The 115,343-nt window shown below is 49.3% G+C and carries 107 protein-coding genes and 1 other RNA gene (1 of these 108 running past the window's edge); 88 read left to right on the top strand and 20 right to left on the bottom strand.

Translation table 11 applies throughout. The features are described from left to right. Nucleotides 1–701 carry the 3' portion of a rhodanese-like domain-containing protein gene (locus tag ABID13_RS18465; RefSeq protein WP_007870672.1) on the top strand. The gene continues 292 nt to the left of window position 1, outside the view, so only the last 701 of its 993 coding nucleotides appear in the window; the start codon falls outside the window, past its left edge; the stop codon is at nt 699–701. 54 nt (nt 702–755) lie between these two features. Here ABID13_RS18465 and ABID13_RS18460 read toward each other — a convergent pair whose 3' ends face one another. Further along, the gene (locus ABID13_RS18460; protein WP_045091668.1) at nt 756–1,751 is read right to left on the bottom strand and encodes an MBL fold metallo-hydrolase; all 996 of its coding nucleotides are present in this window, start codon (nt 1,749–1,751) and stop codon (nt 756–758) included. A 450-nt stretch (nt 1,752–2,201) separates the two neighbouring features. Between ABID13_RS18460 and thrS the strand changes: the two genes are divergently transcribed. Continuing rightward, on the top strand, nt 2,202–3,956 hold the full coding sequence (gene thrS / locus ABID13_RS18455; protein ID WP_007870650.1) for a threonine--tRNA ligase: 1,755 nt from the start codon (nt 2,202–2,204) through the stop codon (nt 3,954–3,956). Nucleotides 3,957–4,038: 82 nt separating this feature from the next. Here the strand turns inward: thrS and ABID13_RS18450 are convergent, their stop codons facing one another. Further along, nucleotides 4,039–4,746, bottom strand: a complete 708-nt coding sequence (locus ABID13_RS18450; protein WP_048931075.1) for a Crp/Fnr family transcriptional regulator — start codon at nt 4,744–4,746, stop codon at nt 4,039–4,041. A gap of 169 nt (nt 4,747–4,915) precedes the next feature. Here ABID13_RS18450 and deoD point away from each other — a divergent pair, with 169 nt between their 5' ends. Together deoD and ABID13_RS18440 are read left to right on the top strand one after the other, a co-directional pair. Continuing rightward, nucleotides 4,916–5,638, top strand: coding sequence for a purine-nucleoside phosphorylase (gene deoD, locus ABID13_RS18445; RefSeq protein WP_007870645.1), 723 nt, complete (start codon nt 4,916–4,918; stop codon nt 5,636–5,638). Nucleotides 5,639–5,675: 37 nt separating this feature from the next. Further along, nucleotides 5,676–6,869: a phosphopentomutase gene (locus tag ABID13_RS18440; RefSeq protein WP_007870644.1), complete on the top strand. Its 1,194-nt coding sequence runs from the start codon at nt 5,676–5,678 to the stop codon at nt 6,867–6,869. A 68-nt stretch (nt 6,870–6,937) separates the two neighbouring features. Here the strand turns inward: ABID13_RS18440 and ABID13_RS18435 are convergent, their stop codons facing one another. After that, the gene (locus ABID13_RS18435) at nt 6,938–7,885 is read right to left on the bottom strand and encodes a sugar-binding transcriptional regulator (protein ID WP_048931074.1); all 948 of its coding nucleotides are present in this window, start codon (nt 7,883–7,885) and stop codon (nt 6,938–6,940) included. 229 nt (nt 7,886–8,114) lie between these two features. On the opposite strand from ABID13_RS18435, the gene ABID13_RS18430 reads away from it, so the two are divergent. The 11 genes from ABID13_RS18430 (at nt 8,115) to ABID13_RS18380 (ending at nt 19,581) form a co-directional block, all read left to right on the top strand. Further along, a complete protein-coding gene (locus ABID13_RS18430; RefSeq protein WP_048931073.1) occupies nt 8,115–9,011 on the top strand; it encodes a dihydrodipicolinate synthase family protein in 897 nt (298 codons plus the stop codon). A 39-nt stretch (nt 9,012–9,050) separates the two neighbouring features. Further along, entirely contained in the window at nt 9,051–9,716 is a 666-nt protein-coding gene (deoC, locus tag ABID13_RS18425) for a deoxyribose-phosphate aldolase (protein WP_045091670.1), read from the top strand. Further along, complete coding sequence (locus ABID13_RS18420) at nt 9,709–10,839, top strand: iron-containing alcohol dehydrogenase (protein ID WP_048931072.1); 1,131 nt, start codon at nt 9,709–9,711, stop codon at nt 10,837–10,839. The genes deoC (ABID13_RS18425) and ABID13_RS18420 overlap by 8 nt, the downstream gene beginning before the upstream one ends. 159 nt (nt 10,840–10,998) lie before the next feature. Continuing rightward, the gene (gene deoC / locus ABID13_RS18415; protein WP_082174004.1) at nt 10,999–11,763 is read left to right on the top strand and encodes a deoxyribose-phosphate aldolase; all 765 of its coding nucleotides are present in this window, start codon (nt 10,999–11,001) and stop codon (nt 11,761–11,763) included. A gap of 21 nt (nt 11,764–11,784) precedes the next feature. Then, entirely contained in the window at nt 11,785–12,891 is a 1,107-nt protein-coding gene (locus tag ABID13_RS18410) for an ABC transporter ATP-binding protein (protein ID WP_045091672.1), read from the top strand. A gap of 23 nt (nt 12,892–12,914) precedes the next feature. Next, on the top strand, nt 12,915–14,579 hold the full coding sequence (locus ABID13_RS18405) for an ABC transporter permease (RefSeq protein ID WP_045091673.1): 1,665 nt from the start codon (nt 12,915–12,917) through the stop codon (nt 14,577–14,579). A 23-nt stretch (nt 14,580–14,602) separates the two neighbouring features. Next, nucleotides 14,603–16,288, top strand: coding sequence for a sensor histidine kinase (locus ABID13_RS18400; protein ID WP_048931071.1), 1,686 nt, complete (start codon nt 14,603–14,605; stop codon nt 16,286–16,288). A gap of 34 nt (nt 16,289–16,322) precedes the next feature. Continuing rightward, nucleotides 16,323–17,207: a response regulator transcription factor gene (locus ABID13_RS18395; protein WP_082174003.1), complete on the top strand. Its 885-nt coding sequence runs from the start codon at nt 16,323–16,325 to the stop codon at nt 17,205–17,207. Continuing rightward, on the top strand, nt 17,170–17,841 hold the full coding sequence (gene deoC, locus ABID13_RS18390; RefSeq protein ID WP_045091675.1) for a deoxyribose-phosphate aldolase: 672 nt from the start codon (nt 17,170–17,172) through the stop codon (nt 17,839–17,841). Before ABID13_RS18395 ends, deoC (ABID13_RS18390) begins: the two co-directional genes overlap by 38 nt. Before the next feature lie 15 nt (nt 17,842–17,856). Next, nucleotides 17,857–18,357 carry a hypothetical protein gene (locus ABID13_RS18385; RefSeq protein ID WP_048931070.1) on the top strand — a complete coding sequence of 167 codons (501 nt, stop codon included), beginning with the start codon at nt 17,857–17,859 and terminating at the stop codon, nt 18,355–18,357. A gap of 108 nt (nt 18,358–18,465) precedes the next feature. Beyond that, nucleotides 18,466–19,581 (top strand): extracellular solute-binding protein, encoded by a 1,116-nt coding sequence (locus ABID13_RS18380; RefSeq protein ID WP_082174002.1) that lies wholly within the window; start codon nt 18,466–18,468, stop codon nt 19,579–19,581. A 75-nt stretch (nt 19,582–19,656) separates the two neighbouring features. Here ABID13_RS18380 and ABID13_RS18375 read toward each other — a convergent pair whose 3' ends face one another. Beyond that, the gene (locus tag ABID13_RS18375; protein WP_007870640.1) at nt 19,657–20,295 is read right to left on the bottom strand and encodes a GntR family transcriptional regulator; all 639 of its coding nucleotides are present in this window, start codon (nt 20,293–20,295) and stop codon (nt 19,657–19,659) included. A gap of 351 nt (nt 20,296–20,646) precedes the next feature. Here ABID13_RS18375 and ABID13_RS18370 point away from each other — a divergent pair, with 351 nt between their 5' ends. From ABID13_RS18370 to ABID13_RS18330, 9 genes are all read left to right on the top strand, one after another. Then, on the top strand, nt 20,647–21,144 hold the full coding sequence (locus tag ABID13_RS18370) for an L-2-amino-thiazoline-4-carboxylic acid hydrolase (protein ID WP_007870638.1): 498 nt from the start codon (nt 20,647–20,649) through the stop codon (nt 21,142–21,144). 27 nt (nt 21,145–21,171) lie between these two features. Beyond that, on the top strand, nt 21,172–22,350 hold the full coding sequence (locus ABID13_RS18365; RefSeq protein ID WP_007870635.1) for an ABC transporter substrate-binding protein: 1,179 nt from the start codon (nt 21,172–21,174) through the stop codon (nt 22,348–22,350). Nucleotides 22,351–22,476: 126 nt separating this feature from the next. Then, nucleotides 22,477–23,364, top strand: a complete 888-nt coding sequence (locus ABID13_RS18360; protein ID WP_007870632.1) for a branched-chain amino acid ABC transporter permease — start codon at nt 22,477–22,479, stop codon at nt 23,362–23,364. Continuing rightward, a complete protein-coding gene (locus tag ABID13_RS18355) occupies nt 23,361–24,377 on the top strand; it encodes a branched-chain amino acid ABC transporter permease (protein WP_085952490.1) in 1,017 nt (338 codons plus the stop codon). The genes ABID13_RS18360 and ABID13_RS18355 overlap by 4 nt, the downstream gene beginning before the upstream one ends. Continuing rightward, nucleotides 24,374–25,195, top strand: coding sequence for an ABC transporter ATP-binding protein (locus tag ABID13_RS18350; RefSeq protein ID WP_007870622.1), 822 nt, complete (start codon nt 24,374–24,376; stop codon nt 25,193–25,195). The genes ABID13_RS18355 and ABID13_RS18350 overlap by 4 nt, the downstream gene beginning before the upstream one ends. After that, nucleotides 25,188–25,898, top strand: coding sequence for an ABC transporter ATP-binding protein (locus tag ABID13_RS18345; RefSeq protein WP_007870620.1), 711 nt, complete (start codon nt 25,188–25,190; stop codon nt 25,896–25,898). Before ABID13_RS18350 ends, ABID13_RS18345 begins: the two co-directional genes overlap by 8 nt. Nucleotides 25,899–25,931: 33 nt before the next feature. Next, a complete protein-coding gene (locus tag ABID13_RS18340; RefSeq protein WP_007870615.1) occupies nt 25,932–26,726 on the top strand; it encodes an SDR family NAD(P)-dependent oxidoreductase in 795 nt (264 codons plus the stop codon). Next, nucleotides 26,723–27,730, top strand: coding sequence for a dihydroxyacetone kinase subunit DhaK (locus ABID13_RS18335; RefSeq protein ID WP_048931069.1), 1,008 nt, complete (start codon nt 26,723–26,725; stop codon nt 27,728–27,730). Before ABID13_RS18340 ends, ABID13_RS18335 begins: the two co-directional genes overlap by 4 nt. A 23-nt stretch (nt 27,731–27,753) precedes the next feature. Beyond that, nucleotides 27,754–28,362, top strand: coding sequence for a dihydroxyacetone kinase subunit L (locus ABID13_RS18330; protein ID WP_045091677.1), 609 nt, complete (start codon nt 27,754–27,756; stop codon nt 28,360–28,362). A 122-nt stretch (nt 28,363–28,484) separates the two neighbouring features. Here the strand turns inward: ABID13_RS18330 and ABID13_RS18325 are convergent, their stop codons facing one another. The 5 genes from ABID13_RS18325 to ABID13_RS18305 all read right to left on the bottom strand — a co-directional run bounded on the left by ABID13_RS18325 (nt 28,485) and on the right by ABID13_RS18305 (nt 32,552). Further along, the gene (locus tag ABID13_RS18325) at nt 28,485–28,982 is read right to left on the bottom strand and encodes an L-2-amino-thiazoline-4-carboxylic acid hydrolase (protein ID WP_007870611.1); all 498 of its coding nucleotides are present in this window, start codon (nt 28,980–28,982) and stop codon (nt 28,485–28,487) included. A gap of 157 nt (nt 28,983–29,139) precedes the next feature. Continuing rightward, complete coding sequence (locus ABID13_RS18320; protein WP_156200215.1) at nt 29,140–29,280, bottom strand: hypothetical protein; 141 nt, start codon at nt 29,278–29,280, stop codon at nt 29,140–29,142. Nucleotides 29,281–29,670: 390 nt separating this feature from the next. Further along, a complete protein-coding gene (locus ABID13_RS18315; protein ID WP_045091678.1) occupies nt 29,671–30,414 on the bottom strand; it encodes a GntR family transcriptional regulator in 744 nt (247 codons plus the stop codon). Nucleotides 30,415–30,515: 101 nt separating this feature from the next. Further along, a complete protein-coding gene (locus ABID13_RS18310) occupies nt 30,516–31,541 on the bottom strand; it encodes a uroporphyrinogen decarboxylase family protein (protein WP_007870607.1) in 1,026 nt (341 codons plus the stop codon). A 258-nt stretch (nt 31,542–31,799) separates the two neighbouring features. Next, on the bottom strand, nt 31,800–32,552 hold the full coding sequence (locus ABID13_RS18305; RefSeq protein ID WP_007870605.1) for an ATP-binding protein: 753 nt from the start codon (nt 32,550–32,552) through the stop codon (nt 31,800–31,802). A gap of 265 nt (nt 32,553–32,817) precedes the next feature. Here ABID13_RS18305 and ABID13_RS18300 point away from each other — a divergent pair, with 265 nt between their 5' ends. From ABID13_RS18300 to ABID13_RS18275, 6 genes are all read left to right on the top strand, one after another. Further along, nucleotides 32,818–33,264: a DUF2975 domain-containing protein gene (locus ABID13_RS18300; protein WP_007870603.1), complete on the top strand. Its 447-nt coding sequence runs from the start codon at nt 32,818–32,820 to the stop codon at nt 33,262–33,264. A 15-nt stretch (nt 33,265–33,279) separates the two neighbouring features. Further along, complete coding sequence (locus tag ABID13_RS18295) at nt 33,280–33,507, top strand: helix-turn-helix domain-containing protein (protein WP_007870602.1); 228 nt, start codon at nt 33,280–33,282, stop codon at nt 33,505–33,507. Continuing rightward, nucleotides 33,500–35,062, top strand: a complete 1,563-nt coding sequence (locus tag ABID13_RS18290) for a DUF4153 domain-containing protein (protein WP_053095379.1) — start codon at nt 33,500–33,502, stop codon at nt 35,060–35,062. Before ABID13_RS18295 ends, ABID13_RS18290 begins: the two co-directional genes overlap by 8 nt. A gap of 440 nt (nt 35,063–35,502) precedes the next feature. Next, nucleotides 35,503–36,045, top strand: coding sequence for a DNA topology modulation protein (locus ABID13_RS18285; RefSeq protein WP_048931068.1), 543 nt, complete (start codon nt 35,503–35,505; stop codon nt 36,043–36,045). A gap of 20 nt (nt 36,046–36,065) precedes the next feature. Continuing rightward, entirely contained in the window at nt 36,066–37,649 is a 1,584-nt protein-coding gene (locus tag ABID13_RS18280; RefSeq protein WP_048931084.1) for an aminotransferase class I/II-fold pyridoxal phosphate-dependent enzyme, read from the top strand. 42 nt (nt 37,650–37,691) lie between these two features. After that, nucleotides 37,692–38,288, top strand: a complete 597-nt coding sequence (locus ABID13_RS18275; protein ID WP_048931067.1) for a guanylate kinase — start codon at nt 37,692–37,694, stop codon at nt 38,286–38,288. A 130-nt stretch (nt 38,289–38,418) separates the two neighbouring features. Here ABID13_RS18275 and ABID13_RS18270 read toward each other — a convergent pair whose 3' ends face one another. The 3 genes from ABID13_RS18270 to ABID13_RS18260 form a co-directional block, all read right to left on the bottom strand. Then, the gene (locus ABID13_RS18270; protein WP_197092215.1) at nt 38,419–39,315 is read right to left on the bottom strand and encodes an NAD(P)-dependent oxidoreductase; all 897 of its coding nucleotides are present in this window, start codon (nt 39,313–39,315) and stop codon (nt 38,419–38,421) included. 210 nt (nt 39,316–39,525) lie between these two features. Then, nucleotides 39,526–40,725: a M24 family metallopeptidase gene (locus ABID13_RS18265; protein WP_048931065.1), complete on the bottom strand. Its 1,200-nt coding sequence runs from the start codon at nt 40,723–40,725 to the stop codon at nt 39,526–39,528. Nucleotides 40,726–40,830: 105 nt separating this feature from the next. Continuing rightward, nucleotides 40,831–42,141 (bottom strand): SLC13 family permease, encoded by a 1,311-nt coding sequence (locus ABID13_RS18260; protein ID WP_082174000.1) that lies wholly within the window; start codon nt 42,139–42,141, stop codon nt 40,831–40,833. A gap of 220 nt (nt 42,142–42,361) precedes the next feature. Between ABID13_RS18260 and ABID13_RS18255 the strand changes: the two genes are divergently transcribed. Both ABID13_RS18255 and ABID13_RS18250 read left to right on the top strand, forming a co-directional pair. Then, a complete protein-coding gene (locus ABID13_RS18255) occupies nt 42,362–42,970 on the top strand; it encodes a LuxR C-terminal-related transcriptional regulator (RefSeq protein WP_048931063.1) in 609 nt (202 codons plus the stop codon). Nucleotides 42,971–42,989: 19 nt separating this feature from the next. Beyond that, nucleotides 42,990–43,751: a class II aldolase/adducin family protein gene (locus ABID13_RS18250; RefSeq protein WP_048931062.1), complete on the top strand. Its 762-nt coding sequence runs from the start codon at nt 42,990–42,992 to the stop codon at nt 43,749–43,751. A 362-nt stretch (nt 43,752–44,113) separates the two neighbouring features. Here the strand turns inward: ABID13_RS18250 and ABID13_RS18245 are convergent, their stop codons facing one another. Further along, nucleotides 44,114–44,920, bottom strand: a complete 807-nt coding sequence (locus ABID13_RS18245) for a helix-turn-helix domain-containing protein (protein ID WP_007870589.1) — start codon at nt 44,918–44,920, stop codon at nt 44,114–44,116. A 277-nt stretch (nt 44,921–45,197) separates the two neighbouring features. Between ABID13_RS18245 and ABID13_RS18240 the strand changes: the two genes are divergently transcribed. The 5 genes from ABID13_RS18240 to ABID13_RS18220 are packed head-to-tail and all read left to right on the top strand — an operon-like array spanning nt 45,198 to nt 51,389. After that, complete coding sequence (locus ABID13_RS18240) at nt 45,198–46,382, top strand: TolB-like translocation protein (protein ID WP_045091681.1); 1,185 nt, start codon at nt 45,198–45,200, stop codon at nt 46,380–46,382. 14 nt (nt 46,383–46,396) lie between these two features. Further along, a complete protein-coding gene (locus ABID13_RS18235; protein WP_045091682.1) occupies nt 46,397–47,800 on the top strand; it encodes an ABC transporter substrate-binding protein in 1,404 nt (467 codons plus the stop codon). A gap of 9 nt (nt 47,801–47,809) precedes the next feature. After that, nucleotides 47,810–48,727 (top strand): carbohydrate ABC transporter permease, encoded by a 918-nt coding sequence (locus tag ABID13_RS18230; protein WP_048931061.1) that lies wholly within the window; start codon nt 47,810–47,812, stop codon nt 48,725–48,727. Next, entirely contained in the window at nt 48,714–49,565 is an 852-nt protein-coding gene (locus ABID13_RS18225; RefSeq protein WP_048931060.1) for a carbohydrate ABC transporter permease, read from the top strand. The genes ABID13_RS18230 and ABID13_RS18225 overlap by 14 nt, the downstream gene beginning before the upstream one ends. 54 nt (nt 49,566–49,619) lie before the next feature. Further along, entirely contained in the window at nt 49,620–51,389 is a 1,770-nt protein-coding gene (locus ABID13_RS18220; RefSeq protein ID WP_048931059.1) for a glycoside hydrolase family 2 protein, read from the top strand. Between the two features lie 125 nt (nt 51,390–51,514). Here the strand turns inward: ABID13_RS18220 and ABID13_RS18215 are convergent, their stop codons facing one another. Continuing rightward, a complete protein-coding gene (locus ABID13_RS18215) occupies nt 51,515–52,435 on the bottom strand; it encodes a LysR family transcriptional regulator (RefSeq protein ID WP_045091684.1) in 921 nt (306 codons plus the stop codon). Nucleotides 52,436–52,633: 198 nt separating this feature from the next. On the opposite strand from ABID13_RS18215, the gene ABID13_RS18210 reads away from it, so the two are divergent. The 14 genes from ABID13_RS18210 to rsmI all read left to right on the top strand — a co-directional run bounded on the left by ABID13_RS18210 (nt 52,634) and on the right by rsmI (nt 70,716). After that, nucleotides 52,634–53,470, top strand: a complete 837-nt coding sequence (locus ABID13_RS18210; RefSeq protein WP_045091685.1) for an MBL fold metallo-hydrolase — start codon at nt 52,634–52,636, stop codon at nt 53,468–53,470. Between the two features lie 18 nt (nt 53,471–53,488). Next, the gene (locus tag ABID13_RS18205) at nt 53,489–54,769 is read left to right on the top strand and encodes an SLC13 family permease (protein WP_045091686.1); all 1,281 of its coding nucleotides are present in this window, start codon (nt 53,489–53,491) and stop codon (nt 54,767–54,769) included. Nucleotides 54,770–55,092: 323 nt separating this feature from the next. Beyond that, nucleotides 55,093–56,226, top strand: coding sequence for an enolase C-terminal domain-like protein (locus tag ABID13_RS18200; RefSeq protein WP_045091687.1), 1,134 nt, complete (start codon nt 55,093–55,095; stop codon nt 56,224–56,226). Between the two features lie 72 nt (nt 56,227–56,298). After that, the gene (locus ABID13_RS18195) at nt 56,299–57,177 is read left to right on the top strand and encodes a carbohydrate ABC transporter permease (RefSeq protein ID WP_048931058.1); all 879 of its coding nucleotides are present in this window, start codon (nt 56,299–56,301) and stop codon (nt 57,175–57,177) included. Further along, a complete protein-coding gene (locus tag ABID13_RS18190) occupies nt 57,177–58,031 on the top strand; it encodes a carbohydrate ABC transporter permease (RefSeq protein ID WP_045091689.1) in 855 nt (284 codons plus the stop codon). The genes ABID13_RS18195 and ABID13_RS18190 overlap by 1 nt, the downstream gene beginning before the upstream one ends. Before the next feature lie 136 nt (nt 58,032–58,167). Then, entirely contained in the window at nt 58,168–59,535 is a 1,368-nt protein-coding gene (locus ABID13_RS18185; protein WP_007870558.1) for an ABC transporter substrate-binding protein, read from the top strand. An 84-nt stretch (nt 59,536–59,619) separates the two neighbouring features. After that, nucleotides 59,620–60,756 (top strand): mandelate racemase/muconate lactonizing enzyme family protein, encoded by a 1,137-nt coding sequence (locus ABID13_RS18180; protein WP_007870555.1) that lies wholly within the window; start codon nt 59,620–59,622, stop codon nt 60,754–60,756. A gap of 4 nt (nt 60,757–60,760) precedes the next feature. Continuing rightward, complete coding sequence (locus ABID13_RS18175; RefSeq protein WP_048931057.1) at nt 60,761–61,897, top strand: mandelate racemase/muconate lactonizing enzyme family protein; 1,137 nt, start codon at nt 60,761–60,763, stop codon at nt 61,895–61,897. Nucleotides 61,898–61,948: 51 nt separating this feature from the next. Continuing rightward, a complete protein-coding gene (locus ABID13_RS18170; RefSeq protein WP_048931056.1) occupies nt 61,949–64,960 on the top strand; it encodes a glycosyl hydrolase in 3,012 nt (1,003 codons plus the stop codon). 26 nt (nt 64,961–64,986) lie between these two features. Beyond that, entirely contained in the window at nt 64,987–66,906 is a 1,920-nt protein-coding gene (locus ABID13_RS18165; RefSeq protein ID WP_048931055.1) for a sigma 54-interacting transcriptional regulator, read from the top strand. A gap of 80 nt (nt 66,907–66,986) precedes the next feature. Next, on the top strand, nt 66,987–67,976 hold the full coding sequence (gene holB, locus ABID13_RS18160) for a DNA polymerase III subunit delta' (protein WP_048931054.1): 990 nt from the start codon (nt 66,987–66,989) through the stop codon (nt 67,974–67,976). Between the two features lie 139 nt (nt 67,977–68,115). After that, complete coding sequence (locus ABID13_RS18155; RefSeq protein ID WP_007870544.1) at nt 68,116–69,045, top strand: PSP1 domain-containing protein; 930 nt, start codon at nt 68,116–68,118, stop codon at nt 69,043–69,045. A gap of 54 nt (nt 69,046–69,099) precedes the next feature. Next, entirely contained in the window at nt 69,100–69,828 is a 729-nt protein-coding gene (locus ABID13_RS18150; RefSeq protein WP_048931083.1) for a tRNA1(Val) (adenine(37)-N6)-methyltransferase, read from the top strand. A 42-nt stretch (nt 69,829–69,870) separates the two neighbouring features. Then, entirely contained in the window at nt 69,871–70,716 is an 846-nt protein-coding gene (gene rsmI, locus ABID13_RS18145; RefSeq protein ID WP_007870541.1) for a 16S rRNA (cytidine(1402)-2'-O)-methyltransferase, read from the top strand. Between the two features lie 57 nt (nt 70,717–70,773). Here rsmI and ABID13_RS18140 read toward each other — a convergent pair whose 3' ends face one another. Then, on the bottom strand, nt 70,774–71,952 hold the full coding sequence (locus ABID13_RS18140) for a sugar diacid recognition domain-containing protein (RefSeq protein ID WP_007870539.1): 1,179 nt from the start codon (nt 71,950–71,952) through the stop codon (nt 70,774–70,776). Between the two features lie 245 nt (nt 71,953–72,197). Between ABID13_RS18140 and ABID13_RS18135 the strand changes: the two genes are divergently transcribed. The 4 genes from ABID13_RS18135 to ABID13_RS18120 are packed head-to-tail and all read left to right on the top strand — an operon-like array spanning nt 72,198 to nt 76,004. After that, entirely contained in the window at nt 72,198–73,085 is an 888-nt protein-coding gene (locus ABID13_RS18135) for an alpha/beta hydrolase (RefSeq protein ID WP_007870537.1), read from the top strand. A gap of 18 nt (nt 73,086–73,103) precedes the next feature. After that, nucleotides 73,104–74,198 carry a sialic acid TRAP transporter substrate-binding protein SiaP gene (locus ABID13_RS18130; RefSeq protein ID WP_007870527.1) on the top strand — a complete coding sequence of 365 codons (1,095 nt, stop codon included), beginning with the start codon at nt 73,104–73,106 and terminating at the stop codon, nt 74,196–74,198. Between the two features lie 34 nt (nt 74,199–74,232). Further along, nucleotides 74,233–74,730, top strand: coding sequence for a TRAP transporter small permease (locus ABID13_RS18125; RefSeq protein ID WP_007870524.1), 498 nt, complete (start codon nt 74,233–74,235; stop codon nt 74,728–74,730). Continuing rightward, entirely contained in the window at nt 74,730–76,004 is a 1,275-nt protein-coding gene (locus ABID13_RS18120) for a TRAP transporter large permease (RefSeq protein ID WP_007870521.1), read from the top strand. Before ABID13_RS18125 ends, ABID13_RS18120 begins: the two co-directional genes overlap by 1 nt. Before the next feature lie 103 nt (nt 76,005–76,107). Here the strand turns inward: ABID13_RS18120 and ABID13_RS18115 are convergent, their stop codons facing one another. Beyond that, on the bottom strand, nt 76,108–76,371 hold the full coding sequence (locus ABID13_RS18115; protein WP_007870516.1) for an AbrB/MazE/SpoVT family DNA-binding domain-containing protein: 264 nt from the start codon (nt 76,369–76,371) through the stop codon (nt 76,108–76,110). Nucleotides 76,372–76,641: 270 nt separating this feature from the next. Between ABID13_RS18115 and ABID13_RS18110 the strand changes: the two genes are divergently transcribed. From ABID13_RS18110 to ABID13_RS18055, 12 genes are all read left to right on the top strand, one after another. Continuing rightward, nucleotides 76,642–77,604, top strand: coding sequence for a beta-ketoacyl-ACP synthase III (locus ABID13_RS18110; RefSeq protein ID WP_007870513.1), 963 nt, complete (start codon nt 76,642–76,644; stop codon nt 77,602–77,604). Between the two features lie 80 nt (nt 77,605–77,684). Next, nucleotides 77,685–77,918 (top strand): acyl carrier protein, encoded by a 234-nt coding sequence (gene acpP / locus ABID13_RS18105; RefSeq protein ID WP_007870511.1) that lies wholly within the window; start codon nt 77,685–77,687, stop codon nt 77,916–77,918. 66 nt (nt 77,919–77,984) lie between these two features. Next, a complete protein-coding gene (fabK, locus tag ABID13_RS18100; protein WP_082174007.1) occupies nt 77,985–78,947 on the top strand; it encodes an enoyl-[acyl-carrier-protein] reductase FabK in 963 nt (320 codons plus the stop codon). Between the two features lie 37 nt (nt 78,948–78,984). Continuing rightward, nucleotides 78,985–79,905 (top strand): ACP S-malonyltransferase, encoded by a 921-nt coding sequence (gene fabD, locus ABID13_RS18095; RefSeq protein WP_048931053.1) that lies wholly within the window; start codon nt 78,985–78,987, stop codon nt 79,903–79,905. A 49-nt stretch (nt 79,906–79,954) separates the two neighbouring features. Then, nucleotides 79,955–80,695 (top strand): 3-oxoacyl-[acyl-carrier-protein] reductase, encoded by a 741-nt coding sequence (fabG, locus tag ABID13_RS18090; RefSeq protein ID WP_007870502.1) that lies wholly within the window; start codon nt 79,955–79,957, stop codon nt 80,693–80,695. A 22-nt stretch (nt 80,696–80,717) separates the two neighbouring features. Then, nucleotides 80,718–81,956 (top strand): beta-ketoacyl-ACP synthase II, encoded by a 1,239-nt coding sequence (gene fabF / locus ABID13_RS18085; protein ID WP_007870500.1) that lies wholly within the window; start codon nt 80,718–80,720, stop codon nt 81,954–81,956. 16 nt (nt 81,957–81,972) lie between these two features. Continuing rightward, complete coding sequence (gene accB, locus ABID13_RS18080) at nt 81,973–82,464, top strand: acetyl-CoA carboxylase biotin carboxyl carrier protein (RefSeq protein WP_045091695.1); 492 nt, start codon at nt 81,973–81,975, stop codon at nt 82,462–82,464. A 16-nt stretch (nt 82,465–82,480) separates the two neighbouring features. Further along, the gene (fabZ, locus tag ABID13_RS18075) at nt 82,481–82,909 is read left to right on the top strand and encodes a 3-hydroxyacyl-ACP dehydratase FabZ (RefSeq protein ID WP_007870495.1); all 429 of its coding nucleotides are present in this window, start codon (nt 82,481–82,483) and stop codon (nt 82,907–82,909) included. 35 nt (nt 82,910–82,944) lie between these two features. Then, the gene (locus ABID13_RS18070) at nt 82,945–84,297 is read left to right on the top strand and encodes an acetyl-CoA carboxylase biotin carboxylase subunit (RefSeq protein ID WP_007870493.1); all 1,353 of its coding nucleotides are present in this window, start codon (nt 82,945–82,947) and stop codon (nt 84,295–84,297) included. Nucleotides 84,298–84,341: 44 nt separating this feature from the next. Next, a complete protein-coding gene (locus ABID13_RS18065) occupies nt 84,342–86,060 on the top strand; it encodes an acetyl-CoA carboxylase carboxyl transferase subunit (RefSeq protein ID WP_007870491.1) in 1,719 nt (572 codons plus the stop codon). Further along, nucleotides 86,060–87,214, top strand: coding sequence for an NAD(P)H-dependent flavin oxidoreductase (locus ABID13_RS18060; RefSeq protein ID WP_007870488.1), 1,155 nt, complete (start codon nt 86,060–86,062; stop codon nt 87,212–87,214). The genes ABID13_RS18065 and ABID13_RS18060 overlap by 1 nt, the downstream gene beginning before the upstream one ends. A gap of 213 nt (nt 87,215–87,427) precedes the next feature. After that, on the top strand, nt 87,428–88,279 hold the full coding sequence (locus ABID13_RS18055) for a MerR family transcriptional regulator (RefSeq protein WP_007870486.1): 852 nt from the start codon (nt 87,428–87,430) through the stop codon (nt 88,277–88,279). Between the two features lie 111 nt (nt 88,280–88,390). On the opposite strand, the gene ABID13_RS18050 is transcribed toward ABID13_RS18055, so the two are convergent. Then, the gene (locus ABID13_RS18050) at nt 88,391–89,071 is read right to left on the bottom strand and encodes a YitT family protein (RefSeq protein WP_007870483.1); all 681 of its coding nucleotides are present in this window, start codon (nt 89,069–89,071) and stop codon (nt 88,391–88,393) included. Between the two features lie 192 nt (nt 89,072–89,263). Then, nucleotides 89,264–90,691 carry a PspC-like choline-binding domain-containing protein gene (locus ABID13_RS18045; RefSeq protein WP_040417605.1) on the bottom strand — a complete coding sequence of 476 codons (1,428 nt, stop codon included), beginning with the start codon at nt 90,689–90,691 and terminating at the stop codon, nt 89,264–89,266. Nucleotides 90,692–91,011: 320 nt separating this feature from the next. Here ABID13_RS18045 and ABID13_RS18040 point away from each other — a divergent pair, with 320 nt between their 5' ends. From ABID13_RS18040 to ABID13_RS17995, 10 genes are all read left to right on the top strand, one after another. Then, complete coding sequence (locus ABID13_RS18040) at nt 91,012–91,608, top strand: hypothetical protein (protein WP_007870477.1); 597 nt, start codon at nt 91,012–91,014, stop codon at nt 91,606–91,608. Nucleotides 91,609–91,733: 125 nt separating this feature from the next. After that, nucleotides 91,734–92,954, top strand: a complete 1,221-nt coding sequence (locus ABID13_RS18035) for a molybdopterin molybdotransferase MoeA (RefSeq protein WP_048931052.1) — start codon at nt 91,734–91,736, stop codon at nt 92,952–92,954. A gap of 13 nt (nt 92,955–92,967) precedes the next feature. Beyond that, a complete protein-coding gene (locus ABID13_RS18030; protein ID WP_048931051.1) occupies nt 92,968–93,912 on the top strand; it encodes a glycoside hydrolase family 25 protein in 945 nt (314 codons plus the stop codon). Nucleotides 93,913–94,088: 176 nt separating this feature from the next. Further along, on the top strand, nt 94,089–95,021 hold the full coding sequence (gene cysK, locus ABID13_RS18025; protein ID WP_048931050.1) for a cysteine synthase A: 933 nt from the start codon (nt 94,089–94,091) through the stop codon (nt 95,019–95,021). Nucleotides 95,022–95,028: 7 nt separating this feature from the next. Next, entirely contained in the window at nt 95,029–95,694 is a 666-nt protein-coding gene (locus tag ABID13_RS18020; protein ID WP_048931049.1) for a 4'-phosphopantetheinyl transferase family protein, read from the top strand. An 81-nt stretch (nt 95,695–95,775) separates the two neighbouring features. Continuing rightward, entirely contained in the window at nt 95,776–96,306 is a 531-nt protein-coding gene (locus ABID13_RS18015; protein WP_007870466.1) for a spore maturation protein, read from the top strand. Nucleotides 96,307–96,449: 143 nt separating this feature from the next. Beyond that, nucleotides 96,450–97,883: a MurL-like N-terminal domain-containing gene (locus ABID13_RS18010; protein ID WP_048931048.1), complete on the top strand. Its 1,434-nt coding sequence runs from the start codon at nt 96,450–96,452 to the stop codon at nt 97,881–97,883. 11 nt (nt 97,884–97,894) lie between these two features. Further along, entirely contained in the window at nt 97,895–99,244 is a 1,350-nt protein-coding gene (murD, locus tag ABID13_RS18005; protein ID WP_007870462.1) for a UDP-N-acetylmuramoyl-L-alanine--D-glutamate ligase, read from the top strand. Nucleotides 99,245–99,371: 127 nt separating this feature from the next. Continuing rightward, the gene (locus tag ABID13_RS18000) at nt 99,372–99,830 is read left to right on the top strand and encodes a MarR family winged helix-turn-helix transcriptional regulator (protein WP_045091717.1); all 459 of its coding nucleotides are present in this window, start codon (nt 99,372–99,374) and stop codon (nt 99,828–99,830) included. Nucleotides 99,831–99,847: 17 nt separating this feature from the next. Further along, entirely contained in the window at nt 99,848–100,417 is a 570-nt protein-coding gene (locus ABID13_RS17995; RefSeq protein WP_007870458.1) for a GerMN domain-containing protein, read from the top strand. A 341-nt stretch (nt 100,418–100,758) separates the two neighbouring features. Here ABID13_RS17995 and nagB read toward each other — a convergent pair whose 3' ends face one another. After that, nucleotides 100,759–101,484, bottom strand: a complete 726-nt coding sequence (gene nagB / locus ABID13_RS17990) for a glucosamine-6-phosphate deaminase (protein ID WP_007870455.1) — start codon at nt 101,482–101,484, stop codon at nt 100,759–100,761. 209 nt (nt 101,485–101,693) lie between these two features. On the opposite strand from nagB, the gene ABID13_RS17985 reads away from it, so the two are divergent. Continuing rightward, on the top strand, nt 101,694–104,183 hold the full coding sequence (locus ABID13_RS17985; protein WP_048931047.1) for a DUF6128 domain-containing protein: 2,490 nt from the start codon (nt 101,694–101,696) through the stop codon (nt 104,181–104,183). A gap of 210 nt (nt 104,184–104,393) precedes the next feature. Here ABID13_RS17985 and ABID13_RS17980 read toward each other — a convergent pair whose 3' ends face one another. Next, a complete protein-coding gene (locus ABID13_RS17980) occupies nt 104,394–105,092 on the bottom strand; it encodes an anaerobic ribonucleoside-triphosphate reductase activating protein (RefSeq protein ID WP_048931046.1) in 699 nt (232 codons plus the stop codon). Between the two features lie 241 nt (nt 105,093–105,333). Between ABID13_RS17980 and tadA the strand changes: the two genes are divergently transcribed. The 10 genes from tadA to ABID13_RS17930 all read left to right on the top strand — a co-directional run bounded on the left by tadA (nt 105,334) and on the right by ABID13_RS17930 (nt 114,739). Beyond that, nucleotides 105,334–105,930, top strand: coding sequence for a tRNA adenosine(34) deaminase TadA (gene tadA / locus ABID13_RS17975; protein ID WP_040417626.1), 597 nt, complete (start codon nt 105,334–105,336; stop codon nt 105,928–105,930). Between the two features lie 5 nt (nt 105,931–105,935). Further along, nucleotides 105,936–106,079 (top strand): hypothetical protein, encoded by a 144-nt coding sequence (locus ABID13_RS17970; RefSeq protein WP_156200211.1) that lies wholly within the window; start codon nt 105,936–105,938, stop codon nt 106,077–106,079. 252 nt (nt 106,080–106,331) lie between these two features. After that, nucleotides 106,332–106,593, top strand: an RNA gene (ffs, locus tag ABID13_RS17965) — signal recognition particle sRNA large type. Nucleotides 106,594–106,811: 218 nt separating this feature from the next. Beyond that, nucleotides 106,812–107,891 carry a 6-phosphofructokinase gene (locus tag ABID13_RS17960; RefSeq protein ID WP_007870398.1) on the top strand — a complete coding sequence of 360 codons (1,080 nt, stop codon included), beginning with the start codon at nt 106,812–106,814 and terminating at the stop codon, nt 107,889–107,891. A 24-nt stretch (nt 107,892–107,915) separates the two neighbouring features. Next, on the top strand, nt 107,916–109,535 hold the full coding sequence (gene dnaX / locus ABID13_RS17955; protein WP_007870396.1) for a DNA polymerase III subunit gamma/tau: 1,620 nt from the start codon (nt 107,916–107,918) through the stop codon (nt 109,533–109,535). Nucleotides 109,536–109,587: 52 nt separating this feature from the next. After that, nucleotides 109,588–109,944 carry a YbaB/EbfC family nucleoid-associated protein gene (locus ABID13_RS17950; RefSeq protein WP_007870393.1) on the top strand — a complete coding sequence of 119 codons (357 nt, stop codon included), beginning with the start codon at nt 109,588–109,590 and terminating at the stop codon, nt 109,942–109,944. After that, entirely contained in the window at nt 109,944–110,540 is a 597-nt protein-coding gene (recR, locus tag ABID13_RS17945; protein ID WP_007870391.1) for a recombination mediator RecR, read from the top strand. Before ABID13_RS17950 ends, recR begins: the two co-directional genes overlap by 1 nt. A gap of 53 nt (nt 110,541–110,593) precedes the next feature. Next, nucleotides 110,594–113,173 (top strand): tetratricopeptide repeat protein, encoded by a 2,580-nt coding sequence (locus ABID13_RS17940; RefSeq protein WP_045091705.1) that lies wholly within the window; start codon nt 110,594–110,596, stop codon nt 113,171–113,173. Beyond that, nucleotides 113,170–113,997 (top strand): Cof-type HAD-IIB family hydrolase, encoded by an 828-nt coding sequence (locus ABID13_RS17935; protein WP_007870387.1) that lies wholly within the window; start codon nt 113,170–113,172, stop codon nt 113,995–113,997. The genes ABID13_RS17940 and ABID13_RS17935 overlap by 4 nt, the downstream gene beginning before the upstream one ends. 25 nt (nt 113,998–114,022) lie before the next feature. After that, nucleotides 114,023–114,739, top strand: coding sequence for a CvpA family protein (locus ABID13_RS17930; protein ID WP_045091706.1), 717 nt, complete (start codon nt 114,023–114,025; stop codon nt 114,737–114,739). Nucleotides 114,740–115,343 lie beyond the last annotated feature (604 nt).

Here is a 115,343-nt window from a genome sequence, read left to right as displayed (position 1 = left end):
ATATGTTTATTATTGACATCAGAAGGCCGGAGGATTATACCCAGGGACATTTAAAAGGCGCCGTCAACCTGCCCTATGGAGCGGATGTGGCGGATAATCTGGATAAGATCCCTGATGATGTTCCGGTTTATGTAAACTGCTATACGGGCCAGACCTCTTCCCAGACCGTTGCCCTTCTCAATGTGGCAGGGAAATATGCAACCAACATCCAGAGCGGGTGGAATAACGGAATATCTCAGACAGAAGGATATGAGGCATATATTGATACGGAGGAAACAGCTCTTCCCCAGGATACATATGAGGTTGACCCTGCTGCTTTAGAGGCCATTGCGGCTTACTACAAAGAGGCCACCAGTAATACTATTTCATCCTTTAATTTTAAGCCTGAATCTCTGATGGAACTGGTAGATGCCGAGAGTGAGGATTACACCATCCTGTCCGTGCGCCAGGCAGAGGATTATGCAAAGGGCCACATTGCGGGAGCAATCAACATCCCATTTGCAAAGGGAATGCAGGAGCAGTTCTCCCAGATTCCAACAGATAAACCAGTGGTGGTTTACTGCTACACAGGCCAGACATCTTCCCAGACAACGGCGATCCTGCGTCTTTTAGGATATGAGGCATACTCTCTTCAGGGCGGTATGGGCAAGGAAGGCGGAGCTGGATGGCTGGGCGGCGGTTATCCGGTGGTGACGGAATAGCCAACGAACAGGCAAGTGAAAAGAATAAAATGCGATAAGCGGGCAGGCTCCTCATCAGTGAGGGGCTTGCCCGCTTAATTCATATGTCCAGATGTGATTGCCCTTATCACAGATGACCTTGCCCTGCTTTACAAGATGATCCAGGTGGGCCAGACATTCACCTACCGCAAAGAATTTCTGTACAGGCGGAAAGTCATCCCAGTTCCTGGCACGGATCTTCCACCGCATCAGACCTGTAATATCATAGGCGTTCATGCCGGGGGTCTGGGAAAGAATCTGTATGACCTCATCCAGCCTTCTGTGATGATGGGCGGTCAGATCCCGGATCCTCTGGTGGTAGTCCCCCTCCTTCCTGTGTCCGGGGAGAGCCAGGGTTACAGGATAGGTGCCGGCAGCCCTTAGGCTGTCCAGATAATTTCCCAGGGAGTCCTCCACACCATTCCATGCAGTGATATTAGGTGAAATATCAAAGAGGATATGATCACCGGTAAACATGATCCCAGGCTGTTCCATCCAGAACATCATGTGTCCGGGCGTATGGCCCGGGGTTGAAACCGCTGTCAGTATATGGTCTCCAATCTCAATCTTATCCTGATCCCCAATATAACAGAAGTTGCCTTCCGGTGATTCAATGGCCATCTCCGAGGCCGGGTTAATGGAATCGGCATATTCCAGCAGATCCTTGGGAAAACCTTCACGGATATATCTTTGATGGCGCAAATGGGAGCCATCCCCAAACAGATGGTCCTTCATGATCGTAAAATCAGTCTTGCTTATATAGATTTTGCTGTCTTTTCCCGCAATGCGCTGACACAGGCCCGTGTGGTCCGAGTGCAAATGGGTGGTGATGATATCCAGGCGGGAGGAACCGCTTCCCAGTTCCTTAAGCCCTTCCCTCAGCGCATCCTCACATTCCCGGCACCGGAAGCCGGTGTCGATCAGCAGATCCCGCTGTGTTCCGCGGATCCAGTAACTGTTTAATTCTTTTAAAGGGTTGCCGCTGAGCGGTACGCCGATACTGTAGATATCTTCTGTAATTTGCTTTACCATAATAGTTGATACTCCAATTTGAAATAAGACATGCCTGCAATTTGTAGTTTATCACGGTTTTGGGGTGGTGTAAAGCGGAGCGGGATAAAACTATCCTTGACAAATCATCCCCAGATGCTATAATCAAGGTTAGCAGAAATGCATAAAATGGCGTTGATGGAACCAGTAGTCAGTGGAATGTATCCAGAGAGCGGCCCAGGTGGTGGAAGGGCTGTATACATGAGATTGATGAAGACCAGTCCGGAGCCGTGTCAGGGATGTCCCGGAATGATCAGAAGGAATCATTGGACCGCAGTGATTCGGGAGGAACCAGGGAGGGAAATGGCACCGTGTCCCGCGTTAAGGGATGAATGAGTGAAAATCAAGGTGGAACCGTGTAGATGCACCCTTGGACATAGCGATATGTCCAGGGGTTTTTTAATTTCCCAAAGAGGATGAAAGGAGTTTCTAATGAAGATTATTTTACCAGACGGAAGCGTACAGGAAGCAGAGGATGAGTTAAGGGCGATCCGCCACACTGCATCCCATGTGCTGGCACAGGCAGTAAAGAGGCTGTATCCTGAGACAAAGCTGGCAATCGGACCGGCCATTGACGATGGATTTTACTATGATTTTGACAGAGAGGGAGGATTCACACCTGAGGACCTGGAGAAGCTGGAATCAGAGATGACAAAGATCGTCAAGGAAAATCTTCCGGTGAAGCCTTTTGTGCTTCCAAGGGACGAGGCCATTAAGTTTATGGAGGAGAAGAGCGAGCCTTATAAGGTGGAGCTGATCCAGGATCTTCCTGATGAGGAAACCATCAGCTTTTACCAGCAGGGGGAGTTCGTGGACCTGTGCGCAGGACCCCATATCATGTATACAAAGGGCGTAAAGGCATTTAAACTGACCAGTATTGCCGGCGCTTACTGGAGGGGCAGCGAGAAGAACAAGATGCTGACCAGAATCTACGGCACTGCATTTTCCAATAAGACAGACCTGGAAAGCTACCTGACCATGATGGAGGAGGCCAAGAAGCGGGACCACAGAAAGCTGGGCAAGGAGCTGGGACTGTTTATGTTTGCTGAGGAAGGACCCGGATTCCCGTTCTTCCTTCCAAAGGGCATGACACTTAAGAATACACTGATTGATTACTGGCGCGAGATCCATCAGAGGGATGGATATCAGGAGGTATCCACACCGATCATCCTGAGCCGTAAGCTGTGGGAGAATTCCGGCCACTGGGATCATTACAAGGATAACATGTATACCACGGTGATCGATGAGGAGGATTACGCGGTTAAGCCAATGAACTGTCCGGGCGGTATGCTGGTATATAAGAACCAGCCTCATTCCTACCGTGACCTGCCCCTGCGCGTGGGCGAACTGGGTCTGGTTCACCGCCATGAGAAGAGCGGACAGCTTCACGGCCTGATGAGGGTGCGCTGCTTTACACAGGATGATGCTCATATTTTCATGAGGGATGACCAGATTGAGGATGAGATCAAGGGCGTAACAAAGCTGATCAATGAAGTTTACACTCAGTTTGGATTTGAATATTTTGTGGAGCTGTCCACAAGACCGGAAGATTCCATGGGATCTGACGAGGATTGGGAGATGGCTACCAACGGACTTAAAAAGGCGTTGGAGGACATGGGCCTGGAGTATATTGTAAACGAGGGAGACGGCGCGTTTTATGGTCCTAAGATTGATTTCCATCTGAGGGATTCCCTGGGCAGGACATGGCAGTGCGGCACCATTCAGCTGGATTTCCAGATGCCTCAGAGATTTGACCTGGAGTACACGGCAGAGGATGGTTCAAAGAAGCGTCCTATTATGATCCACCGCGTATGCTTTGGATCCATTGAGCGTTTTATCGGTATCCTGATCGAGCATTTTGCAGGCAAGTTCCCGGTATGGCTGGCTCCAGTACAGGTAAAGGTAATCCCTGTGTCTGAGAAGTCCATGGATTACGCAACAGGCGTGTACGAAAAGCTGAAGGCTGCCGGTATCCGCACAGAGCTGGATCACAAGGATGAGAAGGTGGGATATAAGATCCGTCAGGCTCAGCTGGAAAAGGTTCCGTTTATGCTGGTTCTGGGTGAGAAGGAAGCTGCCGAGGGCGCCATTACGGTGAGAAGCCGTGACAAGGGTGATCTGGGCGCCGCACAGCTGGAAGACTTTATTGCTGATATTAAGAGGATGGTTGAAGCAAAAGAGAAATAAGGTTCTGGATTTAAGGGCTGGGCTGAAAAATATAAGCTCAGCCCTATTGATTATGGAAATACGATCTAGGAGGACTGCACTTCTATGAGTACGGATCCAGGCCGTTCATCATGTTCTCCAGCTGTGTTGAGGTCAGAAGGATCTTTCCGCCGGACAGGGCCAGCATATCCTTATGTTCCATTTCCTTTAGAAGGCGGTGGATTGTGCGCAGGGAACATCCGGTCTTGGTGGCCAGGAACTCCCGGTTTAGTTTCAGCCGGAAAATGCCGTCCACAGGGGAAACCTTGCCGGCTTCCTGACAGATAACGTATGTACACCTCTCTTCATAGGACATGAGCAGGTAACGGCGGCTGGAATTCAGCTGCAGGGAAAGCTTTTTCATCAGCAGCCTGGTGCGGAAGAACAGCGCCACGCTGTCAGCGCTGATCCACTGAAGGTAAAATCTGGCAGGAATGGTAAGGCACACTGAGGGTTCCCTGGCCTGGACCGTGACAAAACTTTCCGTGTCCTCTGAAAACAGCTCGTAGTCACCTACAATATCAAAGGGAACAATATCAAAAAAGCTGTACGGTACTTCACCTGCTTTTTCCTCAATGGCCTGCAGCCGTCCGGATACCAGGATATATACAGTACCGCAGGGGGAGCCTGCTTCAATGAGAAGCTGCCCTGCCGGGAAAGAACTGAGTGTCAGATAGTTGCGGATCAGGATGGGGCATGCTGAAAAGAGGCGTTCCACGGATGGAAAACACTCGTATTTGCGGCAGGCGGATAGTATGTTATCCCATTTCATAGTATCTCCCTATACAAAATTAGTAACTGTTCAGAACACCCATTGTCCCTCCGTCCTGAACTGTTACCAAAATAATTTATAAAAAAAGTGACATTTGGCATTTTCTATTATTTACTTACAGTTTAAAATAAAAACATATGAATTGCAAGAGAAAGAGGAGGTTATTCTTATGGGAACACCACACAACAGCGCAATGCCGGGAGAGATTGCCAAGACCGTATTAATGCCGGGAGATCCGCTGAGAGCGGAATTTATTGCAAAGAACTGGCTGACTGATGTAAAATTGGTGAGTAAGGTGCGCAATATTTATGCATTCACAGGCAAATTTGAAGGAAAAGAAGTAACTGTTATGGCCAGCGGAATGGGAATGCCAAGTATCGGCATCTATTCTTATGAGCTGTTTACACAGTATGGTGTGGAGAGAATCATCCGCATTGGTTCAGCAGGTGCTTACAGTGAACGATTGAAACTGTATGATGTGGTTCTGGCAGAGGAGTGCTGGAGCGAGTCCAGTTTCGGACAGACCCAGAATGGGGATACCTCAGACATCAAATATCCGGATCCTGAGTTGAATCAGGTGATTTTGGAAGCGGGAAATAAATGCGGGATCGAAGTGATACCAGCAAAAATCCATTCCAGTGATGTATTTTACAGTGAGCCGGGAATGGACAGCTTCCAGGAGATCTATGCCAAGCACGGCAGTGAATGTGTGGAGATGGAGAGCTTTGCCCTGTTCCACAACGCAAAGGTGCTGGGAAAAAAAGCGGCGTGCCTGCTGACAATTTCCGATTCCTTTATTACCGGGGAAAAGGCCACTGTGGAGGAACGTCAGGAAGCATTTGGCAATATGATGAAGGTTGCTTTAAAGACAGCGGCCATGATGGCGGATTAAGTAACAAGTTGTATTGATGGATAGGAGAATGGAAAGAATGGGAAAATTCAAACGTATATTTGTGATCGTAGTTGATTCATTTGGCGCCGGAAACGGCAGGGATGCAAAGGCTTATGGGGATGAGGGCACTGATACCATGGGGCACATTGCCGAGAGTGTGGACCATTGGGAAATCCCCAACCTGCAGAAATTGGGAATGGCTAATATGCATCCCCTTAAGGGAGTTGCGCCCGTGGAAAAGCCCATGGGATACTACACGGTAATGAATGAGAACAGCTGCGGCAAGGACACCATGACCGGACACTGGGAGCTGATGGGGATCAAGACCGTGAAACCTTTTGTGACATTTACGGAGACTGGATTTCCAAAGGAGCTGATTGAGGAGCTGGAAAAGCGCACCGGTCATAAGGTGATTGGAAACAAGAGCTCCAGTGGAACCACAATTTTGGATGAACTGGCAGAGGAAGAGATTGCAACCGGCCATATGATCGTGTATACCTCCGCTGATTCCGTACTTCAGATCTGTGGCAACGAGGAGACATTTGGACTGGATGAGCTGTACCGCTGCTGTGAGATTGCAAGGGAGCTGACCATGAAGGACGAATGGCGTGTGGGACGCGTCATTGCAAGACCTTATGTGGGAAAGAAAAAAGGTGAATTCAAGCGTACCAGCAACCGCCACGATTATGCCCTTAAGCCCACGGGCAAGACGGCTCTTGACGCGCTGAAGGAACATGGATTTGAGGTTATCTCTGTTGGCAAGATCCGCGATATCTTTGACGGAGAGGGCATTACAAAGGCATATAAGTCCAAGAGTTCGGTCCATGGCATGGAGCAGACCATTGATATTATCAAGGATGAGGATTTTGAGGGACTTTGTTTTGTGAACCTGGTGGATTTTGACGCTCTGTGGGGACATCGCAGGAATCCCCAGGGTTATGCAAAGGAAGTGGAAATGTTCGATGTGAAGCTGGGAGAGGCATTGGCGGACTTACGGGAGGACGATCTTTTGATGATCACAGCCGATCACGGAAATGATCCCACCTATTCAGGCACCGACCACACCAGGGAGCAGGTTCCACTTTTGATTTATTCCAAACAGTTTGAGGGAAGCGGAGCGCTTAAGGAGACCGATACATTTGCGGCAGTGGGAGCTACTATTGCAGAGAACTTTGGGGTAAAGATGCCGGAGGGTACCATTGGATCATCGATCCTGGGTCAGCTGTCTTAACACTGTTATACCAAACATGATCCAGGGGGCCAGGATGTATACATCCTGGCCCCAAACTGATTCGTTTTCTATAATTCCAACAAAAGCCTGGCTGATATGGAGTCTATGGACAGAACATTGACATAGCCGGCCTTTAGGGCGGAATAAAGGACAGGCACCTTTTCGGAACTGGTGACATAGGCGAACAGGTACTCCTTTTCCCTGAGAACATCCAGGGGGATGGCCAGGGTCCTTTGATCCAGCCCCTCATCGCACAGCTTTCCCTTCTGGTCGATGAAATGACAGCATATGCTGCCCACAGAGCCGCATTGGTTCATCAGATCCAGGTCCGAGTAATTGATATATCCCGACCGGTACAGGCAGCAGGAGGTGTCGGAGGGGGCCAGGCTTACGATCAGCTTGTTGCACTGGAGCATGGATTCATACAGCTTCTTTACTTTGGAATCATGGAGCAGCATTTCCAGGATCAGGGGTGAGTCAAAGACAGCCGGGCATGGGAATATAAAGGCGTTCTGGGTGTGGAGACGCTGTCCCATCAGGTCAATGATCTCACTGGCATGGTTCCTTGTGCTGGTATTATCAATATGTCCGATGATCTGATAAAGGGAAATATCATCCAGGGACAGTTCCGGAAAATATCTGGCCATGGTATATAATGTATATCCCCAGGATATCCCGATCCTGTCATGGGGCCTAAAAAAGCCGGAGAAAAAACGGGCTGTCTCCTGGGCCGTGATCTGTAAGGCAAGCTGATCGTCATCATGGGGTACGGAAATAACCTTGACAGCCTTTAAGGGAAAGCGCTTTAACAGCTGTTCTTCCTGAAAACGGCTGATCTCATTCCTGCCGTCTATGAATATCTTTACGATCCCGTTTTCCCGGGCATCAGCCAAAAGCCGTGACACCTTTGGACGGGATATGTTGTAGCGGTGCGCGATCTCTGACTGGGTGAGATTACTGTTGTAATATAAATCTGCTATATTCTTCATCAGTTCCATATTTAAGTCGGTTTTCATAATCCCCTCGCATCTGTGCTGTAATTTGTTTGATTGTGTTCCTTAAGAACAATAGTACAATGAAAAAAATAAAAAAGCAAGAACTAAAAAATGAACATAAATTCATTTTTGAACAAAAATTAGATTTAGCTTGACGGTATCATTTATATTCGATATAATTTAGGTGAACAATATTTCATATATGATCAAAGGTTCATAAAATTCATCCGTTTCAGGAGAAGGAGGCAATATGAATGTGAAGCCGTCATTTGCAGGGGTTGTGACTGAGATTATTACACCATTTGGGGAAAATGGGGAACTGGACGAAGCTCTGCTGAGGGAAGAGGTGGAACAGCAGGTCAAAAGCGGGGTACAGGGGCTGTTTACCAACGGGCTGGCCAGTGAGTGTCTGTCCATGACCATGGAGGAAAAGAAAGAGGCCACCAGGATCGTATGCAGCCAGACAAAGGGAAGGATCCCTGTCATGTCCAATATTACGGGGAACCACTATGAGGAGTGCAAAGAACTTCTAAAGGCCAGCAAGGAGGCGGGAGCTGACGCTGTGGCGCTGACCCAGCCGCTGGTCTACAGCTGCACACAGGATGGGATCTATGATTTTTTCTCGGACCTGATCAGGGAATCGGACCTGCCGGTCTGCATCTATAATGCGCCCCAGACCTGCAATACACTTTCGCCGTCCACGGTTGCAAGGCTGCTTAATGAGCATGAGGAGGTACTCTACTATAAGGAGAGCACCATAGATGTGGTCCATATGCAGAATACCATGAGGCTGATCAACCGGGACAAAGAGTATGAATTTCTGGCAGGAAGCGATGCATCCATCCTGCCTGTGGCCTCATTGGGGGGAAAGGGCGTGATATCACTGATCTCTGCGGTATTTCCTGAGATCATACTCCAGCTGTGGAGTGAGATCCAGGACGGACAGACCGAACAGGCAAGGAATACCCAGGATAAGATCCTTGCGATCAGGGAGACTTTAAAGACAGGCCCGTTTATGGCAGGATACAAGTATGCATGTGAACTGGTGGGAATCCCGGCCGGAATGGTGAGAAGACCATTGAGCGGGCTGCGCCAGGGTGAAAAGGATAAGATCCATACAGGACTGCAGAAACTTAACTTAATTTAAAATAATAAGGTAAAATAATAAGAGTAGGGAGAATGAATGATGAATCGTAATAAAATTGCAAAAATGTGTGACCATACATTGTTAAAAGCATTTGCAGAGGAGAAGCAGATCGAGGTGCTGTGCAGGGAGGCTGTGGAGAATAAGGTGGCGTCCGTGTGTGTAAATCCCTGTTATGTGGCAAAGGCGGCACAGCTGTTAAAGGGGTCTGATGTCAGGGTCTGCACCGTGATCGGATTTCCTCTGGGAGCTAATACCAGCGACACAAAAGCGTTTGAGACCAGGGATGCGATCTCAAAGGGGGCAGAGGAAGTGGATATGGTCATCAATGTGGGAGCATTAAAATCCGGCCATATGGATTTGGTGTATGAGGATATAAAGGCAGTGGTGGATGCTGCCGCCGGAGTCCTCACAAAGGTGATCATTGAAACATGCTATCTCACGGATGAGGAAAAGCGGGAGGTCTGCCTTCTTGCCAAAAAGGCAGGGGCTGATTTTGTTAAAACGTCAACCGGCTTTGGGACAGGAGGAGCCACTGCCCATGATGTGCGGCTGATGAAGGAGACTGTGGGGGATTCCATGAAGGTAAAAGCATCCGGAGGCATGAGGACCTATGAGGATGTGCTGCCCGTACTTGAGGCAGGGGCGGACCGTCTGGGTGTAAGCGCCACCCTGGAGATCCTTGCCGGGGCTGAGGCTCATGGATAATAGTCTGAACATGGATTATTTCCTTCCTGTACGTCTGGTAACAGGGCCGGGATGCGTGTGGGAGGGAAGGAAGCTGTTTAAGGAGCTGGGAACAAGCTGCCTGATTGTCACCGGACAGCATGGGGCAAAGGATTCCGGCGCCTTGCAGGATGCTGTAAAGGCCCTGGATTCACAGAAGATATCATGGGATGTCTTTGACCAGGTGGAATCCAATCCCCTGATCTCCACGGCGCGCAGGGCAGGGGATGAGGCGCGGCGGATCCGGGCCGGCTTTATCATGGGGATCGGAGGCGGGTCTGCCATTGACTGCAGTAAAATGGCCGCGGTGTTTGCCCGCAACCAGATGCCCGGAGACTCTCTGTACCAGGCTGCGCCCCACTGGGAGCACGTTCCACTGCCATTGGTGCAGATCGGGACCACGGCCGGGACTGGAAGTGAGATCAATCCCTACAGTGTCCTTACCTCGGATATTACAGGACGCAAGAAATCCGTTAGCTTTGATCACGGATATGCCAGGGTGGTGTTCGGAGACCCGCGCTATACCATGTCTCTGTCCTATGATATTACGGTATCCACTGCCCTGGATGCCCTGTGCCATGCGACAGAAGGTTTTTTCTGCAAGGCGTCCAACCTTATGACAGACATGGCGGCAATGTCCGCGGCACAGCTGATCCTGCCGGTCCTGGCAGGGATGGAGAGGGGGAAGGAGCTGACCGCAGGCCAGAGGGAACAGCTGTATTACGGTTCCCTGTTTGGAGGCATGGTGATCAATAAAACAGGCACCGCTTACTGCCATGTATTTGGGTATTACCTAACAGAGACATTCCTCACACCTCACGGAATGGCCTGTGCAGAATTCCTGCCCCATTACATCCGGCGTTCGGCCCGTTTATGCCCGGATAAAGCAGCCTATTACCAACAGCGCTGCGGCATGGACATGGAGGAGATCTGCGTGCTAATCGAAAGCCTGACAGCCCATGAACCGTGGCCCTGTACAAAGGAGGAACTGTTAAAAGCCGCAGAGCGGTGGAGGATGGGTCCTCACAAAAATTTTGTAAAATCCCCGGGTGATTTTGGCAGTGATGAGATTACAGAGACATTTCTCCAGGTCATGATGAAATAGAACATGAGTCTGAAATAGAAAATGGATCCCACAAACAGACGGATGCTTGTGGGATCCATTTTTAGTTCATGTTTTTAGATGTTTTGCCAGGTTTGTCGGATTGTGGCGGCCATAGGGCAATGATACAATGAAACCATAATAAAAAGGAAGAAGGTAAATATGATGGAAGGTAACGTAAATGTATGGAAATCGGGGGATCACATTACTGCCGGGGATGTGGCTATGACCATCGACCACTCCCTGCTGAGGCCGGACATTACGGTTAAGGAGCTGGTAGAAGGATGCGGTATCGCTAAGAAATACGGCTGTGTTTCAGTGTGCGTCAGACCTTCGGACCTGCCGGTTGTGGTAAGGGAGCTGGAGGGAAGCGGCGTCCTGGTGACCACGGTAGCAGCATTTCCCCACGGAACGGCAAGCACCAAAAGCAAGATATTTGAAACCATGGACGCCATTGTACACGGGGCAGTGGAGGTGGATGTAGTGATGAACATTGCCCGCTTCCTTTCCGGCGAATATGACTATGTGGAGCAGGAACTGAGGGAAGTGGCAAGATCTGCCCACAATCTGGGAGCCAGGGTAAAGGTGATCTTTGAGAACCATTATCTGAGTCCGGAACAGATTACCCATGCGTGCAGGATCGCGGAGGCAGCGGGAATGGATTTCGTCAAAACATCCACTGGTTATGCACCCACAGGGGCAACCATTGAGGACCTTAAGAATATGAGGAAAAGCTGCTCCCCGCATGTGAGTGTGAAAGCTGCAGGAGGGGTGAGGACACTTGACGCAGCGCTGGCAGTCCTTTCCACAGGAACCATACGGATCGGGACCAGGGGTACGGTGGAGATCATGGAGGAAGCAATCAGGAGGGAAAAGGAAGGTACTCTGGTTGTCCGGGAAGAAGGCACATTGGGCGGAGGGTATTAAAGTCATAGGAGGAGACACAGGATGAGCGTTTCGATTGGGATTAATCATGTAGTAAAAAAATATGGTGAAAATACGATCATTCCGGATTTGTCCGTGGAGATAAAAAACGGGGAATTTTTTACTCTCTTAGGTCCGTCCGGCTGTGGGAAAACTACCCTTCTCAGGATGATCGCGGGTTTTAACACCATAGAGGGGGGAGAAATCTGCTTTGACGACAAGGTCATCAACCGGATCGATGCACACAAGCGGAATATTGGCATGGTATTTCAGAATTATGCCATATTTCCCCATATGACGGTGAGGGAAAATGTGGAGTACGGGCTGAAACTTAGAAAAGAGCCAAAGGATTCCATGAAGAAAAAGATAGATGAGATTTTAAGCGTAGTGCAGATCCAGGAGTACCAGGACCGCCTGCCCCAGAACCTGTCCGGTGGACAGCAGCAAAGGGTTGCCCTTGCCAGGGCCATTGTGATCCATCCCAGCGTGCTGCTAATGGATGAGCCCCTTTCCAACCTGGACGCAAAGCTGAGGATCGAAATGCGTTCCGCCATCAGGGAAGTGCAGCATCAGGTAGGGATCACCACTGTTTACGTCACCCATGACCAGGAGGAGGCGCTGGCTATCTCAGACAGGATCGCGGTCATGAAATCCGGTGTCATCCAACAGGTGGGCACGCCTGAGCGCATCTATTCACGTCCGGCCAACACCTTTGTGTCCACATTTATTGGACACAGTAATTTGTTCCATGCTACAATATGTAAGGAAATAGGATTTACAGGAATCTGCCTGGCCAATGGTTACAGGATCGGGATGGATAACCTGGCGGATGAGGCCCAAAACGGCCAGAGGGCAGTGGTGTCCATCCGGCCGGAAGAATTCTCCCTGCAGCCGGGGGTCAGAGCCAGGATCACGGAAACTACCTTCCTGGGAAAATATATTAATTATGTATTGGAGTTTGAGGATTCCATGGTGCTTGCGGGACAGCCCAGCATTGAGTTCACACAGGATCTGGGGCATTCGGAGCTGCTGCATCATGTGGGGGACCTCATTGACCTTAAACCAAATGCCGCTAAGATCAATGTGTTTACAGAAGACCAGGAACACAGTCTGATCAAAGCAGCGGTATGAGGCGTACAGAACGGAGGGTAGGTATGATTCAAAAATTTAAATCCCGTTACAGGTGGGATTTCTGGAAATCAGTTACAGTTGTCATCCTGCTTGTATTTATATTATTCTTGATCTATCCATTATTTTCACTGTTTATCAGCGGGTTTAAGGACCCAGCCAGCGGACAGTGGAGTCTGAGCAATTTCCAGAAATTTTTTGGTAAGCGTTACTATTTTGGCGCGCTGAAAAACAGTTTTAAGCTAACGGTCTGCGTAACCGCGTTTACAGTCCTGATAGGGACCCCGCTGGCATACTTTATGACAACCTGTAAGATCAGAGGAAAAGGATTGGTTGAGATATTAATTATCATATCCATGATGTCCCCTGCTTTTATCGGAGCCTATTCATGGATCCTACTGTGCGGAAGAAGCGGGTGGGTCACCAAATTTGTGGAAAGCCATTTTGGGATCAGGACCCCATCCATCTACGGGTTTGGAGGAATGCTTCTTGTATTTACATTAAAGCTATATCCGTTTATCTATATGTACGTATCAGGAGCACTGAAAAAGATCGATGTCTCTTTAAGTGAAGCAGCGGAAAGCCTGGGCTGCAACGGGGTGAAGAAAGTGGCCACCATCATTGTGCCCCTGATCATGCCCACCGTGTTTGCAGGAGCCCTCCTGGTTTTTATGAATTCACTGGCAGACTTTGGCACTCCCATGCTGATTGGAGAGGGATATCAGACCATGCCGTCCCTGATCTACAACGAGTTTGTAAGTGAGACAGGCGGGGAAGCCAACTTTGCAGCGGCCATGGCAGCGATCATGGTTCTTGTGACAGCGGTGATGTTTACGGCCCAGAAGTATTTTGTGAACAAGAAGTCCTTTACCATGTCCTCTTTAAGGCCCATTAAGGCCAAACAGGTGACAGGGATCAAAAATGTTCTGATCCACGGGTTTGTGTACACCGTAGTAGGCCTGGCGATCCTGCCTCAGCTGACGGTTATCTACACATCATTCCTGAACACAAAGCGGGCGGTATTCCTGGAGGGGTATTCCCTGGTCAGCTACCGGATGATCTTTTCAAACCTGGGCAAGGCTGTGCGCAACACCTATGTATTCGGCCTGGCCGCCATTATCGTTATTGTGCTTCTTGGGATCTTTATCGCGTATCTTTCCATCAGGCGCAAGAATGTGTTTACCAGCATGATCGATACCCTGACCATGTTCCCTTATATCATACCGGGGTCTGTTTTGGGAATCACGTTGCTGCTGGCCTTTAATCACAAGCCGCTGCTGCTCAGCGGCACGCCATATATCATTATTATTGCTTTTATTGTGCGGAGACTGCCCTATACCCTGCGCTCAAGCGCGGCCATACTGTATCAGATCAGTCCCAGCATGGAGGAGGCATCCATCAGCCTTGGGGCTTCCCCGGTAAAGACATTCTTCAAAGTGACCGTAGTGATGATGATGCCGGGCGTACTGTCAGGGGCCATATTGAGCTGGATAACGGTCATCAATGAATTGGGGGCATCCATCATCCTCTTTACAGGTAAGACGCTTACCATGTCGGTGGCGATCTACCAGGAGGTGATCAGGGCCAGTTACGGAACAGCGGCAGCCCTGGCAACCATCTTAACAATGACAACGATCATATCACTGTTGATTTTCTTTAAGTTGTCAGGCGGAAGGGATGTTAGTTTGTAACAGAAAGGCGGGCATGGCGGGACATGAAAGATATCAGATATGGGGAATTTAGACGAAGTATTCGCAGGACCCTGATTCTTTATGCCCTTTTTCCCGCCATGTGCATGGTCCTCATTGTGGAACTCATCTTTTATTTCGCATGGAACCAGGGGGTGTGCGAGCGCAATAACCAGTGCAACACACAGATATCCCAGAGCCTGGAGGACTATATCGCAAGGTTTCGCAGTGCCTGTGAGGCAGCGTCCGGATGGGATCTGGACGTACCGGAATGGGACGTACCGTCCATCAGCGCACAGTTATATGAGGTTGTGGGCGACATGCCTTGCAAAGCTGATTTTTTTGTGCTGGATAGTGAACGGCAGCTGATCGCGGCCAGCACCAGGCTTCTGCCCCAGATATTATCGGACCCGGACAGGCCTGCCTGTGGGATCATGAGACAGATGGAGCGCGGTCCGGGGCAGTCCATGGTGTCGTTCTCCAGGCTGGACACAAAGGACTCAGGCAATCTGGAGCTGGAAGTGGGACAGGCTCTTTATGAATCAGGATCCATAAAGGGATATCTGCTGTTTACCATAAGGGGCTCGGATTTCCTGCGCTCTGCGGGGGCGCTTCCCGCGCTGCTCATTATTACGGACCGGTACGGCAATATTTTTGTATCCAATGCCTATCAGTTCCAGGATGAGATGGATAACCTGGATGCAAAGGTAATGGAAGCAGAGGAATATCTGCATTTTGAGGATGACGTGTATTCGACTGTTAAGGATGAGGTGGAGGATGGAAAGATCGTGATCTACACCCTGTCTTCCGTACAGATCATCCGAACCCTGTTTACCCTGCTGACCATTATCCTTATATTTGTTTTTGCCGTTATGGTGATGACCATTTTTCTGAGTACGGACAAGATCGCGGCCAGCAAGACCAAGATCATTGACGAGGTGACCAGGGCATTTGACTGTGTCCGGGAGGGGAATCTCAATGTTCCCCTGAATATTAAAACAGGTGATGAGTTTGAGATCATAGGGGATTCCTACAATGTGATGCTCTCCGAGTTTGACAATCTGATCCAGCTGAATAAGGAGAAGACAAGGCAGACCGTGATGGCTGAGATCAAGCATTTGGAAAGCCAGTTTGACGCACACTTTCTGTATAACACCCTGGAGGTAATCCGGGTACTTATACGGATCGACCCGAGAAGGGGAGAGCGGATGATCATCAATCTGTCCAGCCTGCTGCGGTATTCGGTAGACAACAAGAAGGAAGAAGTCACCATAATGGAGGATATGGGGTATACATATTATTACCTGGAGATATTGGAAGCCAGGTTCAAGGAGCGGTTTTGTTATCACATCAATATCCATCATGATACAGAAGACTGTATTATACCAAAACTGTTGTTCCAGCCCATTATAGAAAATGCGGTAAAATATGGGTTTGGGGACAGGGAAACACTTACTGTCATGGTTACATCGCGGGTAATGGAAGGGGACCTGGTCATTGCCATTTATAATGACGGGGTAGGTATGGAGAAGGAGGCGCTTCGGCGTCTGACCGATTCCCTGGAAGAATCCAGTAATCCTGAAAATAAACTGGGGCTGTATAATATCCATCGAAGGATACACCTGATGTATGGACCGGACTATGGACTGGAAATACGCAGTGAAATGGAAAGCGGTACGGTTGTAAAGATACGGCTGCCGGTACATAGATAAGATTCACTATCACAGGACTGCGGGGGAGGAATAAGTGCTGAAAGTAGTGATTGTGGAAGACGAAGAACTGATCCGGACGGGATTGGAGTATATGATCGACTGGATCAAAATGGACTGCACCCTGTCCGGCGTGGCAAAGGATGGGGCAGAGGGGCTTACAATGATCTGTGAAAAACATCCGGACGTGGTGATAACCGATATCCGGATGCCGGTCATGGATGGGATCGAGATGATCCGGCAGGCCCGGAAAAAATGCCATTTCCGTACGGTCATTTTGACCGGTTATTCAGATTTTGAATATGCCAAATCAGCCATTCAGCTGAAGGTATCGGATTACCTGTTAAAGCCCGTGGATGAGATCCAGCTGGAACATGTCATGGCGGACATCCACAGGGAGATTGAGTACAGCCAGACTTACATGGAGATCATGGAGCTTACTAAGAACAAGACCAAGCAGGAGCTGGAGGACTGGAGTATTTACCGGTACAAGGACAGTTTTGAAAATGTCTATGTGGTGAAGGCAATGAATATGATCTGTGAACAGTATGACAAAAAACTGACCGTGGAGTCGGTGGCCGAGGAACTGGGGATCAGCATCAGCTATCTCAGCCGTAAGCTGAAGGAGTTCACAGACCAGACATTTCTGGACATCCTTAACAGATACCGGATCCAAAAATCAGTCCAGCTTTTAAAGGATGGAACATGGAAGGTATATGAGATTGCAAACCGGGTGGGATTCAGCGATTACAAATATTTTTGTTCTGTTTTTAAAAAGTATACAGGGATGTCCCCAACGGAGTTTGTAAAGAGTACAAACCAGGCCATATACCATATCAGCAATAAAAAGGACAGGGAAAAGGCGGAAGAAGGGAAGGGGAAAAATGAAACTGACAAAAAGCAGGCTGGAGCCGATGATTGACGCTTCCATTGGAAATAAACCGGCGCCCATGCTGGAAGAATTCAGGGGATTTGTAAAACAGACCAGTGGTTACGGGTTTGCTGTTACCCTGGCTGAACCATATTATGTTAAAACCGCGGCAGAGATACTCCATCCGCTGGGAAAAAAGGTGTGTACGGTGCTGTCATATCCTCTTGCGGGTATGACTCATGAGACAAAAATGCTCCAGGCCAGGACGGCCATTGCGGATGGCGCCGATGAGCTGGATATATCCATGGACCTGAGCCTGTTTTTATCCGGCAGATATGAGGAAGCCAAGGAGGATATGAAAGGGTTTGTGCACCTGACCCAGGAACATAACGTGCTTATGAAAATGATCTATTTTGCCAGCCGTCTTTCAGCGGATGACCAGAAACGGGCGGCCCAAATGGCGGTTGAGCTGGGTATCCCGTTCTTAAAGACAAATCCGGGGTTTGGGGCAGTGACAACCCCTGGTCAGATCAGATTCATAAAACAGCACTATGCAGGGATGATACAGGTGATGGCATCCGGAGGCGTGAGGACTGCGGAGGACGCAATGGCCATGGTGGAGGCGGGCGCGGACCGTATTGCCACCAGCACACCGTTTAGGATCCTTGAACAGCTGCCGGAATAAGGGGGGTAAGGGAAGATGAATATAACGGACAAAAACTTCTTTGATTCAGGGATGTCCATGGGATTATTAACGTGCGGCCTGAGTGAAGATGCCCTGGCAGGGCTGTGCAGGGAAGCGGTCAGACAGAAAAAAAGTTCCGTATGGGTATTTCCCAACATGATCGAGAATGCCAGGCGGGTTCTGGAACAGTCAGGGGTCAGTCTGGGGACCGTGGTCAGCTATCCGCTGGGAATGGACTGCCCGGAAGTGAAGATAGCGGAAACAGAGGACGCGGCAGACCGGGGAGCGACTGATATATGTGTGACCTTTAATGCGGGAGCATTTAAGTCAGGGGATATCCACACCATGATCCGGGAACTGAAGGGATGTGCGGATGTGGCCCACGGCAAGGGGGCTAAGATGTATCTTCTCATAGAGACTCCCCTTATAACCGGTCAGCAGGCAGAGGATGTGAGGATTCTTGCAGAGGGCCTGGGGGCGGACGGTATCGTTTCATCCCAGGGATGGACATGGTAGTTCATGATTTTAGATACTATGACCGGTTTGTCGGATTGAGCCGGAAGGGACAGCCCTGATATAATAATGGTATGAAAAACAGTGATCCGGATAAAGGAGGAAGTCGGAATGAAGAAAATGTTGTCAGTATTTCTGGTAATGAGCCTTATGGCAGGCTTAAGCGCATGTGGGTCTAAAACAGCGGACGCGGGTAAGGCGGAACCGGCAAAGACAGAGGCAAAGGCCCAGTCGGGGGAGGAAAAGAAGGAGACAGAGGAGAAAAAGGAATCAGGAGAGAAAAAGGAATCGGGAGACAATACGGTTGTTGTGTACAGTGCCTATTCCCTGGAGTTTCTGGATCCCCTGGTGGAGGAGTTTGAAAAAGAGACAGGTGTGAAGGTGGACCTGATCGCAGCAGGTACAGGTGAACTTCTTAAGCGTATTGAATCAGAAACCAGCAACCCGTTGGGAGATATCCTGTTTGCAGGCACGGTATCCACAGTGGCGCCCCAGGCATATCTGTTTGAGGACTATGTAAGCCCCAACGAGGAATTTGTCATCTCCGAGGAGCACAAGAACGTGGAAAAATCCATAACCAGGGCCACGTTGATGCCCAGCGTGCTGATGGTAAACACCAATCTGATCGGGGATCTGGAGATCAATGGTTATGAAGATCTGTTAAATCCTGAACTGAAAGGAAAGATAGCAGCAGCCAACCCGGCCCAGACAGCATCCGGATGGGAGCACCTGGTGAACATGCTTTACGCAATGGGAGGCGGGGACACGGATGAGGCATGGAACTTTGTGGAAAAGTTCTGCGAAAACCTGGACGGCAAGCTGTTAAGCAGTTCCTCAGCCGTATATAAAGGCGTGGCAGACGGGGAGTACACGGTAGGTCTTACATACGAAACAGGCGGCGCTGATTACGTGGTGGCAGGAGCTCCCGTAAAGCTGGTCTACATGGAGGAAGGCGTTATCTTCAGAGGCACCAATATCTGTATTGTAAAGGATGCGCCCCATATGGAAAATGCGCAGAAGTTTGTTGACTTTATCACCGGAAAAGAAGCCCAGACAATGATGGTGGTGGATTTGAATAACCGGGGGATCCGCAATGACCTTCCCGATTCCCCCATACTGAAACCTTACAGTGAGGTCAATGTGATCAAGGATGATGAGTCCATTGCCATTGACAATAAGGCAAACTGGATCGAGCACTTTACGGATATTTATACCAATGTCCAGTAAATACCTGATATAAAAACAGAAAGAGGAATTTTGATCTCCTCTTTCTGTTTTTTTGCCTGAACCCCACGTCCGTTTTTACATGGTAGTCCGGTCCTCAATATCAGCCTTCAAAATATTGGAGGCCATACTGTAGTTTTTCTGCTTCAGGTAATCCACAATCGCCACATGAAGCCCGTCCGCATCATAAAAAATGGGGGAATGCCACTGGCGGGAACGCTTTTGGGCATAGAAGCGGGTCTGGGTGGTCATGGATTCCTGAAGCTTTTTGTATGCATAGTCGTTCTGGTAGTTGGAAAATAACAGCAGGTGGAATCCAATGTTGTCCAGCCAGTGTTCCAGTGCTGTAAGCCCTTCTCCCTGGCGCTGCTGGTGGTACAGATTGTGATGTTCCAGCTTTTCAATGAGTCCGTCATCAATGTATCCGCCATACTGCTGCATAAAGCCGCATTCCAGAGAAATACGGTACCGTATGATATTCTGTATATCTCCCTCACTTATCTCAGTCACTTCATAACCGCGCTTAGGATAGTTGCGCAGCACATCCTCACTGCACAGCTGGATCAGGGCTTCCCGGATGGGGGCGCGGCTGACGCCGTACTTCTCCATCAGGGATTTCTCGTGGAGAATGGCTCCGGGCTGGTATACTCCATTTACTATATCTGAAAATAAATTATCATGTATCTGCTCTTTCAGGTTCAGCTCTGAACTAATCATATCAGATGCATCCTTTCTTGATCTTAGGTCATGAATTATGTGTATGAACTCAGTATAGGTTATATCCGGATGAAAATCAAGACTTTGATAAAATATATAAAAAGGCAGGAAAATATATTATAACCCCCCTGGACTGAAAAGTAAATAGTCATATCAGATTTTGCTGAAATATAGAGAAAAACATGATATAAGTAGGTAATATTGATAGTTTTAACTTTATTATATGAGGTTCCATGTAAATATTAACTAAAAATGCTTGACATTTAGATGAAAACTGATATGATTAGTTTTGTGAGATACAGTATGACATATGAAAAAAAACTGTATAAATGAAAGGAGATAAAAGAAATCATGGGAGAGATCAAGAATGTAGCAACACTGACAAAGGACGAGCAGGCAAATATCAACAGGGCGGCCATTGAGCACAGGGCAACGTGGATGGGCCTTATCTATGATGAGTTCAGAAAAGCGGGGATCGATCCTGAGCCTATATTCAGAAAAGCGATCCGCAAATGCGGAAACATCCACGGTGAGAATTTTAAGGCGGCCTGTTCTGATCCGGAGGACTGCAGGGATTTTGCAAAGGTGTTCTTAAACGATTTGGGAAGAAAAACCTTTGAGCAGGAGGTGCATCAAGTGACTGAAACTGAGGTTCCTGTGGATTTCCATTACTGCGCGCTGTTAAATGCTTGGAAAAAGCTGGGATTTGATGATGAGACATGCGCTGTTCTTTGCGATATTGCCATGGATGGGGACCGGGGCATTGCAGAGGCAATGGGACTGGATCTGGAATTAACAGACACACTGGCAAAGGGATGTCCTACATGTAAGCTTTGCTTCCACAAATAAATCAAAAGGAAAAAGGAGGAGTTTTTTATGAAGAGGTTTAAATCAATGGCAGCGCTGGCCCTTTCTGCAGCACTGGCAGCAGGTCTGCTGGCAGGGTGTTCAAGCACAACAGGAGCCAAGACAGAGGCTGGAGAGAAATCAACCATTAAGCTGGGCGGCCTGGCACCCCTTACAGGCAACTATGCCGAGTACGGAAAGGGATTCCAGATCGGATTTCAGAAAGCCATAGACGAGATCAATGCAAAGGGCGGGGTAAACGGCCATAAGTTTGAGATTGAAATCAAGGACACCCAGGGAGATGCTGTGGTATCTTCCAATATGGCAACCAACTTTGCAGAGGATGAAAGCGTTATGGCTATTTTGGGGGATTTCACCTCAGGTGCCTGTAAGGCCAATGCGGAGATCGTGGACCGGTACGGAATCGTCCAGCTGAGCCCCACCGCATCCGCTCCCGACTATGCAAATATGAGCAAATACTGCTTCAGTATCATGGGGCGCCAGGATGTGGAAGCTCCTTACCTTGCAAAATACATACTTAAAAAGTATCTGGGCGCGCAGAAGATCGCAGTGATCCGTGTGGACAGTGACTGGGGCCTTTCCTGCTATGATAACTTCATGGAGCAGGCGGAAAAGGAAGGACTGGATGTGACCGCAGAAAAGTACGCCACCGGCGAAAAGGACTTCAGCTCCCTTATTACAAAGATGAGATCCATTGATCCGGACTGTCTGGTAGTGATGGACCAGGGAGACGCCGTTGCAGCCATCTTTAACCAGGCGGATGCCGCGGGCTGGGATATCCAGCATGTTTCCTTAGGGCCTGGCACCTCTGAGCAGCTGATTAACCAGCTGACCACTCCGGATAACCTGATCGTGACTTCTCCTTTCTTCTTTGATGAGAACAATGAGACCCTGTCCAACTGGGCCAAATCCTTTGAGGAGGAAGCCGGATTTAAGCCAACCATCCACCCTGCATGTGCATATGACTGTGTATATCTGATCGCCAATGCAGTGGAGAGGATCGGGGATGGGGAGATTACCCGTGACGCGATCCAGCAGGCGTTGGCTGAGAGCGAGAACGAAGGCGTGACAGGGGCGCTGAACTTTACACCGGACGGCGATATTGAGCGCCAGTACATGATCTGCGGCGTTAAGGATGCCAAGTGGGTGGTGCTGGAAGGATTTGAATACGGCGCAGAAGGCCTTTAAGAACGGCTAAGGGCAATTGCAGACACGCTCTGGGGCGGCGCACAGGAACAAGATACCATATAGATGCTCCTGTCTGCCGCCCTTTTCTAAAAAGCGGGCTTCTGCGTGTGACGAGGAGGTATGGATATGGAATATATATTAAATCAGCTGGTTAACGGCTTGTGCCAGGGCGCAATATACGCACTGATGGCAATCGGCTATTCTGTTATAGTCGGTGTGGTAGGGATGGTTACATTTACATATGGCGAGATCATGATGATTGGAGCCTTCTCCTCCTATTATATTTTTTTACTGTTTGGCAACAATCTTCCGCTGGCGATCCTGGCGGCATTTACCGGATCATTTTTAATAGGAATTGTTGTCTACAAGCTCTGCTATGAAAAATTCTTTAATGCGCCCAGGCACATTTCACTGCTGTGTACCATTGGTATCAGTATGCTGATCAAAAACCTGGCTCAGATCGTCTTTGGGCCTGAGACAAAACCTGTTCTTGATATTGTTGAAAATAAAACATTCACCTTTATGTTAGGCAGCGTCCGGCTGGATATAAAACTGCTTCAGATCGTGGTCATTGTCCTTGTGGTGGTCCTGGCGTCTGCCCTGACCCTGTTTTTTAACAGGACCAAGTGGGGAATTGCCTTAAGGGCTGTAAGCCAGAACAAGGATGCCGCATACCTGGTGGGCATCAATGTAAAGCGCATGGCCATGATCGGCAACTGTATTGGTTCCGGTTTCGGCGGGATTGCAGGTATCCTGCTCTGTATCTATTATTATTCCGTATCCGCCACCATGGGCGGTATCTACAGCATGAAGGCGTTTGCAGCCAGCGTGCTGGGGGGCCTGGTGGATATCCGGTTCTCCGCCCTGGGCGGTCTGTGCATCGGCGTGATCGAGAACCTGGGGATCGCTGTGTCGGCCGCTACCTTCAGGGATGTGTTCGCCTTTGGGTTCCTGATCCTGGTGCTGCTGATCAGACCTCAGGGATTTGTCAGTAAGAAAGGGGTGAGAGTATGATGAACAAGGCAAGGGATTTTTATGAAAAACATAAGCTGCCTGTATTGCTGGCCCTTCTTGTCATATCCATCATTCTTCCCTTTGTGGTAAAACAGGCATTGATCTTACGGTATATCTGTACCATTATGATGTACGCCACCCTGGCCGGATCCCTGAACGTGATCAATGGCTACAGCGGCCAGACCTGTCTGGGCCAGGCGGGATTTTTTGCCATTGGCGCTTATACCTGCGCGTCCCTTTCCAAGAATCTGGGAATTGATTTCTGGATCGTGCTTCCCATTGCAGGAATACTCGCAGCCCTTGTGGGACTGATCGTAAGCCTTCCCACCCTGAAGCTGTCCGGAATCTACCTGTCCATCGTAACCTTGGGCGCTTCTGAGATCATCAGGATCATTGCCCAGACCTGGACGCCTGTGACCGGCGGTGCCCTTGGGATCAAACAGATCCCCTATCCCAATTTCTTTGGACTGGAAATGTTCAAGCCCAAATACTACTATTTTATTTTCCTTATCATTGGGGTGGTATTCCTGTTTGTCACAGGAAGGGTATTAAAATCCAGGGTGGGCCGCGCCTGGATGGCGATCCGCGAAGACCAGGTGGCTGCTAAATCACTGGGAGTTGAGACAAGCGTGTGCAAGTGCATGAACTTTATGTACGGCGCGTTCTGGGCCGGGATCATCGGAGCGGCCTATGCTCCTTTTGTAAACTATATTGAGTCCTCACAGTTTACCACGGATACAGGATTTAACGTGCTGGCCATGGTGGTGATCGGCGGACAGGGAACCCTTTTGGGACCCATTCTGGGATCGGCCATTGTCACCATACTCACAGAAGCCCTGCGCTTCCTGGAAAACTGGAGATATGTGATCTATGCATTTATCATTATCCTGATGATGTGGGTACGCCCTCAGGGGCTGATGGGCGCATCTGATTCCATCCTTGCAGGAGGTGAGATTCAGAAAAAGGACAATGGTAAAAAAGGCAAAAAGGCTCCGGAGGTGAAAAAGGCATGATTGATTTTAATTCCATTGATAAAAATGTACCGATTCTTGAGTCCAGGGGCCTGTGCAAGTATTTCGGCGGCCTGAAGGCGGTTGAGAACGTGGATATGAAGGTCATGGCAGGGGACATTTTCGGTATCATCGGGCCTAACGGCGCGGGAAAGACCACATTCTTTAACATGTGCACCGGTATGTATACGCCCACCAAAGGAAAGGTATATCTGATGGGGGAGGATGTGACCGGGTTTTCATCTGAAAAGGTGGCCAGGAAGCGCATGGCCAGAACGTTCCAGAACCTGCAGCTGTTTAAGTTCATGAGCGTTCTTGACAATGTTAAGATCGGGTGCCACATCAGGACAAAGAGCAATATGCTGGATGCCATTATCCACACCAGGACGTATAAACAGGATGAGGAATATGCGGTCAGCAAAAGCGAGGAGATATTAAAAGCCATCGGCCTGTTTGAGTACAGGGATACCATGGCAGGGAATCTGGCATACGGCATGCAGAGGAAGGTGGAGATCGCAAGGGCACTGGCCCTGGAGCCGTATATCCTTTTGCTGGATGAGCCGGCAGCGGGTATGAACCCCCTGGAGACCCAGGAACTGATGGAATTTATTAAAATGCTCAACGAGGGCGGTTATACCATTGCCGTGATCGAGCATGATATGAAATTTGTTATGAACTCCTGCAACCGCATTCTGGTGCTGAATTTTGGTCAGAAGATCTGTGAGGGTACGCCGGACGAGGTAAAGGCCAACCACCAGGTACAGGAAGCGTATTTTGGAAAGGGTATCATAGCAGGAGAGGCGGTGAAGGTTCATGCTTAAGGTTGAGAATCTTTCGGTGAATTACGGATATATCACAGCGCTGACAAACATCAGCTTCCATGTGGAGAAAGGGGAGATCATTACCCTGATCGGTTCCAACGGCGCGGGCAAGACAACCACCCTGGGCGCGATCTCCGGACTGGTTCCAAAGGCAGGAGGAAGTATTTCCTTTAAGGGCCAGGACATTACAAGGATGGCTCCAGACAAGGTGGTTAAAATGGGCATGTGCCATGTGCCTGAGGGAAGGAAGATCTTCCCGGCCCTGACCGTGTACGAAAACCTTATAGCGGGTTCCCTTGGAAATCCCAAGCTTTCCAAGGCAAGGATAGGGGAACTGGTGGAGGAGCAGTATGCCCTGTTCCCTCGTCTCAAGGAGAGGATCGGCCAGGCGGGAGGAAGCCTTTCAGGCGGAGAGCAGCAGATGCTGGCCATATCCAGGGGGCTTATGATGGATCCGGATATCGTGATGCTGGATGAGCCGTCCCTGGGTCTTGCGCCGATCATTGTGGAGGATATATTTGAACTGATCATGAAGATCAGGGATATGGGAAAAACCATTCTTCTCATTGAGCAGAATGCTTCCATGGCCCTTTCCATTGCGGACAGGGGATATGTTCTGGAGACGGGCAAGATCATCATGGAGGGCAAGGGCAAGGAACTCCTTGTGGATCCAAAGGTGAAGGCGGCATACCTGGGCGCCTAGCGACAAAGGGAAAGATGAAAGCGGGGGTTATATATGGATTTAGGTTTAAGGGGAAGGACTGCCGTGGTCACCGGGGGCAGCAAGGGCATCGGCTATGCGGTGGCTAAGACCTTTCTGGAGGAAGGGGCCAATGTATGGATCTGCGCCAGGAAAGCGGATGAGGTGGAGGACGCGGCCAAACGTCTCAGCCCATACGGACCTGTGGGTGCGGCGGCGGCCGATATGACTGTGGAGGAAGATGTATACAGAGCTGCAGAACAGGCCTTTAAACGGTTTGGGTCCCTGGACTTCTGGGTCAACAATGTGGGAGCCAGTTTTCCAAAAAAGGGGGAAGAGTATGGGGAAAAGGAGATTGAGCAGATAACTAAGGTCTGTTTTTTCAGTACTATATACGGGACCCAGGCTGCATTCCGCTATATGAAGGACAGCGGGGGAAGTATTGTGAATATCAGTTCCCTGGCGGCCAGATGCGCCACCGTGGGCGCCAGCACCCTGTACGGACCCCTGAAATCAGCGGTGGCCAAGCTGGCCGTATCCTTTGCCGGCGAATATGCCGCTTATGGGGTCAGGGTAAACTCCGTACTGCCCGGTTTTACAGCCACGCCTGCGGTGGCCGCAAACATCAGTGAGGAATACTTGCAGCGAAATGCCAATGACACCCTTCTCAGGAGGGTGGCCAAACCTGAGGAGATCGCAGGGCCTGTGGTGTTCCTGTGCAGCGAACAGGCGTCCTACATAACGGGAACCAGCCTGGAGGTTTCAGGAGGACGCAGCATTGTATTGAATCCGGAATACTCATATCTTAAAAAACAAGGAGAATCAGCATGAAGAAATTAATCAACAGACCGGAAGATTTTGTAAAAGAGACCATGGAAGGCATTATCTATGCATATGGGGATAAGGTAAGGCTGCTGGACGGTGATGAGAGGATCCTTCTCACCAATTACCCGGTTGAACAGGGCAAGGTGGGGATCGTCACAGCAGGCGGCAGCGGCCATCTTCCCGTATTTCTGGGGTATGTGGGCCAGGGAATGCTGGATGGCTGCGCGGTGGGCAATGTGTTTGCCTCCCCTTCTGCAAAAAAGATGGCGGATATGATCAAAGCGTGTGATCACGGCAGCGGCGTACTCTGCCTGTACGGAAACTACGGCGGGGACAACATGAATTTTGACATGGCATGTGAGATGGTGGAAATGGATGATGTTGAGACCAGGACCGTGCGTGTAAAGGATGATGTTGCCAGCAGCCCGAAGGAGACAAAGGAAAAACGCCGCGGTGTGGCCGGAATGGTCTATGGGTTCAAGGTTGCGGGCGCTGCTGCGGAGCGGATGATGTCCCTGGATGAGGTGGCTGCCGTGGCTGAAAAGGCCCTGGACAATATCCGGACCATGGGAGTGGCCCTGTCACCCTGTATTGTGCCACAGGTAGGCGAGCCCACCTTTAAGATCGGGGATGATGAGATTGAGATCGGAATGGGGATCCACGGGGAAAAAGGCATTGAAGTGAGAAAGATGATGACCGCGGATGAGGTGGCCAAAACCCTGGTGGACAGGATCACCCAGGATATGCCTCTGACACAGGGGGATGAGGTATCCGTGCTGGTGAACGGCCTGGGAGCAACCCCCATGGAGGAGCAGCTGATCGTGTACCGCTGTGTCCATGAACTGTTAACGGAAAAAGGAGTGAAGATCATCATGCCCCATATAGGTGAATATGCCACTTCTATGGAGATGGTAGGTCTTTCCGTGACCATCTTTAAACTGGATGAACAGTTAAAGGAGCTTTTGACAGCACCTGCAAAGACACCGTTTTACACAAACCTGAACAAATAATCGCTAATAAGGAGACTGGAATCATGGATGCATCATCTGTAAAAAAAGGCATAAAAAAAATAAGCGGCATTATGACTGAGAACAAAGATTACCTGATCAAGCTGGACCAGCAGAACGGAGATGGGGACCTGGGAGTTTCCATGAGCGAGGGGTTTGCGGCGGCAGCCCGGTTTGTGGAGGAAACCCAGGAGACAGACCTGGGCAAGCTCCTGATGCAGACAGGCGGTGTGTTTAATGAGGCGGCGCCCTCCAGTCTGGGGACCATTATCTCCTTTGCCTTTATGGGAATGGCAAAGTCCTTAAAAGGCAAGACCGAGACAGACCCGGCCGGGTTTGCCGAGGCGGTGATGGCCGGAGTGGAAAAGATTATGGCCAAGGCCGGTTCTAAGCCGGGGGAAAAGACTATTTTGGATTCCATTTATCCAGCGGCCCAGAGCCTTTTGGAGCACAGGGACTGCAGCTTTGAAGAATCCTTCCGGGCAGCGGCAAAGGCAGCGGCAGAGGGATCGGAGGCAACCAGGGAAATGAAATCCGTGCACGGAAGGGCTGCTTACTACGGGGAGAAATCCATCGGTATCCTGGACGGAGGATCCGTGGTAGGGAAATTGATCTTTGAGGCTTTATCTGAGTAAATATTCCCGCATCTTTATAGAAAAAAAGGATATCCCTCGTGTATAAGAGGCGATATCCTTTTTGCACCCATTTTCACATTGGATGTCCTGAACAGTTACAACTTGTTTTAACAGATGTACGATTATTTATAGAAGCGAAGCTTGCAGATCGGACATCCCTCAGCCAGGGTCTCGGTCAGATCCAGCTGTAATCCCATGCCTTCCGCAATACCGCGGTCCCCGTCCATGGCAATGTCACAGAATAATGCACATGTCTCGTCATCAAAGCCTAACTTTTTCCAGGCAGTTAACAGCGGGCAGTAATGGAAATCTACAAGAACCTCTGATTCCTTCATTTCGATGATTTCCTTTTCAAAGGTCTTTCTTCCCAGCTCATTTAAAAATACGTTTGCAAAATCCCTGCAGTCATCAGGATTTGCGCAGGCTGCTTTGTAATTCTCACCGTGGATCTTTCCGCATTTCCAGATCGCCCTTCTGATCGCAGGCTCAGGATCAATTCCATCCTTCTTCAGCTCGTCATAGATCAAAGCCATCCAGGATGCCCTGAATTCGATGGCCGACCTGTTGATGTTTGCCTGAACATCATCGGTTAATGTTGCTACGTTTTTGATTTCTCCCATAATACTTATTCTCCTTTCGTTTATACAGCTATAATTGCTTATTCCAAACTCCGGCAATATGACATTGTTATATGTATTTCCTATGTTCTTATAAATAGTATACTACATAAAGAATTGTTGCTACAAGGCTAAAGAGATACAGAGTGGAAAAACACAGTTAAAGTATTCCCTCATTTAAGAACACGGAAAGTCCGCTGGCTATGATACTGATGCCAAGGAAAAATCCTTTTTTCGTATTATCCAGGACACCTAAAATTTTGCCGCCGATCGATTTGAGAAGTATTGCTTGACTGAACATAATAAAATCCCCCTTTAAAATGCATCTGAAGCAGATACCTGACGCGATCCGGAATCTTCTGGATCCGGTCTCACCGCTGTTATTAAAAACTCAGCCGTTAACCTCCTTTTATGAACGATTTGTTATCTTTTTCTGGATATGTAAAGTAGACATAACAAATATATGTATTAGCAACTTATCAACCTGGATTCATTATACACATTATCCTAATGAAAGTAAACAAAAAGTTTTATTTTTGTAATGTTGCACAATTGGCAGGCTTTAATTTGGGCAGTTTGATGAATTGTCAGGAAATACAGGAGGGGGAGTGTATCAAACAGGAGTGAAAATAGAAGGAAAACAGGGCTGGATACAAAAAAGGCAGGCGCCATTACGGCCCTGCCTTAAGCTTTAAAATTCTAATGTAATAAATGGCTTATTTAACTGTGATGCACAAACGGTAGTGGTGATAGCCAGGACCTCGGTATCTTTGTATACAAAATTATCCCATGTAAACAGTTCCGCATTTTTTTCCAATTTAAGAGGGGAGATGTCCATATCCCTGGTGATCTGTGTGTTGATAAAGATCTTTAAACGGGTAGGCTTTTTGTTGAAATATTTGCGCACATATTCGTGCAGGAATATCCGTTCAAGCGCCTCGCTGTCAAAGGTGTGGTTGCTGCATACGGAAAGAGGAATATAGTTATAATCCAGCTCGATGGGCAGGCCGTCCTGACACACGCAGCGCACGATCTTATACACATAAGCTCCCTGATCCAGGTTGAGTTTGGCACACAGCACCGGACCGGCCTGTATAATGCCGTGCTCAAGCAGCTTATGAGGCCGGTGGGCCGACTGCTCAAAGGGTTCGATCTTGATTTCGCTGGCAAATGCAAAGGGCTGTTTGTCGCCGTTCTTATCAGGCGAAAGGATAAAGGTTCCCTTTCCCTGGATCCGCTCCACCACCCCTGCGCTTGCAAGCTCCTTGATGGCAGTGTTGACCGTGATCCGGCTGACATCAAACTGCTTGGAGAACTCCGCTTCCGATGGAATCCTGTCACCGGGCAGAAAGATGCCGTCTTTAATCTTTTGCAGGATATAATTTTGTATCTGAACATATTTTGGTATGTAAGAAATATTATCTTCGGTTATCATCAACTATCCCCTCTCTCATCACTGTCCTGTTATTCAGGCACCGAAGACGTCAAGGCACAGTACGTAAAAGCAGGATAGCCGGAAGATATGCCAGATCAGTCTTATTCGTGTGCGGCTGCAATAAATGCCCTCAGCTCATCATCATAGGTATTCAGGGCCAGAGAGCAGTCCGGAGCTAAAATAAACGGTATTTCCTTCATGCGTTTTAAGGTGTGTCTGGTTGCGGCGCCAATCTCCTCCGCCTTATGCTGTCCGAACAGCCTCTCGTCACAGCCGCCCATAGGCGTTATGGATTTATCCAGCCATAAAGGCGCGCTGTCCAGGGAAGGATTGCCTGTTGCGCTCTCCGGCCAATGCAGGATATCAATGGGATAATGGGCAAAATACTCCGGATTGACTTCCAGTCCGCAGGCATGCACCATGATCTTGCAGGGTTTCAGTACCTCCATCAACATCAGGTCGTAGGGTTTTACGAATTCTTCCCACTCCTCCTTTGTCAGGTAGGTGGAACGGGAAAGGCCGGTTGCGCCGTAAAATACGCCGAACAGCCCGTTGTCGATCATCTTCTGAGAGTAAGCCGCCATGGTATCGGTGATATTCTTTAAGGTACGGTGTACCAGATCCGGCTGCTCGTGCATCAGTGTAACCATAAGATCATCACGGCTGGCAGCACGGTAACGTCCGATCGGGTTTACCGCACACAGTTTCTGCAGGATACTGGTGGGGCACATCATGGTCTGGAAAATAGGAGCGCCGTCAGTCACACCCTCCTGTATTGCTTTCACTGTCTCGATCTGCTCTGCAAAGGGGCCGTGATCTCCGGGCAGTACAGTAATCTTTTCCAGATCCTCTGCGCAGCCGATGGGTCCTTTTACACATTTGGGAAGAACCCCTTCATAGTTATCAAAATCAAATACGCCGCCCCAGGCTTCCTCATAGTAAGACGCCCTTGGCTGCAGCTTGACATAATCCCAGTCATACGTATGATGCCAGTCCAGCATGGCTTCAACAAAAAGTGCAGACCCGCTGTGCTCTTTATCAACAAAATGACGCCATGCCGAAACAGGCGGGCGGTCTGCCAGCTCACCATTTAATACTGCTAAAACTCGATCCTTTTTTGTCCACATAATAAACGCTCCTTTAAGCTTTTGGATTTTAGGTTTGATAAGCTGCCAAAGTCTTCAAAGGCGCTACAATTACGAATGACATATTGACAAGTATAGTTATCACAATTCTAATATAAGTATAAAGCAGTATAGTTGACATGTCAATTATTATTTCAATTCCCGGGAAATGTTTTTATATGTCCGGAGCACAGGGCACACAGCCCATACCACAAAAAAATATGCCGGTTTTATGACCGGCATTATACATAAAACTGTTCTTTACAACTCCTTTAAAGTACCGTCCGTCCTGACCGTGACCACCTGCCATGGAATGAACTTGCCGCTGGCCTGAAGGGCGTTCCTGACCGCGTTCTCCAGCCCGCCGCAGCAAGGCACTTCCATGCGGACAATGGTTACATCCTTTATATCGTTGAGACGGATGATCTGGGTCAGCTTTTCCGCGTAGTCTACCATATCCAGCTTGGGACATCCGATCAGGGTGATGCGGCCGGCTATGAAGTCATTGTGAAAATTACCATAGGCAAAGGCAGTACAGTCGGCAGCAACTAAAAGGCGGGCATCCTTAAAATAGGGGGCCTGGACCGGGACCAGCTTGATCTGCACCGGCCACTGGGACAGCCTGCTTTCCATGGAGTCAGGATCGTGGGCCTGTGAGGGGGATGCCTCCTGCGCCGGTTTCCCGGCAGGTCTGGAAATGGACTTTGACTGGGTGCCCGGGCATCCGCAAGGAAGAGGAGCGTCACTGCGGTCCCTGTTTACAGCGGATTGCTTTTTTTGTGCCATGCGCGCCTTTACAGCAGCCTCATCATAGGCAGCGGCTTCCCTTTCCTCAAATGTAATGGCGCCGGTGGGGCAGGTGGGCAGGCAATCTCCCAGGCCATCGCAGTAATCATCCTTTAAAAGTCTGGCCTTGCCGTCAACCATACCGATGGCGCCTTCATGACATGCGGCCGCACATGCGCCGCATCCGTTGCAGAGTTCTTCATTTATCTTAATAATTCTTCTTATCATAATAGATCCTCCTGTTTTTAATTTAATGATGGTACCCTTAACCACTGAGGGTAAGATAATCGTTTGTTTTTCTGACATAAGTATACCATGGAAGGCCGCGTATGTATGTTGTTGGAACAACATACAGCGGTTTTTTACAAGATTCTTAATATTTATCTACAATCAATATTAATTTATTGATAAACGATAAAATAATATTGATAATTAATAATTTAGGTGCTATAGTGAATACTGTAGATAATGATATTAGGAAGGTGGATGTGGTATGAATACTCGTCTTGTTCGGTTTACCAAATGGTTGTTGGACGTAATGTTTTATGGCGGTTTTGGGGTTACCCTGGGGATTCCCGTGATTTTTCGTTATGTGGGGAAGTATATGGAGTCCTTCCGGATCCACTATATACCCCAGTGTATCCTGTATATTGGCTCCGGAATCCTCTGTCTTCTGATCGTGCTGGAGCTGAGGAAGATGTTTGACACAGTGCTGGCGGACCGCGCTTTTGTGATGGAAAATGCCGATTCCCTGAAGCGTATAGGAAAGTTAAGCTTTTTCCTGGCGGCCCTGTCCCTGGTCAGGCTTCCTTTGGCAACCACCCCGGCCACGGCTGTTGTGATCATTGTATTTTCCATTGCAGGACTGTTCTGTTTTGTGCTGTGCCAGGTATTTGAGCAGGCGGTTCGGTTAAAAGAGGAAAATGATCTGACTATATAGGAAGGTAGGGATATCATGGGAATTGTGATTAATCTGGACGTTATGATGGCCAAACGAAAAAAAGGTCTTAAGGAATTGGCTGCAGAGGTGGATATCACCATGGCAAACCTGTCCATCCTTAAGAATAACAAGGCAAAGGCGGTCCGCTTTTCTACCCTGGAGGCAATCTGCAGGGCGCTGGACTGCCAGCCCGGGGATATACTCATATATGAACCTGAGAAAGGAGATGACCCTGATGTATGATGAGATTCTGATACAAAAGACGCCCCCGGTGCAGGGGCAGACAGATGCGGCAGAGGGGCGGGAGGGCGGATATGCAGGCGGGCAGGTATCTATGGCGGACCGGCGTGCGCTGTCCAGGCGGGAAGTGAGGCTTAGGGAACTGGGAAATGATTTTGGATTTTTGGGCATTCTCAGTATTGCTTATGGAATCATGGCCAGCTTTTGCTTGTATCACAACCCGCTGGGGATTGCCGTTCCTGTGTTTGCCGCGGTTTCCTACGGTGTCATATTCCTTGTGCTAAAAAGGATAAAGGTGAAGATCAAAAAAGGATCCCTGTTCCTGGGGGCAGTAACCTTCTTGATCGGGCTGTCCACCTGTTTTACCACCAATGTAGTGGTGGGGTATCATATGAACCGTCTTGCCATGGTGCTGCTGTTCTGTATCTTTATCCTCCACCAGTTCCATGAGGACGGGAAATGGAATGTGGGAAAATATGTTACGTCCATCCTTATCTATCTGGCCCAGGCGCTGAGTATGATATATTGTCCCTTTACCCATCTGATCCATTTTATCAGATCCATTAAAAGCAGGAAATACAGGACTGTGTTAAGGCTCCTGGCAGGCGTGTGTGCGGCGGTCCCTGCCATGATCATCCTCAGCCTTCTGCTTGCCAGTGCGGATATGGTATTCCAGAATATGCTGGATACGGTCATAGAGGAATTTTTAAACCCGTTCACCCTGTTTCTTGTGACGCTTCAGGCCGTTGCATGGACACTTACCCTGTACTGCCTGGTATGCAGCGCATGGGCCGGGGAAATAAGCGATGATACGGCTGACAGGCAGTGCTGTTCCCCTGTGGCTGCCATCAGCTTCATGTCCATGATCGCAGCCGTTTATCTGGTATTCTGCGGCATTCAGATCGTATATCTGTTCATGGGGCGGGGGAGCCTGCCCTGGGGGATGACCTATTCGGACTATGCAAGACAGGGATTTTTCCAGCTTTTGTTTGTGGCGGTCCTAAACCTGGTCATGGTTTTGATGTGCATTAAATATTGCAGGGAACATGTCCTGCTAAAAGCCATACTTCTGGTGATCAGCCTTTGTACCTACGTGATGATCGCATCGGCGGTATACAGGATGATGCTTTATGTACAGCAGTACCATCTCACGTTTCTGCGGGTGCTGGTACTGTGGTTTCTGGCCATGCTGGTGGTTCTGATGGCAGGTGTGGTGCTGCTGATATTCAACCGCGCATTCCCGCTGTTCCGGTTCTGCCTGGTGGCCATAAGCGTATTTTATCTGGGATTTGCATGGATAAAACCAGACTATGTCATTGCACGATACAATGTGGAGCACGGTGCGTGCCAGGGGGAGGAAGGTCTGGGATACTTTGCCGCGCTGTCATCGGATGCCGCGCCTGTGGTGGCCGGTCTTAAGGACCTGGAAAAAAGGGATGAACTCCTGCGCAGGTACGCCCGCATATATGATTATGTTGACAATGGAGCCATGGGGCTTAGAACCTGTAATTTCTCTGCGCTGAAGGCAAGAAAGCTGTGGGTGCAGGTGCAGGAGTAATGATCGAGGGGGAAAACCGGAGAGAAACGGTTTTCCCTTTTTCAACCTTCAGAACCGTTAACGCTTTATAAGGGATGCATACCTGGCCCGAAGGCTTTCCGGATACCGGCTGCTGTCAGCGCTTCCGGTCTGCTGGTGCATCAGGGTTAAGATGAGGATATCCAGGAGCCATGATCTTGTGGTCTGATTTGCTGGAAATACCGTCATCGGAATTTTTGGCCATGCTGTCATTGTGCAAGAAATACAGGGTCCCCGTACTTGTGAGCAGTGACGCCCATATTTATTATGCCGTTTGCCTGCGTTCCCTTGTTTATTAAGGGTAACGTCAGTGGACGGCGCTGTTTATTGATTAAAACTCTTTGAATCCAATGGGTTTTCATGTATACTATGATATGGTAATAAACGCTTGATCGGATCATGTCACACAGGGAGGTATGGGAATGAAGGTTGCAGTTATAGGATACAGCGGTTCCGGCAAGTCCACACTGGCCAAGAAACTGGGCCGGATCTACCAGTGCCCGGTCCTGCATCTGGACAGGATCAATTTTGAACCCGGATGGAGGGAGCGCGATCCTGAGGATGCCAGGCGGACCGTCTCCGGTTTTTTGGATGAGAACGGGGAGAACGGATGGATCATTGACGGAAATTATTCCGGTCTGTGCCAGGAGCGGAGACTGAAGGAGGCGGATCTGATCGTGTTCATGGATTTTCCCAGAAGGATCTGTCTGTGGCAGGCCATGCGCCGCTATGTAATGTACCGGGGCAGGGTGAGGGATTCCATTGCGGACGGATGTGAGGAAAAGATGGATCTTCCATTCCTCATGTGGATCCTGAGGAATGGAAGAAGCCGGAAATATAAGAATAGGTACAGGGAGATACAGGAATGTTATCCTGAAAAGACACTGGTCATCAGGAATCATAAAGAGATGTCGGACAGCCTGATCCGTCTGGCACCCAGAAGCAGGTTAAAAGCATGGAAATGAAAAAGATAACGCAAAGGGAAATGCAAAGGGAAGACCTGCTGGTCAACCGCCTGGTAAGGTATGGGAAAACCAATATGTACCCATTCCACATGCCCGGCCATAAGCGGACCGGAAGCATGGGATTCCCGGATCCCTTTACAGTGGATATAACGGAGATTGACGGATTTGATAATCTCCACCATCCGGAAGGAATACTGAAACGATCCATGGAATGGGCGGCCGGTGTATACGGTGCGGACAGGACGTATTACCTTGTAAACGGCAGCAGCAGCGGTATTCTGTCGGCCATATGCGGAACGGTTCCAAGAGGCGGCCGGATCCTGGTGAGCAGGAACTGCCATAAGGCCGTGTATCATGGAATCTTTTTAAACCAGCTGAAAGCGTCCTATGTTTATCCACAGGAGGTTCCCGGATTGGGGATACAGGGAGGGATTACGCCCCAGGATGTGGATCAGATGCTAAGGCGGTACATGGATACCAAGGCGGTTCTCATCGTTTCACCCACCTATGAGGGCGTGGTGTCGGATATCAGAGGAATTGCCCAGGTGGTCCACCGGGCAGGGCTTCCGCTTATTGTGGACGAGGCCCACGGCGCACATTTCAGGTATGGGGAAATGTTCCCGTGTTCCGCCCTGGATCTGGGAGCGGATGTGGTGATCCAGAGTGTGCACAAAACCATGCCCAGCCTGACCCAGACCGCACTGCTTCATATTAAGAACAACCGGCCGGAGGGAGGCTGCTATGCCAATGCACAAAAGATCGACCGCTATATTCACATGGTGCAGACCACCAGTCCCTCCTATGTGCTGATGGCCAGTATTGAGAACAGTATCTATCAGATGGAGCACATGGACCTGGAACCATACAGCCAGAGGCTTGGAACGCTGAGGCAGAGGCTTTCGGGCCTTAAATGCCTGCGCCTTGCGGGTCTGGACCTGAAGGGAACCAGCGGTATATTTGACCTGGACTGTTCCAAGATCGTACTATCTACCAGAGGGACTTCGCTGGCGGATGCGACCGGCTGGGAAAAGAGCGGAATAAACAGCGGAATAAACAGGGGGGATAACGGACCGGGGAGCGGCCAAGGGAGAGGACCAGGCAGCGTGTCAGGGGCCGGGCCGGGCAGCGATTCCCTTCCCTGTTTTACAGGCGCCATGCTGGATGATATACTGAGAAGGGTGTACAGGCTGGAGATGGAGATGTGCGGTGCGGATTATGTGACAGCCATCAGCACGGTCATGGACAATGACCAAGGGCTCAGCCGGCTGGGGGACGCCCTGTGTGAGATTGACAGCCGGTTGAAACCGGTATCCTGGGACACTACGGCCAGCAGTGTATACAGTATGCGGAGCGACACGGCCATGACCATAGCAGATGCCATGGACGGGGAACTGCATGACGTAAAGCTGAAGGACAGTGCCGGATGCATTTCCGGGGAATTTATTTATATCTATCCGCCGGGTATCCCCATTGTGGCGCCGGGGGAATGGATCAGCAGGCGGGCATTGGATATCATATTGGAATATATGGATAAAAAGCTGCCGGTGCAGGGGCCTGAGGACCAGGAACTGACGTATTTGAAGGCAGTGAAAACAACAGACTGATATGGGACAGTAAAAGTACTGAATATAAAGACGGAGAATGAAATGGGAAAGATATTTTATGTAATGGGAAAAAGCGCATCGGGAAAAGATACCATATACAAGCAGCTTCATGCCAGGATGCCGGAGCTTAAGACCGTGCGTATGTATACCACCCGCCCCATCCGGGACGGGGAAACAGATGGCGTGGAATATTTCTTTGTGGATGACGGTCGGTTGGAGCAGTGCCGGGAAAATGGTACTCTGATCGAGTGCAGGACCTATGATACGGTGTATGGGCCATGGAACTATTTTACAGTGGATGACGGGCAGATCGATCTGGAACATGGTTTCTACCTGGTCATGGGTACTTTGGAGTCCTACGAAAAAATGCGCCTGTTTTACGGGTCGGAGGCACTGGTCCCCCTCTACATTCACGTGGAAGACGGGCTGAGACTGAGGCGGGCCCTGGAGCGGGAAGAACAGCAGAAGGTGCCGCGGTACAAGGAAATGTGCCGCAGGTTCCTGGCGGATGAGGAAGATTTTAAGCTGGAAAACCTGGAGCGGTGCGGAATTGAAAAATGGTACCAGAACGTGGTGTTGGAAGATTGTCTGAAAGAGATCATTGATGATATTGGGATGTTTATGGGGAGTGGGAAATAGGGAAATGCGGAAAATAACTGATATTATCTGTCTCCAGGCAGTCTTTATTGGAGACAGATAAAGGCCATCCGCGTATTCTGCATCTTTTTATTTAATTTTACTCTTAGAGAAATCTTCGCAGGCAGAGCACCTATTTTATTCTTTCCTGAAATTTTTCCAGTGCACCTGGATTTACCAGATATTTTGGCGGTACCCCGTCCAGAATGTTCATTATATTTTCTACGGCAGCTTCAGGCAGCTTTAGCTGGCATTCCAAAGCATGGCCTACAATATGAGGTGTCAAAATTACATTGTCCATTTTTCTGAGAGGGCTGTCCTTAGGAAGTGGCTCTACCTGGAAGGTGTCAAGGGCTGCACTGGCTACTTTGCCTGACTTCAGTGCTTCGGCCAGTGCATCTTCGTCAACCACCTGTCCTCTGGAGGTATTCACAAAACGTACTCCGTCCTTCATTTTTCCAAAAGCCTCTCCGTTAATCATTCCTCTCGTTTCATCTGTAACTATAAGGAATACCCCAAGAATATCACTTCTGGCGTATAGAGTGTCCAAATCTACCATCTCTATATAATCCGGCACATTCTTCCTGTCAATATAAGGATCATACGCAATAATGTCCATATTCCAGGCGGCCAGCCTGTCTGCAACCTCTCTTCCGATACGTCCCAGGCCTAGAAGTCCTACAGTCTTTTTATACATCATTCTAGCCCAATGCTCATGAAGAGATGGTTCCGGCAGGTCTTCCCTCAGAAGACGCATAGATTTAAAGGGGTCATACATCAACATGAGCATAAGCATAACGGTGGCTTCTGACATTTCAATATAGTTTTCAGGAATTGCTCCGTTTCCCACTAAAATTCCTTTTTCCGTAGCCAGTTTTACATCTATCGTATCAACAGCAATGGTTGGATTTACAATGCCCCGAAGTTTAGGAGCCATCTCTATGATGCGGTTGTCACAGATGCTTCGGGAACTGAACATAGCTACATCTGCATTTCCAAACAGCTCTTCCAGGCTTTCATTAGGGTACATCAGCCGCTTACCCTTTTTTGTTTTTGGTCCCCGTATAACATGAATACCTTTTTCCTCCAGACGGACGGCAATTTCATCCATGATCTCCGGAATCTTATAATCATCGGCAATAAAAACCGTATAGTTTTTCATTCTTTTTCTCCTTCGGTACCGCCACCGGTGCAGCAGTCTGCTTTGCTTTCTGCTTGTACCGGTGGCAGCGGTAAATCGTTAGCAATGAACTACTTTGATTAATTCCTGGGAGGTCTTATGGATTCGTACCGGTTCTGCATCTGTGGTCAGATAATTGTCGCAGGCAAAGGCATAAGCTCCGTTTTTCGCAAATGTAGGATGGATGGCAATGTTCATATTCGGTCTGATGACCATTGGATCTTCGCCGCGTATTCCCGGACGTTCCATTAGATCGTAACCCTGACCGTGGGCATGGATGCGAGTTTCCTTTGCATATCCCATATGTTCTACGTATTCATTGTACTTATCATATATTTCTCCACAGGTAGCTCCCGGTTTCAGAAGAGAAGCTGTATAATGCTGAGCTTTTACCGCATCATCCCAGACCTTCTGCAATGTCTCATCCGGTTCGCCTAAAATAAAGGTTCTGCCCAGTTCTACCCACAATCCGCCGGGACCATTGGGTTCCAGCATAACCATAACTGCATCTCCTGCTTCGATTCTGCGGTTTTGATAGAAATGAGCTTTATGCCCGGCTTTTTGTCCCAAAGGTGCGGAGCCGATCATAATCAACTGTTCTTCGCTTCCTTGATTAGTCAGAAGATGGATAATATGGCTGCGAAGCTCATATTCATACATGCCTGGTTTTAGAAAGGACGGAATGGCATTCATTACATAGTCCTGAAGCTCTGCAGACAGACGCAGAATTTCGATTTCTTCTTCATTTTTTATTGCCTTCAACTCATCAATGGCATTTGTAAAATCTACAAATTCTACCTGGCCTGTCAATGCCTCGGTAAGGTATTGATAGAAACTGCCCAGCATGGAACCAATACGTACCAAACCTATTTTTTTATCATCTCTCTTTTTGATCAGATCAGCTACGCCCCTTGCATCAGCAGTGCTTAATTCCGGTACGTACGTAGGGAAAATAGGCACACCGATACGGTCCTTTACGCCTCTGCAGCCATAAGCTGGAGTCTGAGACAGGCTGTGGCCGCCTCCGTTGGCAAAGACGGTCATTTCGTCATCAATAGGGAAAAATACTGTAACTGGATTGGAAAGGGAACCGATGTCTGTAAAATACCGCACCATACCATTGCGGTATCGGTGCTCATTTTGGATAACTAGGGCATCCACATTCTCTTTTTTCATTTCTTCACGTACCATGTCCCATCTTTTTTCCAGGGTTGCATCGGAAATCGGTTTGCGTAATTTGTCAGGTTCAAATGTATACATAGTCATTACCTCCTACTACAATATATTTATGGCTGCTTATAAATTAATACATTATTAAGTTGCATAAAAATCAAATATCATGAAAGAGTTCAACAGCATTTTCTATTAAAGGCTAAAGATTCCGAACAAGCCTATGCATGCTTCTATAAACAGAATAATCATAGTGGAAAATGCTGTCAGAAACAGCTTGTTAAACATAATCTGATTATCACAGATATCTTCTGTACACGCTCCCATAATCTGGCCGCCTCCACCGGATAAAGGTGACATTGCTGTTGTAGCAGAACCGATTATAAATACAGACAGGGCCATGACCGGATTTAGACCATAATTCATGGCAAACAAGCCTGCAATTGGAAGTACCGTGGGATAGACGACAGACAGGGAGCTGGAGAACAAACTCATTACTCCTGCAATCAAAAGGAATACCGGCCCTACAAGGCCTGCAGGGATACCTTCTGCAACTTCTGTCAGATAATCAAATACGCCTAAGGTACTGGCCAGGTTTACCAGCATACCCATTCCAAAAACCATGCAAATGGTATTCCAGGGAACCAGATTTTTTATAATGGATTTTTCATTTCCAAGGCCTAAAAGCATATTCATAAGAGAACCTACCAAGCAAAGAGGCACAACGTCACACATACCTGCAATTGCCTTAAATAAGGGGTTGTCAATTTTCTTTGCCAGAAGCGGCATAGAAATTACAAGCAACAGTACGATTCCGATTTGGATGAGGCTCAACTGTTGTACATGGTTCAGTTTTCCGGGCTGTTCCACATTTTCAATTTTTTTCAGCTTATAATTTTGGAAAATAAAGTAAAATGCAATGACTACAATTATGTAAACAATAAAGGATGTAAACCACCATTTCCAGTTTAGCCTCATAGATACGTCAGCCCAGGCTCCATCGTTCATGGTTTCAATAATGGCTCTTGCCGTAGAGCCATGAGTACCCCAAGGCAGATAAGAGCCACACTGGGTACCGATTAAACAGATAGCTCCTGTTTCCCATGCTTTCATTCCGCTTGCCATTCCTACCGGGAATGCAATTGCTACGGAAAAGACAACCATGTTTGCTCCGCCGATACTGCCCAGCACTAAAGCAATAAAGAAGAAGATAAAAGGCATCATCTTAGGCACATCCTTTGTAACATACAGCATTTTTCGGGCGATCCAGTGTACTGTGCCATTGTCAATAAAATAGCCGAAGAAAAGACTGATAGAAAATAATGTAAGCACAACGTTGACTGGAAATCCCGCCTGCAGTGTTTTGAACTTTGTACCTGTGGCAATGGCTGCAATAATGGCAAAGGATAATCCTACAATTCCCGGATTTACCTTTTTCACAAAGCTGATAATAATAGTAATAATAAAGAAAACCCCTAGCATTAGTGATATTTGTCCTACACTCATATATCCCCCTCCTTAGTTATAGAACTCATGTTATTTATTAATTCTATTGTACCTGATAAAGCCTGCCTTCTAAATAGCTCTACCTTGTGAAAAAGAGCTATTTTTTTTAGTTCTTTGGAACTATTTTTAGCGGTTTATTTTATAGAAAGTTGACAAAAAGATAGTTCTTGATAGAATAAAAGAAGTAGGCATGAGAAAACTTTGAAGATAGGATGCAGACATGAAATGTAGTATTGCAATTATAGAAGAACGGGAATTGTTCCGGAAAGGTATCTGCAGGCTGCTCTCTTCCATTTCCTGGATTTCCGTCCTGTATGAAACAGGTGATGTTAAGGAAGGTTTTGAAATTCTATCCAAGCATCAGCCGGGGATTCTGCTGGTTGACCCTTTTACCAATAAGCGGAATCATCCTGATATTCTGAAACATATAAAAAGTCTGTCTCCAACCACCTGTATTGTAGCTGTGACAGACTGTGATTCTCCTGAAGAAATCGCCTTTGCAGCGGAAAACGGTGTCAAAGGCTATTTCTTGAAGAGTGCATCTTTTAATGAATTTGAAAACGGTCTTTTCCATGTAGCTAACGGGGAGTACGGCGTTTCTGCCGCCCTGGCTCCTGTACTGTTTGAACTGTTATCCGGGTCAAAATCAGGAGAAACGCTGACCTCCAGGGAAGTTGCCATTTATAATCTTATGCGCTGCGGTAAGACAAACCGGGAAATTGCCGATGAACTTCACATTTCCCTTTATACGGTCAAAAACCATGTGAGTAAAATTATCAAAAAACGCAATTTAAAAAACAGGTATCAGTCGCTTCGTAATTCAGACTAATACCAGAAGGGAATATAAAATGGCTGTTTTTTCAAATATGATATCTTTTAATCCAAATCCCCGGACGGCCCAGGAAGCTATAGAGCAGTGCGTCATTGTAAACCGCCTTCTGGCCAATGAAGGAATTTTGGATGCCTACGGGCATGTTAGCGTAAGAAATCCGGAAAACCCCAACACCTTTTTTCAATCACGCCGCATGGCTCCAGGATTAGTTACCCGGAAGGATATTATGGAACTTGATTTAGACGGAAATGTAGTTTCCAACAAACAATTCCAGCATTTTACGGAAATTTTAATGCACAGTGAAATTTATAAGGTCAGGCCGGATGTCAATGCGATCTGCCATAACCATGCCAAAGAGCTGATTCCGTTTTCTTCCACCGGGACGCCTTTGCGCCCTATCTCTCAGACTGCCGGCATGTTTTACAAGGGAATCCCCGCTTTTCACAATCCTACGGTGAATTCCGGCCTGTTGGCTAATACCCGTGAGGTCTGCCAAAAGCTGGCCCAGGTATTGGGAGATTGCCGGGCCGCTTTTATAGGCGTACATGGGGTCGTAGTCATAGGAGAGAATGCTATCAACTTGATTACCGGATGTACGGTCCTCAGGGATAACGCTGTTTCCCAGTTCCAGGCCATGCAGCTTGGCAGCCCCAGATACCTGACAGAGGAGGAAGGGCGGGCGGCCACGGAAACGATGCTTTCTCCGGAAGACGGAGAACGAATGTGGAGCTACTGGCTGAACCGGGCTAAAAATACACTGACCGACCTTTACTGGTGAATCCGGGAAAATGTCCATTTTGGTGATAATAAAGTAGATGATTTTTCAATGTCTACTATCATCTCCCTTTAGGAGACAGAGATGATGCAATTTCCGGCATGTGCTGCGTCCAGAGGATAAACTGGTATTTTATCCATGTGACTTAAACCTGCGGTACATGCCATATAATCTGATTTCTTCCTTTCCAATCATTTCTATTAAGACAGGATTCTGTAAAATGCATACCAGATACAGGTTCAAGCATCTAATATCTGCTCTATGATACCATGCCTTAAGGTTGGTATATTTCTGAAATTCCCTTTTTAATATATTGTGCTGTACACATCTGATAAAGGTTCCTTAATATTGATCTAACAATAGTCCTACAAAGGTGTTCTGGAAGTATTGCGGTAATTAGACGGTGTAATGCCCATGCTTTTTTTGAAAAAACGGGTAAAGTGGCTTTCATCATAAAAACCCAGCTTTTCACTGATATCCCGGATGGAACTTTCGGAATTTTGGAGTAGAAAGCAGGCTTTCATGATCTTCAGCTTATTATAATACTCAACAGCGCTGCACTCAAACTCATCATGGACCAAACGTTCCAGATGGGTTTTACTGATGTTCAGATAGGAACACATCTGGGGCAGGGTGAAGGTCAGTCCATCATCATGGGCGATCATATCCAGGAACCGGTCCCTGAAGCTTTTGTCCGCTGTATCAGATGCCTGTTCAATAAAAGACAGCACCAGGGCTTCTGCATTGTTCTGAAGTTTCAGCAGGTTTAATTTAGTCAGGTCACGCACGGACTTGATCATCTCCTCAAAATGGGTGGGGAGCAGATGCATCTTAACAATGGAAAAACCGGAGGGAAAGGTCTGATTCAAAAGGGCGCAGAGATCGTTTTCCTCCGTGTCAAAGATGTCCACGCCGATCTGGCAATACCCCTTCTTGGAATTTAATGCATGCGGGACATAGGGCGGGAGTATGACCGCATGGTTCTCATGTATAATGTGGGTACTCCCCTTGATGTCTACTTCCAATGTACCGGATGTGACAAATATAATGTGAAAAAAGTTGTGGCTGTGGGGGCGGAGCTGAAAGTCCGGCAAGCGTTTGATCACATGGATCAGCCGGAAAGGACTTGAGAGCTGGATCATGGCTCCTGTTACAATGCTGAAATTATCCATATAAGACCTCCGTTTACATAATCTCCTGATTTGGGTTAGTAATTGTAAAATTTAAATGGTCTGAATATACAATTATATGGGTATATTGTGAATTGAAATACAAAGGAGATTACTATATAGTAGTGATATAGATAAAGAATACATGGATATCCATAGAAAATATGTATAAAATGTAGGGGGAGTTTTATGGTATAAACTAATATTATGGTAAAAAGATATGAAAGTCAAGGGAGAAATGTATAATATTTGAAAACTCCAAAAAGAGGAGAAATTTACAATGAATGGTATATTAGATGCAAATCATATCAAAGTCCGGAGGATTTCCCCGGATGATGGGGGGCAGTATTTTTTTGGCTACTATGACAACAGGGCATTCCACCCTGACGGGAAGCTTCATCTATGTCACCGGGTCCCGTTTATGGACCGTCTTCCCACTGGAGAGGACGAATGTGAACTGGGGAGCCTGGACATGGATACCGGTGTATTCAGTCCAGTGGCGTTAACCAGGTCCTGGAATTTCCAGCAGGGCGCAATGCTTCAGTGGAATCCGGTGAATCCGGATGAGATTATCTATAATGTTTATACGGATCATGGCTACCGGGCTGTGGTAAAGAATATCCACAGCAAAAAGGAACGCATGCTTCAACGGCCCTTGGCCAATGTATCTGCGGATGGGAAATGGGGTTTGTCCATTAATATGAACCGCGTATATGATTTCAGGGCCGGATACGGATACTGCAATGAAGTGGATGCCTGGAAGGATCAAAATGCGCCTGAGGAAGACGGGGTATTCCTGGTAGATATGGAGAGCGGGCAGGCAAAACAGATTATTACATATGCACAGCTGGACCGGATCTATAACTGGGAGAACGGACATCACATAGACAGGAAGATCGTTATCAACCACATTACCTTTAACCAGGAGTCGGACCGCTTTTTATTTTTGGTAAGGTTTTTCCCTGAGCCGGGCGGAATGTGGCGGACAGGGCTGGGGACCAGCGATCTTGGCGGAAATATTTACAAGCTCCGTCCCTATACCTTTGCTTCCCATTACTACTGGGGAAAACAGGGGAAACTGATGCTTTACGGGGACTGCGCAGAGGGGGACGGACTGTATGTAATGCAGGATGAGACACAGGATTATGCGGTCTATGACAGGGCGTTATTCCATGAGGACATTCACTGCAGTTATTCCCCGGATGGACAGTGGCTGATCGGAGATGGTTATCAGGACAGGGATCAATACAGACCTGTGTATTTGTACCATATAAACAGCAAAAGGGGCATGGTGGTCGGCAGGTTTTATTCCCCCCATCTTTCCTCTATGGATATAAGATGCGACCTGCACTGCAGGTGGGATCCAAACGGCACAGGCGTATCCTTTGACTCCATCCACGAGGGGAAACGCAGGGTTTATATGATGGATCTTATAGAAGCAATGAGTGTAATTAAAAACAAATAAAGGGAGGATACATTATGAGAAAACACAGATTGGCAGTTATGATGCTTGCGGTTGCCATGTCATTGTCCGCATGTGCAAAGGGCGCTTCGGAGCCGGCAAAGACAGAGGGCGTTCAGACAGAAAAAACGCAGGCGGCAGGAGACCAGGCAGCAGGGGGACAGGAGGCAGGCACCCGGGCCGATGGCACCCAGGCAGCCGGCGCACAGGGACAGTCGGACCAGCCTGTAAAGATCACGATCTGGTATGAGGGGAATGATTCCAGGCTTCCTTTCTTTAAGGCGGCAGAGGCGGAGATGCAGAAGGATTATCCCAACTACTCCATTGATGCCATTACCTTTGACAATGCTACACTGACAACAAAAGCATTGCAGGCAGTTACCACAACAGGCGGTGTGGACCTGATATTTAATGAGGCATCCCGGCTTCTGGTGACCCATCAGCAGTCAGGGGGCGGATTTGAGGCGCTGGATGATGTACTGGCAGCATCTGAGAACCATGATGTGGTGACGGACAGCGACATGAAGATCATATCAGCTGATGGACAGCTGATCGCATTTCCCATTAACCGTTCTGTAAACGGTCTGGGATACAAAACTGATGTGGAAGGCGTGGAAGTAACTGAGGATAAGATCCCGACCACCTTTGATAAATTCCTGGCCCTGGGAAAGGAGTATAAGAATGCAGGTATATCCGGTTGGACCCTTCACCTGGGAACCGATCCGGGACAGGCGTTCAACCTGTTCCTTACCGGAGGAAATGGAACCTCGGATGTATGGATCAACAATGTGCCTGAGAGCCGGATTGAAGCCCATAAAGATCAGTTTGAGAAGATCATCCAGCTGTATGCGGGGCCTGATGCCATCTGGGACAAAGATGCTGTCAACGAGGATTTCTCAGCCATGTATACAAAGATACAGAGCGGCAGCGTGGGGATGTTCCGTGTGGGCAACTGGAATGCAGCGGGATGGGACCAGCCGGACAGCGGCGTGGGCGAATATTCGGTTACGACCTGGCCCACATTTGACGGAAGCGGAAAGGGCGGCCTGTTCCTGGGCGGTGTAAGAGGGATCGCAATGCCTAAAAATGCGCCTGAAAAGGAAGCTGCAAAAGTATTCTTAACCTATTGCCTGTCAGAGGCAGCGCAGAAAGCCAGTTTTGATACCATGGGTTCCTGCATGGATTACAGTGTTGTGGATACAGAGCAGCTGAGCAAGAACCAAAAGATCTTTTTTGACTCAACCATCCCCATTTACCCCAGCGATTCTTATGTAGGCGTATTCCCATACTATCCGGATATGCTGGAAACATATGAAAAGGGTCTAATGAACGCATTCAGCGCAAAGGATGAGGCCGGTATACAAAGCGCTATTGAAAAGCTGCACGGGGATGTGAACGCAGTGATTCAGGAAAATAAGTGAGGTTAATGGATGAAAGGAACCCGGAAGATTATCCCGCACCGCAAGTGCGGGGTGATCCTTAAAAAGTATTGGATGTTATATTGCTGCATCGGCGTATTTGCCGTGGTATCCATTGTATTTGGCGTGTATCCTATGATATGCAGTATATTCTATTCCTTTTTTAAGACCAACACCATATTGACAGAGCCTGTATTTGTGGGGCTGGGAAATTATATGAAGCTGTTCAGGGATTCCTATTTTTGGGATTCCCTGAAGGTAACCCTGCTTTTTACTGCCTTAAGTGTTCCTCTCAACATGGTTGCGGCACTTTTGCTGGCTCAGCTTTTGGATTATAAGGGGATCTGCCGGGGGGCCCAGCTCATATTCAAGCTGGCGATCTTTATTCCATTTATTACACCGGACGTGGTCAGCGCTGTTGTATGGAAACACTTTTTTAACAGTAACGGCGCCATGAACAGCCTTCTTGAAATATTGGGGCTTTCGCCCCTGGGATGGCTGACAGAGGCTAACCTTGCCATTGGGGTCTTGGCTTTTGTGGAGTTGTGGAAGCATGTGGGTCTGTACACCATTATATTCCTGACCAATTATCAACTGATAGACAGAAGCATGTATGAAGCCGCCACCACGGATGGGGCGAACGGATGGCAGACGTACGCCTACATTACTCTTCCTTCCCTGAAACCGGCGTTTATGCTGAATGCAGTCTATGCAATCATTCAGTTTTTAAAGACATACACGGTGTCTAGGATCATTACTTTTGGCGGGCCTAATTATGCAACCAATTTCTTGTCGTATTATGCGTACAGTAAATATGAGAAAATGGATTTCGGATCAGCCACGGCAATTGCCACATTTCTATTTTTGTTAATAGCACTTTTGACACTGGTTGGTTCAGCAGTAGGGAGACGGTTAAATGAAACAAAATAGATTCATAACATGGATAGCTTATGGGGTACTGATCATAATTTCCTTTATTATGGTGTATCCATTTCTCTGGATGCTGTTCGGTTCATTTAAGACCAACCAGGAGATCATACAGTATCCGCTGTCCCTGATCCCGCAAAAGTGGGTGTTAAATGGATGGAAGGGAATTCTTACATTATCCGGAAATTCCTTGTGGCATTACTTTAAAAACAGCATCATTATTTCAGGGGGCAGCACCCTTTTGGTGGTCCTGGCAACATCCCTGGGCGGGTATGCGCTGTACAGAAAGGGCAGCCTTCCGGGGTTTTCCATGATCCAGACCTCTTTTTCGGTAAGCATGATGTATCCGGCCGTGCTGCTGCTCATACCCCTGTATGTGATCGTGGTTCAGCTGGGGCTGTATGGAACCAACAATTTCTGGGGGATCATATTGGCGTCTTCCACAGGCGCATGGGGAGCGGCCCTTCCCTTTTTCCTGTTTAAGAATTTTTTCCAGTCCCTTCCCTATGACCTGATTGAGTCCGCCACTATAGACGGAGCCACGGAATTCCAGATATTTTTTAAAATTGTCACACCGGTCATGTATCCTGTTTTTACCACAGCCACCCTTATATCATTTTTGTCCAGCTGGGGTCTGTGGCTTCCGGTACTGATGCTGTCAAAAGATATGAGCACTTATAATCTGGCAGCCATGCTGGTAAACCTGAATTCGGATCTGGGAGTTGATTTGTCCATGACCGCGGCACTGTCGACCGCCATATCGCTGCCGGTTGTATTGATATTTTTAATTACCCAAAGAAAAGTAATGGAAGGAATTGCTGCGGGCAGTGTAAAGGGATAGTGCTTTATTCCGGCGGCCGCCAGCAGAAGGCAATGAGAAAAAGGAGATAAGAAAATGGATCGGATGAAGGATGATTACAAAGATATATTGGATTTTCAGTTTGACAAAAAAAATCAGATCGCATTTACCACAGTCCAGTCCTGTGTGTACACAGATCACCGGAAACCGGAAAGCCTGGACGGCGTATGGGGGTTTACGCCGGATGTGTTTCGCAGCGTAACAAGAAAGAACCTGTTTTCTGCCTCTGGAAAAGATGAGCAGGGCAGGGAGGTTCCCATGGACCTGGATTTTTCATCCATGGAAAAGATACAGGTCCCCGGATGCTGGAACTGTCTGGATGACAGGTATTGGCTGTATGAGGGGGAGGCGGTTTATTCCAGGACCTTTGTCTATTCAAAGGAAAAGGAAGGGGAACGGATCATACTTCGGGTCGGGGCAGCCAACTATGAGTGCAGGATCTGGCTGAATGGAACACTCCTGTCCAGGCATCAGGGAGGATTTACGCCTTTTTATACGGAACTGACCCAGGATCTTAAGGAAATAAACCACATTGTGATCACTGTTAATAACAGGAGGGAACCGGACCAGGTACCGTCCATGAATTATGACTGGTTCAATTATGGGGGAATTACCCGGTCAGTGGAACTGTTCCGGCTTCCTGCCGTGTATATTAAAGATTTTACAGCATCCCTTGTACCTGACGGTACATACGGGAGGATTGAACTGAAAATAAAACTGGATGCCCCGGTGCAGGGAGCCTGCTGTCATTTTAAGATCGAAGAGCTTGGAATATCCCGGGAAGTTCTGACTAATGAACGGGGAGAGGCGAGATGTGTAGTCCAGGCTAACCCCCAATTATGGGACTGCGAACATCCAAAGCTGTATGAGGTTCAGGCGCGGTGTTTAGAAGACCAAGTCAAGGACCGGGTGGGGTTCAGGGAGATCAGGTGTGATGGAAAGGATATTTTTCTAAACGGCAGGAAGATCTATCTAAAGGGGGTATGCTGCCACGAGGAGAGCAGGAACAGGGGCAGGATACAGACTGATGAGGAGCGCCTTGAGATCCTGAACACGGCCAAGGACATGGGCTGCAATATACTGCGGCTTACCCATTATCCCCACAGTGAGAGGATGGCTGTGCTTGCAGATCAGGCCGGAATGATGCTGTGGGAAGAGATCCCCGTATACTGGGCCTTGGATTTTGAGAATCCAGAGACTTACAGCAATGCAGAAAATCAGATGAGAGAGCTTATGTTCCGGGACAAAAACAGGGCCAGCGTAGTGATCTGGAGCGTGGGCAATGAGAATCCGGATATCCAGTCACGCCTTGATTTTATGAAAGGGCTTTTAGAGACTTGCAGGAATTATGATCCCACAAGGCTGACCAGCGCCGCCTGCCTGGTAGATGTGAATACCATGTGTGTAAAGGACCGGCTGGCGGAATTTGTGGATGTGGTTGCGTTTAATGAATATTACGGCTGGTATTACAGGGATTATGAAGGTGTGAAGGTGATTCTTGACAACACGTCCATTGACAAGCCCATGGTCATTACTGAGACCGGTGCAGGTGCAAAAGCAGGCCACCACGGAGGAGCGGAGGAATTGTTCACGGAAGAACACCAGGAACGGGTATATGAAAACCAGATCCGGTACACGGACGGAAGAATACAGGGTATGTTCCCATGGGTACTGTTTGATTTTATTTCCCCCATACGCAAGCATCCCATGCAGGGAGGAAAAAACAGCAAAGGTCTGGTTGCCATGGACAAGGCGACACGCAAAAAAGCCTTTTATGTAATGCAGGAGTATTATAGGAATAAGTAAAAGAACAGAGGACACGGAAGATCCCCGGGCGCTGCAGCTGTCAGGCAGCGCCCGGGAATTTTTTACGTTTCGGCAGAGAGAAAGACAAGTCATGTCTGGGCAAACCATGCCTGCCCCTCTCCTTCCTACACAAGCGGCTTTCCCTGTGTATACAAAGTACACAACCTAAGAAAGGCCTTTTCCGGCCTTGTAAGATAGGTACCTTTCAGATACGCCATGCACCGCATCCAGCTCTGTCTGGGAGAGACTGAGAAGTAGACAATAGGGGCATTGGCCTCCACGTAGGATTGAGGAAAGAATGCGGGACAGACCTGGTTTTTTACCATGTTTACAACGGTCAGGGTGCTGGTGGATTCAAACAGGATCTTGGGATGAAAGCCAGCCTGCTCAAAGGCCAGGTTGATCATGTCGCGCATTCTGGTCTCCTTGGAGATCAGGGTAAAGCATTCGTTTCTGAGAAGCTTTAAGTCCAGTTGGGGAAATGTTTCCCAGCTCCTCTCCCCTGCCAGATATGCTAGTGGGTGGCTTTTGGGCAGTCCCAGAACCATCAGTTCCTCCGCCATATCCAAGTATTCCAGATCCGGGTTTTTAAAGCTGCCTGAATAGGTCAGTCCGGCCAGGGTCACTTCCTTTTTCAGGAGCAGCTGCTCCATCTTCTTGACCCGCGCTTCCTGGATGCGGAATGTGACATTGGGATATTTTTGATGAAATACGGGGTAGACGTAGGAGAACATAAGGGAGCCACGCTCAGGGGTGTATGCCAGGGAGATCTCTCCGGTATTTTCCTCCGAAATATCGTGGATGATCTTGTACGTTTCTTTTTTCATATCCACCATCTGATGGGCAGTTGCCAGATAGATCCTGCCCGCAAAGGTGGGGATCATGCCGGTCTTCCTCCGCTCAAAAAGCCGGGTGCCAAGCTCTTTTTCCAGGCGGAGAAGCTGCTGGTTCAAGGCGGACTGGGTGAGGAACAGTTTTTGGGATGCTTTTAATATGCTCTGTTCCCGCTCAATGGCGATGATGTTTTCAATCTGATGAATGTCCATGGTATCTCCTTTTTATCATTTGTGATAGGGACGGTGCAATAGAGGCAGGCGTATAACTTAATTTAATTAAGTCTGATAATAAAAATGCATAAGTTGAAATAAGTTTACGTCTCCATTATAATCAAAACAGACAGATAACTCAAGCCGGTTGAGAAATGTGATCCGTATTTACCCATACCTAGATAGGAGGAATAACAAATGGCATTTCGATGCACAAAACCAACGCCCCATCCTGTAAAGACCCTGGCATATGAGCCCTGGGCCCTGACCGTCAAACCGTTTCAGGTATCCCCCAGGACCTGGTATGTAGCAGGACAGACCTGGGTGGGCTGCTATTTGATCGATACCGGCAGCGGACTGATCCTGATTGACACAGCCATTCCGGAAAGCATGTATCTGCTGGTGGATTCCATCTACCGGCTGGGATATAAACCAGAGGACATTAAGAAAATCCTTCTCAGCCACGCTCATTTTGATCACTGCGGGGCGGCCAGGGCCATGAAAGAACTGACGGGAGCTTCGGTGTACCTCTCCTCTGAAGATTATGAATTTTACCGGAAATGTCCCAAGGAAACCTTGGTACTGGATCCTGATTCTCATCCCCAGGATTTTACAGTGGATGCCTTTTACTCAGATGAAGAGCCGGTTACATTAGGGGACATATCCATCCGGACCATGCTTACCCCAGGGCATACCATCGGATGCACCAGCTTTTTCTGGGAGGAGAAAAACCCTGTGAACGGGGAAACGTATGTGGTTGCCATGCATGGGGGCGTGGGGGCCAACACAATGAATGACGACTATTATGCCTCCAGTACCTATCTGACCCCGGATCTGAGGACCAGGTTCCTGAGGGATGCAGAAAAATTAAAGGGGATCCATGTGGATATCGCCCTTCCAAGCCATCCCAACCAGATTGAGATTGTGGACAGGGCAGGACAGTATACCCATGAGGCCCAGCCGTATCTGGATGACACGGTGTGGGCAGAGTTTGTTGAGGAGAGAACACGCCAGGTAAGGGAACTGATGAAATAAACACAGGGGAGAAAAACAATGGAAATGTACATAGTATTGGCGGTAACGCTGTTTATGATGATATCATTTATACTGCACAAGGTACCCTTTGGAGTTACCACCATGGCATGCTGTCTGATCCTTGCAATGACGGGGATCATGGATGTCCAGTCAGCGTTCAGTGGTTTTGGAAATAAGATCGTGGTGCTGATCGCACCCATGCTGGCCCTGAGTTCCGTACTAACAAAGACCAGCCTGGTTGCCAGGATCAGTTCGGTCATGAATACCATTAAAGGAAGGCGGGGTATGCTGCTGGTGGCGTCATTTTTCCTGATCGGCGCCATATTTGCCCAGTTTATACCGACCACAGCAGCGATCACGATTTTGGTGGTGTTTTTATCAACCCTGGATAACACAGGGGATATTACGGCCAAGCGGGTCCTGCTTCCGCTGTTAGGCGTCATGGTTGCCTGGAAGTTCCGTTTTCCCATTGGCCTGGGTGCATCAACCTTTGCCACGGTCAACGGCATGTATGAGGGGATCATACCCAATCCCGAGTTTCAGCTGACCATGCTGGATCCATTTATCTTCTCCATTCCAGCCATGATCTTACTCACCCTGTACTGCCTTTTTTTCTGGAAGCTGATGCCAAGAAGTGAGGAGGATATCGACCAGTCAAAATTAAAGGAAACCAAAAAGGCGGAAATGCTGTCCCACGGGCAGGAAGTACTGGTATACGCTGTGTTTGCAGTGGTCATGCTCCTGATGATGCTGAATAAATGGACCGGTAACATGCTGTATCTGGCGCCGGGACTGGGTGTCCTGATCCTGATCTACGCCAAGATCCTCAGGGTGGATGAGGCTGTAAAAGGCATGACCTCCGACATGGTGTGGATGATAGCCGGTGTATTGGTGGTTGCGGACGCCCTGGGAAAATCCGGGGCAGGTAATGCGGTGGGAAATCTGATCCTCAGAGCCCTTGGCAGCAATCCCAGTTCCCTGACCGTAATGTTGATGTTCTCTGCAGCAACCGTTGTAATGACCACATTTTTATCCAATATGGCAACGCAGACGGTCCTGATCCCCATTGCCGCATCGGTGGCTCTGGCAGGAGGATGGGATCCAAGAGGGATCGTATTGATCATAGGTACCTGCAATTACTTTGCACTGGGATTTCCCTCAGGTTCAGGGGAGGCGGCCGTCTGTTTTGCCGCAGGTGGATATAATCCGGTAAAGGTGTTAAAATTCACATTCCCATTTATGATAGTGGCCATTCTGACATGCGCATTCACGGCAAATGTCATGTATCCTATTTATTGATGTGTACTGTAAAAAGGGAATCTATGCCGACTTAAAAATATAATAAACGGATTTTATGAAGAACGGTGCAGCCAACGGGCTGTGCCGTTTTTCTGTCTTTGAATTTTATTTTATAGGGATCGTAAAACTTCCGTGCATACATTTCATTGCAAATATATATTTGAAATGGAAATGAAATGGATTAGAGGAAATTCTGCAATGAATGTAGATCATGCACAAAAATGAAGGAAAAATACCAAATGTTTAACAATTGCCCGGAAAATCAAAAACCATTACAATTTATATATATTTTTGATAAAAAACAGATAAAAAGGGGGATAAAAATGTTTGAATTTACCCATAGGATTCGGTTTTCTCATGCAAAATATTATAGTTTTCGTCCGATCCCTCTTCCCAAGCCCTTTAAAGATGGTACGGGAGGATTTGGTAATTTTGCACCAGAGCGGGGATGTATCGAATTATATGACAGTGAAGGGGCATGCGCCCATTTGGCCTGTACAGGCCGTTTTGTTGAAATGATCCTGCCTTTGATATTAAACAATGAGACAAAATCTTTTAAGGAGTGGAAGCAGAGCCTGTATTGGAAATTCCGCAATGAGGGTTTCCAAAGCGGACCGGCAGTGGAGGTGGGGCAGTTGGAGATCATGATGATGGATATCCTGGCCCAAAGAGCAGGATTGCCTTTACACCGGTTCATGGGTGCTGAGAAGGATTGGGCGGCTGCCTATAAGGGAGGCGGTTCCCTGCTGCTTTCCGATGAGGAACTGGTTGAGGATATGCAGAGGTATGTGGAGGAGGGATACCGTACCGTAAAGTTCAAGGTAGGAAGCGATGAGGGAACCGATATGGGGCGTGACGTAAGACGCTTTAAAAAGGTGAGGGATGCTCTGGGAGAAGAAGTTGCGATTGCTGTGGACGCAAACCAGAGATGGAGCGTGGAGGAGGCCTGCCAATTTGGAAAAATGATAGAGGAGTATGATCCGGCCTGGTTTGAGGAACCGATACATGCCCATGATATGAACGGTATCAGGAGGCTGCATGAGCTGCTGCCGGATATACAGCTGGCGTTTGGGGAGTCCATGAGGATCTCTTATGCGTATGAAACATATGCGGAAAAAGGTGTGGGCCATTTGCAGCCTTCCTTTGGGCGGATGACCAGGATGGACGATCTGCTGCGTATCCGGGATATGGCCAGGGAAAAGGGGATCCGGTTCTCCTCCGGGGGGAGAGTTTACATGAATGCCAGTTTTGGATGCCTCTATGGGCCGGAAGAGTATATTGAGTTCCATGAGCCTCCTACTGTGCCGGTAGGCGAGTATACCATGTTTTGTCCTGAGGAACGGAACGGGAGGTTTTATGTATCAAAAGACGCGCCTGGAATTGCCCAGAGGATGAACGTGGAAAAGCTGGAGAAGGACGGGCTGCTACAGGGATATGAGATCTACCGTCCAATGTGACAAACAGGAACCGTACATAGCAAACATAGAAGAAAGGGGACTGGAAACGGAATGGGAAACAGGAGACGTATTATGAACCGGAAAAGCGCGCCGTACCTGATGATTCTGCCGTCTATGGCAATGATCGCGCTGTTTATGTTTTATCCGATCTTTATGACATTTTTTAACAGCTTCCACAATTATATTCTGACGCGGCCAAAGGATTATGGGTTTAACGGGCTTGACAATTATGTAAAGCTTTTTGAGGATCCCGTATTCTTTAAGGCGCTTAAGAACACCGTGGTGTGGACTATATGGAATGTGGTGCTTCAGGCAGGCTTTGGCCTTATGGTGGCTATCCTGATGAATACTGATTTTAAGGGGCGTAAGCTGTACCGCATGGTAGTATTTTCACCGTGGGCCTTTGGAGGCATGATCGTGGCGCTGGTGTTCAGTTACATGTTTACAGGTCAGACTGGAGTCATCAATGATATATTGATGCGGGCCGGGATCATAAAGGACCGTATCCCCTGGTTTGCCACAGGGACGCGGGCCATGGGGGTGCTGATCTTTACCACCACCTGGAGGGGCATCCCCTTCTTTGCAGTATCCTTTTTGGCCGCACTGCAGTCCATTCCTCATGATTATTATGAGGCGGCGGATGTGGATGGGGCAGGGGTAATATACCAGTTTCTGCATATAACCATGCCCCTGATCCGGAATACAGTGATCCTTACCACTATGCTGCGTACCATATGGACATTTAATATTGTGGATATCATTGCGGGTATGACGGCTGGAGGGCCCAACAACGCTACCATGACCCTGCCTATGTATCTGATGTCCAAGTTTAACGAGGGCATGGATATCGGATATTCCAGCTGTATGGCTGCTGTTATGGCGTTGATCCTGGCGATATTTGCAATCGGCTACTCCCTGGTGGGAGGATTTGGGAAGGAGGGAGATCTGTGATGACCTATGGACAAAAGAAACGGCTGAAAAAGAGACTGCTTAGGATCCTGACCGTCAATATACCGTTGATCCTATTGTTTGTGGTCATCGTGTTCCCGGTATATTGGACCGTAGTTACTTCATTAAAGGATGAATCTACCATATTGGATATTCCCATTAAGTATTTCCCAAGCCCTGTCACATTCAGCAATTATAAATATATCTGGGAGAATATGGGGTTTGATCACTATTTTTTCAACAGTGTACTTGTGACCGGAGTCAGCACCATTGCAAGCACTGTTATATCGGTGTTTGGCGGATATGCTATTTCCCGGTACCGGTTTAAGGGGAAAGGCCTATCCTATGGGGTGCTTCTGGTATCCCAGATGTTTCCTGGTGTGGTGTTAATGATCCCCCTGTTTGTTATTTTTAAAAACCTGGGGATCGTAAACTCCCCCTATTCACTGATGATCACCTATACAACGGTGCGGATCCCTTTTTGTATGATTATGATCAGCGGATTTGTATCCGGTGTATCCCCTGCATTGGAGGAGGCGGCGCAGATTGACGGCTGTACTATAATGCAGTCGGTTTTCCGGATCGTGGTTCCTACGATCGCGCCGGGGATCGTGGCTGCAGGCGCCTTTTCCTTTGTAAGTTCCTGGAATGAATATGTTTATGCATTTACCTTTTTAAGCAGTGAAAAGTATTTTACCCTTCCCATTGGTTTAAAACTGATGCAGGGGGAATTTACCGTGGCCTACGGAAGCCTGGCGGCAGGATGTGTGATGGCCCTGGTGCCTGTGCTGATCCTGTTTGCATATATTCAAAAATATCTGGTATCGGGATTGTCCTCAGGGGCTGTGAAGGGATAGGCTCCGGTTGGATTTAATAGATAACGGGCTTCCGGCCGGGATGCCTTTTATCATAGAGAAATGTTACTACAAAGGCATGCTGATAAAAGGCCCCAAAGGGCCGGCAGCAGATGACTGAAAGAAGGGAGAATAATTTATGAAGAAATTATTGGCGGTAACACTGGCAGCGGCGGTGCTCGCAGGTATGACAGGATGCGGCGGGAGTAAAGGCGAACCTGCATCATCCGCGGCGCCGGCCGCGGCAGCTCAGGGGAATGGAAATGAGATGGCTGAGACCACAGCACCAGAGACAGGGAAGGAGCCTGTAACAATTACATTCTGGCACAGGGACGGCAATACCACCTCAAATCCTATTTATGCGGAGGTGATCAAAAACTTTCAGGAGAAATATCCATGGATCACAGTGGAATACACGGGCCTGGCCTCTGATTCCTATACCCAGAAATTTAACACCGCGGTGGTGACGGAAAGCACGCCGGATGTGGGTACGATCAGCGATAAAGACCTCTACGCCCTGGTGGCCCAGGACGCCCTTATGCAGTTGGATGATGCCTTTAATGCCTGGGAGGAAAGGGATAACCTGCTCCCCAATATCGTAGAGCAGGCCAGGTTCTATGCACAGGATGGAAATCTCTACCTTTTAGGCTATGGCAAGACCCAGGAAACCTCCTGGTACAACACAAAGTGGCATGAGGAAAAGGGCATTGAGCCTGCCGGATCCATTGCGGACTTGAGAACGTATTGCGAGGAGTACGCGGAGGATGGAACGTACTATTTCTCTCTGCGGGGCGGTTCCGGATCTGCGGAAAACCTGTTTATGTTTATTCTGTCCTACGGCGGGGAGAAGGCTTTCTTTAACGAGGATGGGACCAGCACGCTGAATAACCCGAAGGTAGTGGAGGGGCTGGATTTTTACGCCAACCTGTATAAGGACGGCCTGGTATCCCACGATGCGATCTCCAACGGTTACCGTGAGATGGTGGCGGAGTTTGGCGCCGGAACAGCACAGTATATCATGCATAACTCTTCCTCTGTATCAGAGCATACAAAGAACCTGGGCGAGGGAAATTTCCTTCCGATCCGGCCTCTGGAAGGTGAGGATGGGATCGCTGTCTGCAAGGCTCCTACATTTATGGGATCTGTTGTGTTCAAGAACACTGAGCATCCGGAGGAGGCCGTTCTTTTTGCTGAATACCTGGCTTCCGCAGAAGGAGCAGGCTATGTGGACAGGAATGAGGGCCGTGTACCTGTAAACACAGGCATCTATGACCAGGATTGGTATAAGGAAAATCCCTACTTCCAGATCTATGCGGAATTTGAAAACGATCCGAACCTGGTATTTGCACAGTTTCCCATCTATCTGGATGGGTATGCAGAGTATGCGTCAAATGATATTGTAGCGGATCTTCAGGCTGTGATGATGGGGGATAAGACAGCACAGGAGGCCTGCGATAAGTGGGCCGCGGATCTGACCAGGCTGCAGCAGGAGTGGATGGCGGATTAACCTGACTGCAGGGCCGCTTATATGACAGATAAAAGGGACTGCCTCCGCGTATTGCCCGGAGGCGGACGGCTATAGAGGGTGTATATGAAAAGAACAACGGAATACAGGCAGACAAAACTGAGCTTTTCAAGGGCAGTTATATATGGACTGAGTCCGATTCCACAGAAGGAAGTATTCTATGATGCCACAGGAGGCCCCTTTACTCACACAAAGGTGGAGTTTTTAATGGAACTCTATGACAAGGAAGGGATTGCAGGGGTGATACCCTGCACATCCCTTATGGAGGAGCGCCTTCTCCCCTTGGTGCTTACAGGTGAGGAAAGGACGTTTGAGGAGTGGAGCCGGTTTCTGTATTGGAAATACCGCAACAATGGATTGGCGGGAGAAACCGTCCGGGAGATAGGCCGTTTTGAATTCGCCCTTCTGGATCTTATATCGAAGCGGGCGGGACTGCCGGCCCATCGGTTTCTGGGATCGGACAAGGATTGGGTACCCGTCTATGGAAGCGGCGGCAGCACCCACTTAGAGGGGCTTTCCCTGGCAAAGGAGATGGAAGGATTCCTTTCACATGGACATCGGATCGTAAAGATGAAGGTGGGTACGGATTTCGGGACAAGGCTTGACCGGGATGTGGAGCGGGTAAAGCTGGCCCGCGGTGTCATAGGACCGGATGTGGGCCTGGCCCTGGACGCCAACCAGGTGTTTACCGTGGGGCAGGCGCTGGAGTTTGCCAAGCGGGTGGAGGAGTATGACATTGCGTGGTATGAAGAACCCCTGCACAGTCTGGATTACTTTGGCTATCGTGACCTGGCAGAGCAATGCCCAATCCCTGTATCCTCAGGGGAGAGTTTTTATAACCACTATATGTTCCAGCCGCTGCTGGAAACAAAGGTGAGGCATTTTCAGCCGGTGGCAGCAAGTTTTGATGGGATTGAGGATTGGTTTGAGGTAAATGCCATGGCCAAGGAATGCGGCGCCGTGATATCATCCGGCGGCCTGCCCATGCTTTCCGCAGTGATGATCGCAAATGCCGGGGAAAACGCAATGGTAGAATTTTTAGAGCCCTGCAACCAGCCCCTGCTTGATTATATGGATATCCGGGTGGAAAGAAAAGACGGCAGGTTCTACTTCCCGGATGCGGCCGGGCTGCCCTGCCATTTTGATATGGGCAGGCTTGACAAAGAAGGATTTTTAAAATCTAAAAAAATAATAGGGGCATAAGGATATGTTTGATAAGGGATTAGATGTAATGCTGAAATTCGATGGGGCGGCGGTGTATACCTTTGTTCCCAAGGAGCTTCCGGTGGATTTCTGGGATTCCACGGGAGGGCCTTTTCACTACTGGAATATGACACATCTTGTGGAACTGTATGAAGCCGGCGGGATCACGGGAACCATGATCTGTACTGAGCGTATGGAGAAGGTAATACTGCCCCACATCCTGACCGGAGAGACGAAGACGGCAGAACAGTGGCTTGACCGGGTGTACTGGCAGAACCGGAACAATGGATTTAACGCAGAGAGCGCTTACGAATACGGAAGATTTGAATTTCTGATCTATGATATATTGGCCAAAATGGATGGAAAGCCCTTGCATCGTTATCTGGGGGCGGAAAAGGACAGCCTGGCGGCCTATGGGAGCGGCTGCGGTACTAACCTGACAGATTGTCAGATGGTACAGGAACTGGAGGATTTCCTAAAGGCCGGATACAAGACAGTGAAGATGAAAATTGCCTCAAATTTCGGCGCGGATCTGGACAATGATATCCGGCGCATTGCCCTGGCCAGAAAGACCATAGGGGACAGCATTGGACTGGCAATTGATGGAAACCAGTATTTTAAGCCGGAGACAGCCCTGGAATTTATAAAGAGGGCCAATGAGTATAACATTGAGTGGTATGAGGAACCGGTCCATTGCTGTGATTTTGAAGGCCTGTCCTGGTTGACAAAGCGTTCCCCTGTGGATATCGCCATGGGAGAGTCCATGAGAAACCACTATATGTTCCGGGAGTACTTAAACAGAGGAGTGAAGCATTTTCAGCCATGTCCTTCTAATATGGCGGGGATCAGGGAGTGGATGGCTATCAGGGATATGGCCCGGGAAAACAAAATTAAGCTGACTTCCGGCGGCCTTCCGTATATGGCATCCCCGTTGATCGCTACGGCGGATGATGAGGCCAGGCAGGAGTATCTGGCGCCCATTGAAAGCCTTCAGAGGGAGTATCTGTCGGTGAAGTGGGAGATTAAGAATGGAAGATTCTATCTGCCGGACATTCCCGGGGTTCCTTTTGTGGTAGACCTGACATCCATGAGAAGGCATTGCCTGATTGCGAAAAAGGAGTATTTTTATCCCGGGAAATAGTCCTGGTATTACATAGACAGCGGCGGCCGGTGTTGGAATTTGGGAGAAGATATGGGACTTGAGACAGGATATGAGGATCTTAGATTAGGAATCCAGCCCTTCTGGTTTTGGAACGGAGGGATGGAAACGGAGGAGATCCTGCGGCAAATTGAAGAGATGCATAAGCAGGAGATCCAGGGCTTTATCATCCATCCCCGCCAGGGGATGGATGTTCCGTATTTATCGGAACTTTTTATGGAAAAGGTGGAAATTGCCGTCCAGGCGGCCGGGGAGAGGGGAATGGAGGTATGGCTCTATGACGAGTATCCTTATCCCAGCGGCGTGACAGCGGGCCAGGTGCTTTTAGACCATCCGGAGTACCAGTGTAAGAAGCTGGAGATGAGGTCGTGTACGGCAGAGGGCAAAGAGCGTGTTGTCCTTGACCTGCCCTGGGGCCAGGTGCTGTCGGCCATGGCCTATCCTTCTAAGGAAGGGAAAATTGAATGGAAAAAGGGGATCGGGCTTTTGGAATATACGGGAATCTCCTACAGCCAGGAGATCTTCCAGTTCAGCGGCCTGACAGATTATAACAGGAAGCGGTATTTTACAGGGGGACAAAAGAAACAGCTTCAGTGGGAGGCGCCGGAGGGAAGCTGGCAGATTTATGTGTTCACAGAGGTGGTAATGACAGGATTTAAGTATTTTGGAACGTATGTGGATACCCTGAATCCCAACGCTGTGCGCGCTTACCTGGATACTACCCATGAGCGGTATGCCAAGAGGCTTGGGAGGTATTTTAAAACGGTGATCAAGGGGATCTTTACCGATGAGATCACGGCTTTTCCTCCGGACAGGCCCTGGTCAACTCTGCTGCCTGACCTTATAATAAAGCGGACAGGCATAGAGATCCTTTCGTACCTTCCGGTGCTTTTTGGGATTTCCATGGGGGACATGACGGACCGGGTCCTGTATGCATATTGGGATACCTGCACAGAGGCTTTTACAGAGAGCTATGACAGGCAGGTATCCCGCTGGTGTGAGGACCATGGACTGCTGTTCATAGGAGAAAAGCCTATTATGAGAAGCAGCTCTCTCCGCTATATGCACTGCCCGGGCGTGGATGCCGGGCATCAGAAAGCGGGGGTGCATCCTCTGATCGCTCCTGGCAAATACAGGGCCAACGCCAAATTTGCTGCATCAGCAAGACATTTTTATGGAGGCAGGGCGGCTCTGTGCGAGGCTTTTCACAGTATTGGCTGGGGAATGACATTACAGGATATGAAGTGGACATTTGACTGGCTGGCCGTTCAGGGAATCCAATGGTTTGTGATCCACGCCTTTTACTATACATCCAACGGCCTGAAAAAATATGATGCCCCTCCCTCCGCTTTTTATCAGATGCCCTGGTGGAAGGATATGAAGGAGTTGAGTGCGTATGCCGGCTACATTACAGAACCAAACCGCACGCTCCGCCGCATCGTTCCCCTGCTCCTTGTGGATCCGGTCACCTCCTTGTGGACGGCAGGGAAGGGGCAGGATGAAAAGAAGAAGCAGTTTGGCCGGCTTCAGGAACTGTTTTTAAAATACAGGCTGGACTACTATGTGATCGATCCGGGGCTTCTTGCAGCGGGAGAGGTCTGCCGGGATGAGGAGGGGGTGGGGATCCGCATCAATGGGGAGCGGTTTTCAGCAGTGGTGCTCCCCTATCTGGATAATCTGGAGGATGCATGTTTCCGGAAGGTGGAAGAGTTCACTGAGGCAGGTGGGATTACAGCGGCAGTGGGAAGCCTGCCGGAGAAACAGATCCAGACACTGGATCCCGGACCGTGGATGAAGGAGTGGCTGGAAATGGGCAGAGGCAATGGTTTTTATGTGAGGGAGGGGGAGACACTGTGCCGCTGCCTTAAGGAACGCCTGGGTGGATACAAGCTTGAGGCAGCCGATGGCCGGGGAATGGAGGACGTGTTCTCCGCGGAATACGGCAGAGCGGATGGAAGAAGGGTCTATTTTCTGGTAAATGCAGGCCCGGCGGAGCGGTGGATTAGTGGTAATATAGTGGATGGATCCCTGCGCCTGGCACCCTTTGGATCAGGTATCTTTACCGCGGATGGAAATGGAATGATCCGGGGAGGGATGGGAACAGAGGAGCGGACCGTGGAGCTTTCCCTGGACGGGGAATGGCGCCTGGCATTAAAAAGGCCCAATGTACTGCGCCTTGGAAGATGGTCTCTGCGGGCGGAGGGCACCGGACAGAAGGCACCGGACGTGGAGCCCATGCCGGTGGTGGATCAGCTGGAAAAAGGAAAGATGCTGATTCCGGTTGCGCTGAAACGGCAGTTCGGCTGTCCAAAAGAGCTGGAACTTTCAGAGGATGACTATGAGTACCAAACATCATTTTCAGTAGATGATCCCTCCGTGCTGACAGAGCCGGTCTATTTGGCCATGGAGCCGGAGGCTGTCAGGGGTTCCTTTCGGATATGGCTGAATGACCGGCCTTTGGATGAGATGTTTGAGACAAAGGAGCTGTGGCTTCCTAATAATCTGGCGGTGGAGTGCGGCAAACGGCTGCAGATGGGGGAAAACAAACTGCGGCTTGTGGTCCGTTGCAAGGAAAACTTTGACGGGCTGCGCTGTCCGCTGTACCTGGCCGGTGCATTTTCCGTAAGGATCAAAGGTCTTGGCTGGGGGATCGGGGCGCTTAAGAAGTCCGTGCCATTAAAGGATCCGGAGGCCGGGGGGATCCCCTTTTACGGTGGAGTGGCTGAATATGAAAAGGATATCATAATGGAAGGGGCTGCTGCGGGGGAACCGTTCACTCTTGCCATAAGGGATTCCTGGCTTCAGGACAGCGTGGAACTGTGGGTAAATGGCGTATGCCTGGGAACGCGGGCCTGGTCGGAGTATGGCTGGAGGATTCCGGGAACACTTTCCACGGACGGACCGGTTACAGTCAGGCTGGTGATAGCCGGTACACTGCTGGGCCTGAACGAGGGGCAGCGCTTTTGCCCAAAGAGCCATCGATACGTGAATTACCAAGGGGAAGAGGAGGAGATCCAGGCTTATGAGGCGGTAATCTATAAATAGGGGCGATAACAGAAAGTAGGGATAGGATGGCAGGAATTGCATTTTTTGCACCGGATCAGGGCGTATATGATATGGCAAAGGAGGTTCTGGCAGAAAACCCGGGAAACATTTCCCTTCTAAAGAAGATTGAAGGAGGACCAGATGCGGTGGCGGAGGCGAGAAAGGCGGTGTCGGATGGTATCACCATCATTATTGCCAGGGGCCGCCAAGCCAGGCTGATCGAGCAGTATACCAATATCACGGTGATCCATATTGTCCTGACAGCCCAGGAGATGGGACTTTTAGTCATGGATCTGAAGGAGAAGATAGGAAAAGAACATCCACGCATCGGGCTGGTGGGGGATCCCAATATGTTCTGCGATACCACATGCTTTGATCAGCTGTTCGGAGTACAGCTGTTCCGATATTATCTGGATGAGGGGTACAATTTCCAAAAGGTGCTGACAGATGGGATCTTTGAGGAACTGGACGGGATCATAGGCGGAGCGGATGTGCTGGCTTATACAAAGAATTTCCGCAATGATAACATTGCATCGGGATATTTTTACTCCACAATGGAATCAGTGAGGAATGCAATTATCCAGGCGGAGGCTTTGTACCAGGCCATTCAGAAGGAGAAGAGCAACAGCGTCCGGTTTGCCGCCGCCATGGAGGGGGCGGTAAACGGTATGCTGCAGGTTGATAAAAAGGGCGCTATCACTGTAATGAACCATGCCATGGAGCTGATGCTGCGCCAGTCCATCACTGATGTAAAGGGAAAAGCCGTCACGGCTGTCCTGGGTGATATGGATAAGAAAGAGGTGGAAAAGGTCCTGGGAAGCACGAAGGAAACTTACTGCTCCATTGCCTGTATCGGCCGGGAACGGGTGATGATCATGATGACGCCCATTGTCATTGCGGATCAGGCGGACGGGGCGATCATTTCCTGTAATAAGATTAAACGCCCGGTCAGTGCTGATGAGACAAAGCGGATGAAGGACCAGTACCTGTGCGGATATATTGCCAAACATTCTTTTTCAGATATTGAGTATCTCAGCCAGGGAATGCCAAAAACCGTCCAGCTGGCAAAATGTTATGCCATATCCGACAGCCCTGTGATCATCTGGGGAAACCCTGGGGATGAGAGGGAAGAGATGGCCCAGGCGATCCACAACCACAGCCTGCGAAAGTCAGGCGCCTATATCTCTGTAAATATTGCGGGGCTTTCCGATGAGGCCCAGATCGACCTGCTGTTTGGGAAGCGTTTTCTGAACCCGGATTCCAGGGAACAGACCAAAGGAGCGCTTTTGGCTGCGGAGAACGGTACCCTGTGCATCAATGCGCTGGATAAAATGGGGACCAGAACCCAGTACTTCCTTAATAATATTATCCAGAACAATACCCTTCTCTACAATGATCTGGACCGGATCCAGAATGTAAATACCCGTCTGATTGGCACCACCACCAAGGACATGAGGAAACTCCTGGAAATGGGGCTGTTCAGGGATGATCTGTATTATGCGTTCTGTTCCATGGCGCTGCGGATTCCGCCTCTGAGGGAGAGAAAGCAGGATATTGAACGGCTTGTTACGATTTACATCTCCCATTATGTGGAAAAATATTCCACCTTCCATGTACTCACGGACAATGCCAAGAGGATCCTCATTGAGTATTCATGGAAAGGAAATCTGGTGCAGCTGAAGCATTTCTGCGAGAGATGCGTTCTGACCTCAGGGAGGCGGATCATGACGGACAGGTATGTTATGGAGCTTCTGGAGGAGTTATACGGGAGGGAGGAACAGGTTCCCGGATTGGAAGCCGGAAACAGGAACATGGAGGAGGCGGACCGGGAACTCCTGTGCCTGACATTACAAAAATATAACGGCAACAAGACATTGACTGCCAAGGCTCTGGATATCAGTACCACCACATTGTGGAGAAGGCTGAAAAAATATGGGATTGATTAGGAAAAACTTAAGGGTATACATTAAAAATATCTTATGTTATACTAATTTAGTATATTTTTGCGCCAAGGGGGACCATCAGAATGCTGGGTTTTAACGATATATTAGGTCATGAACAGATAAAGGATCATTTCCGGAACGCGGTTCAGACAGGGAAGGTTTCCCATGCTTATATATTAAGCGGAGAGGCCGGCATGGGGAGGAAATCCCTGGCCAATGCGTTTGCGCTGAACCTGCTGTGTGAGAAGGGGCTGCCGGATCCATGTATGCAGTGCCACGCATGTAAGCAGGTGCTGGCGGGAAGCCATCCGGACCTGATCTATGTGACCCATGAAAAGCCAGCCAGTATTGGCGTGGATGATATCAGGGAACGGATCAATGACACTATTCTGGTAAGACCCTACAGCAGTTACTATAAAATTTATATTGTGGATGAAGCGGAAAAGATGACGGTCCAGGCCCAGAACGCCCTTTTAAAGACCATTGAGGAGCCGCCCTCCTATGCGGTGATCCTGCTTCTGACCACGAATCCGGACGCATTTCTTCCAACCATCCTTTCACGGTGTGTGCAGCTGAAGCTGAAGCCCCTTAAGGATGTGGTGGTAAAGGAATATCTGATCCAGTCCCTTGGGGTGGAGGAGAGCCAGGCTGAGATCTACGCTGCTTTTGCCAGGGGAAACCTGGGCAAGGCCATTCATCTGGCGGAGTCAGAGGATTTTAAACGGATGTATGATGAGATCCTTCATATGCTGAAGCACTTGAAGGAGGCGGATATATCGGAGCTTTTAGATTATATCCATAAGCTTCGGGAGGAGAACCTGGATATCTACAGCTGTCTGGATTTCATGCAGATGTGGTACCGGGATGTTCTCATGTATAAGACCACAAAGGATATTAATCTGCTGATATTCAAGGATGAGTTTTCAACCATTAAGTCCATGAGCACGGTCAGCGGATATGAGGGACTGGAGCGCATACTGGAAGCCATTGACAAGGCCAGGATACGCCTGGATGCCAATGTTAACACAGAGCTTGTGATGGAGCTGATGCTTTTGACCATGAAGGAGAACTAGTATTAGGACAGACAGTATTAGGACAGACGATATTAGGACAGACGGTTTTTAGGATAGATGCGGATTGAGATGGATAGATGGCCTGGGAGCGCGACCTGAGCGGGTCGGCAAAGGGCCGGCAAGAGAAGGAGAACACGGAATGATAACAGTGATCGGAGTGCGTTTTCGCACAGCGGGAAAGATTTATTATTTTGACCCGGCAGGCCGGGAAGTTAAGACTGGGGACCACGTGATCGTGGAGACTGCCAGGGGAATTGAATATGGATATGTGGTGCTGGGCAACCGTGAGGTGGATGAGTCCAAGGTGGTACCGCCATTAAAGCCTGTGATCCGTATGGCGACCGCAGAGGATGAGGCTGCGGAGAGCAGGAATAAGACAAAGGAAAAAGAAGCGTTCAGGATCTGCCAGGAGAAGATCAAGAAGCATAACCTGGAGATGAAGCTGATCGATGCTGAATATACATTTGACAATAATAAGGTGCTGTTTTATTTTACGGCTGACGGAAGGATCGACTTCAGGGAACTGGTAAAGGACCTGGCCAGTGTGTTTAAGACCAGGATCGAGCTGCGCCAGGTGGGCGTAAGGGATGAGACAAAGATCATGGGTGGGATCGGCATCTGCGGCAGGGCCCTGTGCTGCCATTCCTATCTGTCCGAGTTCATACCTGTGTCCATTAAGATGGCAAAGGAGCAGAACCTGTCCCTGAACCCCACCAAGATATCCGGCGTGTGCGGAAGGCTGATGTGCTGCCTTAAGAATGAGGAGGAGACATATGAAGTCTTAAACAGCAGGCTGCCCAACCAGGGTGATTATGTGACCACCAATGACGGTTTAAAAGGTGAGGTCCAGAGCGTCAATGTGCTGCGCCAGCAGGTAAAGGTGATCGTCACCGTTGACAAGGATGAAAAAGAGATCCGAGAGTATAAGGTAGACCAGCTGAAGTTCAAGCCCAGAAAGAAAAAGGGCAAAGGCGGGGAGAAGCAGGCGGCCGATGGGCCGGACGCGGAGCTGAAGCAGCTGGAAGCCCTTGAGAAAAGGGAAGGTAAGTCAAAGCTGGATAATAATTAAGGCTGCCGGGAGGATGATCGAGTGGAACATACATGGACCCAGGCAGGCCCGGTGATGCTTCGGGATGATGAGCGCATCGATGACCTGCAGAGGAATCATTATGGTATTATCCAGAGAAAAGGCGCTTTTTGTTTTGGTATGGATGCAGTGCTTTTATCAGGATTTGCAGTGGTAAAAAAGGGGGAGCGGGTGCTGGACCTGGGAACAGGGACAGGCATCATCCCCATCCTTTTAACTGCAAAGACAGAGGGAGAGCATTTTACAGGGCTGGAGATTCAGGAAGAATCTGCGGATATGGCCAGGCGCAGCGTTCGATACAACCATCTGGAGGATAAGGTGGAGATTGTCACGGGAGACATTGTGGAGGCCGGCGGTCTATTTGCCCTGGCCTCTTTTGATGTGGTCACATCCAACCCGCCCTATATGAATGATGCCCATGGGCTTAAGAATCCCGGGGATGCCAAGGCCATTGCGCGGCATGAGGTCAAGTGCACCCTGGATGACGTGGTGCGGGAGGGGACCAGGCTTTTGAAGCCGGGAGGACGGTTCTATATGGTCCACAGGCCCAGGCGCCTGATCGAGATCATCCAGACCATGAAGCAGCATGGGCTGGAGCCAAAGCGGATGAAGATGGTCCACCCGTATGTGGACCGGGAGGCCAATATGGTGCTCATTGAGGCGGTGAGGGGCGGCGGAGCTCTTTTAAAGGTGGAGCCGCCGGTGATCGTGTTTGACCGGGAGGGGGAGTACTCCCGGGAGATACGCACCACTTATGGATATTGAGGCCGGACATTATAACACTATAGTAATAGAAGGGAGCGGCTTATGGCAGGCAAGTTATATCTGTGTGCAACGCCCATCGGCAACCTGGAGGACATTACCTTCAGGGTACTCAGAACATTAAAGGAAGTGGATCTGATCGCGGCAGAGGATACCCGCCACAGCATCAAGCTTCTGAACCATTTTGAGATTAGGACACCTATGACCAGTTATCATGAGTATAACAAGGTGGATAAAGCCAGGTATCTGGTGGAACAGCTGCAGTCAGGGGTGAACATTGCACTGATCACCGATGCAGGAACCCCCGGCATATCGGATCCCGGGGAGGAGCTGGTGCGCCAGTGCTATGAGGCGGGGGTTGAGGTCACATCCCTTCCAGGGCCTGCGGCCTGTGTCACGGCCCTTACCATGTCGGGTCTGTCCACAAGGCGGTTTTGTTTTGAGGCATTCCTGCCCGCTGAGAAGAGTGATAAGAAGGAACGGCTCAGGATTCTTAAGGAGCTAAAGGATGAGACCCGGACCATCATTATATATGAAGCGCCCCATCATCTGGTGAAAACACTGGATGACCTATACGGGACGTTGGGGAACAGGAGGATAACCATTCTCAGGGAGCTGACCAAGAAATTTGAGACTGCCTTCAGAACTACCTTTGAGGAGGCCCTGTCAGTCTACGGACAGGAGGAGCCAAAGGGGGAATGTGTGATCGTAATAGAAGGAAAATCCCCTCAGGAGCTTAAGCAGGAACGGATCAGGACTTGGGAGGAAATGTCCATAGAGGAACATATGGACCATTATATATCCATGGGACAGGATAAGAAGGAGGCCATGAAGTCAGTGGCCGGGGACCGGGGGATCAGTAAGAGGGATGTGTACCAGCAGCTTTTGTAGGGCTTATGTTTAATTGCCGGGTTTAGGACCCGGCAATTTGTATTATGGAAAGAAAATTTATTGTGTCAAGGAATGGGTATAAAAGTGGTACAATTGCTGGGTAAATTCTCGCCCAACGTTATCATTGACAGGATCCACCCCGAATAGCTGCTTATACCGGTTGATCCAGTTAATCAGCGTATTGCGATGCAGGTATAAATCCTTAGCGCTTTGGGAAATGTTCATATTATTATGGAGCAATGAGCCCATGTTTCGGGAGAAGGAATCCCATTCCCTGTTCAGCAGGACTTCAGAAAACACATTAAAAATCATAGAGGTTTCTTCCATATTAATTTGACTCTGTATATATTCAAATACGTAATCATAAAAATAGTAAGTCATTGTTTCATGTTCATAGGTTACATCTGCACAATTATTACACACCCATAGCGTATGCCGGAAAGCCCTGTGGTAATTCAGCAGTTTATTTTGCAGGGAACCAATGGTACAGATAAAGGGCTGCCCATTGTTGATGCTTAATTGCTGGGCATTTTTGATATAGGTATCCACAGACTCCCGGTACTGGGAGACCGCCAGGGATGGATCCTGGGACAATGCCCGGAAGACTACGGCGTTTTGCCCGCGGGTGATGCATATGATATCCTGACTTGTATGGGAGGGATTCTTTTTGAATTCCGTAATCAATTTATCTTCACTTAACTCATTATATCTGAGAATGAAAAGTATAGGGATGCGGACCAGCGTAGTGTCAATGTTGAATTTTTCTGTGATATGGTGCACCTCGGAAGGAAATGGATCTTCCTCGCAGTACAGAAGGATTTTAGTGAAAATATTTCTCTGATCCAATTTTCCCCAGTAGGACTCTTTATAGAACTCCATTTCAAAAAAAGATTTTGCAGTCAGCAGGCACATGGATTTAAGAGAGAATGCCTGTTGGAGGTTTCCTTCCAGTCCCAGCGCCCCCAGAAGGTTTTGTCCGTGATGCAGAGGAATGTAGATCCCCTCCCGAGCATTGGAGAATTCAGGAGAATCATTACAGGAAACGAGAACGGTCTGGTTTTTATCAATGGCCCGAAATGCGGGTTCACAGAACTTTTTAATGGAATCCTCGCAGGAACTGGCAATGATCATTCCGCGTTGGTTGGTTATATTCAGGTTGATTCCATGCTCTGCCAGAGCCCCCTGAAGATATTGAACAAATTTCTGGGATACATGGGCCATTTCGTAAGCGTTCAAGCTGTAACCTCCAAATGTTTAAAGCCATTTTGAACATATAGTAACATGTATAAAATAAACTTTCAAGCTGTAGGGGGGACACCAGGGGATGCTTGAAACTATGCAGAGTGCACATTATTAGATGGAAAAAGAAAACAGTGTGTATATTGTCTAAAAATGGTGAATTAAATATAATTAATTTATACAAATTCATTGGCTGGCCGGCCCTGAAGTTATATAAGTTCAATATGCAAGGAGACAACAATATGGTTTTAATCGAGAGTGAAGAAACAGCATCTGTTTTGGAGACTCCGGAGCTGCATCGAAAATTTTTAAATGTCAGATATGCAGAGTGCACAGAAGATGAGGTAATGGACATTTATTTGCCGGAACAGGGGAAAGGCCCGTTTCCTGTAATTGTGGACATTCATGGAGGAGGGTGGTATTACGGAGCAAAAAGTTCACTGAAGATCAAGCCGGTGCTCCAGGGGCTTAAGAGGGGATATGCAGTGGTGTCACTACAGTATACCTGGAGTGTCCATGGGCGGTTTCCCATACAGATATATGATATCAAAGCAGCGATCCGTTATATCAGGGCCAATGCTTCTCTCTATCACATGAATCCGGAAAAAATCGGCTTGTGGGGATTATCTGCGGGAGCGCATCTGGCTTCGCTGGCAGGTACAGGTGCCACGGTGCCCCAGCTGGAAGACCTTAATATGGGAAATCCACAGGAGAGCTCCGCTGTCCAGTGTGTAGTAGCCCTGTATCCAATCATCGACATTTTAAAGCTGGAACATCAGCATAGGCAGTATGGAATGGATCCTAATGAGGCATGTACGAATGATGAGTCTATGGGCGGCATGCTGCTGGGGAAGGCTCCCTGTAAGGTTCCGCATTTGTGTGAACTGGCCAATCCAGAGAATTATATCACAAAAGACTGTCCGCCTTTTTTTATCCAGCACGGATTGGCGGACACCGTAGTTCCCTTTCAGCAGAGTATATTATTTGCCGATAAATTGGAACGTATGATCGGACCGGATAAGGTTACATTGGAGCTGTTTTCGCAGGTGGACCATGCGGAGGAATTTTTTAGGACTCCAGAAAATACAGATAAAATTTATGCATTTTTTGATCAATATTTAAAGTCATAAGGAAAGGAAAATATAAATATGAAAAAATCAAAGTTTTTTTGCTCAATAGCCATATCGCTTATAGTATCAGCAGCTATGGTAACCGGGTGTGCCTCCTCTACAAATAAGGCGGAGACCTCTGGTGCAGGTTCTGAACCAGCCAAGATGACGGAACCAGCCAAGGTGACAGAGGCGGATGGAAAAACAGCCGAATCTGAGCAGAAAGAAGTCACGCTTCAGTACAGTACAACGTCCACACCGGGAACTGTTTATGTACAGGCATTTCAGAAGATGGCTGACGAGGTGGAGGAAAAGACTGGAGGAAAAGTCCATGTTGTTGTGTATGATTCCAGCCAGTTGGGAAATGAAAGCGATGTGGATACTAATGTCCTGGATGGGAGTATTGATATGTGTAACACTGGTTCCGGAGAATTGGGAAAACGTTATCCGGCATTTAACGTATTTCAGGCCCCCTATCTGTTTGGGAGCTATGAGCATTTTGAGAAATTTATAGGAAGTGATGTGGAGGCGGATTTATTCAAACAGGCGAGCGAACATCTGGGGGCGATTGTGTGTGGAACTCAAACAATGGGGGCCAGGTATGTTATTACAACAGGATTAAAAGCAGCCACACCGGCAGAATTTGCAGGGGCTAAGATACGATGCCCGGATATGCCTTCTATCATTGCCACGGTTAATGGGTTGGGGGCGGCGGCAACACCAATGGCAGCCACAGAGCAGTATCTTGCAATGCAACAAGGGGTAGTCGATGGCGCAGAACACACCTTATCCGGTTTCTCAGCGTGGAATATACAGGAATTATGTAAGGAATTGATGCTTACAAACCACGCCCGTGAGGTCACTTTCACCCTTGTATCACAGAGCTGTCTGGATAAACTGACGCAGGAAAACCAGCAGATTCTTTTGGATGCCATCCACCATGCGGCATCCTGGGCTAATGAGCAGACGAACCAGGAGGAGGAAAGGTTTATGAAATGCTACCAGGAGGAAAATGGAATTGAATTGGTTGAAGTAGATGACAATGCCTTCAGAGAGGCACTGGCACCAGTGGCAGAAAAGCTCAGTGCGGATGATCCAAAGTTATATTCTGAAATACAGAATCTGGCGCAGTAGAAAGAATATTTCAATTGGGTAAAGGAACATTATTATGGAAAAATTAGTTAAAAGAATCATCCGCAAAATGGAGTATGGAGAGCGTTTAGTCACATCGGTTATCTTCTGTTCCATGATGGCGGTAGTCACGGCACAGATTGTCATGCGCTACCTTTTCAACAGCCCCTTGCTGTGGAGTGAGGAATTTGCAAGATATGTTTATGTGTGGCTTGTGTTTATCGGATCAGCATATTGCGTGACCCAGGACAAGCATGTGGCAGTCACTCTGGTTACGGATCGTATGCCGTCTATGGTGCGGAAGGGAGTCAAAATTGTGTGTAATCTTCTGGTGGCAGCGGCACTCATTTATATGTTGCCCCATGCTTTCCAGTACGTAAGAAAGCAGTCAGGTCTTCTATCGGGATGTATGCAGATTCCAATGAGCTGTGTATTTGCCGCTGTTCCTGTGGGATATACACTGATCGTTATCCATATGTTGCTTCAGACAATCCTTATAGTAAAAGGAACACCGGAAAAGGAGGTGTGCGGGTAATGGCAGCAATGGCAGCGGTATTAATAGTCCTTATGGCGTTTGGAATGCCCATTGGTTTTTCGCTTTTGCTGGGGTCATTGGCGTATTTTTTATCATCGGGAGCATCTCTGAACATAATCATACAGAAAATGACCATGACAGTGGGAGATTCATTTTCCATGATGGCGGTACCCTTTTTTATGTTTGCCGGAGCGGTAATGAATCACAGCGGCATAACGGAGCAAATTTTTGGGTTTGCTGATAAACTGGTGGGACATATCCGAGGGGGAATGGGACATGCCAACATATTGGCATCGGTCATATTCGCGGGAATGTCAGGGAGCGCTATTGCAGATACAGGTGGTCTGGGTGCCATTGAATTAAAAGCCATGAAAAGTGCCGGATATGACGATGACTTTTCACTGGCCATTACCGGGGCCTCCAGTTGTATTGGACCAGTGATCCCGCCAAGTGTACCCTTTGTCATGTATGGGGTGATCGCTGGTGTATCTATTGGGTCCTTGTTTATGGCCGGAGTTGTTCCGGGATTATGTATGGCCTTTGCAATGGCTGTTGTAGTATGGTTTCAGGCTAAGAAGCGGGGGTACGAACCGCATCCCCGGGCAGGAATAAAAGAAATTGCCAACTGTTTTTCCCATTCCTTTTGGGGGCTTTTGGCCCCGGTCATATTAATAGGAGGCATTGTGTCCGGGGTATGTACACCGACAGAGGCGGCGGTGGTGGCAGCGGTTTATTCACTAATCGTTTCATTTGCCACACACAACATCAAAGTATCAGATATCCCGTCCATAATAGATGAAACAGTAAAGACAACGGCAATGGTTATGCTGATCGCATCGGCAAGTTGTGTGTTTGGCTGGATCCTTACGGTAGAACAGATACCTGTACATGCGGCAGCAGCAATATCATCCATTGTACCCAACAAAATTGCAGCAATCTTATTGGTTAATCTGCTGTTCCTTATAGTGGGAATGTTTATGGATGGTACTGCATCAATTATTATTTTAACACCGATATTGGTACCTCTTATGAGTTCTTATGGTATGAATTTGGTCCATTTTGGAGTACTTATGACGGTTAATGTAATGATCGGATTGCTTACGCCTCCGGTTGGGATGGTGCTTTATGTATTATCTGGTGTTTCAGGGGTAAAGGTGGAATCCATATCAAAAGCAATGGTACCATATATCATAACATTGATCATTGTTGTCCTTATATTGTCCTTTGTACCTCAGTTGGTGCTTTTCCTGCCCAGTCTTATGGGGGCGATGTAAGCTAAAAATGAAACCTGTTAATAAAACACATTAATATAAGAAAGAACCCATGGCTATCCTCCCTTTTAAGGGATGCCGTGGGTTCTTTCTATGTAGATTTGTTTTACTCAGCCACATTCAGGCCGGCCAGCTTAGCCAGGGCGATAACGGACTGTTTGGAAACCTTCTTACCTTCGTATTCAAGCAGTTCATCGGTACTGCCGGTAAAGATATCGGCACATTCCGCTTTCTTGAGGATGATACAGTCGTCCTGGACCGTAATTTCCAGGCCATCCTTAACGTCCAGATCCAGACTTCTTCTTAATTCAATGGGAAGCGTGATTCTGCCAAGCTCATCCAGTTTACGAATAACACCTGTAGTCTTCATGATTTTCAACCCCCTTATATAAAGATTTATCCCCTTTTACAAATTAAACTTACCAAATTTAGTAATGAAAGTCAATATATGTAAATGTTAGAAATGGTAAGAAATGGCAAAGTGCAGTAAACTTTGCAAAAAGCGACAAAAAATATTTCTTGACAAATAGATATCTTTCCTGTAGTATTACTTTGATGTTCAAAGTATTTCCGTTATGGAGACAAAAAAGGAAGGCGAGAGTCCGCTTATTGCTGGAAGGATTCGGGACGGGTAAGAAGAATGACAACAAGAATCATAGGAACCGGTTCATATGTACCGGAGCAGATAGTGACCAACGGCGACCTTGCAAAGATTGTGGAGACCAGTGATGAATGGATCCGCAGCCGCACGGGTATCGGTGCAAGAAGGATTGCAACAGCCGATAGTACCTCCCATATGGCGGCCTGCGCGGCACAGGAAGCATTAAAGCAGTCTGGCGTAAAGCCGGAGGAGATAGACCTGATTCTTCTGGGAACCTCCTCACCGGATTACTGTTTCCCCAATGGGGCCTGCGAGGTTCAGGGCATGATCGGGGCGGTTAATGCAGCCTGCTATGATATCAGCGCGGCCTGCACCGGATTTGTATTTGCACTGAATACCGCCCATGCATTTATCAGCAGCGGCCTTTCTAAAACAGCGCTGGTGATTGGATCGGATGTACTCAGCAAACTGACCGACTGGACAGACAGGAACACATGCGTGCTGTTTGGAGATGGCGCAGGAGCTGTGGTGGTAAAGGCAGACAGCACCGGGATACTGGGAATGAATATGCATTCAGACGGTACCAAGGGCGGAGTGCTCACCTGTGGATCCAGGACCAACGGAAATTTCCTTATGGGAAAAAAGCCGGAGCTGGGATATATGACCATGGACGGCCAGGAAGTATTTAAGTTTGCTGTAAAGAAAGTACCGGAGTGCATCAGGCAGGTGCTGGATGACAGCGGTGTGGCAGCGGAACAGGTGAAATATTTTGTGATCCATCAGGCCAACTACCGGATCATAGAGTCCATTGCCAAGCGCTTAAAAGTCAGCGTGGACCGTTTCCCTGTGAATATGGAGCACTACGGCAACACCTCGGGCGCATCCGTACCCCTTCTTTTGGATGAGATAAACAGGAAGGGCATGCTGGAGGCCGGGGATAAGATCGTATTCTCAGGCTTTGGAGCAGGTCTTACCTGGGGAGCTACACTTTTAGAGTGGTAGGGTACTAGTGTTAGCAAAAAATGGTAAAAATATAATAATAAAATATAAAAATATGAAAATGTAAAAGGAGAACAACAACCATGTTAGAGAAAATGAAAGAGATCATTGCAGAACAGTTGAGCGTGGAGGCAGAAACTGTAACAGAGGCATCTTCCTTTAAAGAGGACTTAGGAGCCGACTCCCTTGACCTGTTTGAGCTTGTTATGGCCTTGGAGGATGAGTATTCTGTAGAGATCCCTGCTGAGGACTTAGAGCAGCTGACAACAGTGGGCGAGGTTATGAACTACTTAAAGGCTAAAGGCGTAGAGGCATAAAAACAGATAGATATGAAAGAAGACAACGGCGTGTGGATACTACTGAAGCACGCTGTTTCATTCATAATGGAAGCTCAGGAATGTAGAACTGGAGGTAGAACAATGAAGACGAGAATTACAGAAATGTTAGGAGTTGAATATCCTATTATTCAGGGCGGCATGGCCTGGGTAGCAGAACATAATCTGGCGGCAGCCGTATCGGAAGCAGGCGGTTTTGGGCTGATCGGCGGAGCCAATGCACCGGGAGAGGTGGTTCGTGATGAGATCCGCAAGGCAAGGGAACTGACCAAAAAGCCATTTGGGGTCAATGTAATGCTCTTAAGCCCTCATGCGGATGATGTGGCAAGGGTTGTTGTGGAGGAAGGCATCAAGGTGGTTGTCACCGGAGCCGGAAATCCTGAAAAATATATGGAAATGTGGAAGGAAGCCGGGATCAAGGTGATCACCGTGGTCGCGTCCGTTGCCCAGGCACGCCGTATGGAGAAATACGGAGCAGTGGCAGTGGTTGCAGAGGGCATGGAGTCCGGCGGACACATAGGTGAGCAGACCACCATGACCCTGGTTCCCCAAGTGGTGGACGCGGTATCCATTCCCGTGATTGCGGCAGGCGGAATTGGAGATGGAAGAGGGATCGCGGCAGCCTTTATGCTGGGCGCAGAGGCTGTGCAGATGGGCACCAGGTTTGTGGTTGCCAAGGAATCCATTGTACATGAGAATTACAAGCAGCGCATCATCAAGGCAAAGGACATTGACTCAACCGTTACGGGGCGCAGCCATGGACATCCTGTAAGGGGACTGAGAAACCAGATGACAAGGGAGTACATCAAGCTGGAGCAGGAAGGCAAGTCCTTTGAGGAGCTGGAGTACCTGACACTGGGCAAGCTTAGGGAGGCAGTACAGGAAGGTGACGTTATAAACGGAACCGTGATGGCAGGACAGATCGCGGGTATGATCTCCAAGGAGCAGACCTGCAAGGAAATGATCGATGAGATGATGGCGGAGGCAGCCAAGCTTCTGCAAAGGGATTAGTCAATAACAGCAGCGTTTACAATAAAGGAGTAAGAGGATGAGCAGAATCGCATTTATTTTCCCGGGACAGGGAGCACAGACCTGCGGCATGGGCAAGGATTTTTATGAGCAGACAGAGACTGGCAAAAGAGTGTTTGACAAAGCATCGGAGCTTCTGGGCTTTTCCATGCCACAGCTGTGTTTTGAACAGAATGACAGACTGGATATCACGGAATATACCCAGGCGGCCATGGTTACCACCAGCATTGCCATGATGGAAGTGCTGGAGGAAAGAGGGATCAAGCCGGATGTTGCTGCCGGACTGAGCCTGGGAGAATATTGTGCGCTGGCCGCCTCCGGTGTGATGAGTGCGGAAGACGCCATCCGCACCGTGCGCCAGAGAGGGATCCTGATGCAGGAAGCCGTTCCCGTGGGGGAAGGCGCCATGGCAGCGGTCCTGGCACTGGACGCGTCCGCTATTGAGGCGGTCACAGGAGCCATGGAGGGCGTGTGGATCGCCAATTACAACTGCCCGGGCCAGATCGTGATCTCCGGCAAAAAGGCAGCCGTGGAGGAGGCATGTGAAGAGCTGAAAGCAGCGGGAGCAAAGCGTGCCCTTATGCTGAATGTCAGCGGCCCCTTCCATTCGGGTATGCTGGCGGAGGCCGGCGGGAAGCTGGCTAAGGTACTGGAGGGAGTGGAGATCCATGCACCCCGGATCCCTTATGTAGCAAATGTAAACGCAGAGTTTGTGACAACGGCAGAGCCGGTAAAGGAACTGCTCACCAGGCAGGTATCATCCTCTGTCAGATGGCAGCAGAGCGTGGAAGCCATGATCGCTGACGGGGTGGATACATTTATCGAGATCGGACCGGGCAGAACGCTGGCCGGATTCATGAAAAAGATCAGCAGGGAAGTAAGAACCCTGAACGTGGAAAAGCTGGAAGATATAGACAAGGTAGTGGAAGCATTGCAATAAACGGAAGCTTTACAATAAGCGAAAGCATTACAATAAAAGGAGGACCAAGATGCTGGAAGGAAAGATTGCACTTGTAACAGGCGCCAGCCGCGGCATAGGACGCCAGGTAGCCCTGACCCTGGGAGCAAAGGGTGCTACGGTGATTGTAAATTATAATGGCTCTGCCGCAAAGGCGGAGGAAGTGGTAAAAGAGATTGAGGCCGCAGGAGGCAAGGCAGAGGCGCTGCAGTGTAATGTTTCCGACTTTGAGGCCTGCGGACAGATGCTGGCGGACATTGTGTCCAGGCACGGACGTCTGGATATCCTGGTAAACAATGCCGGGATCACCAGGGATAACCTGCTGATGAAGATGTCCGAGGAGGATTTTGACGCGGTCGTCAACACCAATTTAAAGGGTGTGTTCAACTGCATCAAGCATATTGCCCGCCAGATGTTAAAACAGAAGTCCGGAAGGATCATCAATATGTCTTCTGTTTCCGGTGTTCTGGGCAACGCGGGCCAGGCCAATTACTGTGCGGCTAAGGCAGGGGTGATCGGCATCACCAAATCCGCTGCAAGGGAGCTTGCAAGCAGGGGAATCACGGTGAATGCCGTGGCTCCCGGTTTTATCGTCACCGAGATGACGGATGTGTTAAGTGACAGTGTAAAGGAAGCAGCCACTGAGAAGATCCCCATGAAGAAATTTGGGGAGACACAGGATATTGCTAATGCAGTAGCATTCCTGGCTTCCGATGAGGCAAAGTATATAACCGGCCAGGTTCTCTGTGTAGACGGCGGCATGGCAATGTAGAGCAGAACAGGAGTGTGAGCGTATGAAAACAAGAGTAGTAGTTACCGGTATGGGCGCCATTACCCCCATTGGCAATGACGTGGAAAGTTTTTGGCAGGGACTGAAGGATAAGACCGTGGGAATTGCCCCTATCACATATTTTGACACAACCGATTATAAATGTAAGCTGGCGGCTGAAGTAAAGGGATTTAATGCCAAGGATTACATGGACGCCAAGGCCGCGCGCCGTATGGAGGCATTTTCCCAGTTTGCGGTGGCCGCTTCCAAGGAAGCCCTGGAGCATTCCGGAATTGATATGGAAAAGGAAGATCCATACCGCGTGGGCGTGTGTGTGGGTTCCGGGATCGGATCCCTCCAGGCCATGGAAAAGGATGTACAGAAGCTGCTGGAAAAGGGACCCAGCCGTGTGAACCCTCTTCTGGTGCCTCTTATGATCAGCAATATGGCGGCCGGCAATGTTGCCATCCAGTTTGGATTAAAGGGAAAGTGCTTTAACGTGGTCACAGCCTGTGCCACAGGCACCCATTCCATCGGCGAGGCATTCCGCTCCATCCAGTACGGCGAGGCCGATGTGATGGTGGCAGGCGGCGCCGAGGCCAGCATTACCCCCATTGGTATTGCCGGATTCACCTCTCTGACCGCTCTCAATACAACGGATGATCCAAAGCGCGCGTCCATCCCGTTTGACGAGGACCGCAACGGTTTTGTTATGGGCGAGGGCGCAGGTGTTGTGGTTCTGGAATCCTTAGACCACGCAAAGGCCCGGGGGGCCAATATCCTGGCCGAGGTAGTGGGTTACGGTGCAACCTGTGACGCATACCACATCACCTCCCCGGCAGAGGACGGAAGCGGTGCGGCCCGCGCCATGGAGAATGCCATTAAGGACGCAGGAATTCAGCCTGAAGATATTGACTATGTCAACGCCCATGGAACCAGCACTCATCACAATGACCTGTTTGAGACAAAGGCTATCAAGCTGGCACTGGGAGACCATGCCGGAAAAGTAAAGATAAACTCCACAAAATCCATGGTGGGCCATCTTCTGGGCGCAGCAGGCGGCGTGGAATTCATTACCTGCGTCAAGTCCATCGAGGACGGATACGTACATGCAACCGTTGGCCTGGAAAAACCGGGAGAAGGGTGCGACCTGGATTATACGGCGGGAGACGGCGTTGCCATGGATGTGGATGTTGCCATCAGCAATTCCCTGGGCTTTGGCGGACACAATGCCAGCCTGATCGTCAGGAAATTCAGCGAATAATAGGAGGAGAAATGCTATGAATATAGATGAAATCATTCAGCTGATCCAGGCGGTGTCTGAGAATAAGCTGACCAGCTTTGAGCTGGAAGAAGGCAATATGAAGCTTTCCCTGAAATGTAAAAAGGAGCAGCCGCAGATCCTTACGGTTTCTGCTCCCTCCATGGATCAGGCGTCAGTCCAGATGATCAACACGGCAATGGCAGCAGGAACCGGCGTTTGCCCGGTGCCGGCTCAGGAAGCGCCCGCCCTGGCGGCTGGGGTGGACATCGGCTCTGATAAGGTGATCACTTCTCCTCTTGTGGGAACCTTTTATGCCTCCTCCTCACCGGATGCGGACGCGTTTGTAAAAGTGGGCGATACGGTGAAGAAAGGCCAGGTTCTTGGTATTATAGAGGCCATGAAGCTGATGAACGAAATTGAAAGCGAGTATGACGGTGTGGTGGAAGCCATCCTTGCAAACAACGAGGAAGTGGTGGAGTACGGCCAGCCGCTGTTCAGGATTAAATGATCAGGAGGAAACAGTTATGTTAATGGGAGTAAAAGAAATCCAGGAGATCATACCTCACAGACATCCGTTTCTTTTGATCGACTGTATTGAGGAACTGGAACCGGGCGTACGCGCGGTTGGATATAAATGTGTGACCTATGACGAGTCATTTTTTAAGGGCCATTTTCCCCAGGAACCGGTCATGCCGGGGGTGCTGCTGGTGGAGGCCCTGGCTCAGACCGGCGCGGTGGCGATCCTGTCCCAGGAAGGATTTAAGGGAAAGGTGGCTTACTTTGGCGGCATTGACAAGGCCAAGTTTAAGCGCAAGGTGGTGCCTGGGGACAAGGTGAAGCTGGAGTGCGAGATCATTAAGCAGAAGGGTCCTGTAGGCATAGGAAAAGCCACTGCGACTGTGGACGGCAAGCTGGCTGTAAGCGCAGAACTTACCTTTATGGTTGGACAGTAAAGATTAAAAAGTTTGGGAATCGAGGGAGAATACCGATGTTTAATAAGATTTTGATCGCCAATAGAGGTGAGATCGCAGTGCGCATCATCCGGGCCTGCCGTGAGATGGGGATCCGGACCGTGGCGGTATATTCTGAGGCGGACAGGGACTGTCTCCATACATTGCTGGCAGATGAGGCCATCTGTATCGGACCGGCTGTCTCAGGCCAGAGCTATCTGAACATGGAGAGGATCCTGGCAGCAACCGTGGCCATGAAAGCGGATGCCATTCATCCGGGGTTTGGCTTTCTTTCGGAGAATGCCAGGTTTGCCAAGCTGTGCGCTGAGTGCAACATCACCTTTATCGGACCCTCGGCTGAAATCATAAGCAAGATGGGAAACAAGTCGGAAGCCCGTAAAACCATGATGGAGGCGGGGGTTCCGGTGGTGCCTGGCAGCAAAGAGCCGGTACACGCAGCAGAGGACGGCCTTGCCATGGCAAAGGACATCGGCTTCCCGGTTATGATCAAGGCATCCTCGGGCGGGGGTGGAAAAGGCATGCGTATTTCCCGCAGCGCAGAGGATTTCACAGAGCTTTTTAACGCGGCCCAGATGGAGTCTGTTAAGGGGTTTTCCGATGACACCATGTATATTGAGAAATACATTGAAAAGCCAAGGCATGTGGAGTTCCAGATCATGGCGGATAAACACGGCAATGTGGTCCATCTGGGAGAGCGTGACTGCTCCATCCAAAGGCGCCATCAGAAGGTGCTGGAGGAAGCTCCCTGCGATGTCATCTCAGCAGATCTGAGAGGCCGGATGGGGGAGACCGCTGTCCGCGCCGCCAAGGCGGTTGGATATGAAAATGCCGGCACCATTGAATTTCTCCTGGATAAGGACAGGAATTTTTATTTTATGGAAATGAATACCAGGATCCAGGTGGAGCATCCTGTGACTGAGATGGTCACAGGCATGGACCTGATCAAGGAGCAGATCCGTGTGGCGGCAGGTGAGCTCTTAAGTGTGAGCCAGAAGGATGTGACCATCACAGGCCATGCCATTGAGTGCCGTATCAATGCTGAGAATCCGTCTAAGAATTTTATGCCCTGTCCCGGCCTGATCACCAATGTCCATATACCGGGCGGTAACGGTGTCAGGGTGGATACCCATATCTACAGTGACTACAAGGTTCCGGCCAATTACGATTCCATGCTGATGAAGCTGATCGTATATGATAAAGACCGGGAGTCCGCCATTGCCAAGATGCGCAGCGCCCTGGGCGAGGTGGTCATTGAAGGCATAGAGACAAATATTAATTTCCAGTATGAGATTCTGGAAAATGAAGCATTCCAGGAAGGGGATACGGATACAAGCTTTATTGAAAAGCACTTCCCGGACTATGTGAAATAATGAAGGAACTCTAAGATCTGAGCGCAATCAGAAAGGAAATGCCTATGTTGCGGAATATGTTTAAAAAGACATATACAAAGATAGATACGAAATACAAGCAGACAGGCGGTCCCGGCGAGGAGCCGGTGATCCCTGAGGGTTTGTGGCGCAAGTGCAATAAATGCGGTCAGCCGATTTACGTGGAGGATGTAAAGAATAATTATTACGTATGTCCCAAGTGCAGCGGCTATTTCCGTGTCCATGCATACCGCAGGATTGAGATGCTTGTGGACGAAGGGACGTTTGAGGAGTGGAACAAGGAGATGCCCTTTTCCAATCCCCTGGAGTTCCCGGGGTACGAGAAGAAGGTTCTGGCAGCCAGGGAAAAGAGCAGGCTGAATGAAGCCATTGTTACCGGAAAAGGCCTGATCGATGGAAATCCGGCTGTGATCGGTGTGTGTGACGCACGCTTTATCATGAGCAGCATGGGCCATGTGGTGGGTGAGAAAATAACCGATGCGGTGGAGCGCGCAACCAAAGAGAAGCTGCCTGTTATCATCTTTGCATGTTCAGGCGGAGCCAGGATGCAGGAAGGGATTGTGTCCCTGATGCAGATGGCCAAGACTTCGGCTGCCTTAAAGCGGCATCACGATGCGGGACAGCTCTTTATCAGCGTGCTTACGGATCCCACCACGGGCGGGGTGACTGCCAGCTTTGCCATGCTGGGCGACATCATCCTGGCAGAGCCTCATGCTCTGATTGGATTTGCCGGGCCAAGGGTAATTGAGCAGACCATTGGACAGAAGCTTCCCGAAGGGTTCCAGCGCTCTGAGTTTTTGTTAGACCATGGATTTGTTGATAAGATCGTGGAGCGGGAGGACCAGAAGAGGGTGATCGGACAGATCCTCTACATGCACCGCAGCCACAAGATGAATATCCAGATTCCTGTGGACCGGAACCATGTTGGCGTGGATAAGTCCATGGAAAACAGTGGCGACAGTGGAAAAACAGCCTGGGATACAGTTCTGCTTTCAAGAAAGTCGGACCGTCCAGTGGCAGCGGATTATATCAATGCCATATTTGACGAGTTTATAGAATTCCACGGTGACCGCTATTTTGGCGATGACGGTGCGGTCATGGGCGGGATCGCCATGTTCCACGGTATGCCTGTAACGGTGATCGGTCAGCAGAAGGGCAAGAACACCAAGGAGAATCTGAAGCGGAATTTCGGCATGCCGTCTCCGGACGGGTACCGGAAAGCGCTGCGTCTGATGAAACAGGCGGAGACCTTCGGACGCCCCATTATCTGTTTTGTGGATACGCCAGGAGCATTTTGCGGACTGGAAGCAGAGGAGCGGGGACAGGGCGAGGCCATTGCCCGGAACCTGTTTGAGATGTCGGATCTGAAGGTGCCGGTCCTCTCTGTTGTCATTGGAGAGGGGGGAAGTGGCGGAGCGCTTGCAATGGCCGTGGCCGATGAGGTGTGGATGCTGGAAAATGCCATTTATTCCATCCTTTCACCGGAAGGTTTTGCCTCCATCCTTTATAAGGACAGCAAGAAGGCGCCGGATGCAGCCAAGGTCATGAAGGTGACTGCCCAGGATCTTAAGAAACTGGGGCTGATTGAGAGGATCGTACCAGAGGAAGAGCCTGTCTGTGCAGATAATCTTTACCGTGTTGCCGAGTTTATGGACAGCGCCATGGCAGAGTTCTTTGAAAGTTACCTTGCCATGTCGGGGGAAGAGTTAGCAGAACACAGGTATCAGAGATTTAGGAGAATGTAATGAGTGAATTAAAGCCGTTGGTAATCGGGGATTTAGTAGCCCCAAAGCCTGTTATTCAGGGGGGAATGGGAGTAGGGATCAGTCTGCACAACCTGGCAGGAGCAGTTGCAAAAGCCGGGGGTGTGGGGATCATTTCCTCAGCCCAGATTGGATTTAGGGAACCTGATTTTACTACTAATTTTGTGGAAGCCAATGTAAGGGCAATCCGCCGGGAGATGAAGCTGGCAAGGGAGATCGCGCCCCAGGGTGTCATTGGCTTTAATATCATGGTTGCAACCAAACATTATGATATGTGGGTCAAGGAGGCTGTGAAGGCAGGGGCTGATATCATTATCTCCGGAGCGGGACTTCCGGTATCCCTTCCGGAACACGTGGAGTCGGCTTATGCTGAGATGGAACAAAGCGGCCGGCCTATGCCGGAGCGCCGCATCAAACTGGCCCCCATTGTCTCGTCCGCCAAGTCGGCCATGGTCATCTGTAAGATGTGGGACAGGAAATGCCATGTGGCTCCGGACCTGGTGGTGGTGGAAGGACCTCTGGCAGGCGGTCATCTGGGCTTTTCCCTGGACCAGCTTACCGGATATGGGGCGGACACCGCCGATGTACCAGCCACCTATGACAGGGATGCCTATGATGAGGAAGTAAAGGCAGTGATCAAGGTGGTAAGGGAGTATGAGGCCAAATACAACCGCCATATTCCTGTGGTGACGGCAGGGGGTATCTATACCCATGAGGATGTGATGCACCAGTTTGAGCTGGGCGCCGAAGGAGTCCAGGTGGGCACCAGGTTTGTGACCACTGAGGAATGTGATGCCTCAGATGCCTACAAACAGGCGTATATCCAGGCAAAGAAGGAAGATATTGTCATTACCAAGAGCCCGGTGGGAATGCCGGGAAGGGCGATTATGAACCCCTTCCTGAGACGGATCAAGGACGGAGACCGCCCGGCCATCAAATCCTGCTTCCAGTGTCTGGAGCACTGTGATATCAGGACCATTCCATACTGTATCACCATGGCCCTTGTAAATGCAGCTGAGGGGGACACGGAACATGCCCTGCTGTTCTGCGGCAGCAATGCCTACAGGGCGGAAACCATTGATACGGTGGAAAACGTGATGAGAGACCTGGTGGAGGGCCAGGCAGGGGAACCATAGGGTTGTCCACGCAGTATCCCCAAGCTATTCACAAAGTTATCCCCAAGTTATCCACATTATCCACAATTCACTTGAATAATACCCGCTGAACAGCGGAAATGAATCTGTCATTTTTATTACGGTTCTCTTGCACTTTCCTTCAACCCATTGACCATTGGACTGGAATATTTTAATCTAGTAGGGGGAATATGAAAGACGCAAAGGGTGGTAATAATGGAAGTAAAAATGATAGAAGGCGCGCAAGTCAAAAAGAAGACGGAATATCTGATCGGAGACGTGGCTCAGATGGTGGGCCTTAGCAGAGATGCCCTGCGCTTCTATGAAAAGAAGGGTGTTATCAATGCCAGAAAAAAGGATAACGGATACAGATATTACTCGGAAGAGGACATATATAAGCTGATGTATATCCTGTACCAGAGAAAGATGAATACCAGCCTGGAAGAGATCGAGGGGCTTATGAGCGGCAGGCGCTCCATGGAATCCAGAAGAAGCCATTTGCGGGAGCGGATGGCCGAGGAGGAGCGCAATGTTCGGATGCACCAGCAGATCATCACCAGGCTGAAATTGGTGGAAAAGGACATGACACGTATCGAGGAATGCCTAAACCGGTATTCCCTGAGGAAGTTTCCGTCCGCCTATATTATGGGAAACTGTGAAAACCTTCAGGAGGGGCTTAAGGAATGGTTCCGTCTCTCCTCCACCGTTGCAGGTCTGGACATGACATATTTTTATAATATGCTTACCTATACGGGCAGAGGGCTGGCCGTACAGGGAACCCGGCTTCTTCTCTACAAAGGGCTGGAGCCGGACCTGGGTGAAGGGTTTAACGCCGGGAGATATCCCATGACAGAGGAAAAACTGTGCTTGTACACGGTGCTGGAGTCTGGCACGCCCCTTCCCAGCTTTGAGATGATACAGCGCATGGTGCAGTGGGGTCATAAGCACGGGATTGAGACAGAAGGCCTGGTGTATGCCAATGACATGACCTCGTTTTTTGCCGAAGAAGGGGCGGTCTATTGCCTGGAGGTGTATATGCCGGCAAGAAGGATCCTGTCCCAGATATAGATGATTATGTGATGACCTGAAGAGACTGACCCAGCGTATAAAAACCGCCGCCCCAGCCAGGGACCGGATATGATCCGGATCCGCTGACTGGGGCGGCGGTTTTATTTATGATCAAACTGCTGTACCGTATTCTTTCTTGTCTTTTCCATCATCCTTTTCCACTCCGAAGTTTTGGATAAAGTCGATTAAAAAGGAGGACACAGTTACGGTGATCAGGGAATACACAATGCGCTTTGCCGGAATATAGGATAAGGAAAAAACCAGTACCGTTACATCCGTAAGCAGATAAGCCCTTGATATGCGGCAGCCGGTGATCTTGGAGATAACCAGGGCCAAGGCATCATCACCTGCACAGGAGGCGCCCTGACGGACCACAAGGCCGCAGCCTGTTCCGATAAAACATCCTCCCACCAGGGCCGCGGTCAGCGGATATTCAGCCAGGCTTGGAAGGACAGGGGGAAATAGTTCCCACAGCCGGAAGAATCCGGCCATACAAATGGTTGCGAAAATGGATGTCTTAAGGAATTCCTTTCCCAGGTACTTAAATCCCAGGGCGTAGCTTAAGGTATCCAATAGGGGGGACAGTATGGAAGATGACATGCCCAGCCAGAAATTGAACAACAGGATCAATCCCAGGATACCTCCCTCCGTAATATCTGCCTGTCGGTGAACATTGTAGATTCCGAAGGTGGTAATGGCTGTTCCGAGAACAATGGCTAACACAGTCCTTGGGGGAAATGTTACCCGGATATCGCGGACAGTACGGCAAGCCAGCTTCTTCAGCTGCTTCATAATAAAACTTCCTTTCTTAAAAATAATGTAACTGTTCAGAACGGTTATAAAATAATATCAGTTACTGTAGTACTACGACAGGCGGTTTCGGAAGCCATATGGCCTCCGAAGCCGCCCTGTTTCATATTATACCTTATGTACCCCGGGGTAAGTCAAGGGAATTCCTTATCTTTATATACTCTTAATACTTTTTTAATCCAGTTTTTCGTCTCCGGAGTCCACGATCCTTCCCTTGCTGTCGGTTTTGTAGTACACGTCATCGGAGTCCTTGATGTTCTTTTTGTTCTTCATCAGCTTGCCTGCGGTGCTCACCAGGTAAGTCTCATCCTTATAGGTCACGGGCTGGTATTTGCTGCCTTCCTCGGCCTCGATCCTTCTGCCCTTAATAAAGATGGAGTCGCCGTCAACGCCGTCAACGCCTGCGCCCTTCTTGCTGCCTGCCTTTGAAAAGCTGTAGTAATATTTGTCCCCGTCAATCTCAATGGTGGCAGTGCCGGTCTTTACAGCGCCCTCCTTGGGTGAGTCACCAAAGTAGTATACGTATACGCCTTCCTCATCCTCGTCCGGAAGCTGGTCCACGCTTTCTATTTCCTCCGCTGACCGGATGGTTTTTCCGTTTTCCTCAAACTCGATCCTGTAAAGCCCGTGGAGCATTTTTCCGTACTGGTCAAAGCCATAGGACTGGCCGTTGATCTTTTTGATCTGGGCAGTCACCAGGTCGCCGCTGGAATCCGCGTAATACCACTGCATCTCGCCTTCCTCATAGCCCTCGGGGTCAACATCCTCATCAGGGATTGCCTTGAACCATCCGGTGGACATCCAGCACTGTTCCTCTGTGTTGTAGAACTTGCTTACGGCAGAGGAGCCGGAAGCGGTTCCGGGATCATTGTACCATTCAAAGTGGGCCGCGCCGTTCTCATCAAAACGATATTTGCGCCCGTTGATCTTTTTGGAATCCGTGTCCCTTGTCTTCTTTCCGTTGGTTGCAAAGTAGAACCAGTATCCATCGCCTTCACGCTCTGTATCCTCATCGTTTTCAGCCGTGATGTACTTCCATCCCGTGGCCATACGGCCATCGCCGTTGTCAGAACAGTAGTACAGGCCGCTTTTCCATGCGTCCTCATCCGTGAGCATTTCTCCGTTCTCATCGATCCATCCAAAGAGCATTCGGCCCTGGTCGTCAAAGGCGTACCTGCCCTGTCCCGAGGCATTGGGCAGGGTGACAAATTTTACACTGTCGCTGCTGCCTGATTTCTTCACCGCTTTGCCGTTGGACTGGAAATAATACCAGTAGGAGTCAGGTTCATCCCCGCCCCCATCCTCATTTTCAATGGAGCGCCACTGGCTGGAGACCATGGCCCCGGCCGAATTCACATAGTAATAATTGTCGTCCTTTTCCACCAGCTGGCTTTTGGCCATAACGCCATCGGAATCCAGATAGAACCAGTTGTTGCCTGATTTTGCAAATACATCCGTTGCCTTGCTTCCATCTGAGCGATAGTAGACCCACTCTCCGTTTTCCTCAGCCCATCCGGTGGCTGCAAAGGATACAAGAGCGCTTCCCAGTGTAAGTCCTAAAGCTGCGCAGGGTATAATAAACCATTTTGTACATTTTCTCATCATCATTTCTCCTTTCGGTCATTCAGGGGGTGGTGCGCAGGGCCTGGCCGTTGGCCGTAAAACCCTGCTGCACCTGCGTCATATCTGACATGGGCTAGAATATACTATGGAGCCGCTCCAAGGTCAATAGATGTCAGGTAACCGTAATGAACCGTAATATTTGCTGTAAGATCACGTAAACTTTCTTACAAAAAATACAGATTTTGGATATTTAGGATAATGACCGCAGAATAAGGGCTGGGATCTGGAATTTAGGAAGAATATGGATAGAAAGATGGAAATAGAATGTAATAAAATGTGTCAGGCAGGTATTTTATAAAATGCTTAATTATCTTTGGGCAGGTATGATGATCATCGGTATCCTCTGGGGGGCGTTCCACGGCCAGCTTCCGGCAGTGACCGAAGGCGCCCTGCAGTCCTCAAAGGAGGCGGTGACCCTTTGCATCACTATGCTGGGGGTCATGTCCCTTTGGACCGGAGTTCTGGAGATCGGACACCGCTCCGGCCTTGTTGACCAGCTGGCCGGGAGGATGTCCCCGTTACTCACCTTCCTGTTTCCCCGCCTTTCCCCCCAGGGTGAGGCCAGGAAACAGATCGCGGTCAACATGATCGCCAACATACTGGGATTAGGATGGGCAGCCACTCCGGCCGGGATCAAGGCCATGGAGGAACTGAAAAAGGTGGAGGAAGATCGGGGAGAGTACGGGGGCGGGACTGCCAGCAACGAGATGTGCACATTCCTGATCATAAACATTTCATCCCTGCAGCTGATCCCTATGAATATGATCGCCTACAGAAGCCAGTACGGCAGCGTGAATCCCACCGCCATTGTGGGGCCGGCGCTTGTGGCCACGTTTTTATCCACAGTAGTGGCAGTGATATTCTGCAAGGTGATGGACAGAAAGCGCAGTCCGTGACAACTGAATGTATCATCCTATTCCTCCCGTGCCCCCTCCCTTCCCGGAGGGCTGCCTTGCAAAGCCGGAACAAGGTGTGCTATAATGTGGGCACATATAAAAGCAGCCCGAAAAGGAGATAGGCGATGAAACAGTATGTCAGAGGGGAAACACCTGTGGAAGAGGCAATATCCCTTATTGTGCAGTCCCTGCCATATCCGAAGGGGACGGAGACGGTTTCGCTGCTTCAGGGACTGGGACGTGTTCTGGCAGTCCCGGTGAAAGCCCGGATCCCCCAGCCGCCCTTTACCAGAAGCCCTCTTGACGGCTATGCCCTGAGGGCTTCCGACATACGGGGAGCGTCCGGAGAGCGTCCGGTAAAGCTTCCCGTGAGCCAGTACCTGCCGGCGGGAAGCGGCCGGGTGCGGCCCCTGCCAGCCGGTATGGCAGACCGGATCATGACAGGCGCCCCGGTGCCGGAAGGAGCGGACTGTGTCGTCCGCCAGGAGGATACGGACCAGGGCGATGAGGAGGTGTGTTTTTATGCATGTGTGGACCGGGGAAGCAACCTCTGTTATGAAGGGGAGGATATTTCCGCTGGGGATTGCCTCATCGAGGCCGGGACAAGGATAGCCTTTGCCCACATCGGGGTCATGTCAGGACAGGGAATGGAATGGGTAGAGGTATATGAAAAGCCCAGGGTGGCGGTGATGTCCACGGGGGACGAGCTGTCTGCGCCGGGAATTCCCCTGGGGCCGGGGAAGATCTATGATTCCAACAGCATGATGCTGGCCGCCCGTCTGATGGAACTGGGGATCCGGGCCGACATATATCCTGCGGCGGCGGATGATCCCCAGGTCCTGGCAGACCGGGTGGACCAGCTGCTCTCCCGATACTCCCTGGTCATCACAACAGGCGGGGTGTCGGTGGGGGAAAAGGATTTTATGCCCGGCGTGGCAGAGATGGTCTGTACCCGCCTGCTTTTTCAGGGGATTGATGCAAAGCCCGGCAGCCCTGTGCTGGGAGCGGTGAGAGGGGACAGCGTGCTTCTGGCATTATCGGGAAATCCCTTTGCCAGTCTGGCAACCTTTGAACTTCTGGCCCTTCCTGCTCTTGCGCGCCTTTCGGGGGATATACGGTGGAGGGCCGTAAAGGTACGGGCCAAGATGAAAGGAAACTTTAAGAAATCCTCAAATACACGAAGGTTCATACGTGCTAGAATAGAAGGCGGATACGTATCAATACCTGAAAAGGGGCATTCGTCCGGCGGGATCGGCAGCCTGTCGGGGTGCAACTGTATGATTGATGTCCCGGGGTGCAGCGGCCCTCTCTCAGAGGGGGATGTGGTTACGGTCTGGTTATTCTGAAAGAGGTGGAAAGATGAAAAGATGGAGCAGGATGACAGCTGCCAAAGCGGCAGTTGTACTGGCAGGCATACTGGCAGCGGGTCTGCCCTTAAATGTCATGGCAGCACAGGCATGGAGCCTGGAGAACGGGCAGTACGTGGATGCGTCCGGAGCGCCCGTGGCAGGCGCCCTGGCAAAAGGGATCACGGTGACAAAGTATCAGAACAGGGCCAATGGGGAAGATGGGATCGACTGGGAGAAGGTGGCTGCGGACGGAGTTTCCTTTGCAATGATCCGCGTGGGGTATTATAAGGATAAGGACCCGTATTTCGACAGGAATGTGACGGAGGCAGCGGCCAATGGGGTCAAGGCAGGGGTGTTTTTCTATACACAGGCGCTGGATGTGCAGACTGCCGAGGATGAGGCAAATTTTGTCCTCAAGGTGATAAAGGATTTTCCTATCTCCTATCCTATTGCCTATGACGTGGAATCACAGCATCTTCTGGACAATAATCTGTCAAGACAGCAGATCACGGACAATGTAAATGCGTTCTGTAAAACGATTGCGGACGCAGGTTACCACCCGGTGGTCTATGCCAACAATGAGTGGCTGACAAAAAACATGGACACCAGCCAAATCCCCTATGATATCTGGTATGCCAGGTACGGAACCGTTAACAGCTATCCCAACCGAACCATATGGCAGTGTACGGATACGGGGTCCGTGGACGGGATCAACGGAAATGTGACCATAGAGCTGGCTTTTGCCGACTACAATGCCATGATACCGGCTGACGGATGGAAGCATGTGGACGGCAGGTGGTATTATATGAAGGATTACAGAAAACAGACAGGGTGGGTGCAGGTGGACGGTCTGTGGTATTATCTGGACCCCAACGGCTGTATGATCCATGACACCACCATGGATATTGACGGTGTATCTTATACCTTTGACGGGAATGGAGCCATGGTGCAATAGGTTATAAGCCATGGTGCGTCAGGTTATTTTGCGGCGCCCTTCCAGAATAATACTTGACAAAACCAGGGTCCGGTCATATAATCCTACTAAACCTAGCGTTTAAGTATGAATATAAAAGAAAGGCCCTTATATATCTGAGCGTAATAAAAATGCTCCGAAGGGGATGGTGGGAATGTATGTCCAAGATCTACAAAGGTGTCATGGAACTGGTAGGCAATACCCCGTTGGTGGAGGTTGTAAACATTGAACAGCAGGAAAAGCTGAAGGCAACCCTGCTTGTAAAGCTGGAATATCTGAACCCGGCGGGCAGTGTCAAGGACCGGGTGGGAAAGGCCATGATCGAGGATGCGGAGCAGAGGGGAATCTTAAAGCCTGGTTCCGTGATCATTGAGCCCACGTCCGGTAATACGGGGATCGGTCTTGCATCCATTGCAGCGGCAAAGGGGTACAGGATGATACTGACTATGCCCGATACCATGAGCATTGAGCGCCGCAATATCCTGAAAGCCTACGGGGCGGAGATCGTGCTGACTCCCGGAGAACTGGGTATGACAGGAGCGATTGAGAAAGCGGAGGAGCTGGCAAAGGAGATTCCGGGCAGCTTTATCCCCGGACAGTTTGTGAATCCCGTGAATCCCAAGGCCCATATGGAGACAACCGGACCTGAGATCTGGAGAGATACCCAGGGGAAGGTGGACCTGTTTGTGGCCAGTGTGGGCACAGGCGGCACCATCACCGGAACAGGAACTTATCTGAAACGAAAGAATCCGGATCTGAAAGTGATTGCAGTGGAGCCGGCTGCTTCAGCAGTACTTTCAGGAAAGGCGGCCGGCCCTCACAAGATCCAAGGCATTGGCGCCGGATTTGTGCCTGAGGTCCTGGACACCGGCATTTATGATGAGATTATTACAGTTGACAATGATGTGCCCTTTGCAACATCCAAGATGCTGGCGCGCACAGAGGGGCTGCTCACAGGCATATCCTCAGGCGCTGTCTTATATGCTGCCATCCAGGCCGCCAAGCGGCCGGAGAATGAGGGAAAGACCATTGTGGCCCTGCTTCCGGACAGCGGTGACAGGTATTATTCCACGCCCCTGTTTGTGGAGTGACGATAAAATGGAACATATATTTATAGTTAACATCAATGGACTGAGAGACGGATCCATATACCAGACCTGGTTTGATCAGATGTCAAAGGAGCGCCGGAATAAAATCGTCAGCCATAAGATGGAGGGCGACCGGCTGCGCTCCCTGGGCGCAGGCATTGTGCTGGGGGCCATCTTAAAGCAGTACGGCCTTGATCCGGTGAAAACACAGCTGGAATATGGGGACAATGGAAAGGCATCCGTGACCGGCCGGCCGGATATCCATTTTAACCTGACCCATTCAGGGGACTTTGCGGCCGGGGTCTGCGGTGTGGGTCCGGTGGGGATCGATGTGGAGACCGTGGGAGTCATGAAGGAGAAGACGGCGCGGCGCTTTTTTCATGAAGGGGAGTACCGCTATCTGGAGAAGATAGAGGATGAGGAGTCCCGGCGGGAGGCATTTTTCCGCTTATGGGTCCTAAAGGAAAGCTTTATGAAGGTAACCGGGCTGGGGATGAGGCTGCCCTTAAATGCCTTTGAGATCCGCCTGGACGGCAGGGAGATAGAGGTGGACCAGACCGTGGATGACAGGCATTATTATTTTAAGGAGTTTGCCCTGGAAAACAGCCGGATGGCAGTGTGCAGCGCGGACCTCTCCCCGGCATCCTGGGAGCCGGCCTGGATTCCCCTTTTGTAAAAATAGCAGGTCATGAAACGGTCATGAAACCTTCCGGCAGGGAATACCATTATATTAAAGAAGCGAACCGGAGATACCTGTATGAGGTTCATTATTTTCCTGTCCGAGGCCATGGTGCCGCTGATGATATTTTATATTGTGGGGTTCGGACTGCTGTCAGGGCGTCCGGTGCTGGACGATTTCATAGACGGTGCAAAAGACGGCATGAAGACAGTGGCGGGCATACTGCCCACCCTGGTGGGGCTTATGGTTTCCGTAGGTGTGCTGAGGGCATCCGGTTTTCTGGATTTCCTTGGGAAAATGCTTATGGCCCCTGCGGCCCTGATCCATCTTCCTCCGCAGATCGTACCTGTCATACTGGTGCGCCTGGTTTCCAACTCCGCGGCAACAGGATTGGTCCTGGATATTTTTAAGGAATTCGGTACGGATTCCAGTATTGGCCTGATTGCTTCCATTCTTATGAGCAGTACGGAGACCGTCCTCTATTGCATGAGTGTGTATTTCGGTTCCGTGGGGATCAGAAAGACCAGATATACGCTGGCAGGCGGCCTCATAGCCACCGCGGCCGGGGTAGCGGTGAGCGTGGTCCTGGCAGGAGCCGTCTCCGGCTAAAAAAACATTGCAAAATCAAGGGTTATTGACTATAATAGCCATAGAAAAGAGGGAATCCGCTGTATATGCGCCCTGTATAGGCATGGTAAGAGCCAGGGGGATTATGTACAGCGGGTTTGTGTTGTTCAGGAAAGGGACCATAGATGGAACAGTATCAGAGACTGCGCGGGCAGTATCCGCGGTTTATTTACAAAGGATATGATATAGAGGAAGATAGCTGTGAGTTAAGGATCACATACAGGTTTGAGATCGAGGGGCTGTCCTCCTTTGCACCCACCTGGAGATTTCCCAAAAGGAATGGGGATACTGCTGTATGGGCGCAGGACGGGCTTATACGGGATATGGTGTTTTCACTGGGTATGGTAGAGCTTATCAGTTATTGGAAGATTGCCTGCCCGCCTCAGGTGATGGTGGAGGCAGGTGTATTAAACCAGGATCAGGTAAGTTGGTGGAAGGACCTTTATTATAACGGACTGGGCGAGTTCTTTTATGTAAATCAGATCACAGAAGCGGATCCTGACACCTTTATGGATATTGTATCCAATGTGCAGGAAGAGACATCGCTGAAGTCAGCGCAGGTTCATGGGGAATTGCCCCGGGATTTTCGGGAACAGGCCCGGTCCCACCGGAGGAAGGGGGTGCTGGTTCCCATCGGAGGCGGGAAGGATTCGGCTGTGACCCTGGAACTTCTGCGCAGTGCGGGAGAACCTCTTTATGGGTACATTATCAATCCCAGAGGAGCCACCATCCACACCACCCGGTCGGCCGGACTTGAGGAGGATCGCATCATCAGTGTCAGGCGCACCCTGGATCCCGGTATGCTGGAGCTTAACAGGCAGGGATATCTCAATGGCCATACGCCTTTCTCCGCGCTGGTGGCATTTTCCAGCATTCTGGCAGCCAGGATGTACGGCCTGGACTGGGTGGCGCTTTCCAATGAATCCAGTGCCAATGAGAGTACGGTCCAGGGGAGCACGGTAAACCACCAGTACTCCAAAAGTTTTAAGTTTGAAGAGGATTTCCACAGATATGAGATGAGGTATCTGCCGGGCAGCGCCTATTATTTCAGTATGCTGCGCCCGTTAAGCGAATTCCAGATCGCAAGGTATTTTGCAGGGCAGAAGCAGTATCATGGTATATTCAGGAGCTGCAATGCGGGAAGCAGGACGGACAGCTGGTGTGGCCGCTGCCCCAAGTGCCTGTTCGTATATCTGATCCTTTCACCCTTCCTATCCTCTCAGGAGGTAAGGGAGATATTTGGAAAAGATATGTTGGAGGATGGATCCATGAAGACCACCCTGGAGCAGCTGGTTGGCATTCAGGAGGAGAAGCCCTTTGAGTGTGTGGGCAGCCGGGCGGAGATCAATACGGCCATTGTGATGACCATTGACAGGATGGAAAGGGACGGGGAAGACCTTCCGCTGCTCCTTTCCTATTATAAAGGGACCGGCCTGTATGACCGGTATAAGGAGGAGGGAGACCAGTATTCCTCCTATTATGACGGGGAAAACCTGGTGCCTGAACCCTGGCTCAGCCTGGTAAAGGAACAATGCGTATCAGGACCTGTAACCGCGTAAGGAGAATGGACATGATAGAGAAGATAAAACCATGGATTCAGGGGAAGCGCGTACTGCTTCTGGGATTTGGAAGGGAAGGACAGTCCACGTACCACGTTCTCAGACAGGTCCGGGGCTATGAGAAGCTGGATATTGCGGATGTGTCATCCCCTGCATCCAGGCCGGATGAGGATGGATTGTGGATAACAGGACCGGATTACCAGAAATGCCTGGATAACTATGATGTGGTGTTTAAAAGCCCGGGTATTGTGCTGGAAAAGCCGGCGGAGGAATACAAGTGCAGGATCCTCTCCCAGACAGAGGTGTTTTTCCAGCTTTTCCGTGACCAGATCATAGGAATTACAGGCACCAAAGGAAAGAGTACGGTTACCACACTGCTGTATCACATATTAAAAAATGCAGGCATGGATACCATGATCCTGGGCAATATAGGCATACCTGCCCTGGACCACATGGAGGAAGTGACAAAGGATACCAGGATCGTGTTTGAACTGTCCTGCCATCAGCTGGAGTATATGACCGTGTCCCCGCATATTGGGATTCTGGTAAATATCCACGAGGAGCACCTGGACCACTACGGCACCATGGAAAAATACGTGGAGAGCAAACACCGCATTTTTAAGAACCAGACAGGATCGGATATGCTGATCTGTAATGTACAGTGCCTTCCGCAGGAAGGAACCTGTCCCTCCAGGCTGATTAGGGCCGGGGTGGATGCACCGGATGCCCAGCTATGTGTTTCTGAAGAAAAAGGCGAGACCTGGATCAGGTACGATGCCCAGTCTTACAGGATACCCGTGGACCAGATCAAGCTTCTGGGACAGCACAACTATTTTGATATCGGGGTGGTCTATGCCGTGTGCCGGATCCTGGGCATGGATGAGGAACTGTTTACCCAGGGCCTTAAAACCTATGAGCCGCTGCCCCACAGGCTTCAGTATTTGGGAGAGCGGGATGGGGTCAAATATTATGACGATTCCATTTCCACCATCTGTGATACCACGATCCAGGCGTTAAAGACCCTGAAGGATACGGATACGGTATTGATCGGAGGAATGGACCGGGGGATTGATTACCGGGAGCTGATCGAGTACCTGTCCCAGTGTCAGGTGAGGCATATTATCCTGATGGAGGCGACCGGCAAGAGGATCTACCAGGAGATATACAGATATTACCCTGATTTTGAAAACAGGTCCAGGCTGATCCTGGCTGAGCATCTGGAGGACGGAGTCAGACGGGCCAGGGAGATAACAAGGCCGGGCTGTAGCTGTGTGCTTTCGCCGGCCGCCGCCAGCTATGGGATATTCAAGAATTTTGAGGAGAGGGGAGAAACATTTGCCCGTCTTGTATTTAGATCATAATTTAATCGTATTTGAATTACAAAGGACACAGAAAAATCACAACCTGTTAAGAATTTTATAAGGATTTAGGGGGTTGTTTTAACACTTAAAATACTGTACAATCAGTAAGAAGCTTTTGAAGCAGAAAGTGAAAGGGAGAAACGTGGGAACTTACGAGACGCTGAATGAAGTTTTGGTGAGCCTGTTCCGCGATGTCAATGATATAGAGCAGAAGGCAATTATCACCTCGGAATTTGAGGATATTACCAATAACGATATGCATGTGATAGAGGCTATTGGCATTGACGCGCCTAAAAACATGTCCAGCATTGCCAGAGTATTATCTGTGACAGTGGGCACACTGACCATATCCATGAACAGTTTGGTAAAAAAGGGCTATGTGGTCAGACAGCGCAGTAGTGAAGACCGGAGGGTCGTATATATTTCCCTATCAGAAAAAGGAGTTAAGGCATACTATCATCACAAGAAGTTTCATGAACAGATGATAGATGGAGTTGTGAAAGAACTGACGGAAGAAGAACTGGAAGCCCTTGTAAAGGCGCTGACAAAGCTGAACTCCTGGTTTAGAAGCTTTGAAAAGGACTAAAGGAGGCAATTACATTTATGAAAAGATGGTTAATAGGTGCAATGGCAGTGATGATGGCAGTATCCCTGGCAGCCTGCACGCCTACTACTGAAAAACAGAAGAAACAGACCACACAGGCGGCAAAGGATACTCAGGAGATCGTTCCCCAGTCCACCGGCGGGGCAAGCGATAAGGTGCCGGATCCCAATGTGATGCCGGTAGCAGTTGTTTCCATATACCATGGAGGGGACTCTGACAGCCTGGTACAGGATATGGATTCCCTTGACACAGAGGGGCTGGATGCCCAGCTTTTGGTAGACAAGCTGATAGAATACGGCGTACTCACACAGGGTACCAAGGTTCTGAGCTTTGATATCCAGGGCAAAGAAGAGGATTCAGTGGGAACCCTGGACCTAAATCAGGCGGAGAGCGCCGAGGGCGTATCGGATGAGATGTTCCTCACCGAGATCGGCAATACCTTTACTGAGAACTTTGAACTGGGAAAGCTGAAGCTTAAGGTAAACGGCGGAAATTACCAGGGCAGCAGCATTAAGCAGGGGGACAACGACTTCCTGAGCTATCGCACGGATTATGATTCAGTTGAATAGATAAAAGTGGTGTATGAGACCGCTTCATGGCAGAGGGTGCCGTGGAGCGGTCTTATTATTTAAAAAAAAGCTTTGGTGAAATTTAAACCATCCGGTTCCTGCCATTTCCCGCAGCAGACCCCCAGATGTTGACGGAGCTTTGGCTGAGATTAAATATTATGTTAAAACATATGGGATTAAGGGGACCGCCATGGAGACGGAATGGTCCATGCCTCCAAAAGACTAAAGCATATGAGAAAGATTCTTACCCCTTGATCCTGATGCGTCATCAGAACCGTATCTCAAGATAAAGTACAAAAAAGGACAGCCCTTGTAAGAAAGGACAGCCCTTTATTTTATGCTTATAATTTGGCCATGGCAGCCTCATCCGCAACAACAATTACATCATTATGTAACTGAAGGACAGAAGCCGGAACATCAGGTGTAACCGGTCCGCAGAGAACATCATGAAGGATCTGAGCCTTATCAGCGCCGCTTACCACAAGAAGGATCTTCTTTGCCTTCATAATGGTTCCAATGCCCATGGTGTATGCCTGCTTGGGAACATCATCCACAGATGCAAAGAAACGCTTGTTGGCCTCGATGGTGCTCTCGGTCAGATCCACGCAGTGGGTGGTCTTTGCAAAATCCCCGGCCGGTTCATTAAATCCGATATGGCCGTTATGCCCCAGGCCCAGCAGCTGCAGATCAATACCACCGTAAGCTTCGATCACTTTCTCATAGCGGGCACATTCCTTCTCGCTGTCCGGCTCAGTTCCGTCCGGAACATTGGTGTTGTCCATATTGATGTTGATGTGCTTGAAAAGGTTGTTGTACATGAAATAGTAATAGCTCTGGTCATTATCCTTTGTCAGACCCCTGTACTCATCCAGGTTCACGCTCTTTGTCTCGGAGAAATCCAGATCGCCTCTGTTATACCACTCAATCAGCTGCTTATAGGTGCCGATAGGGGTAGAACCGGTTGCCAGTCCCAGCACGCAGTCAGGCTTTAAGATAACCTGGGCGGAGATAATGTTGGCAGCCTTGCGGCTTAAATCATTGTAATCCTTTGCTTTGTAGATTCTCATAATAATTGCCACCTTTCCATACACTAATAGTAGTTGCAGATGTGTCGTTACAGCCGAACCATCTATTCTGAAAAAAATTTTTATAAAACTTTAAACATAGGATAACATTTTCCTAACATACTTTCAAGGGGTAATTGCATAAAATATTTATAAAAGCAGATAGGCCGTGTTCAGGGCAGCTGCAGACTATGGGTGCGAGGAGTGAAAATATGACCAATTATCGAAGATTGATATCTTATATCTATGCCTACGAAGGCGATGTCAAAGGCAAAAATATAGGATTTGCCAAACTTGAGTCACGGAACGGACAGTGCAAGCTCAGCGTAAATGTAAAAAAGGTCTACGTGGGAAGCAGTGACCTGAGTGTATATCTGCTGGCTTCAGGCAGGGAGATCCCGCTGGGAAGTATTTTTATCAGGGGCGGTTCAGGGGAATTCCGTGCCGTGGTCTCAGTGGAAAATGCCGCGGATTCGGGATGCAGCCTGGACCAGTGCTACGGGCTGACCATCCACGAAAAGAATGACTCGTGGCGGGCGTACACTACCATATGGGAGGATGCCGTAGCCCATGCCGCTGAGGTGGAGCTGGCTGATGTAACATCAGGAAAACTGGGGAATTCTGAGACGCAGATACATAAAAAAGTGGAGGAGCTGGAAAAGGAGATCAATGACAAGGTACTGTCATCCTCAGGCGAACCGGCTCTGCCAAATACTGTCCCCCTTCAGGACATGGACCAGGAAACCGTAAAGGTTCAGGGAGAAAATGCTTCTAACGGAACAAGACTGCCTGATGGGGAACCGGTTTCTGATAGGGGAACCCTGCCTGTCTGGGGAGAAGCAGCGTCTGAGAGCAAAACCCGGGAAAATGAGGCTCAGCCGGAGCTGGATGCTTGTTTGGAAAACAGTGCCCAGCCAAGCGCAGAAGCATCCGCAGGAACAGGAACAGGCACAGATGCAACCTTAGCCGGTGAAATGAATGGGCGGCCGGATATGGAATATGTGTCCGGGGATTCAGAGCACACGGAGATAGAATATCAGCCAGAGGGTTCAGGGCAGATGGACGCAGAATATCAGTCTGGAGATTCATGGCAGGCTGAAAACATGCAGCCGGAGGAAATGCAGCCGGAGGCCGGTGGACCAGCCTGCCCTCAGGACGGAGAATGGAATGGGAATCAGATGACGTCCGACTACGGTATGCAGCCGGAAGGGGAGATGCAGCCGGAATATGGGATGCAGCCGGGGCCAGAAATGCCGTGTGAGTACGGGGAACAGCCGGCGGCAGAGGCGCAACCTGGATATAGGATGGGGCCGGAGCCGGAAATGCAGCCGGAATATGAAATGCAGCCCGGGTCAGAACAGACATCTGAATACGAGATGCAGCCGGAAGAATCCGCCCCATGCCGGTGTGGTTCCCAACAGGAAGATCATCCGCGGTCAGAGTATGAAAACCAGATGAACCGTACAAATAATTCCCAGGCCATGCTGCATTCCACAGAGGCATTGCGTGCAGATACAGACAATGGGGAATGCGCAGAATCAGAGGAGTATCCTGATGGGAAGACGATGCCGGATATGGGGAGACAGCCGGTCCGCCAGTTTGGCCCTGATTCAAATTCGCCTTTTATGGGAAACCGTCCCCATCCTGTTGTCTTACCAGATGCCATCATGCGGCAGCAAAGAGAGATGCGGAATGGATTGAACCGTTATCCCCGTGCCAATATGCCCAATGGAACCGACATACCGGCCGGCGCAAATACACCAGCCGGCACAAATATGCCGGATCATATCAATATGCCCTCCGGTCTGGATACTGTACCCGGGACAGATATCCCGGCGGCAGCAAACCCGCAGCCCAGAAGGCCTATGCCCTACAGGAATAATCCAAGGTATCAGAGAGGCGGATTCCCTGGAATGGGTATGCGTACAGACACATCTGTCCAGGCACAGCCGACCGCGCAGCCGACTGATCAGACCCAGCAGTCTGACCAGACCCGTCCGTCTTTACAGGCTCAGCCAACTGATCAGACCCGGCAGCCTGACCAGACCCGTCCGTCTTCGCAGGCTCAGCCAGCTGATCAGACCCGGCAGCCTGCCCAGACTCAGCCATCTGCCCAGGCCCAGACGGACATGAGATCCCGTCCGGCTGCCCACAACAGAGCGTTTACCCGTCCCAGACCAGCTCCAAAGACAGATCCCGTCTCATCAGAGGGGGATGTGACGGAGGAAAAGCCACTTGTGATCGACTCCGCCAGGGAGGAAATGCTGTTAGGAAATCCACAGGAACTGGAGCGTCTGGAACAGGAAGAGCAGGAGAACCTTGGACCGCGCCAGCTATGGGAAGATTTCCGCAAGCGGTATCCTAAAATACAGGCATTTGACAGTATGAATGGATGCGAAATCCTCACCATCAAGCCCCAGGATATCGGGCTTTTGCCCAGGGAAAACTGGAATTATGGCAATAACAGCTTCCTGCTCCACGGTTATTACAATTACCGTTACCTGATACTGGCCCGCATTGGAGATGAATCCCAGGGCCGTACACGGTATATCCTGGGCGTGCCCGGCCATTATTACAGCAATGAAAAATATATGGCATCCATGTTTGGGTTCCCCCACTTCGTGCTGTCAAAAAAACAGCCGTCACAGGACGGCCGCTTTGGCTACTGGTATACGGATGTGAGAATGCAGAATCAGGACTAATGTGTGTTTGAAAATTCATTCCCGCCATCTGCCCTAAGGAATCCGACAGAGGTATCATTAGGATAAAGCCGCGCTCCATGTTGCACGGATTTGGTCCCGCTCCATTTGGCCCCGCTTCAGCCGGCATAGTCCGCTGCGCCTTCCCCAATGGAGCTGAGTCTCACGCAAAGAGTGACGCACAGATGTCAGAAAGCAATGTTCAAACACGCGCTAATAGTCAATCCCGCGCAGGGATACCTGGCCCACATAGGGACGGACCAAATCCGCAAAGCCAAGCATTTCTTCTTTTGTAAAGTCAGAATATATGCCAGGAACAAGAACCTGGCCGGATTCAGTAAAGCACTGCAGGTAGTACCCGGGACACCCTTTGATCCACGGCCCGATCTTGCGGAAATCTTCCGCTGTGTGAAGGCCGCGGACCACGGTTGTCCTGAACTCGTATGGAGTATTGCCGGACAGAAGAAAAGCGATACTCTCGTCAACTAATTCCATATTAAGTCCGGGCGCACCTGCGACCTCCCCGTAATGGTCCCGGGAAGCCTTGATATCCATGGCAACATAATCTAAAAGACCCTTTTGGCATAAATCTTTCAGCAGTTCCGGTTTATATCCGTTGGTGTCCAGCTTCACGGCCAGACCCAATTCGCGGACTTTTCTGATAAAATCTTCCAGGTCCGGCTGCAGGGTAGGCTCCCCGCCGGTGATACAGACACCTTCCAATACCCCCTTGCGTTTATGTAAAAATTCAAAAACCTCTTCCTCTGTATAATCGTCATCCGCCCCGTTATCCAGCAAGTCGCTGTTATGGCAGAAGGGGCAGCGGAAATTACATCCCCCTGTAAATATGGTACAAGCCACATGTCCGGGAAAATCCAGCAATGTGGTTTTTTGCAGTCCGCTTATTTTCATGATTCATTCAACCTGTGCCTTTTCAATTTTTGATTTATTATATATAATGAGAAAAGTATAGCACAACCAGAGTGTAAAAAAAAGAGGAAGCAATTATATGAAGACCAGAACTCCAGGAAGTAGGCCTGAGGGAGCCGCAGTTATTATCCGGGAAACCGCACAGGATATACAAAGAGATACACAGAAGGACATGGAAATGGCCATACAGAAAAATACGCAGACGGAAGTATGCCGGAATACAATGCCGGACTGCCCCATGGATCCCGGATCGGATGCCCTGACCCAGAAGCAGAAGGGGGAGGAGACTAGGCGAAGAAAATGGGAAAAGAGGATGGAGCAAAAACGTCTTGCATCCATGGCTGAGGAGGAAGGGAACAGACAGAGGCGTGAGGCGGATGAAAAGTTTATGAAAGAGGCCATAAGGCAGGCGCACAGGGCAGGAAATTTGGGGGATGTGCCGATCGGATGCGTCATAGTCCGCGAGGGAAAGATTATAGCCAGAGGATATAACCGGCGTAATGCGGACAAAAGTGTCTTGTCCCATGCCGAGATAACCTCCATTAGAAAGGCATGTAAACAGATGGGTGACTGGCGCCTTGAGGACTGTACCATGTATGTTACCCTTGAGCCCTGTCCCATGTGTGCCGGCGCAATTGTGCAGGCCCGTATCCCAAGGGTAGTAATAGGCTGTATGAATCCCAAGGCCGGGTGCGCGGGTTCTGTCCTTGACATGCTCCACGAGACTGGGTTTAACCACCAGGTAGACACGGAGATTGGGATTTTGGAAGAAGAATGTTCCAGGCTCTTGAAGGATTTTTTTAGGAAACTTAGGAAATAGAATTATTGAAAATTAAAAATGCATATTTATATTTGAGGAGCAATAAGCTAAAAATAGAAATCATAGGGCTGGGAAATGCTGCAGTAGAAATGGTGTGGACAGTTTACAATGTGGAGGATATTGTCATATTTGCAGCTGGTGTTTCATGACAGGGTACGGGAGTTTGCGAGGAGATACGGAATACAGCCTGCGGTTCCTGTAAAGAAGTGGTTTCAGACCGGAGAGATGATCTGGTTTACATTGCAACATCATATTCCCGCCATTCCTGCGAACAGTAAAAGCATGCAAGGGCGGGCAAACAAGCGCCCCTTGACAAAACCACGCCCGCAAGTTATACTTAACAAGCGGTTACACGCAGTGTGTAGAATCAGCGTGTAACACCCAACCAAGTCATAAAGTTTCCACGCAGCCGGGGAGATAGCGGTGCCCTGTACCTGCAATCCGCTCCAGCAGGGGTGATACCTTGCCTCGGGCAACCCGTTGCGGAGCTGCCTTGTGTAAGTGGCGTTGACGTTTGGGTCTTACGCAACGGGAATCTGTGAACCGTGTCAGGGCAGGAATGCAGCAGCACTAAGCGGAACCTCCCGTGTGCCGTGAGGCAGCCTGGACCGAGTTAACTGCATGAGTAACGTCCGTGGCGATTGCACAAAGCAAGGTGCGTGGAATTTAAAAATGGGATATAAATCTGGAGATGACAATTGTTGCCGGCAGATTTATATCCCATTTATTTTAAAAAAAATAAGATCATTTATGAAATAAACTCAAGAAAATCGTAGGAATATTTATACTTGCCCATAGATACCCTTTGCGTTATAATTACAAAATGGGTATAATAGAACCATTGACAAGTAGGAAAAAGTCTGATATGGAGGAAGTGCAGTATGAGAAGAATAGGAATGCTGACCAGCGGGGGAGATTGCCAAGCACTGAATGCTACCATGAGAGGCGTAGCAAAATCCTTATACAACTTATTTGATGATGTGGAGATCATTGGATTTGAAGACGGATACAAGGGACTGATGTATGCAGACTATCAAATTATGAAATCTTCAGACTTTTCAGGTATTTTGACCCAGGGTGGAACGATTCTTGGAACCTCACGTCAGCCGTTCAAGCAAATGCGCATTCCCGATGAAAATGGTTTGGATAAAGTGGAATCCATGAAACATACCTATAAAAAGCTGAAACTGGATTGCCTGGTGGTACTTGGCGGCAATGGAAGCCAGAAGACAGCCAACCTGCTGAGCCAGGAAGGCCTTAATGTGGTATCCCTGCCTAAAACCATTGACAATGACCTCTGGGGAACGGATATGACCTTTGGATTCCAGAGCGCTGTGGATGTTGCGACCAATGCAATCGACTGTATACACACCACTGCCGCGTCCCATGGACGTGTGTTTATTGTGGAGGTTATGGGGCATAAAGTGGGATGGCTCACATTGTATGCAGGACTTGCAGGCGGCGCAGACATCATTTTATTGCCGGAGATTCCATACGATATCAATACGGTGTGTGATGCTCTGATGAAGCGCTCCAAAGCAGGCAAGCGTTTCTCCATCCTTGCAGTGGCTGAGGGAGCCATTTCCAAGGAAGACTCGGTCATGACCAAGAAGGAATTAAAGGAAAAGAAAAAAAGCGGCATGGTATATCCGTCAGTGGCATATGAGATCGGTGCCAGGATCCAGGAAGTTACAGGCAGCGAGGTGAGGGTGACGGTACCGGGACACATGCAGAGGGGCGGAGAGCCCTGCTCTTATGACCGCGTTCTGGCCACAAGGCTGGGAGCCGCTGCGGCCAGGCTGATTGCAGATAAAGAATACGGCTACATGGTAGCTGTTAAAAACAATGAGATAACCAAAGTACCGCTGTCCGAGGTAGCCGGAAAGTTAAAGACAGTGGATCCGGAATGTTCCATGATCCGGGAAGCCAAGATGGTGGGAATCAGCTTTGGTGATGAATGATATAAATAACAAGGAGTAACTAAAATGTCATATACGGCGTTATACCGCAAGTGGCGTCCTGTTTCGTTTGAAGATGTAAAGGGACAGGACCCCATTGTGCAGACCCTGAAAAACCAAATAACGTCGGAGCGCATCGGCCACGCCTACCTGTTCTGCGGGACAAGAGGTACGGGCAAGACCAGTATTGCCAAGATATTTGCAAGAGCCGTAAACTGTGAACACCCGGTGGATGGAAGTCCATGTAATGAATGTCCCACATGTAAGGCCATTCAGACAGGTTCATCCATGAATGTGGTGGAGATTGACGCTGCCTCCAACAATGGTGTGGAGAACATCCGTGATATCCGGGACCAGGTTCAGTATCCTCCCACCGAGGGACGGTACAGGGTCTATATCATTGATGAGGTGCACATGCTGTCGATCGGTGCCTTCAACGCGTTGCTTAAGACATTGGAGGAACCGCCCTCCTATGTAATATTTATACTGGCCACAACCGAGGTGCACAAGATCCCCATCACGATCCTTTCACGGTGCCAGCGTTATGATTTTAAACGCATTTCCCTGGATACCATAGCGGACCGGCTGAGGGAACTGACCCAGGCAGAACAGATTGAGGTGGAAGACAAGGCCTTGATGTATATTGCCAAGGCGGCGGATGGATCCCTGCGTGACGGCCTGAGTCTTCTGGACCAGTGTGTGGCGTTTCATTACGGCAAGGTGCTGACCTATGACAACGCTCTGGAAGTTCTGGGGGCAGTGGATGCCGGCGTGTTCAGCCAGATGTTTGGAGCCGTTGTGGATGGAAGGACAAAAGACTGCATCTGTGCCCTGGAGGAAATCGTGATTCAGGGGCGGGAATTGGGACAGTTTGTAACTGATTTTATATGGTATATGAGAAATCTCCTTCTCATCCAAAGCGCAGATGATGCAGAAGGTCTGCTGGACATGTCGGAGGAGAATTTAAAACAGCTGAAGGCAGACGGGGAAAAGGCGGATGGACCAACCCTGATGCGTTATATCCGGGTATTTTCAGAGTTGTCCAACCAACTGCGCTATGCCACGCAGAAGCGGGTTCTGGTAGAGGTTGCGCTGATAAAACTTACCCGTCCGGCCATGGAACCTAATCTGGATTCCATCCTTCAGCGCCTGGGCGATCTGGAGATGCTGATGGAGGACCTGGAGGCAGGACGAATGACCATACAGGCAGCAGCTCCGGCATACGCTGCTGCGGGAACTGCCGGACAGGCGGCCCGTCCTGCGGCAGCTTCCGCAGAGCCGGAAATACCGGCAGAGCGGGTAAGTCTTCCAAAGGCACAGCTGGAGGATCTGAAGCTGGTCCGCAATGAATGGGCCAGAATTGTCCGCAGCATGGGCGGAGGAGCAAAGTCCTATCTCAGGGATACCGTGGTGGAACCCGGAGGCGAAGGATGCCTTACCATAGTGTTTATGGATCCCATGAACTATGATATGGGCAAACGTCCAACGGTCATCGGTGAACTGGAACGGTACGTTGAGACCAATTACGGCAAATCCATTTACTTCAAGACCCGTCTGGCGGGCAGAGGTGAACGGCTGAACACGATCTATGTTACTGAGGAAGAATTGGAAGATAAGATTCATATGGATATTACATATGAAGATTAGAAGTTATATCAGAAGAATATAATAAAAAGGAAGATAACAGGAGGAACACACCATGGCAAAACGTGGCGGATTTCCAGGCGGAATGCCTGGCAATATGAACAATCTTATGAAGCAGGCACAGCGTATGCAGCGCCAGATGGAAGAAGCAACCAAGGAATTGGAGACCAAGGAATACACGGCTGCATCCGGTGGCGGGGCAGTGAGTGTTACAGTGTCAGGTAAGAAAGAGGTCGTATCCGTAAAATTATCCGAGGAAGTAGTGGACCCGGATGATATTGAGATGCTGGAGGATTTGATCGTGGCGGCAACCAATGAAGCGTTTCGTCAGATGGAGGCAGAGAGCAGCGAAGCCATGTCCAAGCTTACAGGCGGACTTGGCGGAGCATTGGGTGGAGGTCTTCCTTTCTAATGGATTATTACAGCAGTCAGATTACCAAGTTAATAGAAGAGCTGTCAAAACTTCCGGGAGTTGGCGCCAAATCAGCCCAGCGCCTGGCATTTCACATCATTAATATGCCGAAGGAGCAGGTGGAGGAGCTGGCGGGAGCCATGACAGGAGCCAGGAATAATGTGCGCTACTGCAAAGAGTGCTTTACCCTTACAGACAAGGAGCTTTGTCCGATCTGCAGCAGCGATAAGAGAAACCATAAAACCATTATGGTGGTTGAGAATACCAGGGATCTGGCTGCCTATGAAAAAACCGGCAAGTATGAAGGTGTATACCACGTACTTCACGGCGCCATCTCCCCTATGCTGGGAATTGGCCCGAATGACATTAAACTTAAGGAATTGATGCAGCGCCTTCAGTCTGAGGTGGAGGAAGTCATCATTGCAACCAATTCCAGCCTGGAAGGTGAGACCACAGCCATGTACATCAGCAAGCTGATCAAGCCTACCGGGATTAAGGTTACCAGGATCGCCAGCGGTGTACCGGTTGGCGGCGACCTGGAATACATAGATGAAGTAACGCTTCTTCGGGCATTGGAAGGCAGAACAGAGATATAGTACAGACTGACAGACAGGTAATTCCATACCGGGGCAATAGGGAGATGCAAAAGATGGATAAATACGAGTTTAACATTAAAGTTGAGCAGATTAAGAAGATGGTAAACAAAGGCGACTATGAGACAGCCATGAAAATTGCGGATACCATTGACTGGCGGAGGGTGCGCAATGTCAATATCCTGTCCATGGTGGCAACCATATATGAGAAGAATCAGGAGTACCAGGAAGCCAAGGATATCCTGCTGCTTGCATTTGAGCGTGCGCCTATTGGCAAGCGCCTGCTGTTTAAACTGGCGGAGCTGGCCATAAAAGAGGGCAGCACCGGTGAAGCGGAAGACTATTACAGGGAATTCTGCGACCTGGCGCCTGATGATCCCAGGCAGTATATCCTGAGGTATATGATATTGGGAGCCAAAGGCGCTCCTGTGGAGCAGCTGATCCACACCCTGGAACAGTACTGCAACATTGAATTAGATGAAAAATGGCTGTACGAGCTGGCTGAACTGTATGCTGAGGCCGGCATGGGAGAGCTTTGTATCATGGCCTGTGACAAGATCATGCTTATGTTTGGCCTGGGTAAATATGTGGAAAAGGCAATGGAACTTAAGATACAGTTTGCCCCTCTTACCAAATACCAGATGGATTTGGTGGAAAACAGGGACAAGTATGAGGCAAAACTCCGGGCAGTGGAAAAAGAATACCGGATGGGTGCCCCTGTGGAGGAATACAGTGACACGCCGGCAGCCGGTTCCCGCAGGGATCATTATGGGGCTCAGTCTGCCTCCTATGCAAGGGAGGCAGCAGTGACCAGGGAACCCGGCTATGAAGAGGAAGGGGATTATGCTCAGGAGTCAGGTTATGCCGGGGAATCCGATTATGATCAGGGATCAGACTACGGCCGGGATACGGACTACGGCCAGGAATCCGATTATGCCCAGGAACCGGGCTATGTCCGTGAATCCGATTATCTCCAGGAACCAGGCTATGCCCAGGAGTCTGAGTACCCACGTGCAACAGAAAATTCCCGTCAAGGCAGCTATGACAATGGCCATGAGGGAGAATTTGGCTCGGGAGGCGGATATGGGGAAGAGTCGGTATATACCGAAGAACCGGAATACGCAGAAGAACCGGAATACGTAGAGGAACAAGAATACGCAGAAGAACAGGAATATGCAGAGGAGCCGGAATATACCGAAGAATCAGCATATGCCCCGGGATCCGGCTATGGTCATGGGCGGTATTCCCAAGAATACTCCGAATATTCCCGTGACGGATATTCCCAGTATGCCGATGACCGCCTTATGGAGGAGGATCCGCCCCGCACTCAGGTTACTATAGAACCGGAAGATGGGGAGGAAGAGATGGCGGCAACAGAGGAAATGTCGGAAAAACCATATGGAGATGGGGCGGCAGAGGAGTCCTTTGAGGAGCGTTTACAGGAGTCCGGCGCAGGACAGAAGGAGTCTGCAGGCGATCAGTGGATGTCGGATGAAGCCCTGAAGGCCCGTATTCATGAAGCAGAGGTTCAGGCCAACCTGGCCATGGAAATGTCCAGAATCTCCGGCAGCGGTTTTAAGCAGGAGGTAGAGGCTGCTCAGACCCGCGTACTTTCAGATATCCGTGATATAAAAAAGGGAGCAGTCCGCGAGGCCAGACATCTTATGATAGAAGCTGAGACGCCTCAGCAGGGGCTTGAGAAGGCCATTGAAGCATTAAAGGAGATCCACAGGGAGACAGGTGCGAAGAACCAGGCAGCTAAGATAACAGGAGAGCGGCTTAACAGCAAGGGTGTCTTCAACTTATCTGACAAACTGACCGGAAAGGATCTTATGATCGAACAGGCGGGGGATATGACTGAGGCCATACTTCAGGAATTAAACCAGCTTATGGCAAGGGATGAGACCGGCATGAATGTGGTGCTGATCGACACTGCAGAACGTCTGGCCGCCCTTCACAGAGTGTATCCGGGTCTGGCAAAACGCTTTGAATACATTGGGAAAAGCCGGCCCCCAAAGGAAAATGAGTATGAAGCGCCCAAAGAAGATAAACGACCGGTAAGGCAGGTCCAGGTCCACAGGCAGGAGATGCCAAAGGAAAAGAAGGAAGAGCCGGTGCGGGCCATGCCTCAGGAACCGTTAAAACGTCCGGCGCAGGAGGAGATGCAGCCTGTTGCCCAGACTATAAAAGAGCAGGTTCCGGCAAGAGAAGAAAAGAAACAGCCGGTAATGAAGGCCGTGGAACCGGCAAAAAAACCGGCCAGGAAAGAAGTTCCTGTTACACCTGCACCTGTAAAGAAGTTGGTTGAGCCGGAATTTACAGACAATGAAGAACTGCCGATGGATGAAATGGAAGAAGAGGAGATGGACATTGACGAATTCGCCAAATATGCATGCGAGTATGCCAGTGACATTGACTGCAGTATATCCGGCAAAAGCATGCTGGCCCTCTATGAGAGGATCGAAATCATGGAGGAGGACGGAATCGCCCTTACCAAGGAAAGTGCAGAAGACCTGATTGAGGAAGCTGCCGACAAGGCAGAGAATCCTTCGTTCTTTAAGCGAATAACGGGAATCTTTTCATCCAAGTATGACAAAGATGGTCTTCTTATATTAAAAGAGGAGCATTTTATATGAAATCCATAGGTTTGATAGCACTTGATTTAGATGGGACCCTGCTGGACAGCCGGAAACGTCTGTCCCCCCGTAATAAGGAGGCACTGATCAAATGTGCCCGTATGGGAATTCAGATCGTGCCAACAACTGGAAGGGCAGTGGATGGTATTATGGAGGAGATACGTATGCTTCCCGGTGTAAATTATGCCATTACCGCCAATGGTGGTACGGTGGCGGACCTGGAAAATGCCAGGTGCCTGCTCCGCCGTACCCTGACTAATGAAAAGACGCTGGAGATTCTGAGTATTGCAGATAAGTACAATGCCATGTATGATCCTTATATTAACGGCAGAGGAATTACCCAGCCTGAGTTCATTGACCACATGGAAAATTATGGAGTTTCACCCACCATTCAGAAAATGGTCAGGGCCACCAGGGATGTTGTGCCCAATGTGATCCGCTATGTAAAAGAATGCGGCAGTGATGCAGAGAAGGTGAACATCTATCTGGGAGATCTGGAAGAAAGAAAGACCCTGAGAGAGGATCTTGGATCTGTGGAAGGAATTGTCATCAGTTCTTCTCTCTATAATAACCTGGAGATCAATGCCCATGGGGCAACAAAGGGAAATGCCCTTATGTGGTTAGCGGACTACCTGTCCATAGATAGAAAAGCGACCATGGCTTTTGGCGATGGGGAGAACGATATCTCCATGATCGAGGCAGCCGGAGTGGGAGTTGCCATGGGGAACGGCCTTGAGGCTGTAAAAGCCGCAGCGGATGAGATCACCCTTACCAATGATGAGGATGGTGTGGCGGCAGCCATAGAACGCCTGATAATTAACTGAAATTGAGACTGAAAGAAGCTGAGACATGATAATAGAGAACTGGCTGTCCGTGGGGGCAGGAGTATTTTTGATAGGCATGGTTCTGTATGGGCACTACAGGGGATTTTTAAAGCAGTGTGTATCCCTGGGTGCCCTTGTGCTCACCATTGTCATTGTGAAGATCGCTACGCCGTACATGACAGGTTTTATAAAAGATAACCCATCCATCCGGCAGGGGGCGGCTGATGCCATACTCAGCATCGCTGGCTGGGAGGAGCCTTCCATGGAAGATACAGGACTTCCCTCCGCTCAGAGAATGTCCATTGAGCGGTTGAATCTGCCTCAGTCCGTTAAGGATGTACTGCTGGAAAATAACAACAGCGAGATTTATAAAATATTGGGCGTAGACCAGTTTGCGGAGTATGTGAGTATGTACCTGGCGGATATGCTTATCAATGCAATTGCTTCCATCCTGTTATTTATAGCTGTCTTTGTATTGATCCATATGGTGGTACGATGGCTGGATCTTATTGCCCGCCTTCCTATACTGTACGGACTGAACCATATAGCGGGAGCGCTGTTGGGATTTGCCCAGGGGCTGGTACTGCTATGGGTGGCGGGATTTGTGCTCAGCCTGTTTTCGGCAACGCCTGTTGGGAAGATGTTGGAGGAACAGGTCTATGCCAGTACCTGGCTTACGTTTTTGTACCGGTATAATCTGATCAACCTTATACTGGGAGGTATTGTCCGGGGGATTTTTTAGGTTGGGCTGTATGAATAGAGCATTCATTTATATAGGATGCGGCTGGTCTCTGTGAAATGACCGGGTATGGATTGAAATAATTGTTCCTATATTATATTGAATTAACACAAATGGCTGGGAAAAGTTGGAGAAGACTTGACTCAGCTATTTTTATGCCAACCACTAAATATAGAAGAATTATGAAAAAACGGGCATATTTTGTAGTTGTGAAAAAGAATTAAAAATTGTATAAAAAAATGGCACAAATTCCCTTGACAAGTTGAGCCAGTAGTGTTATATTAAAGTTCCACCGCGAAAACAGCGGGGGCGGCTCCGAAAAAGAGTTGGAAAAAGTTGTTGACAGAATATGGAAACTATGATAAACTAAAAAAGTTGCCGTTGAAAAACAACAACAAAGAAAATAAAAAAAGTTGTTGACAAACGCAAGCAGCTGTGATAAGATATAAAAGTTGCTGCTGAACAAGACAACAACAAACGAACCTTGATAATTGAAGATTAAATAGTATGTAAAACCCTGAAAATTCTAAAAACAAAAGGTCTGGTTTAGACCTTTGGATTTGAGAAAATTCGGAACAAAACCAAGTAATGAAGGTTAAAGATAACT

It is taken from the genome of Enterocloster citroniae, assembly GCF_040545455.1.
GTDB lineage: Bacteria > Bacillota > Clostridia > Lachnospirales > Lachnospiraceae > Enterocloster > Enterocloster citroniae.
This window is presented reverse-complemented; position numbering and strand designations above follow the sequence as displayed.

Excerpts from the sequence above, each read along its gene's own strand:
- ABID13_RS18430 (WP_048931073.1), top strand. The coding sequence starts at position 8,115 with ATGAATGTGAAGCCGTCATTTGCAGGGGTTGTGACTGAGATTATTACA.
- nagB (WP_007870455.1), bottom strand. The coding sequence starts at position 101,484 with ATGAGAATCTACAAAGCAAAGGATTACAATGATTTAAGCCGCAAGGCT.
- ABID13_RS17985 (WP_048931047.1), top strand. The coding sequence starts at position 101,694 with ATGACCAATTATCGAAGATTGATATCTTATATCTATGCCTACGAAGGC.
- ABID13_RS18420 (WP_048931072.1), top strand. The coding sequence starts at position 9,709 with ATGGATAATAGTCTGAACATGGATTATTTCCTTCCTGTACGTCTGGTA.
- ABID13_RS18205 (WP_045091686.1), top strand. The coding sequence starts at position 53,489 with ATGGAAATGTACATAGTATTGGCGGTAACGCTGTTTATGATGATATCA.
- ABID13_RS18245 (WP_007870589.1), bottom strand. The coding sequence starts at position 44,920 with ATGGATAATTTCAGCATTGTAACAGGAGCCATGATCCAGCTCTCAAGT.
- ABID13_RS18010 (WP_048931048.1), top strand. The coding sequence starts at position 96,450 with ATGGAACAGTATCAGAGACTGCGCGGGCAGTATCCGCGGTTTATTTAC.
- ABID13_RS18265 (WP_048931065.1), bottom strand. The coding sequence starts at position 40,725 with ATGTATACATTTGAACCTGACAAATTACGCAAACCGATTTCCGATGCA.
- ABID13_RS18255 (WP_048931063.1), top strand. The coding sequence starts at position 42,362 with ATGAAATGTAGTATTGCAATTATAGAAGAACGGGAATTGTTCCGGAAA.
- ABID13_RS18410 (WP_045091672.1), top strand. The coding sequence starts at position 11,785 with ATGAGCGTTTCGATTGGGATTAATCATGTAGTAAAAAAATATGGTGAA.
- ABID13_RS18405 (WP_045091673.1), top strand. The coding sequence starts at position 12,915 with ATGATTCAAAAATTTAAATCCCGTTACAGGTGGGATTTCTGGAAATCA.
- ABID13_RS18190 (WP_045091689.1), top strand. The coding sequence starts at position 57,177 with ATGACCTATGGACAAAAGAAACGGCTGAAAAAGAGACTGCTTAGGATC.
- ABID13_RS18035 (WP_048931052.1), top strand. The coding sequence starts at position 91,734 with ATGAAACAGTATGTCAGAGGGGAAACACCTGTGGAAGAGGCAATATCC.
- ABID13_RS18180 (WP_007870555.1), top strand. The coding sequence starts at position 59,620 with ATGAAAAGAACAACGGAATACAGGCAGACAAAACTGAGCTTTTCAAGG.
- ABID13_RS17930 (WP_045091706.1), top strand. The coding sequence starts at position 114,023 with ATGATAATAGAGAACTGGCTGTCCGTGGGGGCAGGAGTATTTTTGATA.
- ABID13_RS18460 (WP_045091668.1), bottom strand. The coding sequence starts at position 1,751 with ATGGTAAAGCAAATTACAGAAGATATCTACAGTATCGGCGTACCGCTC.
- ABID13_RS17995 (WP_007870458.1), top strand. The coding sequence starts at position 99,848 with ATGAAAAGATGGTTAATAGGTGCAATGGCAGTGATGATGGCAGTATCC.
- ABID13_RS18170 (WP_048931056.1), top strand. The coding sequence starts at position 61,949 with ATGGGACTTGAGACAGGATATGAGGATCTTAGATTAGGAATCCAGCCC.
- ABID13_RS18365 (WP_007870635.1), top strand. The coding sequence starts at position 21,172 with ATGAAGAGGTTTAAATCAATGGCAGCGCTGGCCCTTTCTGCAGCACTG.
- ABID13_RS18340 (WP_007870615.1), top strand. The coding sequence starts at position 25,932 with ATGGATTTAGGTTTAAGGGGAAGGACTGCCGTGGTCACCGGGGGCAGC.
- ABID13_RS18125 (WP_007870524.1), top strand. The coding sequence starts at position 74,233 with ATGGAAAAATTAGTTAAAAGAATCATCCGCAAAATGGAGTATGGAGAG.
- tadA (WP_040417626.1), top strand. The coding sequence starts at position 105,334 with ATGCCGGACTGCCCCATGGATCCCGGATCGGATGCCCTGACCCAGAAG.
- ABID13_RS18165 (WP_048931055.1), top strand. The coding sequence starts at position 64,987 with ATGGCAGGAATTGCATTTTTTGCACCGGATCAGGGCGTATATGATATG.
- ABID13_RS18380 (WP_082174002.1), top strand. The coding sequence starts at position 18,466 with ATGAAGAAAATGTTGTCAGTATTTCTGGTAATGAGCCTTATGGCAGGC.
- ABID13_RS17980 (WP_048931046.1), bottom strand. The coding sequence starts at position 105,092 with ATGAAAATAAGCGGACTGCAAAAAACCACATTGCTGGATTTTCCCGGA.
- ABID13_RS18070 (WP_007870493.1), top strand. The coding sequence starts at position 82,945 with ATGTTTAATAAGATTTTGATCGCCAATAGAGGTGAGATCGCAGTGCGC.
- ABID13_RS18260 (WP_082174000.1), bottom strand. The coding sequence starts at position 42,141 with ATGAGTGTAGGACAAATATCACTAATGCTAGGGGTTTTCTTTATTATT.
- ABID13_RS18115 (WP_007870516.1), bottom strand. The coding sequence starts at position 76,371 with ATGAAGACTACAGGTGTTATTCGTAAACTGGATGAGCTTGGCAGAATC.
- ABID13_RS18110 (WP_007870513.1), top strand. The coding sequence starts at position 76,642 with ATGACAACAAGAATCATAGGAACCGGTTCATATGTACCGGAGCAGATA.
- ABID13_RS18295 (WP_007870602.1), top strand. The coding sequence starts at position 33,280 with ATGGGAATTGTGATTAATCTGGACGTTATGATGGCCAAACGAAAAAAA.
- fabD (WP_048931053.1), top strand. The coding sequence starts at position 78,985 with ATGAGCAGAATCGCATTTATTTTCCCGGGACAGGGAGCACAGACCTGC.
- ABID13_RS17960 (WP_007870398.1), top strand. The coding sequence starts at position 106,812 with ATGAGAAGAATAGGAATGCTGACCAGCGGGGGAGATTGCCAAGCACTG.
- deoC (WP_045091675.1), top strand. The coding sequence starts at position 17,170 with ATGAAACTGACAAAAAGCAGGCTGGAGCCGATGATTGACGCTTCCATT.
- ABID13_RS18055 (WP_007870486.1), top strand. The coding sequence starts at position 87,428 with ATGGAAGTAAAAATGATAGAAGGCGCGCAAGTCAAAAAGAAGACGGAA.
- dnaX (WP_007870396.1), top strand. The coding sequence starts at position 107,916 with ATGTCATATACGGCGTTATACCGCAAGTGGCGTCCTGTTTCGTTTGAA.
- ABID13_RS18330 (WP_045091677.1), top strand. The coding sequence starts at position 27,754 with ATGGATGCATCATCTGTAAAAAAAGGCATAAAAAAAATAAGCGGCATT.
- ABID13_RS18235 (WP_045091682.1), top strand. The coding sequence starts at position 46,397 with ATGAGAAAACACAGATTGGCAGTTATGATGCTTGCGGTTGCCATGTCA.
- ABID13_RS18310 (WP_007870607.1), bottom strand. The coding sequence starts at position 31,541 with ATGTGGACAAAAAAGGATCGAGTTTTAGCAGTATTAAATGGTGAGCTG.
- ABID13_RS18385 (WP_048931070.1), top strand. The coding sequence starts at position 17,857 with ATGAATATAACGGACAAAAACTTCTTTGATTCAGGGATGTCCATGGGA.
- ABID13_RS18015 (WP_007870466.1), top strand. The coding sequence starts at position 95,776 with ATGAGGTTCATTATTTTCCTGTCCGAGGCCATGGTGCCGCTGATGATA.
- ABID13_RS18275 (WP_048931067.1), top strand. The coding sequence starts at position 37,692 with ATGGGAAAGATATTTTATGTAATGGGAAAAAGCGCATCGGGAAAAGAT.
- ABID13_RS18030 (WP_048931051.1), top strand. The coding sequence starts at position 92,968 with ATGAAAAGATGGAGCAGGATGACAGCTGCCAAAGCGGCAGTTGTACTG.
- ABID13_RS17940 (WP_045091705.1), top strand. The coding sequence starts at position 110,594 with ATGGATAAATACGAGTTTAACATTAAAGTTGAGCAGATTAAGAAGATG.
- ABID13_RS18315 (WP_045091678.1), bottom strand. The coding sequence starts at position 30,414 with ATGATAACCGAAGATAATATTTCTTACATACCAAAATATGTTCAGATA.
- ABID13_RS18285 (WP_048931068.1), top strand. The coding sequence starts at position 35,503 with ATGAAGGTTGCAGTTATAGGATACAGCGGTTCCGGCAAGTCCACACTG.
- ABID13_RS18185 (WP_007870558.1), top strand. The coding sequence starts at position 58,168 with ATGAAGAAATTATTGGCGGTAACACTGGCAGCGGCGGTGCTCGCAGGT.
- ABID13_RS18045 (WP_040417605.1), bottom strand. The coding sequence starts at position 90,691 with ATGAGAAAATGTACAAAATGGTTTATTATACCCTGCGCAGCTTTAGGA.
- cysK (WP_048931050.1), top strand. The coding sequence starts at position 94,089 with ATGTCCAAGATCTACAAAGGTGTCATGGAACTGGTAGGCAATACCCCG.
- deoD (WP_007870645.1), top strand. The coding sequence starts at position 4,916 with ATGGGAACACCACACAACAGCGCAATGCCGGGAGAGATTGCCAAGACC.
- ABID13_RS17950 (WP_007870393.1), top strand. The coding sequence starts at position 109,588 with ATGGCAAAACGTGGCGGATTTCCAGGCGGAATGCCTGGCAATATGAAC.
- ABID13_RS18135 (WP_007870537.1), top strand. The coding sequence starts at position 72,198 with ATGGTTTTAATCGAGAGTGAAGAAACAGCATCTGTTTTGGAGACTCCG.
- ABID13_RS18375 (WP_007870640.1), bottom strand. The coding sequence starts at position 20,295 with ATGATTAGTTCAGAGCTGAACCTGAAAGAGCAGATACATGATAATTTA.
- deoC (WP_045091670.1), top strand. The coding sequence starts at position 9,051 with ATGAATCGTAATAAAATTGCAAAAATGTGTGACCATACATTGTTAAAA.
- ABID13_RS18155 (WP_007870544.1), top strand. The coding sequence starts at position 68,116 with ATGATAACAGTGATCGGAGTGCGTTTTCGCACAGCGGGAAAGATTTAT.
- fabG (WP_007870502.1), top strand. The coding sequence starts at position 79,955 with ATGCTGGAAGGAAAGATTGCACTTGTAACAGGCGCCAGCCGCGGCATA.
- ABID13_RS18350 (WP_007870622.1), top strand. The coding sequence starts at position 24,374 with ATGATTGATTTTAATTCCATTGATAAAAATGTACCGATTCTTGAGTCC.
- ABID13_RS18325 (WP_007870611.1), bottom strand. The coding sequence starts at position 28,982 with ATGGGAGAAATCAAAAACGTAGCAACATTAACCGATGATGTTCAGGCA.
- ABID13_RS18050 (WP_007870483.1), bottom strand. The coding sequence starts at position 89,071 with ATGAAGCAGCTGAAGAAGCTGGCTTGCCGTACTGTCCGCGATATCCGG.
- ABID13_RS18345 (WP_007870620.1), top strand. The coding sequence starts at position 25,188 with ATGCTTAAGGTTGAGAATCTTTCGGTGAATTACGGATATATCACAGCG.
- fabZ (WP_007870495.1), top strand. The coding sequence starts at position 82,481 with ATGTTAATGGGAGTAAAAGAAATCCAGGAGATCATACCTCACAGACAT.
- holB (WP_048931054.1), top strand. The coding sequence starts at position 66,987 with ATGCTGGGTTTTAACGATATATTAGGTCATGAACAGATAAAGGATCAT.
- thrS (WP_007870650.1), top strand. The coding sequence starts at position 2,202 with ATGAAGATTATTTTACCAGACGGAAGCGTACAGGAAGCAGAGGATGAG.
- rsmI (WP_007870541.1), top strand. The coding sequence starts at position 69,871 with ATGGCAGGCAAGTTATATCTGTGTGCAACGCCCATCGGCAACCTGGAG.
- ABID13_RS18210 (WP_045091685.1), top strand. The coding sequence starts at position 52,634 with ATGGCATTTCGATGCACAAAACCAACGCCCCATCCTGTAAAGACCCTG.
- ABID13_RS18355 (WP_085952490.1), top strand. The coding sequence starts at position 23,361 with ATGATGAACAAGGCAAGGGATTTTTATGAAAAACATAAGCTGCCTGTA.
- ABID13_RS18230 (WP_048931061.1), top strand. The coding sequence starts at position 47,810 with ATGAAAGGAACCCGGAAGATTATCCCGCACCGCAAGTGCGGGGTGATC.
- ABID13_RS18290 (WP_053095379.1), top strand. The coding sequence starts at position 33,500 with ATGTATGATGAGATTCTGATACAAAAGACGCCCCCGGTGCAGGGGCAG.
- ABID13_RS18220 (WP_048931059.1), top strand. The coding sequence starts at position 49,620 with ATGGATCGGATGAAGGATGATTACAAAGATATATTGGATTTTCAGTTT.
- fabK (WP_082174007.1), top strand. The coding sequence starts at position 77,985 with ATGGAAGCTCAGGAATGTAGAACTGGAGGTAGAACAATGAAGACGAGA.
- ABID13_RS18040 (WP_007870477.1), top strand. The coding sequence starts at position 91,012 with ATGCTTAATTATCTTTGGGCAGGTATGATGATCATCGGTATCCTCTGG.
- ABID13_RS18335 (WP_048931069.1), top strand. The coding sequence starts at position 26,723 with ATGAAGAAATTAATCAACAGACCGGAAGATTTTGTAAAAGAGACCATG.
- ABID13_RS18280 (WP_048931084.1), top strand. The coding sequence starts at position 36,066 with ATGCAAAGGGAAGACCTGCTGGTCAACCGCCTGGTAAGGTATGGGAAA.
- ABID13_RS18215 (WP_045091684.1), bottom strand. The coding sequence starts at position 52,435 with ATGGACATTCATCAGATTGAAAACATCATCGCCATTGAGCGGGAACAG.
- ABID13_RS18250 (WP_048931062.1), top strand. The coding sequence starts at position 42,990 with ATGGCTGTTTTTTCAAATATGATATCTTTTAATCCAAATCCCCGGACG.
- ABID13_RS18060 (WP_007870488.1), top strand. The coding sequence starts at position 86,060 with ATGAGTGAATTAAAGCCGTTGGTAATCGGGGATTTAGTAGCCCCAAAG.
- ABID13_RS18120 (WP_007870521.1), top strand. The coding sequence starts at position 74,730 with ATGGCAGCAATGGCAGCGGTATTAATAGTCCTTATGGCGTTTGGAATG.
- ABID13_RS18240 (WP_045091681.1), top strand. The coding sequence starts at position 45,198 with ATGAATGGTATATTAGATGCAAATCATATCAAAGTCCGGAGGATTTCC.
- ABID13_RS18270 (WP_197092215.1), bottom strand. The coding sequence starts at position 39,315 with ATGTACCCTAATGAAAGCCTGGAAGAGCTGTTTGGAAATGCAGATGTA.
- ABID13_RS18195 (WP_048931058.1), top strand. The coding sequence starts at position 56,299 with ATGAACCGGAAAAGCGCGCCGTACCTGATGATTCTGCCGTCTATGGCA.
- ABID13_RS18360 (WP_007870632.1), top strand. The coding sequence starts at position 22,477 with ATGGAATATATATTAAATCAGCTGGTTAACGGCTTGTGCCAGGGCGCA.
- recR (WP_007870391.1), top strand. The coding sequence starts at position 109,944 with ATGGATTATTACAGCAGTCAGATTACCAAGTTAATAGAAGAGCTGTCA.
- ABID13_RS18440 (WP_007870644.1), top strand. The coding sequence starts at position 5,676 with ATGGGAAAATTCAAACGTATATTTGTGATCGTAGTTGATTCATTTGGC.
- ABID13_RS18320 (WP_156200215.1), bottom strand. The coding sequence starts at position 29,280 with ATGTTCAGTCAAGCAATACTTCTCAAATCGATCGGCGGCAAAATTTTA.
- ABID13_RS18435 (WP_048931074.1), bottom strand. The coding sequence starts at position 7,885 with ATGAAAACCGACTTAAATATGGAACTGATGAAGAATATAGCAGATTTA.
- ABID13_RS18400 (WP_048931071.1), top strand. The coding sequence starts at position 14,603 with ATGAAAGATATCAGATATGGGGAATTTAGACGAAGTATTCGCAGGACC.
- ABID13_RS18020 (WP_048931049.1), top strand. The coding sequence starts at position 95,029 with ATGGAACATATATTTATAGTTAACATCAATGGACTGAGAGACGGATCC.
- ABID13_RS18200 (WP_045091687.1), top strand. The coding sequence starts at position 55,093 with ATGTTTGAATTTACCCATAGGATTCGGTTTTCTCATGCAAAATATTAT.
- fabF (WP_007870500.1), top strand. The coding sequence starts at position 80,718 with ATGAAAACAAGAGTAGTAGTTACCGGTATGGGCGCCATTACCCCCATT.
- ABID13_RS18450 (WP_048931075.1), bottom strand. The coding sequence starts at position 4,746 with ATGAAATGGGATAACATACTATCCGCCTGCCGCAAATACGAGTGTTTT.
- accB (WP_045091695.1), top strand. The coding sequence starts at position 81,973 with ATGAATATAGATGAAATCATTCAGCTGATCCAGGCGGTGTCTGAGAAT.
- ABID13_RS18225 (WP_048931060.1), top strand. The coding sequence starts at position 48,714 with ATGAAACAAAATAGATTCATAACATGGATAGCTTATGGGGTACTGATC.
- murD (WP_007870462.1), top strand. The coding sequence starts at position 97,895 with ATGATAGAGAAGATAAAACCATGGATTCAGGGGAAGCGCGTACTGCTT.
- ABID13_RS18150 (WP_048931083.1), top strand. The coding sequence starts at position 69,100 with ATGCTTCGGGATGATGAGCGCATCGATGACCTGCAGAGGAATCATTAT.
- ABID13_RS18175 (WP_048931057.1), top strand. The coding sequence starts at position 60,761 with ATGTTTGATAAGGGATTAGATGTAATGCTGAAATTCGATGGGGCGGCG.
- ABID13_RS18370 (WP_007870638.1), top strand. The coding sequence starts at position 20,647 with ATGGGAGAGATCAAGAATGTAGCAACACTGACAAAGGACGAGCAGGCA.
- deoC (WP_082174004.1), top strand. The coding sequence starts at position 10,999 with ATGATGGAAGGTAACGTAAATGTATGGAAATCGGGGGATCACATTACT.
- acpP (WP_007870511.1), top strand. The coding sequence starts at position 77,685 with ATGTTAGAGAAAATGAAAGAGATCATTGCAGAACAGTTGAGCGTGGAG.
- ABID13_RS18130 (WP_007870527.1), top strand. The coding sequence starts at position 73,104 with ATGAAAAAATCAAAGTTTTTTTGCTCAATAGCCATATCGCTTATAGTA.
- ABID13_RS18305 (WP_007870605.1), bottom strand. The coding sequence starts at position 32,552 with ATGATAAGAAGAATTATTAAGATAAATGAAGAACTCTGCAACGGATGC.
- ABID13_RS18300 (WP_007870603.1), top strand. The coding sequence starts at position 32,818 with ATGAATACTCGTCTTGTTCGGTTTACCAAATGGTTGTTGGACGTAATG.
- ABID13_RS18065 (WP_007870491.1), top strand. The coding sequence starts at position 84,342 with ATGTTGCGGAATATGTTTAAAAAGACATATACAAAGATAGATACGAAA.
- ABID13_RS17935 (WP_007870387.1), top strand. The coding sequence starts at position 113,170 with ATGAAATCCATAGGTTTGATAGCACTTGATTTAGATGGGACCCTGCTG.